Source organism: Mesorhizobium sp. BR1-1-16, assembly GCF_020165495.1.
Lineage (GTDB): Bacteria > Pseudomonadota > Alphaproteobacteria > Rhizobiales > Kaistiaceae > Kaistia.
Map to the genome: position 1 here is coordinate 1 of NZ_JAIUIE010000008.1, position 112,143 is coordinate 112,143.

Annotated in this window: 108 protein-coding genes, 1 tRNA gene and 1 pseudogene (1 of these 110 only partly in view); 50 read left to right on the forward strand and 60 right to left on the reverse strand. The window is 65.7% G+C overall.

The features are described from left to right. Positions 1–194 precede the first annotated feature (194 nt). The 6 genes from LB518_RS16760 to LB518_RS16785 form a co-directional block, all read right to left on the reverse strand. Positions 195–848 (reverse strand): LolA family protein, encoded by a 654-nt coding sequence (locus LB518_RS16760; protein WP_224578677.1) that lies wholly within the window; start codon positions 846–848, stop codon positions 195–197. An 86-nt stretch (positions 849–934) separates the two neighbouring features. Further along, positions 935–3,472, reverse strand: a complete 2,538-nt coding sequence (locus LB518_RS16765) for an FtsK/SpoIIIE family DNA translocase (RefSeq protein WP_224578678.1) — start codon at positions 3,470–3,472, stop codon at positions 935–937. Between the two features lie 22 nt (positions 3,473–3,494). Beyond that, positions 3,495–4,670 (reverse strand): aminotransferase class I/II-fold pyridoxal phosphate-dependent enzyme, encoded by a 1,176-nt coding sequence (locus LB518_RS16770; protein ID WP_224578679.1) that lies wholly within the window; start codon positions 4,668–4,670, stop codon positions 3,495–3,497. Positions 4,671–4,892: 222 nt separating this feature from the next. Then, positions 4,893–6,239, reverse strand: a complete 1,347-nt coding sequence (locus tag LB518_RS16775; RefSeq protein ID WP_224578680.1) for an ammonium transporter — start codon at positions 6,237–6,239, stop codon at positions 4,893–4,895. Positions 6,240–6,393: 154 nt separating this feature from the next. Continuing rightward, positions 6,394–6,732 carry a P-II family nitrogen regulator gene (locus LB518_RS16780; RefSeq protein ID WP_224578681.1) on the reverse strand — a complete coding sequence of 113 codons (339 nt, stop codon included), beginning with the start codon at positions 6,730–6,732 and terminating at the stop codon, positions 6,394–6,396. A gap of 276 nt (positions 6,733–7,008) precedes the next feature. Continuing rightward, the gene (locus tag LB518_RS16785) at positions 7,009–7,872 is read right to left on the reverse strand and encodes an acyl-CoA thioesterase (RefSeq protein ID WP_502845844.1); all 864 of its coding nucleotides are present in this window, start codon (positions 7,870–7,872) and stop codon (positions 7,009–7,011) included. A gap of 109 nt (positions 7,873–7,981) precedes the next feature. Between LB518_RS16785 and LB518_RS16790 the strand changes: the two genes are divergently transcribed. Next, entirely contained in the window at positions 7,982–9,223 is a 1,242-nt protein-coding gene (locus LB518_RS16790; RefSeq protein ID WP_224578684.1) for a ubiquinone biosynthesis hydroxylase, read from the forward strand. A gap of 6 nt (positions 9,224–9,229) precedes the next feature. Here LB518_RS16790 and LB518_RS16795 read toward each other — a convergent pair whose 3' ends face one another. From LB518_RS16795 to LB518_RS16810, 4 genes are all read right to left on the reverse strand, one after another. After that, entirely contained in the window at positions 9,230–9,430 is a 201-nt protein-coding gene (locus LB518_RS16795; RefSeq protein ID WP_224578685.1) for a Trm112 family protein, read from the reverse strand. An 8-nt stretch (positions 9,431–9,438) separates the two neighbouring features. Continuing rightward, positions 9,439–10,113 carry an LON peptidase substrate-binding domain-containing protein gene (locus tag LB518_RS16800; protein WP_224578687.1) on the reverse strand — a complete coding sequence of 225 codons (675 nt, stop codon included), beginning with the start codon at positions 10,111–10,113 and terminating at the stop codon, positions 9,439–9,441. Between the two features lie 12 nt (positions 10,114–10,125). Next, a complete protein-coding gene (trxA, locus tag LB518_RS16805) occupies positions 10,126–11,055 on the reverse strand; it encodes a thioredoxin (protein WP_224578689.1) in 930 nt (309 codons plus the stop codon). Between the two features lie 127 nt (positions 11,056–11,182). Next, positions 11,183–11,536 (reverse strand): YbaK/EbsC family protein, encoded by a 354-nt coding sequence (locus tag LB518_RS16810; protein WP_353619967.1) that lies wholly within the window; start codon positions 11,534–11,536, stop codon positions 11,183–11,185. 343 nt (positions 11,537–11,879) lie between these two features. On the opposite strand from LB518_RS16810, the gene LB518_RS16815 reads away from it, so the two are divergent. From LB518_RS16815 to LB518_RS16830, 4 genes are all read left to right on the forward strand, one after another. Beyond that, positions 11,880–11,954: transfer RNA gene (locus LB518_RS16815), tRNA-Gly, on the forward strand. Positions 11,955–12,551: 597 nt separating this feature from the next. Next, a complete protein-coding gene (locus LB518_RS16820) occupies positions 12,552–14,579 on the forward strand; it encodes a hydantoinase/oxoprolinase family protein (RefSeq protein ID WP_224578690.1) in 2,028 nt (675 codons plus the stop codon). Further along, the gene (locus tag LB518_RS16825) at positions 14,579–16,297 is read left to right on the forward strand and encodes a hydantoinase B/oxoprolinase family protein (protein ID WP_224578692.1); all 1,719 of its coding nucleotides are present in this window, start codon (positions 14,579–14,581) and stop codon (positions 16,295–16,297) included. The genes LB518_RS16820 and LB518_RS16825 overlap by 1 nt, the downstream gene beginning before the upstream one ends. A gap of 119 nt (positions 16,298–16,416) precedes the next feature. Further along, positions 16,417–17,469: an Ldh family oxidoreductase gene (locus LB518_RS16830; RefSeq protein WP_224578693.1), complete on the forward strand. Its 1,053-nt coding sequence runs from the start codon at positions 16,417–16,419 to the stop codon at positions 17,467–17,469. Positions 17,470–17,484: 15 nt separating this feature from the next. On the opposite strand, the gene LB518_RS16835 is transcribed toward LB518_RS16830, so the two are convergent. From LB518_RS16835 to LB518_RS16900, 14 genes are all read right to left on the reverse strand, one after another. Next, complete coding sequence (locus LB518_RS16835) at positions 17,485–17,922, reverse strand: DUF1810 domain-containing protein (protein ID WP_224578695.1); 438 nt, start codon at positions 17,920–17,922, stop codon at positions 17,485–17,487. Continuing rightward, positions 17,919–19,238, reverse strand: a complete 1,320-nt coding sequence (locus LB518_RS16840; protein ID WP_224578697.1) for a DUF763 domain-containing protein — start codon at positions 19,236–19,238, stop codon at positions 17,919–17,921. The genes LB518_RS16835 and LB518_RS16840 overlap by 4 nt, the downstream gene beginning before the upstream one ends. 63 nt (positions 19,239–19,301) lie before the next feature. After that, a complete protein-coding gene (locus LB518_RS16845; RefSeq protein ID WP_224578698.1) occupies positions 19,302–22,766 on the reverse strand; it encodes a YhaN family protein in 3,465 nt (1,154 codons plus the stop codon). After that, positions 22,766–24,046 carry a metallophosphoesterase family protein gene (locus LB518_RS16850; RefSeq protein WP_224578983.1) on the reverse strand — a complete coding sequence of 427 codons (1,281 nt, stop codon included), beginning with the start codon at positions 24,044–24,046 and terminating at the stop codon, positions 22,766–22,768. Before LB518_RS16850 ends, LB518_RS16845 begins: the two co-directional genes overlap by 1 nt. Before the next feature lie 68 nt (positions 24,047–24,114). After that, on the reverse strand, positions 24,115–24,876 hold the full coding sequence (locus LB518_RS16855) for an ABC transporter permease (RefSeq protein WP_224578700.1): 762 nt from the start codon (positions 24,874–24,876) through the stop codon (positions 24,115–24,117). After that, complete coding sequence (locus LB518_RS16860; RefSeq protein ID WP_224578703.1) at positions 24,873–25,805, reverse strand: ABC transporter ATP-binding protein; 933 nt, start codon at positions 25,803–25,805, stop codon at positions 24,873–24,875. The genes LB518_RS16855 and LB518_RS16860 overlap by 4 nt, the downstream gene beginning before the upstream one ends. A gap of 108 nt (positions 25,806–25,913) precedes the next feature. Then, a complete protein-coding gene (locus tag LB518_RS16865) occupies positions 25,914–26,867 on the reverse strand; it encodes an SIS domain-containing protein (RefSeq protein ID WP_224578704.1) in 954 nt (317 codons plus the stop codon). A 40-nt stretch (positions 26,868–26,907) separates the two neighbouring features. Then, positions 26,908–27,765, reverse strand: coding sequence for a carbohydrate ABC transporter permease (locus tag LB518_RS16870; RefSeq protein WP_224578706.1), 858 nt, complete (start codon positions 27,763–27,765; stop codon positions 26,908–26,910). Continuing rightward, complete coding sequence (locus LB518_RS16875) at positions 27,765–28,682, reverse strand: carbohydrate ABC transporter permease (protein WP_286198745.1); 918 nt, start codon at positions 28,680–28,682, stop codon at positions 27,765–27,767. The genes LB518_RS16870 and LB518_RS16875 overlap by 1 nt, the downstream gene beginning before the upstream one ends. Before the next feature lie 2 nt (positions 28,683–28,684). Continuing rightward, complete coding sequence (locus LB518_RS16880; protein ID WP_224578711.1) at positions 28,685–29,941, reverse strand: ABC transporter substrate-binding protein; 1,257 nt, start codon at positions 29,939–29,941, stop codon at positions 28,685–28,687. Beyond that, complete coding sequence (locus tag LB518_RS16885) at positions 29,938–30,945, reverse strand: N-acetylglucosamine kinase (RefSeq protein ID WP_224578713.1); 1,008 nt, start codon at positions 30,943–30,945, stop codon at positions 29,938–29,940. The genes LB518_RS16880 and LB518_RS16885 overlap by 4 nt, the downstream gene beginning before the upstream one ends. Beyond that, positions 30,942–31,778, reverse strand: coding sequence for a DeoR/GlpR family DNA-binding transcription regulator (locus LB518_RS16890; protein ID WP_224578716.1), 837 nt, complete (start codon positions 31,776–31,778; stop codon positions 30,942–30,944). The genes LB518_RS16885 and LB518_RS16890 overlap by 4 nt, the downstream gene beginning before the upstream one ends. Before the next feature lie 100 nt (positions 31,779–31,878). Beyond that, positions 31,879–33,390, reverse strand: a complete 1,512-nt coding sequence (locus LB518_RS16895) for a glycosyltransferase family 39 protein (RefSeq protein WP_224578718.1) — start codon at positions 33,388–33,390, stop codon at positions 31,879–31,881. Beyond that, positions 33,387–33,614 (reverse strand): hypothetical protein, encoded by a 228-nt coding sequence (locus tag LB518_RS16900; protein ID WP_224578719.1) that lies wholly within the window; start codon positions 33,612–33,614, stop codon positions 33,387–33,389. Before LB518_RS16900 ends, LB518_RS16895 begins: the two co-directional genes overlap by 4 nt. 191 nt (positions 33,615–33,805) lie before the next feature. Here LB518_RS16900 and LB518_RS16905 point away from each other — a divergent pair, with 191 nt between their 5' ends. Further along, positions 33,806–34,132 carry a rhodanese-like domain-containing protein gene (locus LB518_RS16905; RefSeq protein ID WP_224578721.1) on the forward strand — a complete coding sequence of 109 codons (327 nt, stop codon included), beginning with the start codon at positions 33,806–33,808 and terminating at the stop codon, positions 34,130–34,132. A 2-nt stretch (positions 34,133–34,134) separates the two neighbouring features. On the opposite strand, the gene LB518_RS16910 is transcribed toward LB518_RS16905, so the two are convergent. After that, positions 34,135–34,863, reverse strand: coding sequence for a FadR/GntR family transcriptional regulator (locus LB518_RS16910; RefSeq protein ID WP_224578723.1), 729 nt, complete (start codon positions 34,861–34,863; stop codon positions 34,135–34,137). Positions 34,864–35,275: 412 nt separating this feature from the next. Here LB518_RS16910 and LB518_RS16915 point away from each other — a divergent pair, with 412 nt between their 5' ends. The 4 genes from LB518_RS16915 to arfA all read left to right on the forward strand — a co-directional run bounded on the left by LB518_RS16915 (position 35,276) and on the right by arfA (position 39,925). Continuing rightward, complete coding sequence (locus LB518_RS16915) at positions 35,276–36,553, forward strand: ABC transporter substrate-binding protein (protein WP_224578725.1); 1,278 nt, start codon at positions 35,276–35,278, stop codon at positions 36,551–36,553. Positions 36,554–36,635: 82 nt separating this feature from the next. Then, a complete protein-coding gene (locus tag LB518_RS16920; protein ID WP_224578727.1) occupies positions 36,636–37,514 on the forward strand; it encodes a carbohydrate ABC transporter permease in 879 nt (292 codons plus the stop codon). Next, a complete protein-coding gene (locus LB518_RS16925; RefSeq protein ID WP_224578729.1) occupies positions 37,511–38,338 on the forward strand; it encodes a carbohydrate ABC transporter permease in 828 nt (275 codons plus the stop codon). Before LB518_RS16920 ends, LB518_RS16925 begins: the two co-directional genes overlap by 4 nt. A 66-nt stretch (positions 38,339–38,404) precedes the next feature. Further along, positions 38,405–39,925, forward strand: a complete 1,521-nt coding sequence (arfA, locus tag LB518_RS16930; RefSeq protein WP_224578985.1) for an arabinosylfuranosidase ArfA — start codon at positions 38,405–38,407, stop codon at positions 39,923–39,925. Positions 39,926–39,990: 65 nt separating this feature from the next. Here arfA and LB518_RS16935 read toward each other — a convergent pair whose 3' ends face one another. Next, the gene (locus tag LB518_RS16935; protein ID WP_224578730.1) at positions 39,991–40,437 is read right to left on the reverse strand and encodes a winged helix-turn-helix transcriptional regulator; all 447 of its coding nucleotides are present in this window, start codon (positions 40,435–40,437) and stop codon (positions 39,991–39,993) included. A gap of 96 nt (positions 40,438–40,533) precedes the next feature. On the opposite strand from LB518_RS16935, the gene LB518_RS16940 reads away from it, so the two are divergent. The 4 genes from LB518_RS16940 (at position 40,534) to LB518_RS16955 (ending at position 42,871) form a co-directional block, all read left to right on the forward strand. Further along, positions 40,534–41,292, forward strand: a complete 759-nt coding sequence (locus LB518_RS16940) for an SDR family oxidoreductase (protein ID WP_224578731.1) — start codon at positions 40,534–40,536, stop codon at positions 41,290–41,292. 63 nt (positions 41,293–41,355) lie between these two features. Continuing rightward, positions 41,356–42,099 carry a heme ABC transporter permease gene (locus tag LB518_RS16945; RefSeq protein ID WP_224578732.1) on the forward strand — a complete coding sequence of 248 codons (744 nt, stop codon included), beginning with the start codon at positions 41,356–41,358 and terminating at the stop codon, positions 42,097–42,099. Beyond that, a complete protein-coding gene (gene ccmD, locus LB518_RS16950) occupies positions 42,096–42,278 on the forward strand; it encodes a heme exporter protein CcmD (protein WP_224578733.1) in 183 nt (60 codons plus the stop codon). The genes LB518_RS16945 and ccmD overlap by 4 nt, the downstream gene beginning before the upstream one ends. Then, positions 42,275–42,871, forward strand: a complete 597-nt coding sequence (locus LB518_RS16955) for a DsbE family thiol:disulfide interchange protein (protein ID WP_224578734.1) — start codon at positions 42,275–42,277, stop codon at positions 42,869–42,871. Before ccmD ends, LB518_RS16955 begins: the two co-directional genes overlap by 4 nt. A gap of 4 nt (positions 42,872–42,875) precedes the next feature. Here the strand turns inward: LB518_RS16955 and LB518_RS16960 are convergent, their stop codons facing one another. From LB518_RS16960 to dapF, 4 genes are all read right to left on the reverse strand, one after another. After that, positions 42,876–43,502: a septation protein A gene (locus LB518_RS16960; protein ID WP_224578735.1), complete on the reverse strand. Its 627-nt coding sequence runs from the start codon at positions 43,500–43,502 to the stop codon at positions 42,876–42,878. Between the two features lie 34 nt (positions 43,503–43,536). Then, a complete protein-coding gene (gene ftsY / locus LB518_RS16965) occupies positions 43,537–44,631 on the reverse strand; it encodes a signal recognition particle-docking protein FtsY (protein WP_224578736.1) in 1,095 nt (364 codons plus the stop codon). Then, positions 44,628–45,881 carry a tRNA (N(6)-L-threonylcarbamoyladenosine(37)-C(2))-methylthiotransferase MtaB gene (gene mtaB, locus LB518_RS16970; RefSeq protein WP_224578737.1) on the reverse strand — a complete coding sequence of 418 codons (1,254 nt, stop codon included), beginning with the start codon at positions 45,879–45,881 and terminating at the stop codon, positions 44,628–44,630. The genes ftsY and mtaB overlap by 4 nt, the downstream gene beginning before the upstream one ends. Positions 45,882–45,972: 91 nt before the next feature. After that, entirely contained in the window at positions 45,973–46,857 is an 885-nt protein-coding gene (gene dapF, locus LB518_RS16975) for a diaminopimelate epimerase (protein WP_224578738.1), read from the reverse strand. A 270-nt stretch (positions 46,858–47,127) separates the two neighbouring features. On the opposite strand from dapF, the gene LB518_RS16980 reads away from it, so the two are divergent. Both LB518_RS16980 and LB518_RS16985 read left to right on the forward strand, forming a co-directional pair. Continuing rightward, positions 47,128–48,444, forward strand: a complete 1,317-nt coding sequence (locus LB518_RS16980) for a nicotinate phosphoribosyltransferase (protein WP_224578740.1) — start codon at positions 47,128–47,130, stop codon at positions 48,442–48,444. A 230-nt stretch (positions 48,445–48,674) separates the two neighbouring features. Beyond that, positions 48,675–50,198, forward strand: a complete 1,524-nt coding sequence (locus tag LB518_RS16985; protein WP_224578742.1) for an ATP-binding cassette domain-containing protein — start codon at positions 48,675–48,677, stop codon at positions 50,196–50,198. A gap of 3 nt (positions 50,199–50,201) precedes the next feature. Here LB518_RS16985 and LB518_RS16990 read toward each other — a convergent pair whose 3' ends face one another. Both LB518_RS16990 and LB518_RS16995 read right to left on the reverse strand, forming a co-directional pair. Continuing rightward, the gene (locus LB518_RS16990) at positions 50,202–51,461 is read right to left on the reverse strand and encodes a glucoamylase family protein (protein WP_224578744.1); all 1,260 of its coding nucleotides are present in this window, start codon (positions 51,459–51,461) and stop codon (positions 50,202–50,204) included. After that, the gene (locus tag LB518_RS16995; RefSeq protein WP_224578745.1) at positions 51,458–53,239 is read right to left on the reverse strand and encodes an ABC transporter ATP-binding protein/permease; all 1,782 of its coding nucleotides are present in this window, start codon (positions 53,237–53,239) and stop codon (positions 51,458–51,460) included. Before LB518_RS16995 ends, LB518_RS16990 begins: the two co-directional genes overlap by 4 nt. Before the next feature lie 225 nt (positions 53,240–53,464). Between LB518_RS16995 and glpK the strand changes: the two genes are divergently transcribed. From glpK to LB518_RS17010, 3 genes are all read left to right on the forward strand, one after another. After that, positions 53,465–54,952, forward strand: coding sequence for a glycerol kinase GlpK (gene glpK / locus LB518_RS17000; protein ID WP_224578747.1), 1,488 nt, complete (start codon positions 53,465–53,467; stop codon positions 54,950–54,952). A gap of 71 nt (positions 54,953–55,023) precedes the next feature. Further along, a complete protein-coding gene (locus LB518_RS17005; protein WP_224578748.1) occupies positions 55,024–55,362 on the forward strand; it encodes a hypothetical protein in 339 nt (112 codons plus the stop codon). 55 nt (positions 55,363–55,417) lie between these two features. Then, positions 55,418–57,817, forward strand: coding sequence for a carbohydrate-binding family V/XII (locus tag LB518_RS17010; RefSeq protein WP_224578751.1), 2,400 nt, complete (start codon positions 55,418–55,420; stop codon positions 57,815–57,817). Positions 57,818–57,898: 81 nt separating this feature from the next. Here the strand turns inward: LB518_RS17010 and LB518_RS17015 are convergent, their stop codons facing one another. Next, a complete protein-coding gene (locus LB518_RS17015) occupies positions 57,899–58,381 on the reverse strand; it encodes a cyclic nucleotide-binding domain-containing protein (protein WP_224578753.1) in 483 nt (160 codons plus the stop codon). A 16-nt stretch (positions 58,382–58,397) separates the two neighbouring features. After that, complete coding sequence (locus LB518_RS17020) at positions 58,398–59,081, reverse strand: response regulator transcription factor (protein ID WP_224578754.1); 684 nt, start codon at positions 59,079–59,081, stop codon at positions 58,398–58,400. A gap of 208 nt (positions 59,082–59,289) precedes the next feature. Between LB518_RS17020 and LB518_RS17025 the strand changes: the two genes are divergently transcribed. Both LB518_RS17025 and LB518_RS17030 read left to right on the forward strand, forming a co-directional pair. Beyond that, positions 59,290–59,751, forward strand: coding sequence for a L,D-transpeptidase family protein (locus LB518_RS17025; protein ID WP_502845845.1), 462 nt, complete (start codon positions 59,290–59,292; stop codon positions 59,749–59,751). Positions 59,752–59,850: 99 nt separating this feature from the next. Further along, positions 59,851–60,429 carry a nucleoside 2-deoxyribosyltransferase gene (locus LB518_RS17030; protein ID WP_224578758.1) on the forward strand — a complete coding sequence of 193 codons (579 nt, stop codon included), beginning with the start codon at positions 59,851–59,853 and terminating at the stop codon, positions 60,427–60,429. A 13-nt stretch (positions 60,430–60,442) separates the two neighbouring features. Here LB518_RS17030 and LB518_RS17035 read toward each other — a convergent pair whose 3' ends face one another. After that, entirely contained in the window at positions 60,443–61,111 is a 669-nt protein-coding gene (locus LB518_RS17035) for a YggS family pyridoxal phosphate-dependent enzyme (RefSeq protein WP_224578759.1), read from the reverse strand. 163 nt (positions 61,112–61,274) lie between these two features. Between LB518_RS17035 and leuS the strand changes: the two genes are divergently transcribed. The 3 genes from leuS (at position 61,275) to holA (ending at position 65,621) form a co-directional block, all read left to right on the forward strand. Then, entirely contained in the window at positions 61,275–63,893 is a 2,619-nt protein-coding gene (leuS, locus tag LB518_RS17040; protein WP_224578760.1) for a leucine--tRNA ligase, read from the forward strand. Next, positions 63,880–64,482, forward strand: a complete 603-nt coding sequence (gene lptE / locus LB518_RS17045; RefSeq protein ID WP_224578761.1) for an LPS assembly lipoprotein LptE — start codon at positions 63,880–63,882, stop codon at positions 64,480–64,482. The genes leuS and lptE overlap by 14 nt, the downstream gene beginning before the upstream one ends. Before the next feature lie 104 nt (positions 64,483–64,586). Continuing rightward, entirely contained in the window at positions 64,587–65,621 is a 1,035-nt protein-coding gene (gene holA, locus LB518_RS17050; RefSeq protein WP_224578762.1) for a DNA polymerase III subunit delta, read from the forward strand. Here the strand turns inward: holA and LB518_RS17055 are convergent, their stop codons facing one another. The 5 genes from LB518_RS17055 to mnmE all read right to left on the reverse strand — a co-directional run bounded on the left by LB518_RS17055 (position 65,622) and on the right by mnmE (position 71,287). Continuing rightward, positions 65,622–66,494, reverse strand: a complete 873-nt coding sequence (locus LB518_RS17055) for a ParB/RepB/Spo0J family partition protein (RefSeq protein ID WP_224578763.1) — start codon at positions 66,492–66,494, stop codon at positions 65,622–65,624. It abuts the gene before it with no gap. A gap of 37 nt (positions 66,495–66,531) precedes the next feature. Beyond that, positions 66,532–67,380: a ParA family protein gene (locus LB518_RS17060; protein ID WP_073053161.1), complete on the reverse strand. Its 849-nt coding sequence runs from the start codon at positions 67,378–67,380 to the stop codon at positions 66,532–66,534. Positions 67,381–67,402: 22 nt separating this feature from the next. Then, complete coding sequence (gene rsmG / locus LB518_RS17065) at positions 67,403–68,038, reverse strand: 16S rRNA (guanine(527)-N(7))-methyltransferase RsmG (protein ID WP_224578764.1); 636 nt, start codon at positions 68,036–68,038, stop codon at positions 67,403–67,405. After that, positions 68,035–69,903 carry a tRNA uridine-5-carboxymethylaminomethyl(34) synthesis enzyme MnmG gene (gene mnmG / locus LB518_RS17070; protein WP_224578765.1) on the reverse strand — a complete coding sequence of 623 codons (1,869 nt, stop codon included), beginning with the start codon at positions 69,901–69,903 and terminating at the stop codon, positions 68,035–68,037. Before mnmG ends, rsmG begins: the two co-directional genes overlap by 4 nt. A 91-nt stretch (positions 69,904–69,994) precedes the next feature. Further along, positions 69,995–71,287 carry a tRNA uridine-5-carboxymethylaminomethyl(34) synthesis GTPase MnmE gene (gene mnmE, locus LB518_RS17075; protein WP_224578766.1) on the reverse strand — a complete coding sequence of 431 codons (1,293 nt, stop codon included), beginning with the start codon at positions 71,285–71,287 and terminating at the stop codon, positions 69,995–69,997. A gap of 65 nt (positions 71,288–71,352) precedes the next feature. Between mnmE and LB518_RS17080 the strand changes: the two genes are divergently transcribed. After that, entirely contained in the window at positions 71,353–73,398 is a 2,046-nt protein-coding gene (locus LB518_RS17080; protein WP_224578768.1) for a thioredoxin domain-containing protein, read from the forward strand. On the opposite strand, the gene rho is transcribed toward LB518_RS17080, so the two are convergent. From rho to hemE, 3 genes are all read right to left on the reverse strand, one after another. After that, on the reverse strand, positions 73,383–74,648 hold the full coding sequence (gene rho / locus LB518_RS17085) for a transcription termination factor Rho (protein WP_073053166.1): 1,266 nt from the start codon (positions 74,646–74,648) through the stop codon (positions 73,383–73,385). The genes LB518_RS17080 and rho overlap by 16 nt on opposite strands. A 212-nt stretch (positions 74,649–74,860) precedes the next feature. After that, a complete protein-coding gene (hemJ, locus tag LB518_RS17090) occupies positions 74,861–75,289 on the reverse strand; it encodes a protoporphyrinogen oxidase HemJ (protein ID WP_224578769.1) in 429 nt (142 codons plus the stop codon). 16 nt (positions 75,290–75,305) lie between these two features. Further along, the gene (hemE, locus tag LB518_RS17095; protein ID WP_224578987.1) at positions 75,306–76,343 is read right to left on the reverse strand and encodes a uroporphyrinogen decarboxylase; all 1,038 of its coding nucleotides are present in this window, start codon (positions 76,341–76,343) and stop codon (positions 75,306–75,308) included. A gap of 427 nt (positions 76,344–76,770) precedes the next feature. On the opposite strand from hemE, the gene LB518_RS17100 reads away from it, so the two are divergent. The 5 genes from LB518_RS17100 to dnaQ all read left to right on the forward strand — a co-directional run bounded on the left by LB518_RS17100 (position 76,771) and on the right by dnaQ (position 80,493). After that, a complete protein-coding gene (locus LB518_RS17100; RefSeq protein WP_224578772.1) occupies positions 76,771–77,607 on the forward strand; it encodes a pyruvate, water dikinase regulatory protein in 837 nt (278 codons plus the stop codon). Continuing rightward, complete coding sequence (locus LB518_RS17105; RefSeq protein WP_224578988.1) at positions 77,607–78,215, forward strand: Maf family protein; 609 nt, start codon at positions 77,607–77,609, stop codon at positions 78,213–78,215. Before LB518_RS17100 ends, LB518_RS17105 begins: the two co-directional genes overlap by 1 nt. After that, positions 78,212–79,060 (forward strand): shikimate dehydrogenase, encoded by an 849-nt coding sequence (locus LB518_RS17110; RefSeq protein ID WP_224578774.1) that lies wholly within the window; start codon positions 78,212–78,214, stop codon positions 79,058–79,060. The genes LB518_RS17105 and LB518_RS17110 overlap by 4 nt, the downstream gene beginning before the upstream one ends. Further along, positions 79,057–79,674, forward strand: a complete 618-nt coding sequence (gene coaE / locus LB518_RS17115) for a dephospho-CoA kinase (protein ID WP_224578777.1) — start codon at positions 79,057–79,059, stop codon at positions 79,672–79,674. Before LB518_RS17110 ends, coaE begins: the two co-directional genes overlap by 4 nt. Positions 79,675–79,770: 96 nt before the next feature. Then, on the forward strand, positions 79,771–80,493 hold the full coding sequence (gene dnaQ, locus LB518_RS17120) for a DNA polymerase III subunit epsilon (RefSeq protein ID WP_224578779.1): 723 nt from the start codon (positions 79,771–79,773) through the stop codon (positions 80,491–80,493). Between the two features lie 4 nt (positions 80,494–80,497). On the opposite strand, the gene secB is transcribed toward dnaQ, so the two are convergent. Next, positions 80,498–80,980, reverse strand: coding sequence for a protein-export chaperone SecB (gene secB, locus LB518_RS17125; RefSeq protein WP_224578781.1), 483 nt, complete (start codon positions 80,978–80,980; stop codon positions 80,498–80,500). A 261-nt stretch (positions 80,981–81,241) separates the two neighbouring features. On the opposite strand from secB, the gene LB518_RS17130 reads away from it, so the two are divergent. From LB518_RS17130 to LB518_RS17145, 4 genes are read left to right on the forward strand one after another with little or no spacing between them, the layout of a single operon-like run. Further along, complete coding sequence (locus LB518_RS17130) at positions 81,242–81,991, forward strand: Tim44/TimA family putative adaptor protein (protein ID WP_224578783.1); 750 nt, start codon at positions 81,242–81,244, stop codon at positions 81,989–81,991. A 12-nt stretch (positions 81,992–82,003) separates the two neighbouring features. Further along, entirely contained in the window at positions 82,004–83,095 is a 1,092-nt protein-coding gene (gene mltA / locus LB518_RS17135) for a murein transglycosylase A (protein WP_224578785.1), read from the forward strand. Beyond that, positions 83,092–83,661 carry a Smr/MutS family protein gene (locus tag LB518_RS17140; protein ID WP_224578787.1) on the forward strand — a complete coding sequence of 190 codons (570 nt, stop codon included), beginning with the start codon at positions 83,092–83,094 and terminating at the stop codon, positions 83,659–83,661. The genes mltA and LB518_RS17140 overlap by 4 nt, the downstream gene beginning before the upstream one ends. After that, on the forward strand, positions 83,661–84,029 hold the full coding sequence (locus LB518_RS17145) for a helix-turn-helix domain-containing protein (RefSeq protein ID WP_224578788.1): 369 nt from the start codon (positions 83,661–83,663) through the stop codon (positions 84,027–84,029). The genes LB518_RS17140 and LB518_RS17145 overlap by 1 nt, the downstream gene beginning before the upstream one ends. Before the next feature lie 6 nt (positions 84,030–84,035). On the opposite strand, the gene LB518_RS17150 is transcribed toward LB518_RS17145, so the two are convergent. From LB518_RS17150 to hslV, 4 genes are all read right to left on the reverse strand, one after another. Next, positions 84,036–84,983, reverse strand: a complete 948-nt coding sequence (locus LB518_RS17150) for a DUF1402 family protein (protein WP_224578790.1) — start codon at positions 84,981–84,983, stop codon at positions 84,036–84,038. A 133-nt stretch (positions 84,984–85,116) separates the two neighbouring features. Continuing rightward, on the reverse strand, positions 85,117–86,421 hold the full coding sequence (gene hslU / locus LB518_RS17155) for an ATP-dependent protease ATPase subunit HslU (protein WP_224578792.1): 1,305 nt from the start codon (positions 86,419–86,421) through the stop codon (positions 85,117–85,119). Further along, positions 86,418–86,939 (reverse strand): GNAT family N-acetyltransferase, encoded by a 522-nt coding sequence (locus LB518_RS17160; RefSeq protein ID WP_224578793.1) that lies wholly within the window; start codon positions 86,937–86,939, stop codon positions 86,418–86,420. The genes hslU and LB518_RS17160 overlap by 4 nt, the downstream gene beginning before the upstream one ends. Next, positions 86,929–87,495 carry an ATP-dependent protease subunit HslV gene (gene hslV, locus LB518_RS17165; RefSeq protein ID WP_224578795.1) on the reverse strand — a complete coding sequence of 189 codons (567 nt, stop codon included), beginning with the start codon at positions 87,493–87,495 and terminating at the stop codon, positions 86,929–86,931. Before hslV ends, LB518_RS17160 begins: the two co-directional genes overlap by 11 nt. Before the next feature lie 216 nt (positions 87,496–87,711). Here hslV and hisB point away from each other — a divergent pair, with 216 nt between their 5' ends. From hisB to LB518_RS17215, 10 genes and pseudogenes are all read left to right on the forward strand, one after another. Further along, positions 87,712–88,305, forward strand: coding sequence for an imidazoleglycerol-phosphate dehydratase HisB (gene hisB / locus LB518_RS17170; RefSeq protein ID WP_224578797.1), 594 nt, complete (start codon positions 87,712–87,714; stop codon positions 88,303–88,305). A gap of 7 nt (positions 88,306–88,312) precedes the next feature. Further along, the gene (locus LB518_RS17175; protein ID WP_224578798.1) at positions 88,313–88,798 is read left to right on the forward strand and encodes a DUF2628 domain-containing protein; all 486 of its coding nucleotides are present in this window, start codon (positions 88,313–88,315) and stop codon (positions 88,796–88,798) included. Next, positions 88,795–89,448: an imidazole glycerol phosphate synthase subunit HisH gene (gene hisH, locus LB518_RS17180; protein WP_224578800.1), complete on the forward strand. Its 654-nt coding sequence runs from the start codon at positions 88,795–88,797 to the stop codon at positions 89,446–89,448. The genes LB518_RS17175 and hisH overlap by 4 nt, the downstream gene beginning before the upstream one ends. Then, entirely contained in the window at positions 89,448–90,191 is a 744-nt protein-coding gene (gene hisA, locus LB518_RS17185; protein ID WP_224578802.1) for a 1-(5-phosphoribosyl)-5-[(5-phosphoribosylamino)methylideneamino]imidazole-4-carboxamide isomerase, read from the forward strand. The genes hisH and hisA overlap by 1 nt, the downstream gene beginning before the upstream one ends. Further along, complete coding sequence (hisF, locus tag LB518_RS17190; RefSeq protein ID WP_224578804.1) at positions 90,191–90,979, forward strand: imidazole glycerol phosphate synthase subunit HisF; 789 nt, start codon at positions 90,191–90,193, stop codon at positions 90,977–90,979. Before hisA ends, hisF begins: the two co-directional genes overlap by 1 nt. Before the next feature lie 10 nt (positions 90,980–90,989). After that, positions 90,990–91,313 (forward strand): phosphoribosyl-ATP diphosphatase, encoded by a 324-nt coding sequence (locus LB518_RS17195; RefSeq protein WP_073053189.1) that lies wholly within the window; start codon positions 90,990–90,992, stop codon positions 91,311–91,313. A 17-nt stretch (positions 91,314–91,330) separates the two neighbouring features. Then, the gene (gene coaA / locus LB518_RS17200; protein ID WP_224578806.1) at positions 91,331–92,284 is read left to right on the forward strand and encodes a type I pantothenate kinase; all 954 of its coding nucleotides are present in this window, start codon (positions 91,331–91,333) and stop codon (positions 92,282–92,284) included. 115 nt (positions 92,285–92,399) lie between these two features. After that, the gene (locus tag LB518_RS17205; RefSeq protein WP_224578808.1) at positions 92,400–93,299 is read left to right on the forward strand and encodes a cation diffusion facilitator family transporter; all 900 of its coding nucleotides are present in this window, start codon (positions 92,400–92,402) and stop codon (positions 93,297–93,299) included. A 62-nt stretch (positions 93,300–93,361) separates the two neighbouring features. Continuing rightward, positions 93,362–93,976 (forward strand): annotated as a pseudogene (gene grpE / locus LB518_RS17210) (nucleotide exchange factor GrpE); the annotation flags it as partial. Between the two features lie 5 nt (positions 93,977–93,981). Beyond that, on the forward strand, positions 93,982–94,626 hold the full coding sequence (locus LB518_RS17215; protein ID WP_224578812.1) for a trimeric intracellular cation channel family protein: 645 nt from the start codon (positions 93,982–93,984) through the stop codon (positions 94,624–94,626). 3 nt (positions 94,627–94,629) lie between these two features. Here LB518_RS17215 and olsB read toward each other — a convergent pair whose 3' ends face one another. The 3 genes from olsB to LB518_RS17230 all read right to left on the reverse strand — a co-directional run bounded on the left by olsB (position 94,630) and on the right by LB518_RS17230 (position 98,149). Beyond that, the gene (gene olsB / locus LB518_RS17220; RefSeq protein WP_502845847.1) at positions 94,630–95,490 is read right to left on the reverse strand and encodes a l-ornithine N(alpha)-acyltransferase; all 861 of its coding nucleotides are present in this window, start codon (positions 95,488–95,490) and stop codon (positions 94,630–94,632) included. A gap of 168 nt (positions 95,491–95,658) precedes the next feature. Further along, positions 95,659–97,515 carry an ATP-binding protein gene (locus LB518_RS17225; RefSeq protein ID WP_224578814.1) on the reverse strand — a complete coding sequence of 619 codons (1,857 nt, stop codon included), beginning with the start codon at positions 97,513–97,515 and terminating at the stop codon, positions 95,659–95,661. Positions 97,516–97,807: 292 nt separating this feature from the next. Continuing rightward, positions 97,808–98,149 carry a helix-turn-helix domain-containing protein gene (locus LB518_RS17230; protein ID WP_224578817.1) on the reverse strand — a complete coding sequence of 114 codons (342 nt, stop codon included), beginning with the start codon at positions 98,147–98,149 and terminating at the stop codon, positions 97,808–97,810. Between the two features lie 120 nt (positions 98,150–98,269). Here LB518_RS17230 and LB518_RS17235 point away from each other — a divergent pair, with 120 nt between their 5' ends. Further along, positions 98,270–98,566, forward strand: a complete 297-nt coding sequence (locus tag LB518_RS17235) for a hypothetical protein (RefSeq protein ID WP_224578819.1) — start codon at positions 98,270–98,272, stop codon at positions 98,564–98,566. Positions 98,567–98,685: 119 nt separating this feature from the next. Here LB518_RS17235 and LB518_RS17240 read toward each other — a convergent pair whose 3' ends face one another. The 4 genes from LB518_RS17240 to rsmI all read right to left on the reverse strand — a co-directional run bounded on the left by LB518_RS17240 (position 98,686) and on the right by rsmI (position 102,677). Beyond that, positions 98,686–100,218: a YifB family Mg chelatase-like AAA ATPase gene (locus LB518_RS17240; protein ID WP_224578820.1), complete on the reverse strand. Its 1,533-nt coding sequence runs from the start codon at positions 100,216–100,218 to the stop codon at positions 98,686–98,688. A 121-nt stretch (positions 100,219–100,339) separates the two neighbouring features. Then, entirely contained in the window at positions 100,340–101,281 is a 942-nt protein-coding gene (gshB, locus tag LB518_RS17245; RefSeq protein ID WP_224578822.1) for a glutathione synthase, read from the reverse strand. Positions 101,282–101,371: 90 nt separating this feature from the next. Further along, positions 101,372–101,773, reverse strand: a complete 402-nt coding sequence (locus tag LB518_RS17250; protein WP_224578824.1) for a YraN family protein — start codon at positions 101,771–101,773, stop codon at positions 101,372–101,374. Beyond that, positions 101,757–102,677: a 16S rRNA (cytidine(1402)-2'-O)-methyltransferase gene (gene rsmI, locus LB518_RS17255; protein WP_224578826.1), complete on the reverse strand. Its 921-nt coding sequence runs from the start codon at positions 102,675–102,677 to the stop codon at positions 101,757–101,759. Before rsmI ends, LB518_RS17250 begins: the two co-directional genes overlap by 17 nt. Positions 102,678–102,822: 145 nt before the next feature. On the opposite strand from rsmI, the gene LB518_RS17260 reads away from it, so the two are divergent. Next, a complete protein-coding gene (locus LB518_RS17260) occupies positions 102,823–104,034 on the forward strand; it encodes a penicillin-binding protein activator (RefSeq protein WP_224578829.1) in 1,212 nt (403 codons plus the stop codon). Positions 104,035–104,038: 4 nt separating this feature from the next. Here LB518_RS17260 and hemW read toward each other — a convergent pair whose 3' ends face one another. Genes hemW through rph form a run of 3 tightly spaced genes read right to left on the reverse strand, consistent with a single transcriptional unit; the run spans position 104,039 to position 106,588 of the window. Continuing rightward, complete coding sequence (gene hemW / locus LB518_RS17265) at positions 104,039–105,217, reverse strand: radical SAM family heme chaperone HemW (protein WP_502845846.1); 1,179 nt, start codon at positions 105,215–105,217, stop codon at positions 104,039–104,041. After that, entirely contained in the window at positions 105,214–105,855 is a 642-nt protein-coding gene (locus tag LB518_RS17270; RefSeq protein ID WP_224578833.1) for a non-canonical purine NTP pyrophosphatase, read from the reverse strand. Before LB518_RS17270 ends, hemW begins: the two co-directional genes overlap by 4 nt. A 19-nt stretch (positions 105,856–105,874) precedes the next feature. Further along, the gene (gene rph / locus LB518_RS17275) at positions 105,875–106,588 is read right to left on the reverse strand and encodes a ribonuclease PH (protein WP_224578834.1); all 714 of its coding nucleotides are present in this window, start codon (positions 106,586–106,588) and stop codon (positions 105,875–105,877) included. 126 nt (positions 106,589–106,714) lie between these two features. On the opposite strand from rph, the gene hrcA reads away from it, so the two are divergent. Next, positions 106,715–107,821: a heat-inducible transcriptional repressor HrcA gene (gene hrcA / locus LB518_RS17280; RefSeq protein WP_224578836.1), complete on the forward strand. Its 1,107-nt coding sequence runs from the start codon at positions 106,715–106,717 to the stop codon at positions 107,819–107,821. Positions 107,822–107,910: 89 nt separating this feature from the next. Beyond that, the gene (locus tag LB518_RS17285) at positions 107,911–108,882 is read left to right on the forward strand and encodes a complex I NDUFA9 subunit family protein (protein ID WP_224578838.1); all 972 of its coding nucleotides are present in this window, start codon (positions 107,911–107,913) and stop codon (positions 108,880–108,882) included. 63 nt (positions 108,883–108,945) lie between these two features. Here the strand turns inward: LB518_RS17285 and LB518_RS17290 are convergent, their stop codons facing one another. Continuing rightward, positions 108,946–109,752: an undecaprenyl-diphosphate phosphatase gene (locus LB518_RS17290; protein WP_224578841.1), complete on the reverse strand. Its 807-nt coding sequence runs from the start codon at positions 109,750–109,752 to the stop codon at positions 108,946–108,948. Between the two features lie 155 nt (positions 109,753–109,907). Here LB518_RS17290 and LB518_RS17295 point away from each other — a divergent pair, with 155 nt between their 5' ends. Both LB518_RS17295 and queG read left to right on the forward strand, forming a co-directional pair. Further along, complete coding sequence (locus tag LB518_RS17295) at positions 109,908–110,600, forward strand: glutathione S-transferase family protein (protein WP_224578843.1); 693 nt, start codon at positions 109,908–109,910, stop codon at positions 110,598–110,600. Next, positions 110,498–111,730 (forward strand): tRNA epoxyqueuosine(34) reductase QueG, encoded by a 1,233-nt coding sequence (queG, locus tag LB518_RS17300; protein ID WP_224578845.1) that lies wholly within the window; start codon positions 110,498–110,500, stop codon positions 111,728–111,730. The genes LB518_RS17295 and queG overlap by 103 nt, the downstream gene beginning before the upstream one ends. On the opposite strand, the gene LB518_RS17305 is transcribed toward queG, so the two are convergent. Further along, positions 111,720–112,143, reverse strand: the 3' portion of a protein-coding gene (locus tag LB518_RS17305; RefSeq protein WP_224578847.1) for a 2,3-bisphosphoglycerate-dependent phosphoglycerate mutase. 197 nt of this gene lie beyond the right edge of the window; the window shows 424 of its 621 coding nt (coding positions 198–621); its start codon lies off the right edge, out of view; its stop codon occupies positions 111,720–111,722. The genes queG and LB518_RS17305 overlap by 11 nt on opposite strands.

Below are 112,143 nucleotides of genomic sequence, written 5' to 3' on the forward strand. Positions count from 1 at the left end.
CCGAAGACGATGGTGAAGCGGGCGAGGACGGCGGCGATGCGTCGTCGGGCCTTGTCGGCGGCGAGGGCACTGCCGGGGGATGGCGGCCCGCTCTGCTCCAAGATTTGGGAATGCCACGCCGCGATTCAAGTGCTTCGTCAGGGTGCCTTAGCGTTCCGCGTTCACAAGAGCGCGAGCGGGCTGCTCCCGAAGGCTCACTTCGAATTCGGCAGGTAGTAGTTGATCTTGAAGTTCTTGGGATCGGCCGGCTTGCCGGTCTCGACATCATAGATGGCGACCGACGTGTCGAGCCCCTGGGAATCCGTGACCACCCACTGGCGCAGCGCCAGCGTGCGGCTGTCGAAGATGAGCTTCAGGCTGCCATCGCCAAGGCTGGAACTCTGGGTGAGGACGAGGGCGACGAGATCCTGTTCCTCGGTCATCTGCCGGACGATATTGGCCGAGGTCAGGTCGACCCCGTCGGAAAGCAGATAGCGCAGCGGCGTCTTCGACAGCGGATAAAGGTCCTGCGTCATCACCTTGGCGTCGAGCACCGACACCTGGTTGCCGTCGCAGATGACGTCCATCTTCACGGGCGGGCTGTAGTGGAAACGCAGCTTGCCCGGCTTGGAGATGAAGAACACGCCCTCCGATTCCTCGCCGTTCGGGCCGTACTGGATGAACCGACCCTGCATGGTGCGGATGGCGTTGAACGAATCGCTGATCTTTTTCAGCGTCGCCGCCTGCTGGGCGGAGAAAGCGGCGAAGGCCGGTCCTGCGAACATCCCGGCCGCGGCGACGCCGGCCATGGTTGCGAAGAAGGTCCTGCGGGTCGGGCGGGCAGCCCCTGCGAGCGTCACGATCGTCATATCCTTCGTGTCGTGGCCGCCTGTGCGACCGTCTTCCCCGTCACCCCGCCAGCTAGTGGTCCAGCATGGCGATTTCGCGGCGGCGGTCAGAAGCGCTCCGCCTCGTTCTCGACCATGATCTCGCGTTTGCCGGCATGGTTGGCCGGGCCGACGAGCCCCTCCTTCTCCATGCGCTCGATGAGCGAGGCGGCACGGTTGTAGCCAATCGAAAGCCGGCGCTGGATATAGGAGGTCGAGGCCTTGCGGTCGCGAAGCACCACGGCCACCGCCTTGTCGTAGAGATCGTTCGACTCCTCGCCGCCGACAAGGCCCGACGACGCATCGCCGCCGTCCTCGCCCGCTTCACCATCGTCTTCGGTGATCGATTCGAGATAATCGGGATGACCCTGCGTCTTCAGGTGGCGCACGATCTTCTCGACCTCTTCGTCACTGACGAACGGCCCGTGCACGCGCTGGATCCGGCCGCCGCCGGCCATGTAGAGCATGTCGCCCTGGCCGAGCAGCTGCTCCGCGCCCTGCTCGCCGAGGATGGTGCGGCTGTCGATCTTCGACGTCACCTGGAAGGAGATGCGCGTCGGGAAGTTGGCCTTGATCGTGCCGGTGATGACATCGACCGACGGGCGCTGCGTTGCCATGATCACATGGATGCCCGCGGCGCGCGCCATTTGGGCGAGCCTCTGCACCGCGCCTTCGATATCCTTGCCGGCGACCATCATCAGGTCGGCCATCTCGTCGATGATGACGACGATATAGGGGATCGGATCGAGCGGCAGTTCCTCCTGCTCGTAGATCGCCTCGCCGGTCTGCTTGTCGAACCCGGTCTGGATGGTGCGGTTCAGCACCTCGCCCTTCGCCTTGGCCTGGCCGACGCGGGCATTGTAGCCGTCGATATTGCGCACGCCGAGCTTCGACATCTTGCGATAGCGATCCTCCATCTCGCGCACGGTCCATTTGAGCGCGACGACGGCCTTCTTCGGGTCGGTGACGACGGGCGTCAGAAGATGCGGGATGCCGTCATAGATCGAGAGTTCGAGCATCTTCGGGTCGATCATGATCAGCCGGCAGTCCTGCGGCGTCAGCCTGTAGAGCAGCGACAGGATCATGGTGTTGATCGCGACCGACTTGCCCGAGCCGGTGGTGCCGGCGACGAGCAAATGCGGCATGCGGGCAAGATCGACGATGACAGGCTCGCCGCCGATCGTCTTGCCGAGGCTGATCGGCAGCCGCGCCTTCGACGTCTCGAAGTCCTCCGCCGCCAGCATCTCGCGCAGGAACACCATTTCGCGCCGCTGATTGGGCAGTTCGATGCCGATGGCATTCTTGCCGGGGATGACCGCCACGCGGGCCGCCACCGCGCTCATCGAGCGGGCGATGTCATCGGCAAGGCCGATGACACGCGAGGACTTGATGCCGGGCGCCGGTTCGAGCTCATAGAGCGTCACGACCGGGCCGGGCCGGACATTGATGATCTCGCCGCGAATGCCGAAATCGTCGAGCACCCCCTCGAGAACGCGCGCATTCTGCTCGAGCGCGTCGCTGTTGACGCGCGTCCGGGGATCGGCAGCCTTCGGTTCGGCGAGCAGGGCAAGCGCCGGCAATTCGAAGGTCTCGTTCGGCAAGAGCGAGGGCTGTGCCTCGGCGCTGACCCGCTTGCCCTGGCGAGGGCGCGGCGCCGGCGCGGTGACGCGGCCACTGGTCGGCAGCGGCGGCAGGACATCCTCGTCGTCGAGATCGGCGTCGAAATCGAGCGCCGTGGCGGCGGCGCGCTTGCCGGCACCAGGCTCGATGCGCGGCTCGCTCCGCCGGCCCCGGCGCGGTGCGGCATCGGGCCGGACTGGCGGCGCCGCATCGGCCCTCCGCCGCCCGAACATCCGCGCGATCCCGGCACGGGCCGAATAGCCGAAATGCGCCAGCGCGCCGAGCGGCACCGCGAAAAAGCCACCACCCTCATCCTCTTCGCCGATGAATTCGTCCGCGTCCTTGATCCCGGCGCTCCGTCGCGCCGAGGGCTTGGCCGCTGGGTTCACGACCGGATCGGTTTCCTTGGCCCTGCCCCCAATGAACCCGGCCGCATGCACCAGCAGCAGGCCCGCGAGCAGCACATAGATCGTCTGCGCGATCGTCGCGGCGCGGTCCTTGGGCGGCGAGCCAAGGATTTCGGCCGGAATACGGGCGACGAGATCGCCGAAGATGCCGCCCATGCCGGATGGCAGCGGCCAATGCGCCGTCACGGGCAGGAATGCGAGCGCGCCCGAAGCGGCGAGTGCCGCGAAGAGCCAGCTTGCCAGCATCACCTTCCGGAAAGGGCGACCACCGAACAGCGACCGCCAACCCCACAGAACGACCGGCAGCAGCAACACGATCGATCCGAGACCGAGGAACTGCATCAACAGATCGGAGATCACGGCACCGGGAAAGCCGAGAATGTTGGAGATCGGCTTCGCAGCTGCATAGGACAGCGAGGGATCGTCGACCGTCCATGTCGCAAGGCTGGCCGACACGGCCGCGACGCCCGCGAGCAGCGCAAGGCCGACGGCCAGGCTGACATGGCGCCCCAGGAACCGACGGAGGGCATCGCCCTCACCTGAGGGCATCGGGAGCGAGACGGATCGGGTCGGGCGCATGCTGGTCTTTGTCCCTCGAGGATCAGCCGAGCACCTGTGCCATGCGGCGCAGCGCTTCGGTCGTCGTCGCGATGTCCTGGACCATCGCGACACGGAGGAAAGAACGGCCGGGATTGTCGCCGGCGGCGGTTGGCAGGCAGAGATAGGCGCCAGGGATGGTACGGACGCCGACTTCGCGCCAGAGGCGAATCGCTGCCTCTTCGCCGTCGCCGACCTCGAGCCAGAGGAAGAAGCCGCCTTCCGGCGCGGTCACGCCAAGCAGGTCCTGCGCGAGCTCGAACTTCCGGTTGTAGAGGGCGCGGTTCTCGGCGACATGCGCCTCGTCGCTGTAAGCCGCGACAGCGACCGCCTGGATCGGCGTCGGAACCTGCGGCGCCGCCATGTTCCGCAGACGCGTCCAGTCCTTGAGAAAGACCGGATCGCCCGCGGCAAAGCCGGCGCGAAGCCCGGGCAGGTTCGAGCGCTTCGAGAGCGAATGGAATGTGACGATGTTGGCGAAGCCCCCGCCGAGCCCGGCCGCCGCTTCGAGCACGCCCGGCGGAGGCGTGCTGCGATAGATCTCGGAATAGCATTCGTCGGCGAAGATCATGAAATCATGCTGCCGCGCCGCCGCGATGAGGCCGCGCCAGTCGTCCGATGTCGCGACGCTTCCCTGCGGGTTGGTCGGCGAGGCGACGTAGAGCGCGATGGTCCGCGCCAGAATGTCAGGCGCAAGGCGCGAGAGATCGGGCAGATGCCGCTCGTCCGGGCCCGCATCGATCAGGACGATTTCGAGGCCCGCCGCTTCCGCGCCTGCCGCATACGCCTGATAGAACGGATTGGGCAGCAGCACGGCCGGGCGGGCGATGCCGGCGGCGCGTTCACGCGCACCGAGCGCGGCAAAGAACAGGCCCTCGCGCGAGCCGTTGAGCGGCAGCACCATGGTTTCGGGATCGACAGGGCTCGCGGCAAGGCCATAGCGGCGGTTGAGCCAGGCCGCGACGGTTGCCCGGAAGGCATCCGTGCCGCGGATCGCCGGATAGCGACCGAAAAGATCGAGATTGGCAGCGATGACCGGCCCGACAAAGGCCGGGATCGGATGCTGCGGCTCGCCAAGGCCAAGATTGATCGGCGCCAGGCCCGGCGCGATCCCGGCCAGCCTGTCGTTCAATTTCTGAAACGGCGAGATCGCCCTGCCGGCGCTCGTCGGGCCGCCCATATTGCCGATTCCCTGTCATGTTCCGATCACGACAAACCTAGGCGACGGGTGGTTAAGGCCGCTTTAACCATCGACCGCTCGACAGCCGCGAAATCGTCTGTGCCGCCGTCGGCCAAAAAAGAAGGGCCCCGGCGAGACCGGGGCCCTCTAGTCTTGGGAGGAACGTCATCCTGCGTGACCGCAGGCCGGGCAGCCGGCGCCCGACGGCGCCGGCCGAAGACTTTAGCTGTGATAGGCGCGCTCGCCATGCTCGACGATGTCGAGGCCTTCGCTCTCGACCTCGGGACGCACGCGGAGGCCGATGATGATATCGACGACCTTGTAGAGGATCAGCGAACCGACACCCGACCAGACCAGCGTGAACAGCACGGCCTGGACCTGGACCCAGAGCTGGTGACCCATCGTCACGCCCTCGGCATAGCCGACGCCGCCGAGCGATTCGGAAGCGAGGAAGCCAGTGCCGATGGCGCCGACGATGCCGCCGATGCCGTGCACGCCGAAGACGTCGAGGCTGTCGTCATAGCCGAATGCGTTCTTCACCGTGGTGACGAAGAAGAAGCAGACGATGGCCGCAACGAAGCCGAGGATGATCGCGCCGACCGGACCGGCGAAGCCGGCAGCCGGGGTGACCGCGACGAGACCGGCGACAACGCCCGAGATGGCACCGAGCATCGACGGCTTGCCGCGGACGATCCATTCGATGAACACCCAGCCGATAGCCGCACCGGCGGTGGCGACGAAGGTGTTGATGGTGGCGAGACCAGCGACCGAACCGGCCGAGAGCGCCGAACCGGCGTTGAAGCCGAACCAGCCGACCCACAGAAGCGAGGCGCCGATCATCGAATTGGTCAGCGAATGGGGCGGCATCAGATCCTTGCCGAGACCCTGGCGCTTGCCGACCATGATGCAGCCGACAAGGCCCGCGATACCGGCATTGATGTGAACGACCGTGCCGCCAGCGAAATCAAGCGCGCCGGCGGTGAACAGCCAACCCGTCGACTGCCAGACCGAGTGGGCGACCGGAATGTAGATGAAGGTGACCCAGAGGATCATGAACAGCAGCACGGCCGAGAACTTCATGCGCTCAGCGAAGGCGCCGACGATGAGGGCCGGCGTGATGGCCGCGAAGGTCATCTGGAACACGACGAAGACATATTCCGGAATGGTTCCGGAAAGCGTGTCCGGCTTGATCCCGGCGAGGAACGCCTTGGAGAGACCGCCGATGAAGGCGCTACCGTCGGTGAAGGCCAGCGAATAGCCGTAGAACACCCAGATCACCATCACGACGCTGGCGATCAGAAGGCACTGCATCAGCACCGAAAGCATGTTCTTGGCGCGCACAAGGCCGCCATAGAACAGCGCGAGGCCGGGCACGATCATCATGAGGACGAGCACGGAGGAGATCAGCATCCAGGCCGTATCGCCCGAATTCAGAACCGGAGCCGCGGCCGCAGCGGCGGGGGCCGCCTCGGCGGCCGGCGCTGCGTCCTGGGCGGAAGCGAACGCGGTCAGGCTGAGCAGCGTCCCGGCTGCTCCCATGAGAGAGTATTTGGCATTACGCAGATTCATCAGACCTCTCCTGTCGGACCGCTCTTCCGGTCGACTGATCCCATCGGCGATGGCGCGACCCATCCCCCGGCTCCTGGCTGTCATTTCATTTCGATCCGTCATCGTTGCCCTTGCTCGTGCTGTTCGTGAAATCCACTGGTTTCAAGCCCGAGCGTCAGAGCGCGTCGGTATCCGTTTCGCCCGTGCGGATCCGGACGGCCTGCTCGATCGAATAGACGAAGATCTTGCCATCGCCGATCTGACCGGTCTTCGCGGCGCCCGAGATGGCGTCGATCACCTTGTCGACCGACTCGGTTGCGACGGCGACTTCGATCTTCAGCTTGGGCAGGAAGCTGACGGCATATTCGGTACCGCGATAGATCTCGGTATGGCCCTTCTGCCGGCCATAGCCCTTGACCTCGGTGACCGTAAGGCCCTGCACGCCGATCGCGGTCAACGCATCGCGTACTTCGTCGAGTTTGAATGGCTTGATGATCGCCATCACGATTTTCATGTCTCAGTTCCCGTCTCTTTTTGCGGCGGGTGAACCGCAAGGATCGAATGGTCGACCGGCATGCCGCCCGATTGACGCCGCTGCGCCAGCCCATAGGGAATCAAGGTCCGTGCCAACTCTCGCAACTTCGGCAAAAAGTTCAAAAATCGCGCAAACCTCACCCGTGCCTGTCGCGAAAAGGACAAAATTTCTGGACGAACCGGAGGCAAAAAACTCAAATTGCCTATCTCTTAGGCAATATGTCGCCGCGTTTCGGTCAGTTCGCCGCCTGGTTGTTCACGGGTGGTCTTCTCTCGCCTGACGGACGAGCCCTTCCTGCGCGACGGAGGCGATGAGACGGCCAGTTCGATCGTAGAGCGCGCCGCGGTTGAAGCCCCGCGCGCCGCTGGCGGCTGGGCTGTCGCAGACATAGAGCAGCCAGTCGTCGAACCGGAACGGGCGGTGGAACCACATCGCGTGATCAAGGCTCGTCACCATCAGCCCGGCATCGAAGACCCAGCGCCCCTCGGCGATCAGCGTTGTGTCGAGCAGCGTCAGGTCGGAGGCATAAGCGAGCACGGCCCGTACGATCGCCGGATCGTCGGGCAATACCATCCTCGCGCGGATCCAGCTCGCCTGGCTCTGCTCGGCCCCGCTGCGGCCGAGAAATGCCTCAAGGTCGACGGGCCGGATCTCGATCGCGCGCGGCTTGCGCCAGAAGGCGAGCGCCGATGCCGGAGCCCGGTCGGCAAGGGCCGCCAGCAACGCGCTTTCATCGGGCAGCGTCTCAGGCGCCGGCACTGCCGGCATCGGTGCCTGATGGATGAAGCCGGCCTCCTCGATATGGAACGAGGCCGCCATCGCGAAGATCGCTTCGCCGGCCTGATGCGCCACAACGCGCCGTGTGCTGAAGCTACCGCCGTCTCGGATGCGCTCGACGGCATAGTCGATCGATGCGTCGGGGTTTCCTGGGCGCAGGAAATAGCCGTGCAGCGAATGCACCAGCCGCGTGGACTCGACCGTCCGCGATGCAGCGACCAGCGCCTGGCCGATCACCTGGCCGCCGAAGACGCGCCGCCAGCCCGGATCGACGCTGCGACCGCGGTAACGGTTGATTTCGAGCGGTTCGAGATCAAGTATTCCGAGGAGGTCGTCGGTCACCCTTGGCTGTCCCTCGTCCCAAACCCGCTCTGCGCACGTCATTCCTGTTGCGGCGCGGCCGGGACGGTGTCAAGCCGGGTCTCGAGACCCGCCAACCAACGGATCGAACATGACCGCGACCGATGACGCTGCCGCCCCGCCCCTCGACGTTCTCGTTGCCGGCGGCGGTTACGTCGGGCTGGCGCTGGCACTGGCGTTGAAGCGCGGCGCTCCGTCGCTCGATATCGCGGTCGTCGATCCCGCGCCGCAGGGCGCAGCGGCGCGTGACGGCCGCGCTTCGGCGATCGCCAGTGCAGCGCGCGAGATGCTCGCAGCACTCGGCGTTTGGCAGGTGCTGGAACCGATCGCCCAACCGGTCGAGGACATGATCGTCACCGACAGCCGCACGCGCGACCCGGTGCGGCCAGTCTTTCTCACATTCTCGCGTGAGGAAGGCAGCGCGGCGCCCTTTGCCCATATGGTCCCGAACGGCGCTTTGGTGGCCGCGCTTTCCGATGCCGCCGACCAGGCCGGCGTCACGCGCATCTCGGGCTGCGGCGTGACCGATTTCGAGACGGGCACCGCTTTCCAGCGCGTTACTCTGACGGACGGCTCGGTGAGACGCGCCCGCCTTCTCGTCGCGGCCGATGGTGCCCGTTCACGCCTCCGCGCGCTGGCGGGTATTCAGACCGTCGGCTGGGGTTACGGCCAGTCCGGCATCGTGGTCACGGTCAAGCATGAGCGACCGCATCATGGCCGGGCGGAAGAGCATTTCCTGCCCGCCGGGCCGTTTGCGATCCTCCCTCTGCCGGACAATCGCTCCTCGCTGGTCTGGACCGAGCGCACGGAAGCGGCCGAGCGGCTGGTGGCAGGCGATTCCTTCACGTTCGCCATCGAACTGGAGCGTCGCTTCGGCCATCATCTCGGTGCCATCACCGCCGAAGGCACGCCGCGCGCCTATCCGCTCGGGCTGATGATCGCCCGCCGCTTCGTCGGTCCGCGCTTCGCGCTTTGCGGCGATTCGGCACATGCCATCCATCCGGTCGCGGGACAGGGGCTCAATCTCGGCTTCAAGGATGCGGCAGCTTTGGCCGAAAGCGTGGTGGAAGCCGCCCGGCTCGGCTCCGATCCCGGCTCGGCGGAGGCGCTTGCGCGCTACGAGCGCTGGCGCCGCTTCGACACGGTGCAGATGGGCATGGTGACGGACGGGCTGAACCGCCTGTTCTCCAACGATAACCCGGCACTGCGCATCATGCGTGATGTCGGTCTCGGGCTCGTCGACCGGCTGCCCACCCTGAAACGCCGGTTCATCGGCGCAGCGGCCGAAGCCGATCCAGCGGCGCCTCGACTTCTGCGCGGCGAGGCGATCTGAGCTCGCTCAATCGTCGGCGAGCGGCCGTGCTTCGTCCGGCAGCATGATCGGGATACCGTCGCGGATCGGATAGGCGAGCCGGGCCGCGCGGCTGACGAGTTCCTGCCGTGCTTCATCGTAGGAGAGCGCCGTCTTGGTCACCGGGCAGACGAGCAGCTCCAGCATCTTGACGTCGATCCGGGCAGCGGGGCGTTCAAGCGCAACCATGTCAGGCCCTATTGCAGGAGCGGCGAGGGGCCGCCATCACCGCCCCGCGCCAGCGACATCTCGGTCAGCGCGATCAGCGTCTCCGCGCGGGCCCTGAGATCCGCGGCCTCGAGGAGCGCCTGCTTCTCGGCCGGACCATAGGGGCTCATCATCGACAGCGCGTTGACCAGCGTCTCATTCGAGGTGCGGCCGATATTGTCCCAATCCGCCTCGAGCCGGTTGGCTTCGAGATAGGCTCGGAACACATCCAGCAGCTTGGTGCGGTCGACGGCCTCGGCGCCAGCATTTTCGGCGAAATCGGAGCTGAACGCCTCGGTCGAGACGCGGCAGATCCGGAAACCGGCACGTCCAGGCAGCTCCTCCACGAGCTTGAATCGGGCAATACCCGTCAGACAGATCATGTAGCGGCCATCATCCGTCTCGGCATAGGACGTGACCCGCCCGACGCAGCCGATCGCCGACAGCGCCGGCTCGTCGCCGGCCGGCGCCGTCCCGGCCGGCTGGATCATGCCGATCAGCCGGTTGCCAGCCATGGCCTCGTCGACCATGGCGAGATAGCGCGGCTCGAAGATATTGAGCGGCATCTGCCCACGCGGCAACAGCAGCGCCCCGGCGAGCGGGAAGACCGGAATGCTGTCGGGAATGTCGCGCGGACCTTCATAATGGGCCTTGCCAACCTGCATGCGGAAATCGCCTTACGAAAACAGGATCGAGGACAACCGCCGCCGGCCAGAAAGCGTGGCCTCGTCGGTCGGTCCCCAGGCCTCGAACAGCTGGACCAGCTGCTTCCGGGCCTTGTCTTCTTCCCAATTGCGATTGGCGCGAACGATTTCAAGGAGCAGGTCGGTCGCTTCCTCGCGTTCGCCCTTGGCGTTCAAGAGGAGTGCCAGATCGAACAGCGCCGCAAAATCCTTGCGGTTTTCGGCAATGCGCGCCCTGAGTTCGCCTTCCTCGCCGAGTTCCGCCGTCTGCTCGATCAGAGCGAGCTGTGCCCGAACGGCCGCGATTTCCAGATCAGCCGCCTTCGCCTCGGGAACGCTGTCGATCAGCGCCTTGGCCTGCTCGACCTGCCCCATGGCAAGATGGCACCGCGCTAGACCCGCCAGAGCCTTGAGGTTTTCAGGCTCGGCCGCAAGAACGGCGGCAAAAAGCTGCGCCGCCTCGGCGACCGCACCGGCCTCGATCATGGCCCCCGCCTCGTCCAGCGCCGCCTCGATCTCCGAAGGACCGCCCGGACCGGCCAGCTTCTCGATGAATGCCTTGACCTGCCCCTCCGGTACCGCGCCCATGAAGCCGTCGACCGGTTGTCCGTCGACGAAGGCTATGACGGCCGGAATCGACTGGATCCCAAGCTGGCCGGCGACCTGCGGATGGTCATCGATATTCATCTTCACGAGCCGCACAGCGCCCTTGGCGCCTTTGACCACCTTTTCGAGCACCGGCGTCAGCTGCTTGCACGGCCCGCACCACGGCGCCCAGAAATCGACCAGCACCGGCTGGCGGCGCGATTCCTCGATCACGTCCTTGGCGAAGGTCTGCGTCGTCGTATCGCGGACAAGATCGGCGCCGCCGGGCGCGGGTTCCTGCTGGTAGGAAGAGCCGAAGCTGTAGCTGGGCTGGGTCATGAGCGTCACGCCTCGATTATAGGGCTGCCGGCATTCCGGCGCGTTTCCGGTGGTGAAGATGGAACTTCGCCGCGCGATTTACAAATCCGCCGCCGTCTCGGCAGCACCAAAACCGATGATGACCGGTTCATGCCCCGTCGCGCGCGCGAAAGCTGAGGAGATCGACAACCGCAAGGCAGGTCGACGCGGTGTTGACGAGAGGATGAAAGTTGGCGACCTCGCCGGAAAGGAAGCGCCGGTCGAGCACCAAAGTGACGCGTGGCGGCACATCGTTCAGAAGCGCAAACGGCGTCACCGAGCCGGGCGTGACGCCGAGGACATCCAGCAGCAATTCGGCCGAACCGAAGGAAAGCCGGCCCGACGCGCCGAGGGGCTCATGCAGCCGCTTCAGATCAATGACGCTGTCCTCGACCGCGACGACAAGGAAGACCCGGCCCTTCTTGTCCTTGAGAAAGAGGTTCTTGCTGTGAAGCCCGCGCATGCCCAGCCGGAGCTGTTTGCCGTCGGCAACGGTAAAGAGCGGTGGATGCTCGAGCGTCTCCGTCGCTATGCCGAGCCCCTCGAGAAAACGAAAGAGATCCGCGCGTGAGGCGCGAGTCGGCGGCCGGTCCTGATCATTCTGTGAGCGGGGATGCGAGTGCGGCTCGGGGTTGGACACAGGCTGTTCTCCGGCGCGAAACGCGCCGGAAACGGCGCTGCGCTGCTCTTCTAGACCCTCGCGCCAAGGCGGCCAATGGCCCCTGTGGATCGCCGGCAAATTGCCTGTTGCAATCCTCAGGACCTTAAGTCATAAGGTGCGCCGTCCGGCAGCGTCGGGCACGGAAGCGGGTGTAGCTCAGGGGTAGAGCATAACCTTGCCAAGGTTAGGGTCGAGGGTTCGAATCCCTTCGCCCGCTCCAAATTTTCAGGCAAATCAAGAAAATCGCCCTTCGGGGCGATTTTTGCTTTTTAGGCCTCTGGTTTCGTACGCGACGGCGAATGCCGGTTCCGGAACCGGGGTCAACGCGGCTGCGACGAGCGGCCAGATCGACGTTTGCGTCCCCCGAAGGCCAAGCCCGAAACGCGAACCTGCCGTCTCAGCAAGCCCCCTTCGACTGAATCAAGCCGTGCTGCCCGCGCCCTCCCGGCCTGCACGCCGCCAGACGCGCCGCTTGGCCCGACACCACGTTCCCGCACGTCTTCGCAGTGCCCGCTTTTCCTCGTGACCCCGCCCGAGAAATTTTCCTGGCGAGCCGTTGACACACGTCAACAGGTGATCACTATAGGAAATATATTCGTTCAACGGAAATTTGGTTCCTATGGTGCAGCTTGTTTCTTGCAGCGGCATTGGACGCGCTGATCGCAGACCCGCGCCAGATCGCTGCATCGAAGCGAGCGACTGGCTGTTCTTCCACGATCCCCGTTGCCGTTGAACGCCGGCGTCCTTTCACGCTGAAACGAACGCTTCCGCCAAGGATCTGCATCCGAGGCCGCCCAGGACTTTCACGGAGACAAGCATGGCAACGCGGATCGGCGTCGATATCGGCGGTACATTCACGGACCTCGTCTATTACGACGAGGCCAGCGGACAGACGACCGAAGGCAAGGTGCCGACCGTGCCGCATGCACCCGAGGAGGGTGTCGTCGCCGCCATCAAGGGCCATGTTCCCCCCGCCGTCATTGAGGCAGCGGAGTTCTTCCTGCACGGCACCACCGTCGGACTCAACGCGCTGCTGGAGCGGCGCGGCGCCAAGGTGGGGCTCATCGCGACCGAAGGATTCCGTGACGTGCTGGAGATCCGGCGCGGCGATCGCACCGAGATGTACAATCTCTTCTGGCAGCAGCCGGCTCCGCTCGTGCCACGCCGCCTGCGCCTGGAAGTGCCGGAGCGGATCATGGCCACCGGGCAGGTCTTCCGTGCGCTCGATGAGAGCGCGGTCGCCCCGATCGTCGCGGCCTTTGCCGCCGAAAACGTCGACAGCATCGCCGTCTGCCTGATGAACGCTTATGCCAATCCCCAACATGAGCTCAGGATCGAGGCGCTGATCCGCGAAGCGGGCTTCACCGGTGGCATCTCCCTCTCGCACCGGATTTCGGGCGAATACCGGGAATATGAGCGCACCTCGACGACGGTCATCGATGCGTTCGTCCGCGCCCGCATGTCCAACTATCTCCGCCGCCTCGACGAGCGGCTGCGCGACCTCGGTTTCAGGGGCACCAGCCTCATCACGCGTTCGGGCGGCGGTTCGATGACCTTCGCCGAGGCCGAGGAACGCCCCTTCGAGACCATTATGTCAGGCCCGGTCGGCGGCGCGCAGGGCGCGAGCGAACTGGCAACGGCCCTCGATATCCGCGCGCTCATTACCGCTGATGTCGGCGGCACCAGCTTCGATACGGCGCTCATTCTCGATGGCGCGGCGCAGGTTCTGTTCGAAGGCTCGATCGACCAGATGCCGGTCCAGACGCCCTGGGTAGATGTGCGCTCGATCGGCTCGGGTGGTGGCTCCATCGCCCATGTCGATATCGGCGGCCTCATGCGGGTCGGTCCGCGCAGCGCTGGCGCCGTTCCCGGCCCCGCCTGCTATGGCAAGGGCGGAACGGAGCCGGCGATGACCGACGCGGCCGCGACGCTCGGCATGCTCGGCACAGGCAAACTCGCCTCGGGCATCAATCTCGCTTTCGACAAGGCGGCGGAGGCCGTCGAGCGTGTCGGCACGGCGATCGGCCAGAATGTCGAGGCGACAGCCGTCGGCATCATGCGCATCTCCGCCTCTGCCATGGCCAATGCGATGCGCGAAGTTTCGGTCGAGCAGGGCCTCGATCCGCGCGAGATGACACTGCTGCCCTTCGGCGGCGCCGGCCCCTTGATGGCCTGCCTGCTTGCCGACGAACTCGGCATGCAGCGCATTGTCGTTCCGCCGCTGGCCGGCAACTTCTCGGCCTGGGGCCTGCTCGGTGCCGACATGGTCCAGGCCGCCGCGCGGACGCGCATCATGCCGCTCGCCGAGGAGAACCTCGCGACCGTCAACGCAATCCTCGCCGAACTCTTCGAATCGATCGGCAGTCGCGGTGCGCATCTGGGCCGCGATGCCGAACAGTCGGCGCGGCTCGATCTCCGCTACCGCGGCCAGGAGCATTGGCTGTCGATCGACGTCGAACTGAAGGACCGCACGATCACCGGTTCCGTGAGTAGCATCGCCGACCGCTTCCGCGCCGAATATGCGCGCAGCTTCGGCAGCACGATGAATGACGGCATCGAGATCGTCTCCATCCGCGCCAATTCGCGCATTCCTCTGCCGCGCCGGCAGATGACGCCGCGCCCCGTCGAGGCGAGCGGCGCTGCCAGCGAGGCCTTCGAGGCTTATTCGTTCCGGCTCGGCAAGCGCGTGCCCTTCCGCCTGATCGATCGTGCCGCGATCGACGCCACGCTCGACGGTCCGGCGATCGTCACCGAGAGCACGGCGACCCTCTATATCGACGCCGGCTGGCAGGTTCAGACCGGCGCCATCGGTGAACTCATCCTCGAGCGGAAGGCGCTGAACTGATGAACGCCCGCAGCCCCCTCATCCACAAGGCCGGCATCGCCCGACGCACCGGAGAGCACAACGCCGACCCGATCACGACCGAGGTCGTGCGGCACGCGCTGAATTCCGCCGCCAACCAAATGAAGCGTGCGCTGGTCCGCACTGCCTTCTCGCCTGTTATCTATGAAGTGCTCGATTTCGCCGTCGCGATCTACGATCCGGAATACCGGCTGCTTGCTCAGGCGCCGAGCCTGCCGATGTTCATGGGAACGCTTAACTTCTGCATCGAGGCGGCGGTCGAGGCCATCGGCGGGCGCGAGAAGCTCTATGACGGCGATATCCTGATGTACAACTGGCCCTACGGGACCGGTTCGCATCCGCAGGATCTTGTCGTGATCATGCCGGTCTATCTGCGCGGCGAAACGCTGATCGGCTACACCGCGATCAAGGGGCACTGGCTCGATATCGGCGCCAAGGACCCGTACTGCACCGACACGGTCGACGTGTTCCAGGAGGGAACGGTCTATCCAGGCGTCAAGATCTATAAGCGCGGCGAGCTCAACGACGACATCTACCGCATGATCCTCGCCAACAGCCGCGTGCCGAAAGCGGTGGCGGGCGATCTTGACGCACAGGTCACCGGCTGCCGCGTCGGCGCGCGCAGCTTCCTTGAAGTCGTGGAGCGCTACGGACTTGAGGGCTTCACGGGCGCAATCGAAGCGATGTTCGATCATGGTGAGCGCGTCGTGCGCAGCTATTTCGAGAAGATCCCCGACGGTCGCTATGTCGGCCGCGGCGAGATGGACGACAACGGCGTCACCAAGGACAGCATTCCCTTCGAGATCGCCGTCGAGGTTTCGGGTTCAAACGTGCGCATCGACTTCTCGCATGTCCCCGACGAGCAGGGCGGTCCCGTCAACAGCCCGCTGCCTTCGACGATCTCGGCGAGCCGCGTCGCCATCACCATGCTGGCCGGCTATGGCGAGGCGCCGCATGAGGGGCATTTCCGCCCGATCGAGGTCGTTACCCGTCCGGGCTCCATGTTCCATCCCGAACCGCCGGCGCCGTGCTTCCTTTATGGCTGGCCAGCGCTGCAGGCGATCGAAGTGATCTATAACGCGATCTCCAAGGCGCTGCCGAAGGCCGTGCCGGCTTCCTCGGGCGGCTGCATCTGCTCGGTCGTCTGGTGGGGCCGCCGCGAGGCGACGGGCGAACCTTGGGCCGACGGCGCACCGCATCCGACCGGACAGGGCGCATGGGATGGCGGCGATGGCGGCACCATGCTGCACATCTCCGAATCCGCCACCCGCTTCACCCCGATCGAAGTCTGGGAAGCGCGCAATCCCTGGCTGATCGAATGCCTGGCGCTGGCCCAGGATTCGGGCGGTGCCGGTCGCCACCGCGGCGGCGCCGGCCTTGAGCTGCATTTCAGGATGCTCGAGGAGACCAACATCACCACGGTGTTCGAGCGCTCCAAGAACAAGCCCTGGGGTCTCGAAGGCGGCGGTGAGGGACGGGCCAACAATGCCCGCGTCCGCATGCCGAGCGGTGAAGTCCTGGATATTCCGAAAACCACCCGCTTCGTCGTGCCAAAGGATGGCGTGCTCGAGCTGAAGACCGGCGGCGGCGGTGGCTACGGTCCGCCGTCGGAGCGGCCGAAGGCCATGGTCGAGCATGATCTGCGCGAAGGCTATATCTCGGCGGAGTTCGCCGCGCGGCACTATCCGCAGGCCAGCTGACGAAGCCGGGCCGATACCGGCAGCCGAGCCGCCGGCACCGCGCCGGCGGCGTCCGGCCAAATCCAGCGCCTTGCCGCTGCGCTTGGCCGCGATCGAGACTTCTGGAAGGAACCACGTCCATGGCAACCGAGACCACCGCGGACCCTGGCGTTCAGGCGACGGCCGATGCCCGCCTCTCGCTTGATGCCGTGGCCGCGCTGGCGCGCCGGATCCTGCTGGCGAACGGCGTTTCGGCGGCACAGGCGGAGCCGATCGTGCGCACCGTGACCGCTGCCGAACGCGACGAATGCCGCTCGCACGGTCTCTACCGTCTACTCACCTATATCCGGTCCGTTCGTCTCGGCCAGGCCGACGGCAATGCAGAGCCGACCGTGCATGACGATGGCGGCGCGCTCGTCCGCGTCGAAGGCTATCGCGGCTTCGCGCCGCTCGCCTTTGATCGCGGGCGCGCGCTGCTCGTTGAAAAGGCACGGCGGAACGGCATCGCGGCGCTCATCATGCGCGATTGCCATCACAATTCCGCCCTCTGGGCCGAAGTCGAGCCGCTGGCGGCAGAGGATGGCATCTCGGCCATTGCGTTCAATCCGACCCATAGCTGGGTGACGCCATCAGGCGGATCGCGGCCTCTGTTCGGCACCAATCCAATCGCCTTCTCCTGGCCCCGGCCCGGCGCCGAGCCGTTTGTCTTCGACTTCGCGACCAGCGCGGTGGCGCGGGGCGAGATGGAGCTTCATCGGCGCGGCGGCAGGCCGATCCCGCTCGGCTGGGCCGTCGATGTCGATGGTCAGCCGACGACAGACGCTGCCAGCGGCCTCGACGGCGCGATGCTGCCCTTCGGCGGCTATAAAGGCACCGGCATCCAGATCATGATCGAACTCTTGGCCGGGGCCATGATCGGCGATGCAATGAGCTATCAATCGTCGATCGCCGATGCCGGCCATGGCGGCGTGCCGCTGCACGGCGAACTGATCATCGCCTTCGATCCCGTCCGCTTCCGCGCCGGACGCGATGGCGATCCGTTTGGCGACGCCGAGGGGTTGTTTGAACGCTTTGGCGCGCAGCCGGGCGCACGACTGCCATCGGAGCGGCGCTACGCCGCCCGCCGCCGGACGGCCGTCGCGGGCGTCCTTGTGCCTCGGGCGCTGCATGACGAGCTCGCCGCTCTCGCCTGATTTCTGCGGACCCTTTCAGCCGCGGAGCGCAGCCAATGTCAGCGGGTCCACGACGCCGCCGCACCAGCGGGCGAGCGCAGCATGGAAGCGGCTCTCGGGATTGCCGTCCGCAACGGCGAACAGCGTCATCGACGAGCGGAACTTCATGTCATCCGGCGAGCCGAACAGCGCATGAAGCGAGGGCGCCTCGGCCGCCAGCGCCAGCTCCGTCGCTTCAGCGAGGCGCTGGCCGAGCAGCGGATGGGCGAGATAGGCCCGCGCTTCGGCCAGCGAACCGATGCCATAGAACAGCGCCGTCTCGGAGCGACCGAGCGCCCGGAGCTGCGGAAACACGAACCACATCCAGTGGCTGCGCTTGCGGCCGGCGCCAAGTTCCGTGACGACGTCGGGCCAGACCGGCGTCTGGGCGTTCACGAAACGCTGCAGGGCAAAGCCATCGGCTGGATCGCTCATCGGCCGCTCCGCCCCTGCCCGCCGCCAAAGCCGGACGCGGGGCCGGATGGTCCTGCCGTGGCGAAGAGATCGGGCTCTTCCGGCGGCGGTTCGGGGCCGAACACGCTCATGCCGCCATAGTCATGCGAGCGCTTGCGCTCATCGGCGACGAAGGCATCGAAATCCGGTCCGCGCGCGTCACGCTCCATGCGGCGAGTCGCATCGTCGAGCCTGCGGATCGCTTCGAGGCGTTCGTCATTGCCGAGTTTCGCCTTGTTCATCGCCGATTTGAGCACGCCGATCGTCTCGTCATAGACCTTGAGCGGCACCGGATAGGGGTGGCGATCCTTGCCGCCATGCGCGAGCGAAAAACGCGCCGGATCGGCGAAGCGGCACGGCGCGCCATGGATGACCTCGGCGACCAGTGCCAGCGAGCGGACCGTCCGCGCACCCACCCCCGGCACCATCAGCAGATCCTGGAAATCCTTCGGTCCGCTTTCGGCTGCCGCAGCCAGCGCACCATGCAGGCGTCGCATGATGACGTCCTTCGGCCTGACATCATGGTGTTCGGGCATGACGAGATGCGGCAGCAGCGGAGCCTCGGGCGGCGGCGGTGGCGTCGCTGGCAGACCGGCAAGCGCCGCGGCTTCGCGCACGATGCCGTCCGGGCCCATGTCCTTCAGCAGGTCGATCTGACCAAGCCGGGACGCCGCCGCGCGGTGGTCGGTGAGGTTGACGATCTCGCCCTGCCCGCGCCCGTCGATAGCGGCATGCGGCGCATCGACAAAACTGTTCAGTCCCTCGGAGAGCCAGTGATAGCGACGGGCGAGTTTGGAGTCCCCATTCATGCCCTGCTGCACGACCACCCATTGGCCGTCATCGGCCACGATGAAGCCGTGCAGATAGAGATCGAAGCCATCCTGCACCGCCGCGCTGTCGACCTTGGCGACCAGCCGGCTCGCTGCCGCCAGCGCCGCGCCGTCGAAACCGGCCCGCTGGCCCGCAGCGAGAAGTTCATCCGGCGTCTTGCGCGATTGCGCCCCGCGCCCGCCGCAGACGGTGAGGCCGAGTTCGTTTTGCAACGGGCCAAGGCCACGCTTCAGAGCGCCGATGACGCTGGTGGTGATGCCGGAGGAATGCCAATCCATGCCCATCACGGCGCCGAAGGACTGGAACCAGAACGGGTGGGCGAGGCGGCGGAGATATTCCTCGCGGCCATAGTGATGGACGATCGCTTCGGTGATGACGGCGCCAAGTTTCGTCATCCGCTGGCCGAGCCAGGCCGGCACGCGCCCGCCATGCAGCGGCAGATCGGCACTCCCGGCGCGGCGTCCCATCGAAATCTCCGAGAACGAAAGACGAACAGATTATTAGCACGCGCCGCCGGCGCTGCAAACCATTCAGTCCATGTCGAGGCGGTGCACCTTGACAGAAGGACAAACGCTTTCTGCGATCGGAATGAGGTGCTGGTGATGCGTCAGATAGATGACCTGTCCAACCTCGGCCATGCCGGCAAAAAGCCGGAACGCCTCCTCGGCGCGGAAATCGTCGAAGGTTTCCATGATGTCATCAGCGATGAAGGGAACCGAGCGGCGCGTCGACGCGAACTCGTGATAGCCGGCGACGCGGAGCGCCAGATAGAGCTGGTACCGCGTGCCCTTTGAAAGCTCGGCCGCCGCTTTCGAGCCGCCGCCGGCAACAAGCGCGATCAGCCTCTCGCCATCCTTGTCGGCCTGCGAAGCGAGGCCCGAATAGGCGCCGCGGCTGATGGTTCGGAAGGCGTCGGAAGCGCGCGCCATCATCTGGCTGCGGTGCTTCTCGCGATAGAGCCGCAGCGCCGCCTCGGCTGCACCGACACCGGCCCGAAGTCGCAGATAGCGAAGCGCGCCCTCCTCGATCTCGACGAGCACTGTCCGCCGCCGAGCCTCGATGGCTGCCACTGCGCCGTCGCCGCCAATCGCCGCGAGGCGGTCGGTTGCCGTGCTCCATTCGGCGAAGAGCTGCTGGCATCGGCCGACCAGATCCTCGAAGCGCTGCTGCAGCGCGGCTTTCTCCGCCGCCAGCGCTTCCTGTTCCGTCGCCGCGAGCACCCGTTCGGCCTCGTCGATATCGGTCATGCCGAGCGCCGCGGCGATCTCCTGTTCCGCCGCGCGGATCTCGGCCGAAAGCCGCGCCCGCTCCGAAATCGCCGCGAGATTCTGCGCCACTTCGGCCAATCCCTCGACGCCAAAATGCTCGGTCATGGCGTTGATCTGGCGCTTGATATTCACCTCGTCCCGCGCGAGTGCCGCTTCCGCATCGGCGTTCTCAGCGAGCCGATCCGACAGCGACTGCAATTCCTTCTGCGTGTCGCGGGCGGCGCGGATGCGGTTTCGCAAGCGCGTAGCCAAGGCTCCGGTCCCGTCGTCGCTCGCCATGCCGAGCCGCGACGCGACACTGTCCAGCGCCGTGCGATAGGCCGACTGATCGCTCTTCATCTTGGCGATGCGATCGGCAAGACCCGCGACCTTGCCGAGCGCGGTGCCAAGCGCCGTGAGCCCGTCAAGCATTTCGCGGATCGCGCCGACCGGCGGATCGACCGCAGCCAGCCAGCTGCCGGCAAGCGCCGCCTGCCAGTCATCCATCCAGGCGGCATCCGCTGCTGCCGCTTCCGCATGTGCCCGGACGCGCCGGTCCACCGCACGCTGCCGTTCCTCGACCTGAAGGCGCAAGGCTTCCGCCGCCGTGGCCGCCTCGAGCCCAGCCTCTGCGCCCATGCGCATCGTGTCGAGGTCGGCAACCGGGTCGAAGGTCGACCCCACGGCCTGAAGCGCTGCCGCAAGGCGTTCCTTTGCCGCCTTAGCGATGCCCTCGGCGTCGCGCCATGCAGTGTCAGCGGCCCGCAGCGCCGCGCGGGCTTCGAGCGCGCGCTCGCGGCGGCGCAGCCACGTCTCGAAGCCGCCGAGACCTGCCGCCTCCATCAGCCCGGGGACAAGCCGTCCGACGGCTGAAGCGATGCGCTCATGTTCAACCTGCAGCCGCGCACGTGCTGCCGCATGCAGTTCCGCGGCGCGCCGATGTTCCGCTTCCGTGATCGCATGGACCTGGGCGATCTGCCCATGGCGGGCCGTGTCCGCGACATAGCCGAGCCGCGCAGTCGTCGCGATATCGTCGCGCCGCATCGCAGCCTCGAACGCAGCGGCGCTTTCTTCATCAAGGAGGCTTCGATGGTGCGCCCAGGCCGTCTCGCGCTGCAGCCGCGCGCCCGCAGCTTCCTGATCGCTGCCCCGCCCCGCGAGTGCGGCGAGCGCAGCCAACTCGGCTGCCTCGCGTGCCAGCTGGGTGGCGAGGCGGTCGACATCACCCCGATACAGCGTCACCTCGCCGGCCGCGGTCTCCGATCTCGTCTTCCATGACGCGATCTCGGACGCGTCGGGCACGATCATCAGAGCGAGCGCCTCGGCATCGCCCTGCCACGGCGCAAGCGATGCAAGACCGTCGGCAACGGCCGCTTGGGCAACGGCGCGATCCCGATGCGCCCGCTGGCGCCGTCCGCCGATGTCCTCGGCGCGAAGGCTCTTCACGGTCGCCGCGAGCAGCGCCATGGCGTCGGAGGTCGGCGGCATTGGCGCGACGTCGCGGCCCTGCCGCGCCGTGGCCTCGGCAAGGTCTGCCTGCGCCGCCGCCAGTTCGGTCTCGGCCGTCGCGAGACGCTGAACGATACCGGAGCGCAGCTCCACCAGCGCCATCAGGCGCGCGGCCTGCGGCGCCGAGATCAACAGGCTCTGCGGATCGGGCGCATTCGCCTGTCCAATTCGGGCCAGCAGATCGGCGATCGTCCGTTCGGCCTCGGCGCGCTCAAGCTGCCGCGCCGGGAGGTCGCGTGCCGCCGTCATATGCCGGGCGGCGCGTTCGTCGAGCAGGTCGAAATTCTCGGCCTCGGCCAAGGCGTCCGGATCCTCGGCGAGCGCTGCCAGCGCCCGTTCGACCCCGGCGGCTTCGTCGCGGAGACTGGCCCGGCGCGTCGCCAGCGCCACATCCGCATGCTGCAGCGCCGGCAATTCGGCGGCCCAGCCGGCCGGCGGCTCCGGCAGATCAGCCAGCGGCGCCAGCTCGGCCCGTGCCGCACGGAGCGCGGCGAGGCGGGGCAGGGCGCCAAGCTGGCGCGTCAACGCCTCGATCTCGCCCTGGACCCGGCCGCGCTCGGCGGTCGCCGCGTCATAGGCGGTGCCCGCCGCCGTCTCGGCTTCGACGAGCCTTGCATGGGTCGAGGCGAGCGTATCGACCTGCTCGCGCTCGTCCTTGAGCATGACGAGCCGCGCTTTCAGATCCGCAAGGCCGGTCTTCCGCCCCGCCGGCTTGTGGAAGGCGTCCGCCTCCTGCTTCAGCCGTTCGAGGCGCTGGCCGAGCTCGGCAAGTCCGGCGCTGGCCGAAAACAGCAACTGGCCGAGATCACCGCGGCTCGCAAGGATGCTCTCGCCGCCAGCGACCAGCGTCTCATCGTCGAGCGAGAACATCGTCCGGTAGGCGTCACGCGTGATACCGCCAAGCTCGGCAAGGATCGCAGCGTCGGGCAGCACCTGGTCAGAGGAATCGAGCAGGCTGTTCTGCGGTTTCTTGATCCGCGTGAAGGCGCGTCTGTGCCCCTCGAGCTCGAGCGTGCCCTCGATCCGCATCGTCGCGTAGGGATGCAGGAAATTGTAGGGGCTCTGCGTGCCGATGCCATAGAGAAGGTCGAGCCAGGCGGCGAGCGTCGTCGATTTGCCGGCCTCGTTCGGGCCGTAGACGATATGGAGATCTGGCCCCGTCGCCGGACGCGCGCCGAAATCGAGCACGCGGCCGGTGAAGCGGCCATATCGGACGAGACCAAGCCGATCGAGGCGCATCAGCCGACGTCTCCCGGCGGCGCATCGGCCTGCAGCCGCGCCAGTACATCCTCGGCGCCATCGGCCGCGAGCGCCTCCATCAGCCGCGCGGCGGCCTCTTCGTCGACGCCGAGCAGATCGCGTAATTCAGCCGGCAATTGCCCGCGCAACTGCCCCGCCCATTCGCCGAGCGTCGCGCGATAGCCGGCGGTGCCCAGCACCTCGCTTTCAACCAGCCGCGCCAGTTCGACCAGCGGATCGGCACCGTCTCCGGTTGTGAGCGCCGGGTTGTCGACGCCGAGCACCAGCTTCTCGACATGCGCATCACCAAGACCGGCCGCTGCGGCATCCGCTTCGGCCTTGAGGAGATCGGCGTCGCGGCGCATGCGCCAGGCGAGCGGGGTTGCGCCCGCGATCTCGAGCCGCGCCACGAGATGCGGAGAGCGCGTGTCAGTGCGGGCAGCGCGCAGGGCCTGCCCGATTGCGGCGACGACATCCGGCCATTCCGAAAGTCCGGAAACATCGACGGCGACCCGGCGGAACTCGGCGATGCTGGTCAGCCTCTCCTCGACTCGGATCGAGCGATCATCCAGCACGGTGACGAGGCTGACCGATTTCGGCCCGGCCTCGTTGATGTCGCGCCCCTGCGGCATGCCGGCCATGACGACGGTGGCACTGCCGGCATGGGCGGCGCGCAGATGGATGTGCCCGAGCGCCCAATAGTCGAAACCATGCGCCTGAAGGTCGGCAAGGTTGCTCGGCGCATAGACGTCATGGCCGGGCGCGCCGGCGAGGCTCGTATGCATCAGGCCAATATTGACCGCATCGGCGAGTGGCGGGCGGTAGCCGGGCAGCAGGCTTTCCGGCGCATGCGGCTTGGCGAAGCTGAGCCCGTGGATCGTGATCGGCACCTCGCCGCGCGGCCGCTCGATCGCGACCGCCTCGGCCCGGCCGCGATAGAGCTTCACGCCAGCGGGAAGAACCAGTTCCTGCGTGATCTTCGACAGCGCATCATGATTGCCCCGGATGATGAAGGTCTGGATCCCCGCCTCGTCCAGCCGGCGAAGCTGGTCGGCGAGAAAGCGGGCCGTCTTCATCGAGGTCTGCTCGCCGTCATAGAGATCGCCGGCGATCAGCAGCGCATCGACACTCTCGGCGAGGGCAAGGTCGACAATGCCGACGAAAGCCTGCCGCGTCGCATTGCCGATCAGGTCTGCGAGCGCGGGATCACGCAGCGCCAGCGAGCGCAGCGGCGAATCAAGATGGATGTCCGCAGCATGGATGAAGCGATAGGCGGCGATCTCGGCTCTCCTCGTGGACGCGCTTGCATGCAGGCTAGCATGGCCAGGCGGCCCCTATTCAAGCCGGCTCAGCGCTTCAGCCGGTATCCCGTCTTGAAGATCCAGGCGACGATCGCGAGGCAGATGAGCATGAACACCACGGTCATGGCGAGGCTGATGCCGATCGCCACATCCGAATGGCCGTAGAAGCTCCAGCGGAAACCGCTGACGAGATAGACCACTGGATTGAACAGCGTCACCGTGCGCCAGAATGGCGGCAGCATGTCGATCGAATAGAAGCTTCCGCCGAGAAAGGTCAACGGCGTGACGATCAGCAGCGGCACGAGCTGCAGTTTCTCGAAATTGTCGGCCCAGATGCCGATGATGAAGCCGAGCAGCGAGAAGGTGATCGCCGTCAGCAGCAGGAAGGTGACCATCCAGAACGGATGATCGATCCGCAGATCGACGAACAGCGCTGCCGTCGCCAGCGTGATCACTGCCAGCATCGTCGATTTCGTCGCGGCGGCGCCGACATAGGCGATGACCGTTTCCATCGCCGAAACAGGCGCCGACAGCAATTCATAGATCGTGCCGACGAAACGGGGGAAATAGATGCCGAACGAGGCGTTCGAGATCGACTGCGTCAGCAGGCCGAGCATGATCAGCCCCGGTACCAGGAAGGCACCATAGCTGACGCCGGCTATTTCGTTCATATGGGGCCCGATCGCCGATCCGAAGACGACGAAATAGAGCGAGGTCGAGAGGACGGGCGAGACGATGCTCTGCAGCAGCGTGCGCCGCGTGCGCGCCATTTCGAAACGGTAGATCGCGATGATGGCATGAATATTCATGGCGAGCCCCTCACCAGGCTGACGAAGATATCCTCGAGCGAGGACTCCTCGGTGCGCAGATCCTTGAGCGTCAGTCCTGCGGCGGCGACGTCGCCGAGCAGGGTAGCGATCGCGTTGCCGGCGGCTTCCGCCTCATAGGTGTAGACGAGCTCCGATCCGTCGGCGGCGAGGGCCAATCCATAGGCTGCGAGACTTTTAGGCACCGCGGCGAGCGGTGCCCCGAGCTCGATCGTCAGCAGCTTGCTGCCGAACCGCTTCATCAGCGCGGATTTTTCCTGCACGAGGATCAGTTCGCCCCGATTGATGACGCCGATCCGGTCGGCCATCTCCTCGGCTTCCTCGAGATAATGCGTCGTCAGGATGACGGTCACGCCGGAATCGGCCAGCGTCCGCACGACGCGCCACATGTCGTGCCGAAGCTCGACATCGACGCCGGCCGTCGGTTCGTCGAGGAACAGCACCTCGGGCTCATGCGACAGCGCCTTGGCAATCAGGACGCGCCGCTTCATGCCGCCCGAAAGCGTCATGATCCGGCTGTCCTTCTTGTCCCAGAGCGAAAGGTCCCTCAGCACCTTCTCGATATGGGCGGGGTTCGGCGGCTTGCCGAACAGGCCGCGCGAGAAACTCGTCGTCGCGAACACCGTCTCGAAGGCGTCGGTCGTCAGCTCCTGCGGCACCAGACCGACGAGGCTGCGCGCCGCCCGATAATCGCTGACGATGTCGTGGCCAGCGATCGTCACGCGGCCGGCGCTGGCGCGCGCGAGGCCGCAGACGATGCTGATCAGCGTCGTCTTGCCGGCGCCATTCGGGCCAAGCAGCGCGAAGATTTCGCCCCGCTCGATGGTGAGCGACACGTTATTGAGCGCGGTGAAGCCCGAGGGATAAGTCTTGGAAAGACCCTCGATCGCAATCATGGGCGGCACGGTCATTGGGAAGCGGCTCCTGTGGCCACGGGCCTGTCGGCCGAATCGCGGCGGGATCAGCGCATCGTCAATAGCCGAACTTGGGCCGCCACGACAGCGGCGCCATGGCGCCGGTCAAGCGAGCGTCACCACCTTCGTCAGATGGCGCGGCGCCACCGTGTCGAGGCCGCGCGCCTCCGCTACCCGCTCGCCTAGGAGCTGCAGCGCCGGCAGCACGGCAAGACCGGCGACCACGGGCGCGACGGCGACATCGATCGCGACGTCGCCCGGGCCGCCGAAGCCGATCACCCGCGCGCCCTTCGCCTGCATCTCGCCGACCAAGAGGGCCTCGTCCTCCGGCCTCGCATCGCCATAAAGCATCACGCCGACGGTCCGCTCGTCGAGCAGGCTGATCGGCCCGTGCCGGTATTCGAGCGGATGAAACGCCTGCGCGAAGGTCTGGCTCATCTCCAGAAGCTTCAACGCGCCCTCAAGCGCGATGCCGAAGAGCGGGCCGCCGCCGAGATAGACGAAATGCGAACGGCCGGCGATCAGCGCCGTCGCGGCACGATCGGTCGCTGTAAGGGCGGCCTCGGCGGCGCTCACCACGCGCTCGTCGACCGGAATGCCGATGAGCTGGAGGCCAAGCAGCAGCATGAGGCTCGCCGATGACGTCATCACGATGCCTTCGGCGGGATGCGTTTCGGCGAAGACAACGCGGTCGGACTGGGCGGCAAGGCCGCTGCCCGCCGCACAGGTGATGCCGGTGACGCGGGCACCGGCGGAGCGGCTCGCCTCGGCAGCCGCGATCGTCTCCGTCGTCTCGCCGCTGCGCGAGAGCGCCACGACATGCGCCTGCCGCCAGTTCGGCCAGTAGCTCTGCGGACGATCGACCCATTCGCGCGCCGGAACGGCAACCGCCGCGCGGCCATGCGCATTGGCGCTCGCGGCGAGCGAAAGAGAGAGATTGTAGGATGTGCCGCAGCCGACAAAGACGGTCACGGGGACCTCGGGCAGCGGCTCCTTCGGCGCGAGCGCGGCGCGCCAGAACGGAAACTGCTCGAGAATAGTCTGTTCGGTGATACCCATGATGGTCTCTTGTCGTTGTCTCGGGACGCGCGCGCTGGCGCTATTTGACGGAGCCGGCGGTGAGCCCGCTGACGAGGTAGCGGTTGAGGAACACGACGATCAGGATCGGCACGATCATCGCGATCGTTCCGGCGGCATTGATCAGGCCGTAATCGACAAAATTCTTGGTCGAGAATTCCGGAATGAGGACGGTCAGCGGCTTCGTCCGCGTCGGCGAGAAGATCAGCGGCACCATGTATTGGCCCCAGGCGCCGAGAAACGTGATGATGGACGCCGCGACGAGGCCTGGAGCGGCGAGCGGCATCACGATCCTGAACAGGATGGTCAGCCTTCCGGCGCCGTCGATGCGCGCCGCCTCTTCGATCGAGAGCGGCAGTTGCTGGAAGACGCTGCGCATCAGCCACAGCGCCAGCGGCAGAAATGCCGACAGATAGATGAGTGTCACCCCGAGATAGGTATCGATCAGCTTGAGGCTCACCATCAGCCGGTAGAGCGGGATCAGAACGGTATAACCGGGGATCGCGATGGTGGCGATGACGATGAAGAAGATCGTCTGCCGCCCGGGGAACTCAAGCCGAGCGAACGCATAGCCGCCGAGGCTGGCGAGAAAGATCGAGACGATCGTCGCCGCCAGCGCGGTGATGACCGAATTCAGGAGGGCATTGCGAAACTGCGATGCGACGGTGACGTCGCCGGACGCGATATATCCGAACCCGGCGAGCCGTTGGTAGTGATTGAGAGTCAGGTGCTCGGGGAAGAAATGGATCGGCTGCGACATCAGGTCGGGCGTCGGGGTCAGGCTCGTGGCGATCGCCCAGTAGATCGGGCCGACCGACCAGACAAGCAGCACCACGATGCCGATCCAGACCCCGATGCGGTGGGAGAGGCGCATGTCCATCAGTCGAGCCTCGTGACGCGCTGCACACGCAGGACATAGACAAGCGATACCGCCAGCGAGGCGATCATCACCAGGACGCTCAGGGCCATGCCATAGGAGAAATGCAGGTTCTGGAACGCCTCGAGATAGACCTGGACCAGGATCGGTCGGGTCCCGCGCGCCGAGCCGGTCAAAATCCACGCCTCATCGAAGAAGTTGAATGCAGCGACGGTGGACTGCGTCATCGCGATGGCGATGCCGCCGCGGATCAGCGGCAGCGTGATATTCGCGAACATCTTCGGTCGCGAGGCCCCGTCGATGCGGGCCGCCTCATAAAGGTCGTTCGGGATGCTCTGCAGCGCCGCCAGAACGATCACCGCCGTCAGCGGCAGCATGCGCCAGACATGCACCAGCGAAACGGCGAACAGCGCGATGGTGCGGTCGTTGAACCAGACGAACTTTTCGAAATCGAGCCCGGCCGCGACCAGGATGCCGTTGAGGAGGCCAAAGGCGGGATTGTAGATCCAGCCCCACACCACCGCGTTGACGACGCCCGGCAGCGCCCAGGGCAGGACGACCGCCGCGAGCAGATAGCGGCGCCAGCGGCCGGCCTGATTGATCAGCAGTGCCGCTCCGATGCCACCCGCTGTCTCAAGCGCCACGCAGATGGCGACATAGATGAAGGTGTTGCGCCACGCCTCGTTGACGATCGGGTCGGCGAGGAGATCGCGATAGTGCTGCAGGCCGATGAAGGGCGTACCCGCCATCATCGGATTGACCCGGTGCATGCTTTCCCACAGCGTCGACGCCACGGGAATCAGCACCAGCGACAGCATCGCAAAGACGATGGGGGCCGCGAGCATCAGGCCGAGCCGGGCATCGGCGGAACCGTCGATGCCCTTGTCGCCTTTGCGCCGCGCCGGAACGGCGGCGGCCAGTGTCACTGCTGCTGCGCCTTGACGGTTTCGTCGGCGATCGACTGGACGGCCTGCGCAACCGTGACTTCACCCTTCACGGCCTGATTGATCGCATTGGACACCGCGCTGGAGAACTGCGGATACCAGGTCGGCGTGCCCTGCTTGAACAGAGGCTCGACGGTCGGTGCCTGCTCCACCAGGACGGCACCGCTAAGCAGCTTGCCGTCGTCATTCAATTGCTTGAGCGCCGAGGTCCGCGTCGGCAGGACGCCGACGCCGTAATTCTTGATCTGGTAGTCCTTGCTGGTCATCCACTTGATGAAGGCAAGCGCCGCTTCCTTGTGTTCGGACGAGGCAGGGATGCCGAGCGCTTCCAGCAGGCCGTAGCTGCGCGTCTTGCCGCTTTCGGTGGCCACCAGAATGGCCTCGATCTGGCCGGAGACCTTCGACTTGGTCGGGTCCGCGAACTGCGCGATACGGCCGGGCTCACCGCTGATCATGATGCTGGTCTGGCCCTGGCCGAACATCGACTCGTTGATCTGGCTGTCCTTCAGTCCCGTCGAAGCCGGGTCGACCAGGCCAGCCTTCAGCGCGTTGATCTCGAACTCCAGCGCCTTGTAGCCGGCCGAATCCGGCGCGGTGAACAGCGGCTTGAAGTTGTCGTCGAAGAGCTCGCCGCCAAAGGCCTTGGTCAGCAGATACCAGGTCGTCGAGGTTCCCTCCGACGTAGAAAGCGGCATTCCGATCGGATAGGTGGTGATGCCCTTTTCCTTGATGATCTTGGCGTCGGCCACGAGTTCATCGAGGGTCTTCGGCGTATCCGTGATGCCTGCATCGGTGAAATGCTTGCGGTTGATGAGCATCACGCGGAAGTCGTTGCTGTAAGGCACGCCGAGCAGCTTGCCGTCGACCGTGAAGATCGCCGAGCCGGCGATATCCTTGACGGTATCGGCATCGATCAGCGGGGTCAGGTCCTCATACCAGCCGGCGGCAGCGAACTGGCCGGTCCACGACCAGTCGAATTCGGTGACATCGGCCGGCGGCGTGCCGGCGATCAGGCCGGTGATCAGCTTCGGCCGGATATCGTCCCAGGTCAGCATCTGCAAGTCGACCTTGATGCCGGTGTCCTTTTCGAAATCGGCAGCCAGCGTCGGCGACTGGCCGGACGGCAGCAATACGGTGATGCTCTGGCCGGCCAGCGGCTTGGCATCGTCCGCAAATGCGGGCAGGGCGATGGTGAGCGCCGCAAGGGCGACAGTGGTTCGGAAGAGCCTGTTCATCGGTGATTGTCCCATCCTGGTAAGGTATCGCTTCGGCCATTCCTCGCGCGGACGGCATCGTTTTCGATCGAGGCGGCAAGCCGCCCGATCCATGCTTCGTCCACGGGCCATTCGAGGTCTTGGGCGGCGCGCAGCAGCGCGCCACCGATGGGGGGAAGGCGCGGCGGCTCGGGCTCAGACCCGACCAGGGCGGCTGTGCGCGCGCGCAAGATGCGGCTCGAAAAGGTGCCACCGGCCGTGCTCCAAACGAGCGTGGCATCGCCGATGCGCCGCCGCGCTGCGGGGACATGCGCCGCAAGATGCTCCGCGGCCGCATCCAGAATGCCATCGGCGACCGCGTCGCCCGCCTCGGCCCGCGCGTCGACAAACCGAGCCAGCGCAGCGATCTCCGAGCGCGCATGCTCGACCGAGGCGCGCCAGGCGATCAGCGCATCCTGTGGCGCCCCAGGATCGAGATGGAGATGATCGAGGAACGCACGGAGAAATTCCGGCGCTTCGACACGCCCGTCGATCGCCCGGCTTGCCAATCCGATCGCCTGGGCGCCGATCCAGTTGGCGCTGCCCTCGTCGCCGATCATCTCGCCGAACCCGCCGACGCGGAGCATGCGGCCGGCGGCGTCGCTCGCCCACGCCATGGAACCCGTACCGGACAGCACCAACACGCCGGGCCCGCCGGCGAAGGCGCCGATATGCGCCGCCTCGACATCATTGATGACCCGCTGCGGCACTGGGCCGAAGAACGCGCGGATCTCGGCCTCCTGGGTAGCGCTCAACGCGGCGATCTCGCCATAGGCGGGCATGCCGGCGACGACGGCGCCGATCGAAGAGCGCAAAGCGGCGAAGGGCGCCAGCAGCCCGCCCAGCGCATCGCGCCAGCCGGGCTTGTCCATCGGATTGATGCCGGGCCCGGATGCGAACGCCGTCGCATGGCCCGCGCGATCGGCGAGTCCGACCAGCGTCTTGCTGCCGCCACCATCGATCCCGAGGACCAGGGGCGCGCTCACGCCGCCTCTCCCTCGACCTCGTCGGCAGGATCGGCCAGGGCTTCTCCCGCTGGATCGACGATGAGCGACCGGACCCCGAGCTCGCCAAGCCGTCTGCGCCAGACCGGCGTCAGCGCGGAGTCGGTGACGATGGTGTCGGCGCCGGAGAGCGGGGCGACCTTGTAGGTCGACATGGTGCCGAATTTCGACGCATCGGCGACGACGAAGCGCGCGGCCGAACGGGTCAGCATATGCGCATTGAGGCTCGCCTCGGCCGCATCGATCGAATAGATCGCGCCGTCTTCGCCGATCGCGCTGGCGCCAAGGAAAAGCTGATCGAACCAGAGCCCGTCGAGCATCGCCTCGGCCTGCGGGCCGACCAGCGAAGCGTTCTCGCTCCGCAACTGCCCGCCCAGCACCACGACCTGCAGCTTGGGAACGTCGAGCAGCTCCTGCGCCACGGCAAGACCATTGGTGAAGACGCGCTGCGGGATCGGATTGACCCGCATCAGCTTGGCAAGCTGAAGGACCGTCGTGCCGGCATCGAGGAACACGCTGCCATGCGGCTTCAATGCAGCATAGCAGGCGCCGGCGAGCGCGCGCTTGGCGGCGAGGTTCTGGTTCGCCCGCTCCTGGAAGGCGACTTCGACGCTCGAGCCCTCTGCGATGCGCGCACCGCCATGAACCCGGTCGATCGCGCCCTCGTCTTCAAGGATCTGCAGGTCCCGCCGCACGGTGGCGAGCGAGGCGCCGACGGCATCGGCAATGGCCTGGATCGTCGAGGGGCCATTGGCATAGAGGTGGCTTCGGATCGCGTCGAGCCGACCCACCTTCATGCTGCCGCCCTGCGCCATAGTCGCTCCAGCCCTCTAAGCTGTCGATGAAACAAGCGAATGCGATCAATCAATCCATAGGATGTGATCGCCGTCAATCATGTTTCTGAGCGATTTTGATCTATTCGCTCACCAGAGGCAGCGGCTGGCCGGCCGGACGCTCGATGCGGTAGACGATATAATCGGCGATGGCGACACCGCGGAACCGCCGCGTCACCGTGCCCATGATCTCGACCGGACCGAAGACGGAGGCCAGCCAGGCATCCATCGGATCCCGGGTAACGACGAGCCCGACGCCGGTCGTATGATTGACCGGTCGATCGAGGAAGGCGTAGCGCTCGGGCTCGTTCAACTGCATCACCGGAACACCGCGCAGCAGGCGGGCGAGTTCGGCGTTGAGCTGGTAGTCGAGCGTCAGGATATAGGTGGCGCCGCTCGCCCGGCGGATGGTGTCGATATCGCCGGCAAGCCCGCCCCAGCCGCGCGTCAACCGCAGGATCGGGTCGCGCGCGCCGAGCACCGTGGTCGGCACGACAGTCGCATAAAGCGCGGCAAAGGCGACGAAACCGAGCGCGACCGGCACCGTGGCCCTTCTGAGCCGCGCCATGAGAGCCGGCCCCTCGGCGGGGATCACGGTCAAGGCTGCCGCCGCCGCGACGGCGAAGGCGGGATAAAGAAAGCCGGTCCAGTTGCCTTCCACGCGGCTGCGCAGCGCGTGGAAGATGAAATACGCCATCGGCACCAGGATGAGCGCCAGGATCAACCGCCAGCCCATCCGCGAGCGCCAGGCGGCGCGGCAGCGCGGAGAAAGCCCCGTCAAACCGAAAAGGAAGACGAGCGGCGTCGCGAGGCCGAGCTGCGCACCGAAGAATTCGGCCAGGAACTGCGGCTCGAACTGCCAGTTCTCGGTTGTCCGTCCGCCCTGCTTGGCGACGGTTTCCCAGCCATGCGTCGCGTTCCAGACGAGATTGGGCGAGAAGACGAGGATCGTGACGGCGAGCGCCGCCCACGGCCAAGGCCCGATCAGCCTTCGCCGCCACTGCGGCAGCAGCAGCACCGCAATGCCAAAGCCGGCGGCAAGGAAAGCAGCCGAATATTTGGAGAGGAGCGCGAGCCCGGTCGCGGCGCCGACGGCGAGCCACCAGAAGGGCCGGTCATGATCGACGAGCCGGGCCGCGCAATAAAGCGTGGCGGCCGAGAACAGTATCAGCGGCGCATCAGGCGTCGCGACCGCTAGCCCGAAAAAGCCGAGCAGCGTCAGGTTGAAGAGCAGGGCCGCGATCGGCCCGGCGCGACGATCGGCCAGCAGCAGCACGGCGGCGCGCCAGATGAAAAAACTCGCCGGAATCGCCGACAGCACCGGCAGCAGGCGGACGCCGAAGGCGTTGTCACCGGCGATCAGGGTGCCGCCGCGGATGAACCAGGCGATCATCGGCGGATGATCGAGATAACCCGCCGCGAGCCGGGTCGACCAAAGCGCGTAATAGGCTTCGTCCGGCACCAGCGGCACCAGGGCGGCGATGGCGAGGCGGGCGAGGATCGTGACTGCGATGAGGAGCAGGGCGAGCGGCCACCGCTCGGCTCGCGGAAGCACCAGGGACGAGACCTTGCCCGAAACGTTTGCGTCGCTCATGGCCGGTTCTTCCACACCAGCGCCGTGCTGGAGAGAGAGTTCCACATCGCGCCGAGCACCGATCCGGCAAGCCCGGCCACCCACCAGCGCAAAAGTTCAATGAAGACCCGGCTGCCGACGCCGACAGTGGCGAAGGGCGTGACATTGACGCTCTCGTTGAAGGTCGGCACGACGTCTGTCAGCTCGAGAACGCCCTGATCAACCGCGAACGGCAGCTCTGCCATCGAAACACTCCACGCCGGCGCAGGCGGATCGCGCGCGGCAGGAGAGCCGCAACCGCGCCTCCCCTGCGCGGGGTTCCCGATACAGGCAGCATCGGCCCGAGTCCAGACGGCGCGACCAAACGGCCCGGCCCGTTGACGCGGGCGCCATTGTCTCACTAGCTGAAGGTCAGCTTTCCAATGGAGACCCGATGATGGCCGACAGGCTCACGATTGAAGATCTCGATCCGGCAACGGTCGCCCAAGGCGTCGCGGACGGGCAGTTCCTGCTCGTCGATGTGCGCGAGCCATCAGAATACGACGCGGAACACATCGAGGGCGCATTGCTCTTCCCGCTCTCGACATTCGATCCCGCGGCGCTGCCCGATCCTGAAGGGCGAGCGATCGTGTTTCAATGCGCGGCCGGTGGCCGTTCGGCGCGGGCGGCGGAGGCTGCAATAGCTGCGGGGGTTCCGGCGAACCGCCATCTCGCCGGCGGCATCGCCGCCTGGAAACGCGCCGGACTTCCGACGACCCGCTAAGATCAGGCTGCGTCCACGGTCAGCGGCAGCAACCGTTCGCGCGAGGCGGCGAGAAGGCGTTCCATCGCCTTCGCCGCCTCCGCAGGATGGCGGCCGACGATAGCGACGCACACCGCCTCATGCAGCGCGACATCCTCGCTCGGCCGCGTCGTATGCCGCTGCAGCATCTCCGAGGAAACGCGCAGCGCCGACTTGACAGCGCTGCCGATCGTGACAAACAGGCCGTTGTGGGACGCGTTGATGATCGCGAGATGGAATTCGAGCGCCGCCTCGGACGTCGTCTTGACCGGCAATCCCTCGAGCTGCGCCGCTGCGAGCTCGCGGAAGTGATGCTCGATCTGCGCGAGATCGTCATCCGTGCCGTCGCGGGCCGCGAGAAAGGACGCGCGCGGCTCGAAGCAATAACGCATCTCGAAAATATCCTCGACGATCTTGCCGTCGAACTGCGTCTGCAGCCGCCAGGCCAGCACGTCGCGGTCGAGCAGGTTCCATTCGGCGAACGGCAACACCCTTGTACCGACCTTCGGGGACACTTCGACGAGCCGCTTGCCGGCAAGGCTCTTCACAGCCTCGCGCACGGTGGTGCGGCTGACGCCATAATACTCGCAGAGTTCGCTCTCGATCGGCAGCGATGCGCCCGGCAGAAATTCGCCCGAGACGATGCGGCTGCCAATATGATTGGCCACCTGCGCGCTCATGGTTCCGACCGATAGAAGCTCGCGCTCCAACATCCCGCGCTCTCCCGACACCGTTTCTTCCCCTACGCGGTTTTTCTTGGGTCAGCCACTCCAAACCGCAGCGCTCGGCCGGCCCCGACGCAGCAATGATCCGGTTGACAAAGCCGCCGATCATCAGGATGATCGCCGCATATGATAATACCATTGGAGAGGAAATGGGGAGGGGTGACGAGGAAAATCATCCTCGTGCACGGCTAGGCCGGCCCTATCGCTGATTTCCGACCGATGGCGGCGCCTTATGGCGTCCAACACGATGCAGGACCAGGTCGCCGAGGAATACGGCCGGTCCTCGAAGACGGCGACGCCGATGGCTCATCCGCCATGGTTCGCCGAAGAAAGCACGTCGCCGGAGGGCGGGTCTTGTTGGAAGATCCGAAAGGCGATCGAGGATGGAGGAGACGTGAAGATGCGTGGATTGATGACGAAGGCGCTGGCCACGGCCGCGCTTCTGGCGCTGACCGTTGGCGCTCAGGCCAAGGAAACAGTTGTCTGGTGGGACTTCCTGTCCGGCGGCGACGGCGTTCGCATGAAGTCGCTGCTCGACCAGTTCAACAAGGAAAACCCGGATATCGACATCCAGGCGACGACCCTCGAATGGGGCGTGCCGTTCTACACCAAGGTCCAGACTTCGGCCGCAATCGGCCAGGGTCCCGACGTGATGACCTATCACCTGTCGCGCCTGCCTCTTGGCGTTTCGACGGGGACGCTTCGGGAGCTCACTCCCGACGAATTGAAGGCAGCCGGCTTCTCCGGTGACAACTACGCCCCGGCCAACTGGAAGGCGGCTCAGGTCGATGGCAAGCAATATGCCATTCCCTTCGATATCCATTCGATCATTCTCTATTACAACAAGGACCTGCTGAAGAAGGCGGGTCTGCTCGGTGATGACGGGCTGCCGAAGGGCCTCGACGGCGCGGCCAATTTCGAAGCGGCGCTCGCAAAGCTGACAACCGGTCCCGATCAGGTCGGCCTGTCGATCCCGACCGCCGATAACGGCACCATCTGGCGCGTGTTCTACACGCTGCTCGGCCAGCAGGGCGGCGAATTCATCACCGGCGACAAGGTGCTGGATGGCGCCAACGCCGACAAGGCCACCAAGGCCCTCGCCGAAATGGCGAAGTGGACCAAGGAAGGCTGGGTTCCCAAGCAGACCGAATATCCGGCCTCGATCGCCATGTTCACGTCCGGCAAGGCGGCGATGCACATCAATGGCGTCTGGGAAGTCCCGACGATGACCGACCTCGCCAAGAACGGCAAGCTCGGCTTCGAGTGGGGCGCGGTCCAGATCCCGGTGATCTTCGACCAGCCCGCAACCTGGGCCGACTCGCACTCCTTCGCGATCCCTGACCGCAAGGGCAACGAGATCAGCCCCGAGAAGCTCAAGGCCGTGTTGAGCGTCATCAAGTGGATGAACGAACACAGCCTGTTCTGGGCGACCGCAGGTCACATCCCGGCCTATCTGCCGGTCACGAACAGCGAAGACTTCAAGAAGATGGAGCCGAATGCGACCTATTCGTCGCTGTCGAAGACCGCCGTGTTCGATCCCTCGTCGAAGATCGCAGGCGTCGCCTCGCCGATCTATGACGCCGCATCCAACTACTTCATGCCCGCAGCGAATGGCGATGGCGAACCCGCTGATGCGATCAGCGCCGCCAAGGACGAACTCCAGGGCCTGATGGAATAATCCACGTCCCGACATTCCGGCCGCCCCTGCTCTCACCGGCAGCAGGCGGCCGGATTTTCGCTTGCTGGCGAGGATCGAAAGCATGAAATTCGGACGTCGCGAGATTACAGCGGCCTATGTACTGGTCGCACCTTTCGTCATCGCCTATCTGGTGCTGTTCATCTATCCGACCTTCAAGATGGTCGAACTGAGCTTCACGAATGCCCCGCTGATCGGCGCCGGGGATTGGGTCGGCTTCGCCAACTACATCAAGCTGTCCAAGGACAACCTGTTCATCCAGGCGGCCCTCCACACCGGCTATTTCGTCCTGCTGACGGTCATCCCGACGACGCTGATCGGCCTTGCCATCGCGATGATGGTCTCCCGGTTGAACGGTTGGCTGCAGAGCCTCGTCCTGGCCGCCTTCTTCCTGCCCTACATCCTTCCGGTTACCGTGGTCTATCTGATCTGGACCTGGATGCTCGACCTGCAATTCGGTATCGCCCAATACGCAATCGAATTGTTTCATGGATCGCGCGTCGCCGTCTTCCGCGATCGTTACTGGGCCATGCCCACCGTGGCCTTCGTCACCATCTGGTGGACGAACGGCTTCAATGTGCTTCTGTTCATTGCTGGCCTCCGCAACATCTCGCAGGATATCTATGATGCAGCGGCACTCGATGGCGCCAGCCGCTGGCAGATGTTCCGCAACATTACATGGCCACTCGTCTGGCCGGTCACCGCGCTGGTCCTGACCATTCAGCTCATCCTGCAATTGAAGATCTTCGACCAGATCTATCTGTTCACGCAGGGCGGGCCGTTCAATTCAACCTATGTGATGGTTCAGTTCATCTACAAGAACGCCTTCCAGCTCAATCGCGGCGGCTATGCAGCGACAGTGGCGGTGGCATTGTTCGCGGTCATCGTTGTCGTCTCAGTGCTGCAATATCAGGTGCTGCGCGTGCGGGGAGGCCGGTCATGAAGCGGCTGAACATCTCGGCGGCGATCCTGACGATTGTCACGGTCGCCTGCGCGCTGCTCTGGGCGTTCCCGCTCTATTGGGCCGTCATCACCACGCTCAAAAACGAATATGAGGTTGTGGAGCCCGGCATCGGCCTCTGGCCGAAGATCTGGACCCTCGGCGGCTATCTCTATGTCATCACCAATACGCAGATCGGGCGCTGGTATCTCAACTCCTTCGTCACATCCGGCGCCGTGACGATCCTTGTGCTGATGATCAGCGCGGCCTGCGGCTATGCCCTGTCGCAGCTTCGCTTTCCGGGACGGACCATTCTCTGGCTGATCATCCTTGCCAGCTTCATGGTGCCGATCCAGACCCTGATCGTCACCCACTTCATCCTGATGAACGATTTCGGCTTCATCAATCGCTGGGCCGGCGTCGTACTGCCCCAGCTGATCGTTCCGGTCGCGATCATCATCTACAAACAGTTTTTCGACCAGATCCCGCGCGAGTACCGGGAAGCTGCGCTCATCGATGGCGCCAGTGAATATCAGCTGTTCTTCCGCGTCTTCCTGCCAATGAACTGGGGCATAACGACTGCACTCGCCATCATCACCTTCATCGGCGCCTGGAACAACTTCCTGTGGCCGTTCCTGGTTGTCACCGAACAGGACATGATGAACGTGACGGTCGGCATCACCCAGGTCCATGATGCCTTCGGTGTCCAGTATGCCCGCAACCTCTCTGGCGCGGTGCTCGCCGCCTTGCCGGTCGCCCTCGCCTATCTCCTCTTCCAGCGCCGCGTGACCGAAGCGATCATGCTGTCCGCCGGAATCAAGGGCTAGCCGCTACAAACTCCGGCGCCCAAGGGCGCCGGCCACCCCCATTTGGCCCAAAGGTCATCTCCCATGCTGAAAGCTCGCCTCGTCGTCGACCGCGACTTCGTTCTTTCCGATCTCGACCGGCGTGTCTTCGGCGCCTTCGTCGAGCATATGGGCCGCTGCGTCTATGGCGGCATCTATGAGCCCGGCCATGCGACGGCCGACGAGCAGGGCTTTCGCGGCGACGTGCTGGAGCTGACGCGCGAGCTTGGCCCCACCATCATCCGTTATCCGGGCGGCAATTTCCTCTCCGGCTATAACTGGGAAGACGGTGTTGGCCCGAGCGACCAGCGCCCGGTCCGCCGGGATCTCGCCTGGTTCTCGACCGAGACGAACCAGTTCGGCACCAACGAGTTCATGGATTGGTCCAGGAAAGCCGGCATCGAGCCGATGTTCGGCGTCAATCTCGGCACCAAGGGTCCCGACGAGGCGCGACAGTTCCTCGAATATTGCAATCATGTCGGCGGCTCGACCCTTTCGGACCTCCGCCGCCAGCACGGCTATGACAAGCCGCATGACATCAAGTTCTGGTGCCTCGGCAACGAGATGGACGGCCCCTGGCAGATCTGCCACAAGACCGCGCAAGAATATGGCCGCGTCGCACTCGAGACGGCCAAGGTGATGCGTTGGGTCGACCCGACGATCCAGCTCGCCGCCTGCGGTTCATCCCACCGCAACATGCCGAATTACGGCTCATGGGAATATGAAGTCCTCGACCATTGCTACGACGAGGTCGACTTCATCTCGCTGCACACCTATTTCAACAACAATGCCGACTCGACGGCCGAATATTTCGGCGTCATCGAGCTACTCGACAGCTTCATCAAGGAAGTCGCGGCAATCTGCGACGCGGTCGGCGCCAAGCGCCGGTCGCACAAGAAGATCATGCTGTCGCTCGACGAATGGAACGTCTGGTACAAGACCCACAAGATCGAGCATATGCGCAAGCCGGGCTGGCCCGAGGCGCCGCCGCTGATCGAGGAAGTCTACAATGCCGAGGACGCGCTGATCGTCGGCGGCGCCCTCATCGCGATGCTGAACAACGCCGATCGCGTCAAGACGGCCTGCCTGGCGCAGCTCGTCAACGTCATCGGCCCGATCATGACCGAGACCGGCGGCGACGCCTGGCGGCAGACGATCTTCCACCCCTTCGCCCTCGCCTCGAAATTCGGCCATGGCCGCGTGCTGCGCACCGTTGCGGAATCGCCGAGCTACACGGCCAAGGCGTTTCCGGAGATCCCTTATCTCTACGCAACCGTGGTCGATAATCCGATCGATGGTTCGACGACGATCTTCGCGCTCAATCGCAGCCTGTCCGACTCGATGGATCTGAATGTCGAGCTGCGCGGGCTCGGCAAGGAACGGACGCTGGTCGGCGCCACCGAGATCCATCACGCCAATCTGAAGGCAGTGAACACCAAGGACGCGCCGAACACCGTCGCACCCAAGGTCAATTCGGAGGTCATGATCGACGGCGAAACGCTGCGCATCAAGTTAAAGCCGGCGTCGTTCAACGTCATCACGACGCGCGCATCGCAGCCGGCGAACTGAGGTCGCCTGCAGACGACCGACGACGGGGCCCGCCACCGCTGGCCCCGTTTGGGTCTCCGTGACGCCTACGATCGCCGCGCTTCGAAAGCGCTCCGTGCTGCCTCGATTGCAGCCCGGTTCTGCTCTGCCCAGATCCAGACGCCGCAGAAGGCTTCGCCGAGGCTGAGGCCGAGGTCGGTCAACTCATATTCGACATGGGGCGGGATCACGGGAAGGACGGTCCGGGTCACCAGTCCGTCAGCTTCCATCTGGCGAAGCGTCTTGGTGAGCATCTTCTGGCTGATACCGCCGATCAGCTCGCCAAGGCGCGTGAAGCGCTGGCGTCCCTGTTCGGCGAGGACTTCCAGCGCCAGCATGGTCCATTTGTCGGCAACACGCCCGATGATCTGCCGCACCAATGCCTCGAGGGCCGGATCGAGCTCTGCCGCTGGGGGCACCGGGCGGCGCTCCCGGCCGCCCGGCGGCCGTGAGGCATCGTGATCGTGGATGGGTGACGGCGCGATGGTCGACATTGCTCACTCTCCGTTCGGTAAGTATGGCTCTTTCAGGTGCCTACTTTCCGTTGGTTTGTGTCCATCATAAATGATGTTCGAACCAGGAGAAACATCATGCAGACCAGCGGCAACACGATCTTGATCACAGGCGGCGGCTCCGGCATCGGGCAGGCCCTGGCCGTGGCCTTCCAGGCGCTTGGCAACCAGGTGATCATCGCCGGACGGCGGCAGTCGGCACTCGACGCGACGGTCGCCGCCCATCCGGGCCTCGATTCCGTCGTCTTCGATATCGAGGATATCAAGTCAATCCGCACACTGGCCGACGACCTTGCGACGCGGCATCCCGCTCTCAATGTCGTGATCCACAATGCCGGCATCATGCGGCCGGAAAATCTTTTGGCGCAGCAGGACGACCTTGCCGACGCCGAAGCGACGGTCGCCACAAACCTGCTCGGGCCGATCCGCCTGACGGCGGCTCTGCTGCCGCAATTGCTGAAGCAGCCGAAGGCCGCAATCCTCACCGTGTCCTCGGGTCTCGCCTTCCTGCCGCTGACGGCCACGCCAACCTACTCGGCGACCAAGGCGGCGATCCACTCCTACAGCCAGTCGCTGCGCCATCAGTTGAGCGAGACGGCGGTGCAAGTGCACGAACTCGTGCCGCCCTATGTCCAGACCGAACTGATGGGGCCCGGGCAGGCCAGCGATCCCAATGCACTGCCGCTGAACGACTTTATCGCCGAGACGATGCGTCTCCTTGAGGACCAGCCGGACGCTGCTGAAATCCTGGTCGAGCGGGTCAAGCCGCTGCGTTATGCCGAACGCGATGGCCATTTCGATCAGGTCTTCGCGAGGTTGAACGCAGGCACCCACTGATCCCGGCCCTTGCCCGGTTCGCCGCATTGCAGGCGACCGGGCGAGGCCGTATGACTTTGCGCCATGGCCCTACTCGACCTCGCCAATCCGACGCGCTTCATGGCCCTCGCCGACCGGGTGCTGCCCTGGCTGTGGAGCGCCGCGATCCTCGTGCTCGGCATCGGGCTCTATCTCGGCCTGTTCGTCGCGCCGCCCGATTATCAGCAGGGCGAGACGGTACGGATCATGTTCATCCATGTCCCCGCCGCCTGGCTGTCGATGTTTGGCTATGGGCTGATGGCGGTTTCGGCGCTCGGCACGCTCGTCTGGCGCCATCCGCTCGCTGATGTCGCGGCCCGAGCTATCGCGCCTGTCGGTGCCGCATTCACGCTGATCGCACTGATTACCGGCTCGCTCTGGGGTAAGCCGATGTGGGGCACATGGTGGGAATGGGACGCGCGCCTTACCTCGGTGCTGGTGCTGTTCCTGATGTATCTCGGCCTGATCGCGCTGTGGAATGCGATCGAGGATCCAAACCGGGCCGGCCGCGTCGCCGCGGTGCTGATCCTCGTCGGTTCGGTCAACCTGCCGATCATCAAGTTCTCGGTCGATTGGTGGAACACGCTGCATCAGGGGGCGAGCGTCTTCCGGATGGGCGGCTCGACCATTGATCCGAGCCTGCTCTACCCGCTGCTCATCTGTGCCATCGGCGCGACGCTGCTGTTCCTCGCGCTGGTCATCATGGCGATGAAGAACGAGATCCTCCGCCGACGCATCCGCGCGCTCCGCCTCGTCGCCGCCAGCGTTCCGGCCGGAGTGGCGGCGTGAGCGGCTTCGGCGAACACAGCGGCTATATCTTCGCCGCCTATGGCCTTTCGGCGGTGATCGTCCTCGCCGTCGTCGCTTGGGTCCTCGTCGACGGCCGGGCTCAGAACCGCCGCCTCAAGGATCTCGAGGCCCGGGGCGTTCGACGCCGCTCGGCCGCAAGGCGCGAAACGACCTCATGAGCGAAGCTCCCCTCGAAACACCGAAGCCGCGACAGCGCTCGCTCGGCCGCACCATTGCGATCCTGGCGCCGCTGGCCTTGTTCGTCGCATTGGCCGGCCTCTTTCTCGTCAGTCTGGAGCGTGGCGGCGATCCGAGCCTCGTGCCCTCGGTGCTCATCGGCAAGGCGGCGCCCGCCACCAATCTAAAGCCGGTCGAGGGCCTCACTCTGCCGGGCCTGACGACAGCCGATCTTGCGAGCGGCAAGCCGATGCTCGTCAATGTCTGGGCATCCTGGTGCGCGCCGTGCCGCCAGGAGCATCCCGTGCTGGAGCAATTGGCGCAGGACCCGCGGCTGACGCTGGTTGGGATCAATTACAAGGACCAGCCGGACAACGCCCGCGCGTTTCTCGGCCAACTCGGCAATCCCTTTTCGCGCATCGGCGCCGATCCGAGCGGCCGCACCGCGATCGACTGGGGCGTCTACGGCGTGCCGGAGAGCTTTCTCGTCGACGGCAAGGGTGTCATCCGCTTCAAGTTCATCGGCCCGCTGACGGATGAAGCCGTAGCGACGACGCTGATGCCCGAGCTCGACAGGATGGAAAAAGGCGGCTGAGCCGCTAGTCGCGCTTCTCGTCGGGCACGGTCGTGCGCGTGATCAGCGGCAACTGTGACAGCGTAAACAGGAAGGTGAGCGGCATGATCCCGAACACCTTGAACTTGACCCAGAGATCGGTCGCGGCGACCGGATCGGCGAGATAAGCCTGCGCGCCGCGCCAGATCACCTCGTTGAGGATTGCCAGCGCCAGGAAGAACAGGCCCCAGCGGAAGGTGAGCGTCCGCCAGCCCTCGTCGGTCAGGTGAAACACCGAATCGAATACATAGCCGAGCAGTGAGCGCCCAAAGGCGAGGCCGCCGAGCAGGATGACGCCGAACAGCGCGTTGACGATCGTCGGCTTCATCTTGATGAAGGTGTCGTCATGGAGCCAGAGCGTCAGCGAACCGAACACCAGGACGATGATGCCGGTGACGACAGGCATGATCGGCAGCCGCCGCGTCAGCGCATAGGAGACGCCGAGCGCAAGAAGGGTCGCGACCATGAAGGCGCCAGTCGCCGCATAGATGCCGCCGCGCGTATTGGCGAAGAAGAAGACGCCGAGCGGGCCGAGCTCCAGAACCAGCTTCAGGATCGGGTTGAGATCCTTGTGCTTCGGATCGTTGGGCGCGCGTTCGAACAGGCTCGGCATGGGAAGATCCCGGCTTGATGGTGATGGAGGACGATCAGCCGGTGAGGCCGGCGATCGCCCTTGCGAAGTCCGCCGCTTCGAACGGCTCCAGATCGTCGACGCCCTCGCCGACGCCAATGAAATGAATGGGCAGCCCGAACTTGGTGGCGATGGCGACCAGAATACCGCCACGGGCCGTACCGTCGAGCTTGGTCATGACGAGGCCGGTGACCCCCGCCGTGCGACCGAAGATCTCGACCTGGCTCAAGGCATTCTGCCCTGTCGTGGCATCCAGCGTCATCAGGACCGTATGCGGCGCGGCGGCGTCGTGCTTCTTGATGACGCGGATGATCTTTTCGAGTTCCGCCATCAGCTCGGCGCGGTTCTGCAGCCGGCCGGCGGTATCGATGAGCAGCACGTCGGTGCCGTTCGCCTGCGCTTCCTTCAGCGCATCATAGGCAAGGCCGGCGGCGTCAGCGCCGATCGCGCGGGCGACGACGGTCGCGCCGGTGCGCTCGCCCCAGATCTTCAGCTGCTCGACCGCGGCAGCGCGGAACGTATCGCCGGCCGCCAGCATCACCGAACGGCCCTCGGACCGGAACTTCGCCGCGAGCTTGCCAATGGTCGTCGTCTTGCCGGTGCCATTGACGCCGACGACGAGGATCACATGCGGCTTCCGCGCAGGATCGATGACCAGCGGCCGCGCCACCGGCGTGAGGATCTTTCCTACTTCTTCGGCGAGGATCGCCTTGACCTCGTCGCCTTCGATTTCCTTGTCGAAGCGGCCCTTGCCGAGCGCCGAGGTAATCGTCGCGGCTGCCGAAAGGCCGAGATCGGCCTGGATCAGGACGTCCTCGAACTCCTCCAGCGTCGCCGCGTCGAGCTTCCGCTTGGTGAAGACCGAGGCGATGCCGTCCGAAAGCGCGGTGGATGAGCGCGCGAGGCCTGCCTTCAACCGCTGGAACCAGGAAAGCTTCGGCGCTGCCGGCGGCTCGATCACCACTGGCGGAGGTTCGACCGGCGCTGGGATGGGCTCGACCACGCTCTCCAGCGCGATCTCCGGTTCCGCCTCAGGCCTGCTCTCCGGCTGTGGCGCGGTATCGCCGAGGCCGAAGATGCGTTTGAAGAAGCCCTTCTTCTCCTCGGTCATGTTGAGGCGGCCCTTTCGATCGGCGTTGCGATGAGGCCGGACGGACCGCGTCCGGTGATGCGCGCGTCGACGACGCGGCCAGGCGCGACCCCGGCAATTGCGACTTCGGTGAAATGCTCCGTGCGGCCGCGGCCGCCGCGCTCGGCAAGGACGCTGCGCCGGGCGCCGATCTCGCTCTCGAGAAATGCATCGACCCGCCGCCGCCCGATCGCCCGAAGCGTCGCGGCGCGCGCCTTGATCGTCTCGCCAGAAAGCTGCGGCATGCGCGCGGCGGGCGTGCCCGGTCGCGGTGAGAAGGGAAAAACATGCAGATGCGTCAAGCCGCACTCCTCGACCAGCGCTGCCGTCTGGGCAAACATCGACTCGGTCTCGGTCGGAAAGCCGGCGATGAGGTCGGCGCCGAACACCGCATCTGGCCGCAGCGCCCGGACACGATCGCAGAAGCGGATCGCGTCGTCGCGGCCGTGCCGGCGCTTCATCCGCTTCAGGATCATGTCGTCACCCGCCTGCAGCGACAGATGGAAATGCGGCATCAGGCGTGGTTCACGGCCGATCACCGCCATCAGCGCCTCGTCGACCTCGATCGTATCGAGCGAAGAGAGGCGCAGGCGCGGCAGCTCCGGCACCAGCTTGAGGATCGCCGCAACGAGCCGTCCGAGCGTCGGCTTGCCGGGCAGATCAGCGCCATAGGCGGTGATGTCGACGCCGGTCAGCACCACCTCGGCATGACCGCTTGCAACGAGATCCCTGATGCTCTCGACCACGGCGCCCATCGGCACCGAACGCGACGGGCCCCGGCCATAAGGAATGACGCAGAAGGTGCAGCGGTGGTCGCAGCCATTCTGGATCGCCACGAAAGCGCGTGTGTGGCCCTCGATGTCGCCGATCACATGACCGGCCGTCTCGCGTTCGTCCATGACATCGCCGACGCGGATGCGGTGGCCGTTTTGGCGCCAATCGGACGGCCTCAGCTTTTCGGCGTTGCCGAGGATCATGTCGACTTCGGGCATCGCGGCGAAGGCGGCCGGATCGATCTGCGCCGCACAGCCCGAGACGATGATCGGCACGCCGGGACGCTCGCGCCTTGCGCGGCGGATCTGCTGGCGCGCCTGACGCACGGCTTCCGCGGTGACGGCGCAGGTATTGACGAGCACGGCCTGATCAAGCCCGGCGGCACGCGCATTGGCGCGCATCACCTCGGATTCGAGCGTGTTCAGCCGGCAGCCGAAGGAAAGGACATCAAGGCTCATGCGATCCCGGCAAGGCAAGGGCAAAGGGCGCTGGACCAAGCCATGCTGCGCCTGGGCTCTCTATGCCGGAAGCGGCCGGCAAAGGCCACCCTCAAGCATCGGCGCCCACGGAGGCGTGTTCGAGCCGGAGCGCCCCGTCATCCTCGAAGCCGAGCCGTCCTTCATGTTCGAATTCAGCGGCGCCCGTCATCATCACGTGGTCATCCTCGCGCCAGAGGATCGAAAGCGTACCGCCGGGAAGGGTTACCTCAACCGACCGGCCCGTCCGCCCCGTCCGGGCGGCGGCGACAGCCACTGCGCAGGCGGCCGAGCCGCAGGCTCGCGTCAACCCGGCACCACGCTCCCAGACACGCACCTTGACCGATGCCGGTCCTGTGCTCTGCGCCAGCGAGATATTGGCCCGCTCCGGGAAGATCGGATGGTTTTCGAGCATCGGGCCGATGCGTCCAAGGTCGTAGGCCTCGACATCCTCGACCCAGAAAATCGCATGCGGATTGCCGACATTGACGGCCGAGGGCGAATGCAGGATCGGCGCATCGATCGGTCCGATCTGCAGTTCGATCGCGCGCGTATCGGCAAATGGCTCGGCGAGCGGAATCTCGGCCCAGCCAAAGCGCGGCCGGCCCATGTCGACCGTGATATGGTCAGCATCAACAGCCGTGACCGGAAGCAGCCCGGCCGAGGTCTCGAGCAGGAAATCGCGCTGGCCGCTTTCACGCGCCAGCACCAGGCCGACACAACGCGTGCCGTTGCCACAGGCCCCCGACAATGAGCCGTCCGTGTTGAAGATATGCATGAAGGCGTCGGTGCCGGGCGTCCGCGGCGGCTCGATCGTCATCAGCTGCTCGAAGGCTGTGGACGGATCGCCGGCGACGCGGCGTGCGCGATCAGCGTCGAGCCGCCACGGCGCGTCGCGCAGGTCCAGCACCGTGATCTCGTTGCCGATTCCATTCATCTTGGCGAAGGGCGCGTCCATGGCCGCTCCAGAAGCTCAGTCGTGACTGGCCCTCTATATGGCGGAAAGCCCGCAAAATTACGAGGCCGTGTGTCAGGTGCGCAGCACCCCCTCCTTGCGATGCGCGACCGAGACTGATTGACTGCGTGAAACGCTTCAAGATACCGCCATGCGGTCGCCGGACGGGGAGCCGGCGAAGGATGCGCCCGAGAGGCGAATAATCCGCAAAGCCACCGGCGGGATGCCACCCTGCCGGTCCGACGCCAGACCAGAACCGCCAATGGAAACGACATGACGCTCGACGTCGCGACACGCGTCTACAATCACGGCTTCCGCATCGATCCGATCGTGCGCACGCTGCTCGACACCGATTTCTACAAATTCCTGATGCTGCAGCTGATCCGCGCCACGTCGCCCGATGTGCGCGCCACGTTCGGCCTGATCAACCGCACCAAATCGGTGCGCCTCGCCGAAGTGATCGACGAGCGCGAGCTTCGCGACCAGCTCGATCATGCCCGCACGCTGCGCTTTCAGAAGAACGAGCTGATCTGGCTCGCCGGCAACACGTTTTATGGCGTGAAGCAGATCTTCAAGCCTGACTTTCTCGATTGGCTGGAAGACTTCCGCCTGCCCGAATACGACCTGCATCGCACGGCGGACGGACAATACGAACTGCTCTTCGAGGGGCACTGGAGCGAGACGACCCTCTGGGAAGTGCCGGCACTCGCCATCGTCAGCGAATTGCGGGCACGCGCCGCCATGAAGGGCATGAGCCGCTTCGAACTCGACGTGCTCTATGCCAAGGCGAAGGCCAAACTCTGGGGCAAGATCGAGCGCCTGCGCGTGCTCGGCCGCGAAGGTCCGCTCAAGATCGCCGATTTCGGCACCCGGCGCCGTCATGGCTTCCTCTGGCAGAAATGGTGCGTCGAGGCGTTGCAGGAGGGGCTCGGCGACAATTTCGTCGGCACTTCCAACGTCAAGATGGCGATGGATGCCGGGCTCGAGGCGATCGGCACCAATGCGCACGAACTGCCGATGGTCTATGCCGCGCTGGCCGAAACCGACGCTGAGCTGCATGACGCACCCTACAAGGTGCTGAAGGACTGGGCCGAGATGTATGACGGCAATCTGCTCGTCATTCTGCCGGACACCTATGGCACCACGGCCTTCCTGCGAGACGCGCCCGAATGGATCCTCGACTGGAAGGGCATCCGGCCCGACTCAAAGCCGCCGATCGAAGGGGCCGAAGAGGCCATCGCCTGGTGGACTGCTCATGGCCGCGATCCGCGCGACAAGCTGATCGTGCTTTCGGACGGGATGGATATCGACACGATCGAGGATGCGACGCGCGCGCTGCGCGGCAGGGTCAATCTCTCGATCGGCTGGGGCACCAACGTCACCAATGATTTCCGCGATTGTGCACCCGACGGCAAGGACGACCGGCTGCAGGCGATTTCGCTCGTCTGCAAGGTCGTCGAAGCCAATGGGAGGCCGGCCGTGAAACTCTCCGACAACGCCAACAAGGCGACTGGCCCGGCCGCCGAAATCGCCCGCTATCGCCGCGTCTTCGGCCACGACGCCGTCGCGAAGCAGCCGGTTCTGGTATAGGCGACGAAACCGCGGTAATATTGGCCGTTCGTTCAGCCTCAAACACAGGGAGGGCCGCGTGATCGCTATCAGACATCACCTGACTTACGGCCCTGTCCTCGCCCTGCAGACGCGTTTGCAGGGCTGATCAGGTAACGGACGCCTCGTCCTTCTTCCCGGTCGGCTCATCCCCCGAACATGCTCGCTTGCGCCTTTGAGGACGCATCGGGCCGGAAGAGAAGACGAACCCCGTGTCCCTGATCACCGCTCGCTCGCTCGGCATGGCGCTTGGTGCGCCGCTTTATTCCCAACTCGATTTCGTCATTAACAAAGGCGACCGGATCGGCCTGGTCGCAGCAAATGGTCGCGGCAAGTCGACGCTTCTGCGCTGTCTGGCGGGACGTGTCGACCCGACCGAAGGGACGATCCAGCACGCACGCGGTACACGAATTGCGTTGATGCAGCAGGACCTTAGCGACGATGAGCTTGCGTGTTCCGTCCGCGCCGCGCTGATCGACGCATTGCCGGCCGAGACCCGCGACTGGGATGCGTGGCGTGTGGATGTCGCGCTCGATGAACTGGACTTCCCGGCCGAATTCAGGGATCGCCCGCTCGTCACGCTCAGTGGCGGCTGGCAGCGTATCGCGCTCCTCGCCCGTGCCGCGCTGGCCGAGCCGGATCTCCTGCTGCTCGACGAGCCGACCAATCATCTCGATCTCGAACGCATCGGCGCCGTCGAGCGCTGGATCGCAGCTCTGCCGAAGGATATCGCGCTCGTCGTCGCCAGCCATGACCGCGCCTTTCTCGACACCGTCACCAGGCGGACGCTCTTCCTGCGCGCGACCGGTTCGGCGGATTTCGCGCTGCCTTATTCGCGTGCCCGCGACAGCCTCGACGTCGCCGACCAGGCTGCGGCGCGGCGTCACGAGACCGATCTCCGCGAGGCGGTGCAACTTCGCCGTCAGGCCGCGAAACTGAACAATATCGGCATCAATTCGGGCTCCGACTTGCTGACGGTGAAGACGCGGCAGCTGAAAGCGCGCGCCGAGCGGATCGAAGCGGCCGCGCAACCCGCCTTTCGCGAGGAGAGCGCCGGCCGCATCCGCCTCGCCGAGCGCGGCGCCACCGCGCGCACGCTGATGGCGATCGAAAATCTCACGGTGACGACGCCGGATGGACGAAAGCTGTTCACGACCGGCCAGCTCTGGGTCCAACCAGGCGATCGCGTGATGCTGCTGGGCGCGAACGGCAGCGGGAAGTCCCAACTCATGGATCGCCTTGCCCGCGCTCTTGGCGGCGGGGAGGTCGACGGCATCAAGGCTGGCCCCTCGGTCGTCGCCGGCCATGTCGACCAGGCCCTCAGCCACATCGACGGCGGGGAGACGCTGCAATCCGCGATCGGCAGCCGGTTCGCACTCGGCGAGCAGCGCATCCGCAGCCTTCTGGCCGGCGCCGGCTTTGCCGTCGAGCGGTTGACGCGGCCCGTTGCGACCCTGTCTGGGGGTCAACGTGCACGGCTTGCAATGCTCATCCTCCGGCTGGAGCAGCCGAACTTCTACCTTCTCGACGAGCCGACAAACCATCTCGACATCGAGGGACAGGAAGCGCTCGAGAGCGAACTGGTGGGAGGCGACGCAGCGGCGATCATCGTCTCGCATGACCGCCGGTTCGTCGAAACCGTGGGCAATCGCTTCTGGCGGATCCGGCGCGGCCGCCTTGTCGAGGAGGACGGCCCCGCGGAATTCTTCGCCGAAGCGATGGCGCCGCGCGGATGATGCCTAGACCGTCGCGGCGAGATGCGGGCTTGAAAAGCCGAGCCGCGTCAGGCCGCGGCGGATCATCGGATCGGCCATCACGAGTTCCCACAAGAGCCCGCTGCGGTGATTCTCGATCATCGCGATGATCGGGCCCTGATCGATGGCGAGATGCGTCTTCGCATACCACCCGACGGTCTCGTTGAACGCATCGACGAAACCATACTCGCCCCAGATCCGGTCGCCGAGATCCTCATAGAAATGCCGAAGCGCCGGCATCACGAGTTCGGGCGCATAGGGCAGGCTCGAAATCGCGGCGGTCGGCGCGATGACGCCGAGATCATTGTCCGGCGCATGAGCCGAATAACCCTCATGACTGTCGCTGGCCGTCAGGCCCCAGCAATCTGGTCCATAGCCGGCGAAGTTTTTCGGGTTACGGACGCAATAGGCCTGGTTGATCCGCACATGAGCGCGGTTCTGCTCAAAATAATCGGCATAGGGATCCTTGAGCCCGCGCGGGTCGAGGCCGAGAAACGAATAATGGGCGAAGAACAGCGGCCCGCCGCCATCGGGGCCCAAGGGAAGCAGAATGTCCTCGTGCAGGCGCCCGTTGAGAAAGGTCCGGCTCTGCGTAAAACCATTGTGATAGACGGCGGGATCGATGGCGTTGCGCTCAGCGCCGGCGGCGAGCACCAGCGCGATCAGGCATTCGTTCCAGCCGAGAATCTCGTGGTTGAGCCCAAAGCCGTGGTTGGGACTCCAGTGCCAGTAATAGGCTTCACGGCCATCGCGCGTGAACCAGTCCCATTCGATCGCGGAGATGAGCCCGTCGATCCGCCCGCGCAGCCACGGCTCCTTGCCGGTATCGCCGGCAAAATATTGCCGCGCCGCGATCAGCCCCTGGACCAGCAAGGCCGTCTCGACGATGTCGGCGCCATCGTCCTTGCGGCCGAAGCGGATCGCCCGGCCCTCGGGCGTCACGAAATGCGGCAGCGCTCCATGGAAGCTGTCGCAGCGTTCCAGGAAGCGCAGCATCAAATGCAGCCGCTCGACGGCTGCCTCTCGGGTAATCCAGCCACGCTCGGCAGCGATAATGATCGCCATCACGCCCATGCCCGAGCCACCCGTCACCAGCCAGCCGTCATTGCCGCCGAAACGGTCACGCGCAAGGCCACTGCCGGGATCCGCGAAGTCCCAAAAATAGCGAAACGTCTGACGCTGGACCGTTTCGAGCAGCGCTTCATCGGAGAGCCGCGCCTCGGTGGCCGCCTGCGTGCGGGTCATGACGTCTCGGTTCCCTTGCCATCGAGTTTGGGGTCGGGCTCGGCACCGACCAGATTGACCGTCCGATTGTAGAAATCGGTCGCAGAAAGCCGGCCCGAGACCGTGACCAACCCGGCATGTTTCAATTCGCCATCAAGGATCGACTGGAAAACGGCGCGCTGCCGCTCGTCCAGCGTATCGATCGACTGCTCGGTGAAAATCCAGTCCGGTTTCAGCAACAGCAGCCGCGCGAAAGTGAGCCGCTCCTCGTCGTCGAACGAGAGTTCCCGCGCCCAGCGCGCCCGGCGGTCGAGCGAACCGACGAGCCGCGGCAGCTCGACCCGCTTCAGCGCATCCGTCAGGTCCTGTTCGCTGAAATCACTGGCCGCCGCGGGGTAGGTGATGGCGGAACGCAATGTCCCGTCCGGCATATAGGGCCGCTCCGGCAGGAACATCGTGCGAGCACCGGGCGGCAGCGCGATGCGTCCCGAGCCGAACGGCCAGAGCCCCGCCAGTGCCGAGAACAGCGCGCCACGCCCCTCGCCGGTCTGGTCGACGATCTGCAGCCGTTCGCCGGGCGCAACGTCGACCGTCTCCGGATCGAGGGCAGCGGCGCCGCCTGTCCAGGTGATGCGGACGTGATCGAACGTCACGTGATCGCCAGCCGCCTCATAGCTCAGATGTTCGCTGCCCTCGCCGCGTGCCTCGAGCGAGGTCAAAGCCTCGCGGAAAGTCATGACGCGGGAAAGCGTCGCCCGCCAGTCGGCGATCGCGCTGAAATTATCGACGAACCAGCGCAGCGAGCCCTGCACCTGGTTGAAGGCGCCGACCACCATCATGAGCTGGCCGAAGGTCAGCTGGCCGCCGAAATAGCCCGGCGCCGCGATGACGATCGGCGCGACGATGCCGACCCAGCCATAGCCGGAGGTGACCCAGGTCAGCCTTGCGATGGCGTTGACCATCTGCCGCATGACGGCGAGCACGCGTTCCAGCTCTTCGCCGAGGCGCTTCGCCTCATCGGCCTCGCCGGCATTCAGAACGATGCCATTGGCGTTTTCGCTGACCTGGACCATGGCGAAGCGAAGGTCGGCCTCGCGGGCATAGCGTTCGACGCCGATGCCGATCAGCGGCCGCCCGACAAACCAGCTCAGCAGCGAACCGGTGGCGGCGAAGATGAGCGCGCACCAGACCATGTAGCCCGGGATCGCGAGCGTCATGTCGTCGAAGGTGAGGCGGATGCCGCTCGACAGCACCCAGAGCACGCCGATGAACGAGACGAGCAGCAGCGAGGACTGGAACAGCCCGATACCGAGGCCGGCAGAGAGCTCCGCAAGATGGCGCGCGTCCTCATGCACGCGCTGGTCTGGATTGACGCCGATATCGCCGGCATTGCGCAGCATCACGAGCCGCCGCGGCGCCAGCCATTGCTCGATGAGATCGCGCGTCAGCCATTTTCGCGACTGCAGCTTGATCATCTGATCAAGCCAGGTCTGCGCCACATTGAGCGCCAGCAGCACGCCCGCGAGCCCGCCGAACACCATCAGATAATAGAGGAACGAGCCGACATTTTTCTGCTCGATCGCGTCGTAGAACGGCTTGTTCCACATGTTCAGCGCGACCTGCATCGCATTGGTCGCGAGGATCACCGTGATGATGCCGACGGACAGCAGCACGAAAGTGCTGCGACCTGACGAACGCCACAGTGCGAGGATGAACTCGGAGAACTGCCGGGCGAGCTCTGCCGTGTCGCGAAGGGGCAGGGCCGCCGGTTCCTGCTGGTCGTCGATCTGTTCCGTCATTGCCTCATCAGCCCGACACGGGGAGCGCAGAATAGCGGAGACCGTGGCAAAGTCCTGCTCCAATCGGCGCATCACCTGCGCCACTTGCTCCCCGCGCCGCAAAGCTGCAACCGTGGAAGGGGAAAGCGGCGACCCCGGCGGCCTTCACTTTCGTGTGACACGCGCGCCGTGTCGGACGGATGGCGACCACGCTAGGCAACACGAAAAAGACAAATGGAGGACGCGGTGAGCGGTTTCATTCTGGCGATCGATCAAGGCACGACATCGACGCGGGCCATCGTCTTCAGCGGCGATGGACGCATTCTCGGCGTCGGGCAGCAGGAGTTCCAGCAGCATTTTCCCCGCTCCGGCTGGGTCGAGCATGATGGCGAGGAGATCTGGAATTCGGTCGTCACGACGATCCGCTTCGCCCTTTCGAACGCCAAGGTCGCGGCCTCCGACATCGCCGGCATCGGCATCACCAACCAGCGCGAGACGACGCTGATCTGGGACCGCGCCAGCGGCGCGCCCATCCATCATGCCATCGTCTGGCAGGATCGGCGCACAGCCGATCTCTGCGACCGCCTCAAGGGGGAGGGCGCCGAGCCGATGGTGACGGCCCGGACCGGCCTGCTGCTCGATCCCTATTTCGCCGGCACCAAGATCGCCTGGCTGCTCGATAATGTCGAAGGTGCCCGCGAAAAGGCGGAACGCGGCGAACTCGCCTTCGGCACGGTCGACAGTTTCCTGCTCTGGCGCCTCACCGGCGGCAAGGTGCATGCGACGGATGCGACCAATGCCGCGCGAACGCTGCTCTACGATATCGGCACCGGGGAGTGGGACGACGAATTGCTGGCGCTCTTCCGCGTGCCGCGGGCGCTGCTCCCCGAGGTCATGGACTGCGCCGCCGATTTCGGCGTGACCGATCCCGCTCTGTTCGGAGCGGCAATCCCGATCGCGGGGATCGCCGGCGACCAGCATGCGGCGACGCTGGGACAGGCCTGCTTCACGCCCGGCATGATGAAGGCAACCTATGGCACCGGTTGTTTCGCCCTGCTCAATACCGGCACCGAGCGCGTGCCTTCGACCAACCGCCTGCTGACGACCATTGCCTATCGCCTCGACGGCCGAACCACCTATGCCCTCGAAGGTTCGATCTTCGTCGCCGGCTCGGCCGTGCAATGGCTGCGCGACGGATTGCATCTCATCGATCGTGCCGAGGCGTCCGGGCCGATGGCCGCTGCCGCCGACCCGCATCAGGACGTCTATCTGGTCCCCGCCTTCACCGGGCTCGGCGCGCCTTGGTGGGATGCACGGGCGCGCGGCGCGATGTTCGGCCTGACGCGAGGCACCGGCCCGCGCGAGATCGTCCGCGCCGCGCTCGAATCGGTCTGCTTCCAGACCCGCGACCTGCTCGATGCGATGAAGCGGGACTGGCAGGGCGGCGGCGAGACCGTGCTCCGCGTCGATGGCGGCATGGTTGCCAGCGATTGGACGATGCAGCGGCTTGCCGACATTCTCGAGGCGCCGGTCGACCGGCCCGTGGTGCTGGAGACGACGGCCCTCGGCGCGGCCTGGCTCGCCGGCCGCCAGACCGGCACATGGCCAGACGAGGCGGGCTTCGCCGAGAACTGGCGGCGCGAGCGGCGCTTCGAACCCGCGATGGAAGCGGCTGAGCGCGACGCGAGAATTGCCGGCTGGCACGACGCCGTTCGCCGCACCCTCACCTTTTGAGCATTGGCTTTTCGTAAAGAGTTGGAGGACTACTCATAGGCTCGATCAGCCTTGTCGGAGTATCGGCAGCCATGCAGCGCGAACGCGACTTTGAACCGGACGTCTTCACCATACGCCGGCCGCGACCGGCAATCGTCGATCGCGCCACGGCGCTGTTCCGCCCGCGCGACCGGCTCCGGCCTCCCGCGCCGCTGCCGCTGACCAAAGCCGAGCGCAGCCATTACGTCGCCGCCGACTTCGTCTTCGATCACACGGGCGTCGAGCATTTCCGTGGCCTGAACCGGCTGGAGTCGCTCGACTATATCGACCTGCAGCGTGTCGGCCTCGACAATGACGACGAAGCCTTCCTGCGGCTGATCCAGCTCGGTGACCGTCACGCTTCCGCCATGCGGATTGCGGACGATCGCTGAGTGCCTGGCCGGCTCGCGACGCCGGCGGGCTAGAGGTTTTCGGGAGGAACGCCTGTTGTCGCCCCATCGCTATGCTCTGGCCCTCGCGCTTGCCGCGACGGCGCTTTCGCCACTTTCGCCGCTGTCCCTGGTCGTGACCGTCCTCGCTCAGGACGCAGCCCCCGCAGCGACGGCTCCATCCCAGGCGCCGTCCTGGCCAAAGACCTATCCCGTCGCCGACGAGACGCTCCAGGTCTACCAGCCGCTCATCGAAAGCTGGAACGGCGATCAGGTCTCCGGCCGCGCCGCGATCGCGCTCGGCCCGAAGGATGGCACGCCGGTCTATGGCACGGCACGGTTCTCGGCGCGCGTCGCCGTCGACAAGCCCTCGCGCCAGGCCCATCTCGGCCCGATCTCGATCGACCGTGTCGACGTGCCGACTGACCCGACCCAGGAAAGCCGGCTCAAGACGGCGCTGCAGTCTCGTATTCCCTCGGGCGGCATAACGGTTGCGCTTGATCGGCTGCAGACGAGCTATGCCGCCGCTCGCGAACTGACCGCCGAGCTCAGCGAGCCGGTCCAGAACGATCCGCCGAAGATCGTTTTCACCGCGACGCCAACGCTGCTGGTGCTCGTGTCCGGCGATCCGGTGCTGAAGCCGGTGGACGGGAGTTCGTCTTTCCGCCGGGTGATCAATTCGCGCACGTTGATCCTCGTCGACAGCAGCGATCACTATCACGTCGAGGCGGCCGGTTACTGGTATCAGGCCGACAAGCTCACCGGCACTTTCGTCGAAACAGCCGATGTCCCGACCGCACTGGTCGATGCTGCCAAGCTTGCCAGCAAGGCCTCGGAACCCGACGCCATGCTGCCCGAGGACGGCAAGCGCCCGGCCAAGGCGCCGGCGCTGCTGATCTCGACCGTTCCGACGGAATTGATCCAGACGACGGGCACCGCAGAGATGCAGCCGGTCGCCGGCACGTCGCTGCTGACGATGTCGAACGCCGACCATGCCGTGTTCATGGAGCCGGCCTCCAACAGTTATTACGTCCTCATCTCCGGACGCTGGTTCAAGGCGGCCGATCTCGCCGGCCCTTGGGCCTATGTGCCCGGATCGGGCCTGCCGGCCGATTTCGCCAAGATCTCTCCGAACGACCCGAAGGCCGGCGTGCTCGTCTCGGTTCCGGGCACGCCGCAGGCCAAGGAAGCGACGATCGCCGCCACCATCCCGCAGACCGCGACCGTGAACCGCCAGACGGCGCTGACGGTCGACTATGACGGCGAGCCGAAACTGGCGCGCATCGACGGCACCGATCTCTCCTATGTCATGAACACCGCGACCCCGGTGATCGCGATCGACGCTGATCGCTATTACGCCGTGTCGAATGGCGTGTGGTTCGTCGCCGCCAGTCCGCGCGGCCCGTGGGCGGTCGCCGACGTGGTGCCGGACGTCATCTACACGATCCCGGTATCCTCGCCGCTGCACTATGTCACCTATGTGCATGTCTATGCCTCGACGGCCGATCTCGTGACTGTCGGCTATACGCCGGGCTATTTCGGCGTCGCCATCGATGACGGCCTCGTGGTCTACGGTACCGGCTATAGCTGCGTCGGCTATATCGGCACGACCTGGTATGGCTGCCCCGCGACCTATGGCTATGGCGCCAGCTTCGCGCTCGATACCGCGGCCGGCTTCGCGTTCGGCTTTGCGGCCGGCGAGGCCTGGGGCGCCGCATCGCCCTGGTGGGGGCCCTATTGGGGCGGTGGTCCCTGGGGCGGCGCGTGGGACCACGTCAACATCAACCAGACCAACATCTATGGCCGCTGGGGCGGCGCGGCGACGTTCAACCATGCCTGGGGCTACAATCCCGCCACGGGTAATGAATGGGCCGCGCGCTCATCCTATGGCCATACGGCAGGCGGCACCGATTTTGCCGCCCGTTCCGGCGCCGCATTCAATCCATGGACCGGTAACGGCGCGGCCGGGCGCCAGTCGGCGAGCTACAACGCCAATTCCGGCATCGGCCATGCCAGCGAAACGGGCGTCACGGACAATGAAGGCCATATCAGCGCCGACAGCCGTGGCGTCGCCGGCAACGCCAAGACGGGCAATGGCGTCGCCTGGAACAACGGCGATCTCTATACCGACCATGACGGCAATGTTCACCAGTACGACGCCAACAACGGCTGGCAGCAGCACACCGCCACTGGCTGGCAGGCGGACCACGACCAGAACACGCTGAACGACCTCAACAACCAGAGCGACTTCCGCGCCTTCGGCGATACGCGCGTCAACGACTTCGCGGCCAATGGCGGCTTTGACGGCGGCGACCGGTTCGGCGGCGGCGGCGACTTCGACCGCGGCGACTTCGGTGGTGGTGATCGCTTTGGCGGCGGCGACTTTGGTGGCGACCGGTTCGGCGGTGGATTTGGCGGCGGCTTCGGCGGCGGCCATTTCGGCGGCGGGCGCCGTTAGCTTCTGGCATTCAACGGTAGAGACGGCCGGGCGCGAGCCCGGCCTGATTCACGTGGAACCGCGATGCGGCGCGTGCCTTGGTCAGTTGGCGCGGGCAGGCGGATAGATGATGGCGTCGAGGCGGCTCTTGACGCGGCCGACCTCGGCCACGCTGCCGGCCAGCTTGTCGACGAGCTTGGTGTGCAGCCTTGCCGCGACATCCGGATATTCGTTCAGCATGCGGCGCATCAGATTGCGGTCGATCTCGACGAGATCGCAATCAGTGGCCGCGCGCGCGGTCGCCGGTCGCCGCGTCTCGACGAACAGCGCCGTCTCGCCGAGCAGGGACCCCGGGCCGTAGCGCCCGAGCGTCAGCGGCTCGGGCTTGTCCATGTCGACGAATTCGACTTCGCCATGCATGACGACAAAGCCCGACATGGCCGCGGCATCCTTGCGGAAAAGCACGCGCCCCTCCGGCAGCTCGAGCCGGATGGCGCTGAAGGCTAAAAGGCGAAGGTGATCGCTCGACAGATCCGAGAACAGCGGAACGCGAATCAGCAGCGAGATGTCTTCCGCGAGCGTCATCGCCCCCACACCAGCATCATGGCACCAGCTTGTAGCCGCCGGCTTCCGTAATCAGCAGTTCCGCGACCGAAGGCTCTCGTTCGATCTTCTGACGGAGGCGGTAGATATGCGTCTCCAGCGTATGCGTGGTCACGCCGGAATTATAGCCCCAGACTTCGTGCAGCAGGATATCGCGCCCGACCACCTTTTCGCCGGCCCGATACAGGAACTTGAGGATCGAGGTTTCCTTCTCGGTCAGGCGGATCTTCTGACCGCGCTCGTCGAGCAGCAGCTTTGCGCTCGGCCGGAACGTGTAGCGACCGATCGTGAAGGTCGCGTCCTCGCTCTGCTCGAACTGGCGGAGCTGCGCACGCAGCCGCGCCAGCAGCACGGCGAAGCGGAACGGCTTCGTCACATAGTCGTTGGCACCCGATTCGAGGCCGAGGATCGTGTCCGATTCGGAATCGTGCCCGGTCAGCATGATGATCGGCGCCTTGAAGCCACCCTTGCGGAGCATCTTCACCGCTTCGCGGCCGTCCATGTCCGGCAGGCCGACATCCATGATCATCAGATCGACAGGCTCGCTGCGGGCGCGCTGGATGCCCTTCGCAGCCGTCGGCTCCTCAAGCAACTCGAACTCCTCGTATAGCGACAATTGTTCGACGAGGCTCTCGCGCAGCAGATCATCGTCGTCAACCACGAGGATTCGTCGTACAGCCATCGTGCAGCCTTTTCGGTTTGCAGGTTCCCCAGCCCGCGGTTCTGATCTTGAAATCATGTCGCAAAATCGGAACGGACAGAGTTTGACCGCAACCGCCACGCCGCGCAAGCAAAGCGCGCTGCAGCCGGGCCGAGATGCCGTGGGGAAACGAAGCACCTGTTTGACACTGAATAGGCGCCCGGGAACCCGCTCGCAAGGCATCCTGATGATGAGCGGGCGCAGCATCCCCTGTGCGATCGGCCGGTCGGGCATCAGCGGATTGAAGCGCGAGGGCGATGGAGCGACGCCGGCCGCGCGAATGGCGCTCGTCGCGGTGCTCTGGCGGCCCGATCGCGGCACCCCGCCGAAGACGCTGCTGCCGCGCCGGGCCATCCGTCCCGCCGATGGCTGGTGCGACGCTGCCTTCGATGCGAACTACAACCGCCCGGTCACGTGCCCCTATCCTGCGAGCCATGAGGCGATGACCCGCGACGACGCCCTCTACGATATCGTCGTGGTCCTCGACTGGAACTATACGCGTCGCCTCCAGGGTCGCGGCAGCGCCATCTTCCTTCATCTCGCCCGGCCCGGCTTCAAGCCGACCGAAGGCTGCATCGCGGTGACACGGGCCGACATGCGCTGGCTGCTCGGCCGCGTCGGTCGGCGCGCCCGCGTCCGGGTGCGGGCTTAGGGCGCGCCGCTGTCCTATTGTATCGCCCTATCGAACCGTTAGGCTGCAGTTTCCGTCATTTCCGCGCATTTCCGCGCGACCTAGCAGCAGAGCCGATCGATGAGCCTCAAAGTCTATCTCGCCGGGCCCGAGGTGTTCCTGGCCAATGCCCGCGAGCAGCTCGACCGCAAGATTGCGCTGACCCGGGCTGCCGGCCTCGTCCCGCTGTCGCCGGGTGACCTCGCCATCCCGCCGCAGCCGACGAAGCGGCAGCTCGGCCACGCGATCAGCGAAATCGATGAGCGGCTGATGAACGACGCCGACGCCATCATCGCCAATCTGACGCCCTATCATGGCATCAGCGCCGATACCGGAACCTGTTTCGAGCTCGGCTATATGTGTGCCCGCGGCAAGCTCGCCTTCGGCTATACCAATGTCATCGCGGACATGCGCACGCGCGCCATCGGCTACTATGACGGCAACGTCCTTGTCGACGCGGCCGGACGCCTGCGCGGCGCCGATGGGTTGATGATCGAGGATGTCGACATGGCCGACAATCTGATGATGCAGGGCGGGATCGAGCGGCGCGGCGGGAAGATCATCATCCACGATGCGGCGCCGGATGCGCTCTATACCGATACCACCGCCTTCGAGATCTGCCTGCGCCTCCTCGCCGAGCGCGCCGAAGCCAGCCGCTAGGCGGCGGGCCGCTTCAGCCGCGCCCGCCAAAGATCGCGGAGCCGACGCGGACATGCGTCGCGCCGAACGCGATGGCGGTCTCGAAATCGGCGCTCATGCCCATCGAAAGGCTCTCGACGCCGGCCTCGCGCGCCAGCTTGGCCAGCAGCGCGAAATGCGGGCCCGGCGCCTCGTCGGCCGGGGGAATGCACATCAGCCCGGCGATCGCGAGGCCATGTTCGCTCCCGCAGCGCGCGACGAAAGAAAGAGCCTCGCGCGGCGGGATGCCTGCCTTTTGGGGCTCGAGCCCGGTATTCACCTGCACGAAGAGGCGCGGCCTGCGATCCTGACGGCGCATCTCGGCGGCCAGCGCGGCGGCGATCTTCTCGCGGTCGACCGTATGAATGACGTCGAACAGCGCCACTGCCTCGCGCGCCTTGTTCGACTGCAGCGGTCCGATCAGGTGCAGCTCGATATCAGGCGTTGCGGCAACCAGCGGCGGCCATTTGCTTTCCGCTTCCTGCACGCGGTTTTCGCCGAAAAGGCGCTGGCCGGCCGCGAGCGCCGGCAGCATGTCGGCAGCGGGGAAGGTCTTCGAGACGGCGATGAGCCGCACAGAGCCGGGCGCCCGTCCGGCTTCGGTCTCGGCGGCGGCAATCCGCGCGCTGATCGCGGCAAGGTTCTGTTCGACAGTCGCGTGCATCGGAGCCCCGGGGTTGAAGGACCGCCTAGCATGTCGGGGCGCCCCGCTCAATGCATGACGGCCTTTAGCGGTTGACCACCATGCGCCTTTCTGGTGAAGGTCGCTGCCTGCCCTCCGGCGCCCTATTTTGGCGCTTTTTCTCGCACCATATCAAAAGACGACCATGGCGATAGAACGTTACAACCCGCGCGAGGCCGAACCCCGCTGGCAGCGCGCCTGGGCCGAGCGCGGCATCTTCGAAGCGAAGAATGGCGACCCGCGCCCGAAATACTATGTGCTCGAGATGTTCCCCTATCCCTCGGGGCGCATCCATATCGGCCATGGCCGCAACTATGTGATGGGTGACGTCGTCGCGCGCTTCAAGCGCATGAAGGGCTTCAACGTCCTGCATCCGATGGGCTGGGATGCGTTCGGCCTTCCCGCCGAGAACGCCGCCATCGAGCGCAACAGCCATCCGAAGCTCTGGACCTATGAGAATATCGAGACGATGAAGGCGCAGCTGAAGCTGCTTGGCCTTTCCCTCGACTGGAGCCGCGAGATCGCGACCTGCGATCCCTCCTACTATGCCGAGCAGCAGCGCATCTTCGTCGACCTGCATGAGCGGGGCCTTGCCTATCGCAAGGAAAGCGAAGTCAACTGGGACCCGGTCGACAACACCGTGCTCGCCAATGAGCAGGTGATCGAAGGTCGCGGCTGGCGCTCAGGTGCATTGGTCGAGCGGCGCAAGCTCTCGCAATGGTTCTTCCGCATCACGGAGTTTGCCGACGAGTTGCTCGCCGCGCTGGACGAGCTGGAGCGCTGGCCGGATAAGGTCCGGCTGATGCAGCGCAACTGGATCGGCCGTTCCGAAGGGCTGAGCCTCCGCTTCGCGCTCGACACGGCGACAGCGCCGGCAGGAAGCGACGAGATCGAAGTCTATACAACGCGGCCCGACACGCTCTACGGCGCCTCCTTCATCGCGATCGCCGCCAATCATCCGCTCGCCGAGAAGCTTGGCGCGGAAAACCCAGCGCTCGCGGCCTTCATCCAAGAATGCCGCCGCGGCGGGACCTCGGCCGAGGCCATCGAGACGCAGGAGAAGCTCGGCTTCGATACCGACCTCCGCGCGGAGCACCCGCTGGTGCCCGGCTGGATGCTGCCCGTCTATGTCGCGAATTTCATCCTGATGGACTACGGCACCGGCGCTATCTTCGGCTGCCCGGCCCATGACCAGCGCGACCTCGATTTCGCGCGGAAATACGGGCTTCCGGTCAAGGCCGTCGTCCTGCCCGAAGGCGAGAACCCCGACGCGTTCGATGTCGGCGACACCGCCTATGATGGCGACGGACATCTGTTCCATTCCGAGTTCCTCGACGGTCTTTCGATCCCCGCCGCCAAGGAGGCTGTGACGCGCCGTCTGGAAACGCAGACGCTCGGCAACCGGCCGCAGGGCAAGCGTCAGGTCAATTTCCGACTGCGCGACTGGGGCATCTCCCGCCAGCGCTATTGGGGCTGCCCGATCCCGATCATTCATTGCCCGACTTGTGGCCCGGTCGCCGTGCCGAAGGCCGACCTGCCGGTGTTGCTGCCGGATGACGTCACCTTCGACATGCCGGGTAACCCGCTCGACCGCCATCCGACCTGGAAGCATGTGGCATGTCCGCATTGCGGCGGGCCCGCGACGCGCGAAACCGACACCATGGATACATTTGTCGATTCGTCCTGGTATTTCGCCCGCTTCACCGCGGCCCCCGGCGAAGCGCCACTCACACGCGAGGCGGCTGATTACTGGCTGCCCGTGGACCAGTATATCGGCGGCATCGAGCATGCGATCCTGCATCTGCTCTATGCGCGCTTCTTCACGCGCGCGCTGCGCAGCGCCGGCCGCATCGGCATCGCCGAACCCTTTGCCGGACTGTTCACGCAGGGCATGATCGTCCACGAGACCTATAAGGACGCGGACGGCAAATGGCTGTTCCCCGAAGAGGTCGAACGGCTGGCCGATGGCACGTCTGTACGCGTCGGAACGAAAGAGCCCGTCACCGTCGGTCCGCCCGAGAAGATGTCGAAATCGAAGCGCAATGTCGTGCCGCCGGAAGTCGTAGCCGACACCTATGGTGTCGATTGCGCGCGCTGGTTCATGCTGTCCGATACCCCGCCTGAGCGCGACAGCGAATGGACGGCGGCCGGCATCGAAGGCGCCTGGCGCTTCACTCAGCGCATCTGGCGCCTGATCAATGAAGCAACGGAACTGGCCGGCAAAGCGCCAGTACGTCCCGATGTTTTCGGCGCCGAATCGATAGCGCTGCGCCGTGCTTCGCATCGGCTGATAGCCTCCGTCGAGGAGGATTTCGACCGGCTTCGCTTCAACGTCGCGGTCGCCCGCGTCCACGCCTTCGCCAATGTGTTCGGTGAAGCGATTGGCGCCGCCCGCGCGCTGCCCGCAATTCCCGCCGACATGGCATTCGCGCTCGAGGAGGCCGCCTCCTATCTCGTTGGAGCGATCGGCCCCATGATTCCGCATCTCGCGGAAGAATCGTGGACCGTGCTCGGCCGCGACGGCATCGCTGCGGAAGCGCCGTGGCCAACCGTCGATCGCGCCCTGCTCGTCGAGGACGAGATGACGCTGCCGATCCAGATCAACGGCAAGAAGCGCGCCGAACTGACCATCTCGGCAACGGCCTCCCAAGCTGATATCGAAAAGGCGGTGCTGGAGCTCGAGGGCGTTACGCGCGCGCTCGAGGGCCGTGCACCGAAGAAGATCGTCGTCGTGCCGAAGAGGATCGTCAATGTCGTCGTCTGACCGGAAGGGCGCTTCGCGCCGCGCCTTTGGCTTCGCCGGCGTCGCCCTCATCGGAGCGCTTGCAGCCGGCTGTGTCGTGCGCCCCGTCTATATGCCGACCGCTGCCGGCGGCGCGCCGGCCGCCGATCTTTCGGCGATCGCCGTCGACCAGGTCGGCGACCGCGTGTCGCAGGAAGTGCGCAACAACCTGATCTTCGCCTTTACCGGCGGCAAGCCCGCGCCGGCGCCGCGATTCAATCTATCGATCTCGGTCAGCAATTCGGAAGCCCGTCTCGGCTTCGAGAAGGACGAGACAGCGCCGGCCTATCAAGTCACGGTGGCAGTCCGGTTCGAGCTCAAGGATCTCGCGAGTGGCCGGTCGATCATTCGCTCGACGGCGAGCGGCGTCGCCTCCTATGACCGCTCGAACCAGAACTTCGCCAATGAGCGCGCCCGCATCGACGCGGAGAACCGTGCGGCGCAGGCCGTTGCCGACCAGATGCAACTCCGCCTCGCGATCGCCCTCGCCAAGGAAGCGAAGATCACCGTCGCGACTCCTCAGGCCGCACCCAAGGTCGACGCCCCGTCGATCATCGGATCGGGGAACTGACGCGCATCAGGTGCTGCGAAACGACAGGGCGCGTCACCGCGTCCGCGCCCTGTCCAAACGCATAACGACGGGCGGTGTCGCCCGCTTCATGAAGGCCACGCCCGATGGTGCAGATCAAGCCGCAGGATGCCGAACGCTTCCTGAAGAAGCCTGATCCGGCGATCCGCGTCGTCCTCATCTATGGCAACGATGTCGGCCTCGTTTCCGAGAGAGCGGCAGGCTTTGCCGCCACTATCATCGGCGGCAGTGATGATCCCTTTGCGTTGATCCGGCTCGATTCCTCCGAGATCGCCGCCGATCCCGGCCGACTGGCGGATGAAGCTGGCACGATCGGGCTTTTCGGCGGTGACCGCGCCATCCGCGTCCGCGTCGCCGGCAACCGGCCGATCCAGGCCGCCGTAGAGGCCGTGCTTGCCAATCCACCGCGCGACGCCTGGATCATCCTCGAAGCCGGCGACATCAAGAAGGGCACCGGGCTGCGCAAGGTCTGCGAAGGGGCCCGCGGCGCCGCCGCGATCGCCTGTTATGCCGATGGCGCCGCTATGCTCGACGGATTGATCGACAGCGAAATGGCGGCCGCCGGCCTTGCTATCGACGACGATGCACGGGAGCTGTTGCGCGGCCTGCTCGGCGCTGACCGCCTTGCCAGCCGCTCCGAAGTTCAGAAGTTGACGCTCTATGCGACGGGGCTCGGGCGGGTCGATGTCGCAGCCGTGAAGGCGATCGTCGGCGACGCTTCAGCAACGGCGGTTGACGAAGCGGTCGACGCCATGGCCGGCGGCGACGTCGCGATCCTCGACCGAAGCTTTCGCCGTCTGATCTCGTCGGGAACGCCTGCCTTCGTCGTGGCTGCGGCCGGACTGCGGCAGCTTCAGCTGCTGCATCGCATTCGGTCTGCAGTGGAAGAGGGCGCGCCGGCCGAAAGCGCCATCGAAAGCGCGGCGGGGTACATCTTCCCGCAGCGGAAGGCGAGGCTCGGTCAGCAGGTCCAGCTCTGGACGGCCGATCGCCTGTTCATGGTTGCCGAACGTGTCGAGCGGGCCATTTTCGAAAGCCGCATCAAACCGGCCCTCGGCGACGTCATCGTCGAGAAAGCGCTGACGGGCGTCGCGCTGTCCGCCCGCGCCCGGCGGCGCTGACTATTCGCGCTTCAGGAGACGGCAGAGCTCGTCGAGCTGTTCGAGGCTCGTATAGCGGATGCTGAGCTGGCCGGCGCCATTGCCCTTGTGATCGATCGCGACGGCCAGCCCAAGACTGTCGGCCAGCAGTTTTTCGAGCGCGCGCGTATCGGCATCCTTGTCGCGGCGAACGCGCGGCTGCCCGGCCTTGTCGACCGTCTTGGTCATCGCCTCGGCTTCGCGCACCGTGAGCCCGCCTTCGACGATCCGGGCGGCCACCGCAGCGGGATCATCGACCGTTACGAGCGCACGGGCATGGCCGGCGGTCAGTTTGCCCTCGCGGACATAGGCCTGAACCGGTTCGGGAAGCTTCAGGAGCCGCAGCGTGTTGGCGACATGCGGCCGGCTCTTGCCGATCACATCGGCCAGCGCCGTCTGGCTATAGGCGAATTCATCGATGAGCTGCTGATAGCCAAGCGCCTCCTCGAGCGGATTGAGATCCGCGCGCTGGACGTTCTCGATGATCGCAAGCTCGAGCGCCTCCTGGTCGGAGACGTTGTTGATCAGCACCGGCACGTCATGCAGCCCGGCACGCTGCGCTGCGCGCCAACGCCGCTCGCCGGCAATGATCTCATAGGCCTCGCCCGCCCCGACGATGGAGCGGACCAGGATCGGCTGGACGATGCCCTTCTCACGGATCGACGCCGTCAGGTCGGCAAGATCCGCCTCCTCGAAGGCCTTGCGCGGATTGCGCGGGTTCGGCCTCAGGAAGGCGACCGGCACCCGGCGCGACAGGCGCGACCGCTCATTGACCACCGATTCGGTATCGACGTCTCCGATGAGGGCCGCCAATCCCCGGCCGAGACGCCGGCGCGATCCATCTTCCATTGGCATTCTCCTCAAATCGACAGGCTGCACGCGTTCGGGACTGTCAGGCGGCCCGCAGCCGCTTTTCACGCTGGATGATTTCCGAGGCGAGACGGAGATAGGCCTGGCTGCCCATGCTCTTGAAATCATAGAGCAGCACCGGCTTGCCGTGCGAGGGCGCCTCGGAGATGCGAACATTGCGCGGGATCACGGTGTCATAGACCGCATCGCCCATATGCGCCCGAACATCGGCAACAACCTGGCCGGCCAGATTGTTGCGGCTGTCGAACATCGTCAGCACAATCCCATGCACCGAAAGCTCCGGATTGAGCGCGTGCTTCACCTGCTCAACCGTCTGCAGGAGCTGGCTAAGACCCTCGAGCGCGAAGAACTCGCATTGCAGCGGCACGAGAATCGAATGCGATGCCGACAGCGCATTGATCGTCAGCAGATTGAGCGACGGCGGGCAGTCGACGAGAACATAGGAGTAGTTTCGGCCGCGAATCGAATCGGGCCGCTGCACATGGCTGGCGATGGCGCGGCGCAGGCGAAAAGCACGATCGGAGCGGCCGGCAATCTCGAGTTCGACGCCAAGCAGATCCATGGTCGACGGCGCGACCGATAGTCTCGGCACGGCGGTTTCCATCGCTACTTCCGAGAGGATCGATTCCCCGACCATCAGGTCATAGGTCGACCGCAGGCGCTGCTTGCGATCGATGCCGAGACCGGTCGAGGCGTTTCCCTGCGGATCGAGATCGACGATCAGGACCTCCTCACCGATCGCCGCCAGCGCCGTTCCGAGATTGATCGCGGTCGTCGTCTTGCCGACGCCACCCTTCTGGTTGGCCAGCGAGATGACGCGGGGCGCCGACGCCAGCAACGAAGGCGGAGAGAAGGAATGAGGCTCGGTCATCGCGCCCTCGCGTGTGCTGCGATCACGCCGAGCGGCGCTCGGCACGCCTGATTTCGACGATCAAACTGTTCGAGTCGATCAAGCTCTTGTGTCTTACCAGATCCAGCGCCCAAGATTGAGAGGCTTCCTTGAGCTCGGCGTCAAAATCCTCGCCTTTGTGCAGCGCCGCCTGGACGCCAGCCTGGGTCAGCGGCTCGGTTAGTTCCAAGAGGTTCGTCAAGCTGGCAAGGGCCCGGGCACTGATAAAATCGACCGGTTCCTGCCATTGTTTCAGAATCGATTCGATCCGGCCCTCATGGACAACCGCCGCGGCGCCGGTCTCGCGGATCGCCGTTCTCAGGAACGCACATTTTCTCTGATTCGATTCGACGCAGTGCACCCGCGCGCCGGGACTGTCGGCCAGCAAGATCCCGGTGATGATGCCCGGCAGCCCGGCGCCACTGCCGATATCTACCCATCGGAGCACATCCGGAAACAAGGCGACAAGCTGCGCCGAATCGGCAATATGCCTGGACCAGACTTCTCCGAGCGTATGCGGCGAGACTAGGTTCTGCGCTGGCTGCCATTTGCGCAGCAGCGCGACATAGGTTTCGAGTCGCTCCGCTGTTTCACGTGAAACAGGGAGAATGCGCGTGACGGCCGCGATACTGTCGCTCATGCCGCGGCTCTCTCCGCCCGGCGAATGGCCGTCAGCAAAATAGCCAGCGCTGCGGGCGTCATGCCCTCAATTCGGCCGGCTTGTCCAAGCGTCGCCGGCCGAACCTGGCCAAGCCGCTGCTTTAGCTCGTTCGACAGTCCAGTCAGGGACGCGAAATCGAGAGCCGGATCGATCGCGACGGACTCGTCGCGAGCAACCGCAGCGACGTCGGCCTTCTGCCGATCGAGATAGACAGCGTATTTCGCTTCCGATTCAATCTGGCTGAGAACGCCAGCCGCAAAGCGACCCAATTCTGGCCACAGCCCGACCAACCGCTCCGCATCGATATCTGGATAAGCGAGGAGGTCAAAGGCCGACCGCCGGACACCATCGGCGTTGATCGACAGGCCGCGTCGGTTTGCTTCGGTCGGGGTGACGACAATCGCATCGAAGGCGCCGCGGGCCGCCTCAATGGCCGCCAGCTTGTTGTCAAACGCCGATGCACGTTCCGAACCCACGATCCCGAGGCTCTGGCCCAAAGGCGTCAACCGCTGATCCGCATTGTCGGCGCGCAGCGACAAACGATATTCCGCGCGGGACGTGAACATCCGATACGGCTCGGTGACGCCGCGTGTAATCAGGTCGTCGATCATCACGCCGAGATAGGATTCGGCGCGGCTGAAGATCACACCTTCCTGATCGCCGGCGCGCCGCGCCGCATTGATCCCGGCGGCGACGCCCTGCGCTGCGGCCTCTTCATAGCCGGTGGTGCCATTGATCTGTCCGGCCAAGAAAAGCCCCCGACATCGCTTCGCCTCGAGCGTTGGACCAAGCTCACGCGGATCGACGTGATCATACTCGATGGCGTAACCCGGCCTCAGGATGCTCGCGCGCTCCAGACCCGGAATTGACGCGATGATCGCGGCCTGGACGTCCTCCGGCAGCGATGTCGAGATCCCATTCGGATAGACGGTAGGGTCATCGAGCCCTTCGGGTTCGAGGAAGATCTGGTGGCCATCGCGATCGCCGAAGCGCACCACCTTATCCTCGATGCTCGGGCAATAGCGGGGACCGCGGCTCTCGATCTGGCCTGAATACATGGGCGACCGTGCCAGATTGGCGCGGATCACATCATGCGTTGCTTGGGTCGTGCGGGTAATGAAACAGTCGACCTGTGGGCCGGTGATGGCCGTCGTCAGGGTGGAGAATGGCTCCGGCTCATCATCCCCGGGCTGACGGTCGAGACCCGACCAATCAATTGTCCGTCCGTCGAGCCGCGGCGGCGTTCCGGTCTTCAATCGCGCCAGTTGGAAGCCGATGCGCGTGAATGCCGCCGACAATCCAAGCGCTGGCTTTTCGCCGACGCGCCCGGCCGGAATTGTCCGCTCGCCGATATGGATCAAGCCGCGCAGGAATGTGCCGGTGCTGACGACGACCGCAGCACAGGCAATCCGACGACCATCAGCAAGGACGAGGCCGGCGACGGCGCCGCCCTGGTCGAGGATCAGATCGTCAGCCTCACCTTCGACCACGGTCAGACCGGATGTCTCCCGGACCGCTGCCTGCATGGCCTGGCGATAAAGCTTGCGATCGGCCTGCGCGCGCGGCCCGCGCACCGCCGGCCCCTTGCGGCGATTGAGCAGGCGGAACTGGATGCCAGCAGCGTCGGCGACGCGGCCCATCAAGCCGTCCAACGCGTCCACCTCGCGCACGAGGTGGCCTTTGCCGAGGCCTCCGATCGCTGGATTGCAGGACATGACGCCGATCGTCGCCTGCGCATGCGTTACCAGGGCCGTGCGCGCGCCGGCCCGCGCCGCAGCCGCGGCCGCCTCCGTGCCAGCATGGCCGCCGCCTACGACGACCACATCAAATCGCGTCTCAGTCATGAGCTTCTCTCTCTTCGCCGACGCCATAGCGGAAGCCGCCTCAGCCGTCAAAGCGTCGCACCGTTTCACGTGAAACACCCGGTCTCGCTACCTACTTCCCGATGCAGAATTCGCCGAAGATCACACCGAGCATCTCTTCCACGTCGGTTCGGCCCGTCACGCGCGCAAGACCTTCTGCCGCTTGCCGAAGCTGTTCCGCCACCAGTTCAGGCGCCATGGCACTTGAGATACCCAGCAATCCGTCGCGGGCCGCCATAACCCCGTGGCGCTGACGCTGCCGGGTCAGAAGCGCCGAAGGCCGCGGCTCGGCAAGGCCAAGCGCCTCCCCAACCGACTTGCGCAACTCGTCGAGACCGTCGCCCGTCCGGGCCGACACACCAAGGCCGGACGCCGGACAACCGCCGAGATCCGACTTCGTATGAACAACCAGGATAGGGGCACCCGTCGGCGGTTCTGGCAACGAGCCTTCGCCGTCATCGAGCAGAAGAACGAGATCCGCGGCGGCACCGCGTCGCCTGGCGCGACTGATACCCTCGCGCTCGACGATACTCTCCGTTTCCCGCAGGCCGGCCGTGTCGATCAGCGTGACAGCGTGGCCATCAAGAACCAATTGAACCTCGATCATGTCCCGCGTGGTCCCGGGCTCCGCCGTGACGATTGCGGCTTCACGTCGTGCGAGGGCATTCAGTAGGCTCGACTTCCCAACATTGGGCGCCCCGAGCAACACGACCTCGAAGCCCGCCCGAACACGCTCGCCCCAATGGCCATCATCAAGCAGGCGATCCATCTCCGTCGCCAACACCCCCGCCTCGGCGAGCGCGGTCGCCAGCACGGAAGCGGGCACATCGTCTTCATCGGAGAAGTCCAGCTCAGCCTCGATGAGCGCGCGAGCCCGCAAAAGGCGCATCCGCCACGACTCCAGACGCTCGGACAAACCGCCCTCCGCCAGCGCGAGTGCCTGGCGGCGCTGCATTTCCGTTTCGGCTGCGATCAGATCAGCAAGGCCCTCGACCTCCGTCAGATCCGCCTTGCCGTTTTCGAAGGCCCGCCGGGTGAATTCTCCCGCATCGGCCGGCCGAAAGTCCGGCAAAGCGCCAAGTGTCGACAGCACGGCAGCGATGACGGCGCGCCCGCCATGAATCTGTAACTCGGCAACATCCTCGCCAGTGAAGCTGGCTGGCGCCGCAAAGAACAGCACAACGCCGCGATCAATCGCCGTCCCATCGGAACTACGTAGCGCTCGGACGATCGCGCGGCGCGGCTCGGGAACATCCCCAAGCAATGTTTCGAGCCCGAATCGAACGGCCGGCCCGCTCAGGCGGATCACAGCGACACCGGCTGGCGGCGCGCCGCTCGAAAGTGCGAAGATCGTCTCTGCCGCCATCTGCGCTATGTTCCTTTTAGCTCCTGCGCAATCCGGCGCGCGGGCTCCGGGAGACCATCGACGCCATGTCCGACAATCGGCTCCGCCACGAGAAAAGCCCCTACCTGCTGCAGCACGCCGACAATCCTGTCGACTGGCGTCCCTGGGGTCCGGCGGCGCTCGATGAGGCGAAAGAGACTGACAAGCCCATTCTGCTCTCGATCGGCTACGCCGCTTGCCACTGGTGCCACGTCATGGCGCATGAGTCGTTCGAGCACACCGAGACCGCCGCGTTGATGAACGCTCTCTTCGTCAACATCAAGGTCGATCGCGAGCAACGGCCCGACATCGACCAGCTCTATATGGCAGCGCTGCATGCGCTGGGCGATCAGGGCGGCTGGCCGCTGACGATGTTTCTGACGCCTGATGGCAAGCCGATCTGGGGCGGCACCTATTTTCCGCGCGATGCGCGCTATGGCCGCCCCGGCTTCGCTGACGTGTTGCGGCAGATCGCGGCGCTTTATCGGAACGAGCGGACGCAGATCCTGGAACAGGCCGACAAGATCACAGCGCATATCGCTGCAGCGAGCCGGCCCACCGAGGCAGGCCAATTGGATGCAGCCCTGCTCGATCGAGCCACAGATGCAATCCTTGGCATCATGGATCCGGGCGCCGGCGGCACCCGCGGCGCTCCGAAATTCCCGAACGCCCCTGTCCTCGGATTTCTGGCTGGCCGCGCCGAGGGAACCAACCGGCCGGATCTCACCACGGTCGTCAGCGCCACGCTGCTCGGGCTCTGCAATGGCGGCATCTATGATCATGTCGGCGGCGGCCTGGCGCGCTACAGCACCGATGCGCGCTGGCTGGTGCCGCATTTCGAGAAGATGCTCTACGACAATGCGATGCTGATCGAACAGCTCGCCTTGGCGCTGCCACGCGCTGGCCGGGACGCGGATCTGTTTCGCAGCCGAATCGAAGAGACGATTGCGTGGATGCAGCGTGAACTGCAGCTTGCCGGCGGCGGCTTCGCGGCCGGTCTCGACGCCGATTCGGATGGCGAGGAAGGGCTCTTCTATGTTTGGCAGCGTGACGAGATCGAGCGCGTGCTGGGCAAGGAAGAGGCTGATTTTCTCTCGGCAATCTACGACATCACCGAGACCGGCAACTGGGAAGGGCGGACGATCCTCAATCGCCTCAGCCATCCCGAGCGACTGAGCGCTCAGGACGAGGCGAGATGCCGCCGGGTGCTCGATACGCTCCGCCGCCATCGCGAGACGAGGCCGCGACCTTCGCTTGACGACCAGGCACTGACGGACTGGAACGCGCTCGCGATCACGGGACTTGCGACGGCCGGCTTCCGCCTGCAGCGACCCGATTGGGTTGACCTTGCGAGGACGACCTATGCGGCGATCGTCGACGGCGCCACGGATGAAGGCCGCCTGCGGCATGTCGCCAGCGAGGGCCCCAACCGCGCCCGCGCCTTTGCGACCGATCTCGCCGGGCTGGCGAGGGCCGCGATTGCGTTGCATCAGGCAACTCGAGAGTCTCATTGGCTGGCGGAGGCCGGGCACTGGCTTGACGACCTCGATCGACATAATGGCGACGGCGCGGGCGGCTTTTATCTGGCGCCTGACGACGGCGATGTGTTGATCGTCCGCAAGCGCGATCGGCTCGACGAGGCGACGCCAAATGCCCATGGGATAGCCGCCGAGGCCCATGTCCGGCTCTGGGCGCTGACAGGCAATGACCATTACCGCGCGAAGGCGGATGCGATTCTCGCGGGCTCTGCGGCAACGATCCGAGGCAACGTCTTCGGAACGGCGAGCTTGCTCAGCGCGCTCGATCTCCGCCTGAATATCAGGTCACTGGTGGTGATCGTTCCGGAAGACGCCACCGCGGACGCGCTTCTGGATGCGCTGCGAGCGCATGGCGGGCGTCATCTGGTGGTCGATTGGCGGGCCGAAGGCGCGCCCTTGCCAGAAGGCCATCCGGCTTTCGGCAAGGGAACCGTCGGAGGAAAGCCGACGGCCTATCTCTGCCGCGAGGGCAGCTGTTCGCTGCCCGTGACCGATGCAGCGGCGCTCGCCGCGCTGCTGGAGCGCGGCGTCAGCGCTGATCAGGTATTCATCTGATCGAAGAAATCCGAATTGCCCTTGGTCTGGCGCAGCTTGTCGAGCAGGAACTCGATCGCGTCGACCGTGCCCATCGGCATGAGAATGCGGCGCAGCACATACATCTTCTTGAGGATGTCCGGCGGAACCAGCAGCTCTTCCTTGCGGGTGCCGGAGCGGGTGATGTCGATCGCCGGGAACACGCGCTTGTCGGCCACCTTGCGGTCGAGAATGATCTCGGAATTGCCGGTGCCCTTGAACTCCTCGAAGATGACTTCGTCCATGCGGCTGCCGGTATCGATCAGCGCCGTCGCGATGATGGTGAGCGAGCCGCCTTCCTCGATATTGCGCGCGGCACCGAAGAAGCGCTTCGGCCGCTGCAGTGCATTGGCGTCGACACCGCCGGTCAGCACCTTGCCGGATGACGGAACGACGGTGTTGTAGGCGCGACCGAGGCGGGTGATCGAATCGAGCAGGATGACGACGTCGCGGCCATGTTCGACGAGGCGCTTGGCCTTTTCGATGACCATTTCAGCGACTGCGACATGGCGAGTCGCCGGCTCGTCGAAGGTCGAGGAGATCACCTCGCCCTTCACCGAACGCTGCATGTCGGTGACTTCTTCCGGCCGCTCGTCGATCAGCAGCACGATCAGGTAGCATTCGGGATGATTGACCGCGATCGATGACGCGATGTTCTGCAGGAACACCGTCTTGCCGGTCCGCGGCGGCGCCGTGACAAGGGCGCGCTGGCCCTTGCCGAGCGGTGCGACGAGATCGATGATCCGCGGCGTCAGATCCTTGGAGGTCGGGACCTCCAGCTCCATCTTGAAGCGCTCATTCGGGTAGAGCGGCGTCAGATTGTCGAAATGGACCTTGTGGCGCGCCTTGTCCGGGTCCTCGAAATTGATCGTCGAGACCTTCAGCAGCGCGAAATAGCGTTCGCCGTCCTTCGGGCTGCGGATATAGCCCTCGACCGTATCGCCGGTGCGGAGCGAAAAGCGCCGGATCTGCGATGGCGACACATAGATGTCGTCCGGACCGGCGAGATAGTTGGCGTCCGGGGAGCGGAGGAAGCCGAAGCCATCCTGCAACACTTCCACGACGCCCTGGCCGACGATCTCGACATCGTTGCCGGCCAGCTGCTTGAGGATCGCGAACATCAGTTCCTGCTTGCGCAGGGTGCTCGCATTCTCGACCTCGAGTTCCTCGGCGAAGGCAAGAAGCTCCGTCGGGGATTTGGACTTGAGGTCCTGAAGTTTCATTTCACGCATGAGTTTTGCGAATCTCGCTTGGATTCAAGAAAAAGCGTTCATCGAGGGGATGCGCAGAACTTGAGCTGGGCGGAGCCGCAAAGGGCTGCCCGCGTGGCGCGTTGTTCGGCCCTAGGCAAGGCCAACCGCACCCGTCTGCTTCGACAAGATTGGCGCACCATAGTCGCTCGAACGCCGCTGAGCAAGCGCCACGCTGAAATCTGCGATGGCGTTCAGAACGGCTTGACGACGACGAGGATCACGATCGCGATCATCAGCACCGTCGGCACCTCGTTCGCCAGCCGATAACCACGCTCCGAAACGGTGTTCCGATCCTCGGCGAAGGCGCGCCTTCTGGCTGCAAGCCACATGTGGAAACCGCTCATCACGATGACAAGGGCGAATTTCGCCATGAACCAGCCCTGCCGTTCCCAGCCGCCCATCATCGCGATGGTGAGACCCGTCACCCAGGTCACGATCATCGCCGGGTTCATGATGATGCGCAGGAGCTTCTGCTCCATCACCTTGAACGTCTCGGACTGCGGCGAGCCCCTGGGCGTCGCGGCGTGGTACACGAACAGGCGCGGCAGATAGAAGATTCCCGCCATCCAGCTGATCACCGCAATGACGTGCAGCGCCTTGATCCAGTCATAAGCGGCCATGGCCCTGCTCCCTCGCTCAGCCGCGGACACGGCGGATCAGTTGCTCGACATGAGCGATCGGCGTCTCGGGCACGATCCCGTGACCGAGATTGAAGATGAACGGCGCGCCATCCATCGCAGCAAGGATGTCGTCGACAGCAGCATCCAGCACGGCACCGCCGGCGACCAGCAGCATCGGATCGAGATTGCCCTGCAGCGCTGTAAGGCCGCGAAGCTCTGCCCTGACCGCATCGAGCGAGACCGTCCAGTCGACGCCGACAGCATCGACGCCTGTTTCACCGACAAAATCGCGGATGGCGCGATCGGCGCCTTTCGGGAAACCGATCACTTTCGCGCCCGGCACGCGCTCGCGCACGCCTTCGACGATGCGGCCGATCGGCTCGATCGTCCAGCGGCAGAAGCCTTCCGGCGACAGAACGCCGGACCAGCTGTCGAAGATCTGGACCGCGTCGGCGCCAGCTTCCAGCTGGGCCGCAAGATAATCGATCGAGGCGACGACGATATGGTCGATGAGAGCCGCGAACACCTCCGGCTGGCGCGCCGCGAGGAGACGAGCCGGCGCCTGATCCTTGGTGCCGCGTCCGGCGATCATATAGGTCGCGACCGTGAATGGCGCGCCGCAGAAGCCGATCAGCGCCGTCTCTCGTCCGAGCTTGGCCCTGACGCGCGATACGGTCTCCAGCACAGGCGCGAGGCGTTCGGAAGCCCCTTCGCTAGTCAAGGCGGCGATACCCTCGGCATCGATCGGATCGAGCCTTGGCCCTTCGCCCTGTTCGAACCAGAGATCCCTCCCGAGCGCCTTGGGAATGACCAGGATGTCCGAGAACAATATGGCGGCATCGACACCGAAGCGCTGGACCGGCTGCAAGGTCACGGCTGCAGCGAGCTTCGGGTTGAAGCAGAGATCAAGGAAGCTGCCAGCCTCGGCGCGTGCCGCCAGATATTCGGGCAGGTATCGGCCGGCTTGCCGCATCAGCCAGATCGGCGGCGGTGCGACGGCTTCGCCGCCGAGAACGCGCAGGAGCTTCGAGGTCGTTCCGTCCGGTGGCGACAGGCTGTCCACTGTGACCTCTCTTAATCAAAAGGAAGACTCTAGATTCTGGATTCTTCTTCTTCTTGGCGGGGGATTAGCGTCATTCAGCGCTGTCCACAATCGCAGAGCTCTGCGGCATACGAGCCGGCGACCGCGAAGCCGGTTCTGGGGACATGTGGAGAAGCCGATCCCCCCACAAGCCTATCAGGTTGAATCGCCACAGGACTTTCATGATCGTTAAAATTGGAACGATTGACGCCAGCCTGTTAACGAAGCGTTAGGAATTGAGGCGCTGTCGCCGCAATTCCCGATTCCAGACATCGCGGGATAATCTGTCCCCAGCCTCAGCCCCTGTTGATCGTTTTGAGTGCTTCGGGGAGAGTCTGGCGGGCGACCGCCGGTGCCGGGTCTTTGTCCGCATCTCGTCCACAGCCTTGGGGACAAAAGTGTGAAGAGCGAGCCGCGACATCTGCATCTCCATCTCATCTCCGATGCGACTGGCGAGACGCTGATCACGGTTGCGCGCGCCGCATACGCCCAATATCCGAGCGTTTCCGTCATCGAGCATCTCCATGCCATGACGCGTTCGCCGAAGCAGGTCGAGCGGATACTGGACGATATCGAACGCGAGCCGGGCATCGTCCTGTTCACGCTGGTCGACCGTAGCATCGCCGATCCGCTCGAGGATGGCTGTCGGCTCATTGCCGTGCCCTGCTTCTCGGTGCTCGATCCTGTGCTGCAGGTGTTCCAGTCCTATCTCGGCGCCTCGCGCGAAGGCCGGGCCGGCGCGCAGCATGCGCTCGACGGCGATTATTTCCGCCGCATCGAGGCGCTCACATTCGCGATGATGCATGACGATGGCCAGTTGCCGGAGGAACTCGACCTCGCCGAGATCGTCATCATCGGCGTCAGCCGGACATCCAAGACGCCGACCAGCATCTATCTGGCCAATCGTGGCGTCCGCACGGCCAACATCCCGATCGTGCCCGGCGTTTCGCTGCCAGCCGAGCTCGAACAGGTGACGCGGCCCCTGATCGTTGGCCTGGTGGCGACGCCGGACCGGATCGTGCAGATGCGGGAAAATCGCGTGCTGGCGTTCGCCTCGCTCGGCAATGACGACCCCTATCTCGACCGCGCCGCTGTCGCGGCCGAAATCGCTTCGACGCGGCGCATCTGCGCCCGCAAGGGCTGGCCGGTAATCGACGTTACCCGCCGCTCGATCGAGGAGACCGCGACCGCGATCCTGGCGCTGCATCGGAGTGGCGAACACGGGCGGCGCGAATGATGCGGATCATCCTGGCCTCGACCAGCCATGCGCGGCGCCAGATGCTGGCGCATGCCGGGCTCGATTTCGAAAGCATCGGCGCTCCGGTCGACGAGCGTGCGCTGGAGGCCCCGCTGATCGCGGGTGGGGCAAGCCCATCCGACATCGCGCTGGCGCTCGCCGAAGCCAAGGCCCGCGCCGTGCTTGCGCTCCGGCCGGACGCGCTGGTCATCGGCGCCGACCAGGTGCTCGACCTTGATGACGAGCGGCTGGTGAAACCGGGCAACCGTCATGGCGCGGCGCTGCAGATCGCGCGTCTCGCCGGGCGGACGCATATCCTCCGCACGGCTGTGACGATCGCGCGGGACGGCCACATCGCCTGGCGACATCTCGATAGCGCGACGCTCAGCATGCGCCCGCTCTCGGCCGAGGCGATCGAGCACTATCTCGACGCTGCCGGCGACGGCATTTTCGGCTCGGTCGGCGCCTATCATTTCGAAGAGCGCGGAATTCGGCTGTTCTCGGCAGTCGAAGGTGATTATTTCAGCATTCTCGGCCTGCCGCTGCTGCCGCTCCTCGCAGCGCTGCGTGAGGCAGGCGCCATCGACCGGGACGAAGATCCAGCATGAGCGCATCGAAAATCCCGACCGCCGCCGTTCTGGGCTGGCCGGTCAAGCATTCCCGTTCGCCGCTCATCCACCGGCATTGGCTCGCGCGCTATGGCATCGAGGGCGATTATGTCCGCCACGCCGTTGCGCCTGAAGAAATCAGCGACTTCCTCTCAAGCTTCGCCACTGGCCCCTTTATCGGCGCCAATGTCACGGTCCCGCACAAGGAAGCCGCCTTCGCTGCTGTTGCGAAAGCCGATGGCGTCGCGACTGCGCTCGGCGCCGTCAACACGCTTTGGCTGGAGAAGGGCGAACTCATCGGCGGCAACACGGACGCACTCGGCTTCCTCGCCAATCTCGATCAGCATGTCCCGAACTTCGGCGCGCGGGGCGGTCCGGCGATCGTGCTCGGTGCCGGCGGCGCCGCGCGGGCCGTAATCCATGCCCTGAAGGCCCGCGGCTTCGCGCCTGTATATGTCGTCAATCGCAGCCGGGACCGTGCCGAGGCCATGGTCGAACGTTTTGGCGCGCCGGTGATCGCGGCCGGCTGGCAGGACGTGCCGGGCCTGCTCAAGGATGCAGCTCTCCTGGTCAACACCACGTCGCTCGGCATGGAGGGCCAGCCGCCGCTGGAGATCGACCTCGCACCGGCACCGGACACCATGCTGGTGACCGATATCGTCTATGCACCGCTTGAAACGCCGCTCCTGAAGGCGGCGCGGGGCCGCGGGCTTGCGACCGTCGATGGGCTCGGCATGTTGCTTCATCAGGCGGCACCCGGCTTCGAGCACTGGTTCGGCGTCCGGCCCGAAGTGACGGACGAGCTCCGCCGCATCATCCTTTCGGATATGGGCGTCACCGCGTGATCACGCTCGGGCTGACCGGCTCGATCGGCATGGGCAAGTCGACGACGGCGGCGATGTTCGCGGCACGCGGTGGTGCTGTCTACAATGCCGACATGGCTGTTCACGCGCTCTATAGGCCTGGCGGCGCCGCGGTCGGGCCCGTGGGCGCGCTGTTCCCGGACGCGCTGAAGGATGGCGCCATCGACCGGGGCGTGCTCGGCACTCTGGTTCAGAACGATCCGGCACGGCTCGCAGCGCTCGAGGCGGTGGTCCATCCGCTGGTGCGGGCCGAGGAACGGAGATTTCGACAAGCGGCGCAAACGGCCGGATGCCTTGTCGCGGTGCTCGACATCCCGCTCCTGCTCGAAACACAGGGCGAAAACCGCGTCGATGCCGTCGTCGTCGTATCGGCGCCGGGCGCCATTCAGCGTGAGCGTGTTCTGGCCCGGCCGGGCATGACGGAAGCGCGCTTTGTGGCAATCCTTACGCGGCAGATGCCGGATGAAGAGAAACGTCGCCGCGCGCATTTCATCGTCCCGACAGGCGAAGGGCTCGCCCGGGCGGATCGCGCAGTCGCCGATATCCTGCGGGCGCTCGCGCCCGTCGCTGCCGCACGAGGATATGACGCGGCATGATGGCGCCTTCTCTACGGTTCCGAGATCAGTCCGTTCGGCTCGCCTTGAGCGAGCCTGTTGGGTATGATCGGGTCAAGCGAGGATTGAACTGAACCGATGCGCGAAATCGTCTTCGATACTGAAACCACCGGCCTCGATCCCTTGAAGGGCGACCGTCTGGTCGAAATCGGCTGTATCGAGCTCTATAACCACCTGCCGACTGGCCGCCATTATCACGTCTACATCAACCCCGAACGGTCGATGCCGGACGAGGCGTTTCGTGTGCATGGCCTTTCGGCGGAATTTCTGGCCGACAAGCCGGTCTTCGCATCCGTGGCCGAGGAGTTCGCCACCTTTATCGGCGACGCCCCGCTGATCGCGCATAACGCGACTTTCGATATCGGCTTCATCAATGCGGAGTTTGGCCGGCTCGGCATGCCGGCTGTCGTATCGGCGCGCGTCATCGATACGCTGATGCTGGCACGCAAGAAGCATCCGAACGGGCCGAACTCGCTCGACGCGCTCTGCGCGCGCTATGGCGTGGACACGTCGAAACGCACGCTGCATGGCGGTCTGCTCGACGCGCAGCTCCTGGCCGATGTCTATCTGGAATTGATCGGCGGGCGCCAGCCGGGTCTGATCCTCGTTACGGAGCAGGAGGTCGCCGCAGCGGCAACCGTTGCGGCAGCCGGCGGTGTGCGGCCGATCCTCGTGCGCCCGGCCCCGCTGCCCTCGCGGCTCACGGAAGCGGATCGCGCCGCGCATGCCGCATTGGTCGGCAAGCTCAGCGGCGCGATCTGGACGTCTTATCTCGAACCGGCGGAAAGCCCGCCGGCCTGAGGCATCAGCTCGGGCGGCCGGTCGGCTGGTTCTGCGAGAATTCCATCAGGCGCTGGCGATAGAGCGCCGTGAAATCCACCGGATCGATCAGGAGCGGCGGGAAGCCGCCATTGCGCGTCATGTCGGCGAGGATCTGCCGCGCGAACGGGAACAGCAGCCGCGGGCACTCGATCATCAGGAGCGGCGCCAGGTTTTCCTTCGGCACATTGGCGATGCGGAAGATGCCGGCATAGAGCAGTTCGGCCACGAACAGCACCTGGTCGCCGTCGGTCGCCTTGCCCTCGAGGCGCAGCTCGACTTCGAAATCCTCCGCATCGAGCGGATTGGCCGAAACATTGATGCCGATATTGATCGAAGGGGCCGTCCGGCGCGGACCGAGCGAGCGCGGCGCTTCCGGATTCTCGAACGACTGGTCCTTCACATATTGCGTCAGGACGGAAAGATTCGGCTGGCCCTGATTCGGGTCGCCCTCGGTGCTGTCTGCCATGAACTGGCGCTCCCTCGACGTAAGATCGGCCGCTCCGGCCGCATCCTTCTGGCGTGGCTCGCTAACACTTCCGCCCCCGTGATACAAGCTTGCAAGGCCGGCCTTTCGCCGGCTGCCGCGGCCAGCCCTTGACAGCATCGGTCCTGATCTGCCTTCAACGGGAACATGCACTTGGATCGACGCTCCCAGATACCAGATAAAAGGGAGCATCGGCTCAAAGGGACCGGCCTCGCGGCCTGAGAGGATTAGGACGCCTTCGGCATGAACGGCTTCGTTGACATCTACACGCTGATCTTCCTCGTGCTCGCGGTGGTGATCTTCTGGAAATTGCGCGGCGTGCTCGGCCAGCGAACGGGCAGCGAACGGCCGCCTTTCGATCCGTTCACCCGCAAGAGCGCCAATGACGCCAAAGGCAAGCCGCTCGATGCGCGCCCTGTCGAGGTCGGGCCCGGCGAAAAGGTCATTCCGCTGCCGCGTCGCGGCGATGGCAGCGAAACGGCCTCCGTGACGGCCGATGTCGCTGCGGACCGCATCGCCGCCTATGCGCCCGCCGGTTCGCCGCTGGCGACTGGCCTTGCCGCGGTGATGGCGGCCGACCGCAGCTTCGACCCGAAACAGTTCCTCGATGGCGCCCGCACCGCCTATGAGATGATCGTCACGGCTTTTGCCGAGGGCGATCGCAAGGCGCTGAAGCCCCTGCTCGGCCGCGAGGTCTATGACGGCTTTGCCGGCGCGATCACCGAGCGGGAACAGCGCGGCGAGACCGTCGAGTTCAATTTCGTCGGCATCGACAAGGCCGAATTGCTCGACGCGGCCATGAAGGGCAAATCGGCGCAGGTGACGGCGCGTTTTGTTTCCAAGCTCGTCTCGGCGACGCGTAACAAGGCTGGCGATGTCGTCGACGGCGATCCGGTCGTGGTTGCCGACGTGACTGATATCTGGACCTTCGCGCGCGACACATCGTCTCGCGATCCCAACTGGCTGCTCGTCGCCACCGAAACAGTCGAATAGCGGAGCCGGACCGTGTCCGCGGGGGAAGTGGGTCCGCTTGCGCCCGTCGGCTTCGATGCGCTCGCCGGTTGGGCTGACGATGATCACGCCAGCGCCTTTCGCGCTTTTCGTCTTTCGGCCGAACGCATCGCCGAGCAGCCTCCGAAGACCCGTGCGCTCGGCGTCGATGGCGAGGCGCTCGCGACCGCCGCGCACGCTGCGCTGGCGCTGCCGCACGAGCCGGATGCCGCTGCGGCGCGCGCGTTTTTCGAGATGCATTTCGTGCCGCATGAGGGCGTGGCCGGAGAGGGGTTCTTCACCGGCTATTACGAGCCGGAGGCAGAGGCGGCACGAACGGCGGATGATCGTTTCAAGACGCCGCTGCTGAGGCCGCCGGAAGAACTCTTTGAGGTCGACGAAGTGGCGCCACCTCTGGAGCTTCCGGGCGGCATGCGCTTCGCCCGCCGGACAGCCACCGGTTTCGAGCCCTTCTTCGATCGCGGCGCGATCATGGCTGGCGCTCTCGACGGACGTGGGCTGGAAATCGCTTTTCTCGCCGATCCGGTCGACGCCTATTTCATTCATGTCCAGGGCGCGGCGCGGCTGCGCATGCAGGATGGCAGCCTGCTGCGCGTCACCTATGCGGCAAAATCGGGCCACGACTATCGCTCGATCGGCCGTGAGCTGATCGACCGCGGCGCGCTGCAGCGCGGCAGCGTGACGATGCAGTCGATCCGCGCCTGGCTGGCCGAACATCAGGATGAAGCGGCCGGCGTGATGGCGTCGAACCCGTCCTACATCTTCTTTCGCGAGGCGCCGGTCAACGACCCGGCGCTCGGACCGATCGCCGCCGCGAAGGTGCCGCTCACGCCGGGCCGCAGCCTCGCCGTCGACCGCACGCTGCACACCTTCCACGTCCCTATCTGGATCGAGACCAGCGTGCCGGCAGCCGAGGGCGCCGTGCCCTTCCGCCGGCTGCTTGTGGCGCAGGACACCGGCTCGGCCATTCTCGGCCCGGCGCGCGGCGACATCTTCTTCGGCTCCGGCGATGCCGCCGGAGAAACCGCTGGCCGGATGCAGGCGAAGGGCCGCTTCGTCACGCTCGTGCCCCGGTCGCCGCGATGAGCCGGCGGCGACGCGGCCTGTCGTCGGAAGAGCGCACACTCTGGGCCAACGTGGCACGCACGGCCGTGCCGCTTCGGGCGGCCGAGGCGATCGCACCCGAGCCCGCGCCGCCTGAACCGCCCGTGGAGGAAATGCTGGCAGCCCTGCCGCCGCCGGAAAAGATGATCGCCGCCGCGCTGCAAAAGCCGAAGACGCTGCCGCTGGCGCCGCTCGAGCGGCGGACGCTCAATCGCGTCGCGCGCGGCATTCAGGGGATCGACGGCCGTATCGATCTGCACGGCTTGACCCAGAACGACGCCCATCATCGTCTCCGCGCCTTTCTGGTCGGCGCACAGGCGCGGGGCGCCAAGCTGGTGCTCGTCATCACGGGCAAGGGGCGCACCGGCGACGTGACGCATGCCGCGCATTTCGGCGAGATGGAACGCGGCGTGCTCCGGCGGCGCGTACCGCAATGGCTGGCCGAGCCGGGCCTTCGCGACATTGTCATCGGCTTCGAGGAGGCGCATCGCACCCATGGCGGCGGCGGCGCGCTCTATGTCCGCATCCGCCGCCGGCGCGAGAGCTGATGACACCGTTCGGGCTGCGGCTGCGCGAGATGCGCGCGGAGCGGGGCGTCTCGCTGAAGGACATGGCCGAGGCGATCGGCGTGTCCAGCGCCTATCTCTCGGCGCTCGAACATGGCCGGCGCGGCCGACCGACCTGGCTGATGATCCAGCGCATCATCGCCTATTTCAACGTGATCTGGGATGACGCCGAGGAATTGCAGCGCCTCGCGGCACGCTCGCATCCAAAGGTCACGATCGAAACGGCGGGCCTTGCCGCCGAGGCGACCGAACTCGCCAATCTGCTGGCCGACGAGATCGCCGATCTGTCGCCGGAAGCCCTTCGGACGCTGAAGGCTGTCATTCTCGCGGCGACGCGGCGGAAGCCCTGAGGCGCGTCAGAGCAGGGCGCGGAGTTGCTCGATGCGGTCATTGACCAGCCAGCCATAATAGTTCTCTTCCGGCCAGGCCTTCTTGTTGCGCTTGCGTGCGGCGGCGAGCGATCTGGCGCGCACCTTGACGTCGCCGACATTGTAAAGCGTCGCGGTGACGCCGGGATTGTCCGAGATGTCGACGCCTGCGGTATCGCGATAGACATCGATCGACAGGCGGATGATCGCGGCCATGTAGTCGAGCGAGGAGTCGGGATCCATGATCGCCTGGTAGACCGCCGGCGCCTGGTCGGCCGTGAGCTCGGGCAGCCGGCTCTTCTGGTGCACGATATCGGTGACCATCAGGGCGGTCAGCGGATTGATCTGGCCGAGGCCGAAGGTCTGGCCGGCGAACAGCGGCTGGAAGAACACCTTCGAGAAGCGGTCGCGCGGATAGCTGACGTCGTCGACCTTCTTGCCGCGGAAGCTCGCATTCCAAACGCCTTCGCGGCAGGTCCACAGGTCATAATTGCTCTTGAAGCCGTCGCAGTCCTTGAATTCGGGCCGGGCCAGGAAGGTGTCGATCGGTTCGCCCTGATAGCCGAATACCAGTTCCTTGGTGCCGAGATAGGCCAGCGCCTTGACGTAATAGGCCTGGGCATTGTCGATCACGCCGACATTGTAGGTGTGCTCGCCGACGATCGCGCCGATCATGTGGATCGGGTCGATGCCATAACGGGCCGCCGATTTCTTGATCGCGCGGATGAGCCCGGGATCGCGCTTCAGCAGATTATAGATGCGCTGATACTTGCCCTCGAAGCTCTCCTTGGTCTCGCCGGTGCGCTTGATCGAGCTCATGTCGATCGGCGGCTGCGTCTTCGAGCGATTGCCGGGCGGAACGTCGACTGCGGCCTGCGCCGGCAGAACGAAGGCAAGGACGAGGAGAGCCGAAAGGGCTCCACTGAGGCGCGACATCGGGACGATCCGCCGTTCGGGACCAGAAACTGCGTGGCCGGGACCGCGGACGGCTGGCCGTGCGGCAGGGGCGGCTTATAACATCCAAACGGGCGCCGGCAACAGACCGGCGCCCGCCACGATGCCGTGAGCGCTAGAGAATGTAGCGCGACAGGTCGGTGTTGCGCGCAAGGTCGCCGATATGCGCCTCGATATAAGCCGCATCGACCGTCACGGTGTCGCCGCTGCGATCGGGCGCTGCAAACGAGATGTCATCGAGGATGCGCTCCATGACCGTCTGCAGGCGCCGGGCGCCGATATTCTCGATCGCCGAATTGATCTCGACGGCGATGCGGGCGATGGCGTCGATGGCATCGTCGGTGATCGCGAGCGTCAGGCCCTCGGTCGCCATCAGCGCGATATACTGCTTGATGAGACTGGCCTCGGTTTCGGTCAGGATGCGGCGGAAATCCTCTTCCTTCAGCGCCGAAAGCTCGACGCGGATCGGCAGGCGGCCCTGCAGCTCCGGCAGCAGGTCCGAAGGCTTGGCGATGTGGAAGGCGCCCGACGCGATGAACAGGATGTGATCGGTCTTCACCGGCCCATATTTCGTGGCAACGGTCGTGCCCTCGATCAGCGGCAGCAGGTCGCGCTGCACGCCCTCGCGGGAAACGTCGCCAGCCCGGCCCTCGCGGGCGCAGATCTTGTCGATCTCGTCGAGGAATACGATGCCGTCATTCTCGACGATCGCGATGGCCTCGGCGGTGATCGCGTCGCTGTCGAGCAGCTTGTCTGATTCCTCGTCGATCAGGAGCTTGTAGGAATCCTTGACCGTGACGCGGCGCGTCTTGGTCTTGCCGCCGCCGAAGGCCTTGCCGAGCATGTCGCCGATATTCATGACGCCGATCGAGGCGCCCGGCATGCCCGGAACGTCGAATTGCGGCATGCCGCCCTGGTCGCGCAGCTCGATCTCGATCTCCTTGTCGTCGAGTTCGTTGGCGCGCAGCTTCTTGCGGAAGCTCTCGCGCGTCGCCGGGCTGGAGCTCTCGCCGACCAGCGCCGTCAGCACGCGCTCCTCGGCGGAAAGATGGGCCTTCGCCTCGACATCCTTGCGGCGCGTCTCGCGGGTCAGCGCGATGCCGATCTCGACGAGGTCGCGTATGATCTGCTCGACGTCGCGGCCGACATAGCCGACCTCGGTGAACTTGGTCGCCTCGACCTTGAGGAACGGCGCATTGGCGAGCTTGGCGAGGCGGCGCGAGATCTCGGTCTTGCCGACGCCGGTCGGCCCGATCATCAGGATGTTCTTCGGCAGCACTTCCTCGCGCATCGGCCCGGTGAGCTGCTGCCGGCGCCAGCGATTGCGCAGGGCGATGGCGACCGCGCGCTTCGCGTCCTGCTGGCCGATAATGTAGCGGTCGAGCTCGGAGACGATCTCGCGGGGGGAGAAATTGGTCATGTCGGTCTCGTCTGGTTCCCGGAATCCCGCCCCATAATGAGCGCGGGACCGTAAATCGTGGTTCGTTGGTCGAGCACGCGGAACCCGGCCTTTGCATAGGCCCGGACCGCCCTTTGATTGGCGGGGTCCGGATCGGTGATGATGCGCGGCACGCCTTCCGCGAAGCGCCGCCGCGCGAATGCCTCGACCAGTCCCGGCCCGTGGCCAATACCGACGAGGTCTGCCTCGCCGATGAACTGGTCGATGCCGAGCGTACTTTGGGGCTGGTCCTGATAGGGATGATCCGCCTCCGCATGCGGATCATAGGACTGGAGATAGCCGGCCTCGCGGCCGTCGATCAGGATGAGGTAAGGACGGACAGCCGGATCGTTGATGTGGGCCGCGATCTTTTCGGTCGCGAGATCCGCCGCGTCCCACCAGGCCGCAACATACGGCGCTGACAGCCAAGCGTGGATCCGGCCGAGGTCGCGTTGCGCCAGCGGCCGGAACCCGTAGCGTTGGCTGGGGTCAGGCGGCATCGAGCTGTTCGAGCGTCACATGCGTATTGGTGTAGACGCAGATATCGGCGGCGATCGCCATCGCCTTGCGGGCGATCTGCTCGGCGCTCTGTTCGGTGTCGATCAGCGCGCGGGCCGCCGCGAGTGCATAGTTGCCGCCGGAGCCGATGCCCATGACCCCGCCCTCGGGCTCGAGAACGTCGCCTGTGCCGGTCAGTACCAGCGAGGTCGTGCGGTCGGCGACCAGCATCATCGCCTCGAGACGGCGCAGATAGCGGTCGGTGCGCCAGTCCTTGGCGAGCTCGACGCAGGCGCGCGTGAGCTGCCCCGGATATTGCTCGAGCTTGGCCTCGAGCCGCTCGAACAGCGTGAAGGCGTCGGCCGTCGAGCCGGCGAAACCGGCAATGACGCCGCCCTTGCCGAGCGGGCGCACCTTCTTGGCATTGTGCTTGATGACGGTCTGGCCGAGCGACACCTGGCCGTCGCCGGCGATCACCACCTTGCCGCCCTTGCGGACGGTGATGATCGTGGTTCCATGCCAGGCGGCATAGGGATCGTGCTCTTGCGAATGGGACATCGGAGGCTTTCGTGGCGGATCGCCTTGGTCCGTTTTGGCCCCGCGGCGATCCCTGTTGAAACGAGGCTCTTATGTAGGCCCGCCTTTTGAAGATGCAAAGGAGGGCGCCGGACGTCGATCGTCTCGGATCGCCAAGCCGGTGGCGTTCACGCGCGACGCCTGCTAAAAGCGCGCCGATCCTCGATTTTCCGGGGAAGTGAGAAGGAAGCCCTGCCGATGCGCAGCGCCACGATCGAGCGCAAGACGAAGGAAACCGAGATCAATGTGACGATCGACCTCGACGGCACCGGCCGTGGAGCGATCGCGACCGGAATCGGCTTCTTCGATCATATGCTCGACCAGCTCGCGCGCCATGGTCTGTTCGACCTCGACATCGCGGCCAGGGGCGACCTGCATATCGACCAGCATCACACCGTCGAGGATGTCGGCATCGCGCTCGGCCTTGCCTTCCGCAAGGCGCTGGGCGAAATGCGCGGCATCACGCGCTATGCCGATATGCATCTGGCGATGGACGAAGCGCTGACGCGCTGCGCCGTCGATGTGTCCGGCCGCCCCTATCTCGTCTGGAAGGTGGGCTTCACGCGTCCGAAGGTTGGCGATTTCGACACCGAGCTGTTCCGCGAGTTCTTCCAGGCCTTCGCGCAGAATGCGGCCATCACGCTGCATATCGAGAATCTCTACGGCGAGAACAACCACCACATCGCGGAAACCTGCTTCAAGGCATTGGCGCGGACATTGCGCGCGGCCGTCGCCATCGACGCCCGCCAGGATGGCCGTGTCCCTTCCACCAAGGGCAAGCTGGGCGATTGAGGCGATCATGAGAGATTACATTGTCCTCGCGCCGCCGCTTCCCGCCAGGGACGGTGCGCCCGAGGCGCTCCGCCTCGTCTTCGTCAAGGACGGCTTCTGCTGGCCGGGGCTGCTGATCACGCTGCCCTGGCTGCTTTATCGCCGCCTGTTCGTGGAAGCTGCGCTCTATGTCCTCGTTGTCGCCGGGCTCGCCTTTCTCGGCGAACGGTTCGGCGCGCCGGCAACCTTCCTGACGGCCGCGCTGCCTGTGGCGTTTGGCGTTCTTGGCAATGACCTCCGCCGCTTCGCGCTCCGCCGTCGTGGCTTTCTGCCGCGCGGGGTCGCCAGCGGCGCCAATATCGAGGAGGCCGAGATCCGCTACTTCCTCGGCCTGCCAGCGGCAGACAGCGTGCCGCTTCCTCCGCGCATTCCGCCGTCTCACCCGGCCACGATGCCAGGCCAAGCGCCGGGATCGGTGATCGGCCTGTTCCCGCAAGCGGAGGGCGCGCGATGACCATTGCCATCATCGACTATGGCGCCGGCAACCTGCACTCGGTCGGCAAGGCGCTGGAACTTGCGGTCGCCCGCAAGGGCTCCGGCGGCTCCGTCGTCGTGACGTCCGATCCGGATGTGGTTGCCACCGCAGATCACGTCGTGCTGCCCGGCGATGGCGCCTTTGCCGATTGCCGCGCCCAGCTCGACGCTGTCGACGGCATGATCGAGGCGGTCATCGAGACCATCGATCGGCGCGGGCGGCCGTTTCTCGGCATCTGTGTCGGCATGCAGCTCCTGGCGACGCGCGGCGTCGAATATGGCGTCTCGCAAGGCCTCGACCGCATTCCCGGCGAGGTTCGCCCGGTCCAGCCGGGTGATCCGGCGCTGAAGGTGCCGCATATGGGCTGGAACACGCTCGATGCGTCGGCAGGATCGCACCCGCTTCTCGCCGGCATCCCCACCGGACCGGAGGGCTGGCACGCCTATTTCCTGCATGGCTACCAGCTCTATCCGGACGATCCAGCCGATGTGATCGCGACCGCCGATTATGGCGGCCCCGTCACGGCGATCGTCGCGACCGGCACGATCGCCGGCACGCAGTTCCACCCCGAGAAGAGCCAGAAGCTCGGTCTCGCCCTCCTCGCCAACTTCCTGGACTGGCGCCCCTGATGATCCTTTTTCCCGCCATCGACCTGAAGGACGGCGCCTGCGTCCGTCTGAAGCGCGGCGCCATGGACGAGGCGACGGTGTTCAACACCGATCCTGCCGCCCAGGCGAAGCAGTTCGAGGATCAAGGCTTCGAATATCTCCATGTCGTCGATCTGAACGGCGCCTTTGCCGGCAGAGCGGTGAACGGCGCTGCTGTCGAGGCGATCCTCGGCGCGGTGACGATGCCCGTGCAGCTCGGCGGCGGCATCCGCGACCGGGCCGGCGTCGAAACCTGGCTCGACAAGGGTATCGCCCGCGTCATTCTCGGCACGATCGCGGTGCGCGATCCTGATCTCGTCCGCGAGGCGTGCCGCGCCCATCCCGGCAAGATCGCGGTCGGCATCGACGCGCGCGGCGGCCGCGTCGCGGTCGAGGGCTGGGCCGAGACGTCCGAACTCACCATGATCGAGCTTGCCCGCCGCTTCGAGGATGCCGGCGTCGCCGCCATCATCTTCACCGATATCGACCGCGACGGCGTGCTCGAAGGGCTCAACATCACCTCGACGCTGGCGCTGGCCCGCGCTGTCGGCATCCCGGTCATCGCCTCGGGCGGTCTCGCCTCGATCGCCGATATAAGCCGCCTGCTCGAGCCGGATTGCCGCATCCTGGAAGGCGCCATCTCCGGCCGCGCGCTCTATGACGGGCGGCTCGATCCCGCCGAGGCGCTGAAGCTCATCCGCGACGCGCGGAGGCTCGACAACTGATGCTCAAGACCCGCGTCATCCCCTGCCTCGACGTCAAGGACGGCCGCGTCGTCAAGGGCGTGCAGTTCATCGACCTGATCGACGCCGGCGACCCCGTCGAGGCCGCCAAGGCCTATGACGCCGCCGGTGCCGACGAACTCTGCTTCCTCGACATCACGGCGACGCACGAAAATCGCGGCACGATCCTCGATGTCGTCGCGCGCACCGCCGAGGCCTGCTTCATGCCGGTGACGGTCGGTGGCGGTGTGCGCACCGTCGAGGACATCCGCGCTCTGATGCTGGCCGGCGCCGACAAGGTGGCGATCAACAGCGCCGCCGTCTTCGATCGGACGATCGTCGCCCGGGCGGCGGAGAAGTTCGGCGCGCAGGCGATCGTCGTCTCCATCGACGCCAAGCAGACGCGCCGGCGCGGCGTCGGCGGCGACAATGAGGACCGCTGGGAGATCTTCACCCATGGCGGCCGCAAGCCGACCGGCATCGACGCCGTTGAATATGCCAAAGAGGTCGCGAAGCTCGGCGCCGGCGAAATCCTGCTCACCTCGATGGACCGCGATGGCACCCGCGACGGCTTCGATCTCGCGCTGACCCGCACCATTGCCGATATGGTCTCCGTGCCGGTCGTTGCGTCCGGCGGCGTCGGCAATCTCGATCATCTCGTCGACGGCGTGCGGATCGGCCGTGCCAGCGCCGTCCTCGCCGCGTCGATCTTCCATTTCGGGACCTTCACGCTGCAGCAGGCGAAGCACCATATGGCGGCGGCCGGCATTCCGGTCCGGCTCGACGGCTGAGGAGGCAAGCTTGTCCGATTTCACGCTCCCCGATCTCGTCGCCATCGTGCATGCCCGCGCGACCTCCGGCGATCCCGGTTCCTATACGGCGAAGCTTCTCGCCAAGGGGCCGGCCCGCGTCGCCAAGAAATTCGGCGAGGAAGCGGTCGAGGCGGTGATCGCGGCCGTCGAGGGCGATAACGCCGCCTTGACGTCCGAGGCCGCCGACATGCTCTATCATTTCGTGGTTCTCCTCGAAGCGCGCGGCATTCCGCTCGATGCCGTGATGGCCGAGCTTGCCGGGCGCACCGGCCGCACCGGGCTCGAGGAGAAGGCGTCGCGGCCGCCCGAATAGGCCGCTGGGAACAGACGATGGACAGCGCATCGCGGCCACAACTCGCCCCCCATCGCTATTTCACCCGCGAGGAATGGGCATCGCTGCGTGCCGATACGCCGCTGACGCTCGACGAAAGCGATCTCGCGCGCCTGCGCAGCCTCAACGACCCGATCTCGATCGATGAAGTCGTGAGCATCTATCTGCCGCTGTCGCGCCTGCTCAATCTCTATGTCGCGGCGACGCAGCGGCTCTACAAGGCGACGCGGACCTTTCTCGGCACGAGCGACGGGAAGACGCCCTTCATCATCGGCATTGGCGGCTCGGTCGCGGTCGGCAAATCGACCACGGCGCGCGTGCTGCGCGCGCTGCTGCAGCGCTGGCCGGATACGCCGAAGGTCGAACTCGTCACCACCGACGGCTTCCTCTATCCGAATGCCGTGCTGCAGCGCGAAGGGCTGATGGAGCGGAAGGGCTTTCCCGAAAGCTACGATCTGCCGGCGCTGCTCGCCTTCCTCTCCGACATCAAGGCTGGATCGCCGCGTGTGACGGCGCCGCTCTATTCGCATCTCGTCTACGATATCGTTCCCTCCGAGCGCGTCACCATCGATGCGCCCGACATCCTGATCGTCGAGGGCCTCAACGTGCTGCAGACGCCGCGCCTGCCGCGCGACGGCAAGGCGGTGCCGTTCGTCTCCGATTTCTTCGATTTCTCGATCTATATCGACGCGGACGAGATCGACATTCACCGCTGGTATGTGGCTCGTTTCGAGCGGCTGCGGGCCACCGCTTTCCGCGATCCGAGCTCTTATTTTCACCGCTATGCCCTCATTCCCGAAGACGAGGCGCTGGCGATCGCCGAGCGGCTCTGGTCGCGCATCAATCTCGCCAACCTCAGGGAAAACATTCTCCCGACCCGTCCGCGCGCCGATCTGATCCTCAGCAAGGGCGCCAATCACCTCATCGAGCAGGTCGCGCTGCGACGGCTCTGAAGCTCCTGGGCGAGGGGCTGGAATGCCACTCGTTCGCAGTTGCGAAGATAGGCGTTGTGGCGGTGTGGTGCGGGGTGCTAAGGGCGCGAACCCCCACGTGATGCGGATACGCGCAATGCCGGTACGGATGGATAAGGTGACGTTCGTCGCCTTCAGCTCGATCGTCATCGCCTTGCTGGTGATGGGCCTCAAATATGCGGCCTATCTTGCCACGGGCAGCGTCGCGCTGTTCTCCGATGCGCTCGAAAGCATCGTCAATCTGGTGACGGCGCTCGCTGCGTTCTGGGCGATCCAGGTGAGCCGCAAGCCGGCCGACACCGACCACCAGTTCGGTCATCACAAGGCTGAGTATTTCGCTGCGGTGCTGGAGGGCGTTCTGATCGTCGTCGCGGCCCTCCTGATCGCCCGCCAGGCCTGGATCTCGTTCAACCTCAACCTGGCGCCAGAAAACACGCTGCACGGCCTCGCCATCAATGCGGTCGCGACGGCGGTCAACGGCGCCTGGGCGATGTATCTGTTCCGCTTCGGGCGCCGCCGCCGCTCGCCGGCCTTCATCGCGGAGGCATGGCACTTGACCAGCGATGTCGTCAGCTCGGTCGGCGTTATCATCGGACTGGTTCTCGTCGTGATCACGGGCTGGACCGTGCTCGATCCGCTGGTCGCCGTCATCGTTGCCGTCAACATCCTGTGGTCGGGCTGGAAGGTCATTCGCGATTCGGTCAGCGGCCTGATGGATGAGGCGGTGTCGCGCTCCGTCGATACGGAAATCCGTTCCATCATCGCCGCCGAGGCCGAGGGGGCGATCGAGGTGCATGATCTCAGGACCCGCAGCGCCGGCCGTGCTACCTTCATCGAGTTCCATCTCGTCGTTCCCGGTGCGATGTCCGTGGCCTCGGCCCATGCCATCTGCGACCGGATTGAAGTGGCACTGATGAAGGCAGTTGAAGGGGCGGAGGTCTCCATTCATGTCGAGCCCGAAGCCGAGGCCCAGCATCACGGCGTGCTCGTGCTTTAGGGCGCCGGCGCCCTGCGACTTGATTTTCGAGGCGCGAGCGCTGATATCGGGCGCAAAATGATGACCAGTCACGAAAGCGAGACGCCGCAATGACCAATGATCCGCAGACGACGCCGGAGACCGAGGCGGCCGTCGATCAGCCCGAGGGCGATGTCGCAGCCGAGGCGCGCATCGAGGCTCTGGAAGCCGAGAACGCGGAGATGAAGGACCGGGTGCTCCGCACCATGGCCGAGATGGAGAATCTCCGCCGCCGTACCGAGCGCCAGATCGCCGAGACCCGCCAATATGCCATCGCGGCCTTCGCGCGCGACATGCTGACGGCCGGCGACAATCTGGCCCGCGCGCTCGAGGCGGTGCCAGACGAGGCACGCGGTGCCGAGGCGATGAAGACGCTGATCGAGGGCGTCGAGATGACCGAGCGCGATCTCCTCAATTCGCTTGAGAAGCATGGTGTGAAGAAGCTCGATCCGCTCGGCCAGAAATTCGATCCCAACCTGCATCAGGCGATCTTCGAGGTTCCGACCGACGCGCAGCCCTCGGGCACTGTGATGCAAGTGATGCAGTCGGGCTACGTCATCGGCGAGCGGGTGCTCCGTCCCGCCATGGTCGGCGTCGCCAAGGGCGCGCCCCGCCAGAAGGACTCTTCGGACGCGCCGGGCGCCGGCCAGTCCGGCTGACAGAGATGGGCCTGGATGTCTCCTTGCTCCAGGCCCTCGATTCGATCGGCGTCGTCGTCTTCGCCGTCACGGGTGCGCTTGCCGCCTCGCGCAAGGAACTGGATCTCGTCGGTTTCGTCTTCCTGGCGGCGATCACCGGCGTTGGTGGCGGCACGCTGCGCGACGTCATTCTCGGCGAGACGCCGGTCTTCTGGATCCGCGAGCCACAGCCGGTCATTCTCTGCGCGCTCTCGGGCGTCGCTGTCTTCTTCGTCGCCCCTTTCGTCGAATATCGCTATCAGGCGCTGCTCTGGGCCGATGCCATCGGCATTTCCGGCTATTGCGTCATGGGCGCGTCCCGCGCGCTCGATGCCGGCGCGAGCCCCGTCAGTGCGGTCGTCATGGGGGTCATGACAGCCTCCTTCGGCGGCATCATCCGCGATGTCATCGCCGGCGAGCCGTCCGTGCTTCTGCGCAAGGAAATCTATGTCACGGCGACGCTGGTCGGCGCGACATTGTTCGTGCTCGCCGACCGGTCGGGCATGCCGTTCTGGCCGGCCGCGTTCCTTGGCGGCTTTGCTGCGTTCGGTGTCCGCGCCGGGGCGCTCCGCTTCGGCTGGACCTTGCCGACCTATCGCTCGCGCCCGGGCCGCGAATTCCCGCCGCGCTGAGGCTCACGCGGCGTAGCGCGTCGCGTCAATGCCGTAGTGATTCACATAGCGCTCATTGATGGCGCTCACCGGCAAGACGATCATCACGTCGGTCGTGCCGAACTGCCGATCGACGACCGCCCCGTCGCCAACATAGGCACCGATCCGAAGATAGCCCTTCAGTAGCGGCGGAAGCATATGCAACGCGGCCCTGGCATCGATCGCCTCGGCTGGGACACGGTCCATCGCCACCCGTCGGCCGGGCAGGGCGCCGACCTGCCAGTCGCCCGGCGCGCGGGCATGGTGGTGCAGGAAGGCCAGCGGCAGCGCGAGGCAGTCCGGATCCGTTCCTTCGAGCGACGCGCAGCCGATCATCACGTCGATGCCGTGCCGACGCACATAGCTCCAGATGCCGTGCCAGAGCAGTTCCACCGTCCGCTTGGTGCGATAGGGGCGCAGCACGCAGGAGCGCCCGAGTTCCAGGAAGCTGAGGCCGCTGTGCCGCTCGATCAGCGGCGCGACGTCGAACTCGTTCGCCGAATAGAAGCCGGAGAAGCGCTGCGCCACATCCTGTCGCAGCAGGCGATAGGTGCCGACGATGGCCGCCTCGCCCGATTTGGTGATCGTATCGTGGTCGATGACGAGCAGATGATCGCAGATGGCGTCGAACGCATCGCGATCACGCCGCGAAACCTGTGTCTGGATGTCGGGGATCGCCGACATCTCCTCATAGAAGACCTTGTAGCGCAGCTTCTGCGCCTTCTTCACTTCGCGCGGGCTGACCGCAAGGCGCACCTCGAGCGCGCCGATCCGGCCAAGCGGCGGCGGCGACAACGGAGCCGGCAAAAGACCTCGCGGCATCGTCTGTTTGAGCCCATGCAACATGCGCCGGGAAAGGTCCGGCAGCGTGGAAAACGGCTCCGGAAACGGCCGCATCTTTGGCCGCGCCCCGCTTTCCGCCCGCTTCAGCATAGCATGATCTCCCATGACGCGGCTCGGCGGCAGGTCCAGGATCGGATCGCCGGCAACGATCGACGCTATAGATCACGGAATTCATGCAGTTTGGTGACGGGGATCCGGCTGGATGCTTCGCCTGCTCAGCGCCTCCTCGAAGGCGCGTGAGAGCCGTTCCGCGGAAATGGGCTTCTCGAGAAAGATGTCGGCGCCGACATCGAGCGCGGCCGCTCTCGTGGCGAGATCGCTACGTCCCGAAGTCGCGATCAGAGCGGGCCGCGACCGCCCGGCGGCCGACGTGGCGAAGGCGCGGATGAGGTCGAGCCCGTCGCCATCGCCGAGCTTCAGATCGACCAGCACGACGTCGGGCGGATCGGCGAGTCGAGCCCTGGCTGCCGCCAGCGTCCGCACGTCGCTCACCTCATGGCCGAGCCGCTCCAGCACCGCACGCGCCAGCAATGCCGAGACCGGGTCATCCTCGACCACCAGCACATCGAGTGGCCGAGCCCCGCGCGGCTCTGGCAATGCCTGGCCGGGTCCGTCTGCCGGATCCGCAATGAAGCCGGCCGGGCGGCGGATCGCTTCCGCGACCACGGCGATCAGCGAGCGACGGCGCACCGGGCGGATCAGATAGGCATCGAAGCCGTCATCCCGGAGCGCATCGACGGCTCGCCGTTCACGCGCTTCAACCATGATGCCCACCGCCAACGGGCCGCCGGCGGCATTGCGCAACCGCTTCAGCGCCGCCCGCGCGTCGCCGGTCATGCGGGCGTCGGCGAGAACCATGCGATAGGGTTGACCGGCGGCCACCGCGGCGCCGACGAGGCCGGCCGCCTCGGCGAGGCTGCCGACAAGGCGGGCTTCTGCACCGGCCTGCTCCAGCGCTGCTCCCAGGGCGTCCCGCTCGAGCCCGGGCGGGGTGACCAGCAGCACGTCCTGGCCATCGAGGGGCCGCGTCGCGCGAGGCGGATGGCTGAGTGCCGGCAAAGTGAGCGTGAAATGAAAGACGGCGCCGCCACCGGCGCGCGCCTCCAGCGCGATTTGGCCGCCCATCCGCGAAACGATCTGCTGTGAGATGGCGAGCCCGAGGCCGAGGCCCGAACCATCAACCCGCGCCCGCTCGAAGCTGCCGAAGATCCGGTCGCGGTCGGCGCCTTCGACGCCGGGTCCGCTGTCATGCACGGCAAAGGCGAGGGCGATGCCACGGTCAGCGATCGTATCGGCCGGATCGACGGCGAGCAACACGGAGCCGTGCTCGGTCGCCGCGATCGCATTCGTCACGAGATTGATCAGGATTTGGCGAAGCCGGCCGGAATCGACCATGACCGGCGGCAGGTCAGGGGCAACGCGCGTGCCGATGCCGATGCCGCGCGCCTGCGCCAGCGGGGCCAGCAGTTCGGCGATGTCCTCGACCAGCGCCTCGATCTCGACGGATGTTGCGGCGAGCGTGAACTGGCCGGTCGCGATGCGCGAGGCATCGAGCAGATCATCCACCAGCCGGGCGAGCGCGCCGGCCGACTGACTGACCGCGCTGACATAGGAGCGCTGCTCGGCCGAGAGGTTCGTGCCGGCGAGCAGATCGACCAGCGCCAGCACGCCATGCAGCGGCGCCCGCATCTCATGGCTTACGGTCGCGATCGGGATAACCGCCTCGGCGGCCTTTTGAGAGCCGGCGTCGCTCAGTTCCCAGGAGAGATCCTGCAGCGTCTCGAGCCGCTCGGCGAGCGCCCTTCGGACGCGCCGTTCGGCATGGAGCTGCAGCCAAAGCGTGCCGATGCCGCCCAGAGCCAGGAACAACCCAGCAGCAATGAAATAATTCGCCCCGTTCGCGGGTTCGGCAAAACCGGCCGCCAGTGCGACCATTGCAGACAGCCCGGCGCCGACCGCGAGCAGCGTTGCTGCCAGAGGTTGTGGCACGGGTGACGCGACGACATCGCGGAGCGGATCAGCGGACATCGGATTTGCCCCTCGGGTGCGCAGGCGCGCGGCAGCTGCACTCTAGGGCGGCTTGATTGCGAAACCCTTGCTATCCGCGAGTCGGTCAACCCCCTGCCGCTATTGGCGGCACGACGCTTACGCTCCGCATGACGGCTCGTTCGAGGCGCGTGAGCCGAAGTCGCGGGTGGCAACCTGAGATGCGTCAAACGAGGTAAGCAGGACTACGGGAATACAACTTACTATTGCAGGGTAGGGATGAAACGTGGTACACCCTATGTTACAAACAATCGGTGTTGCCTGCACGGGGGTGTTACGGTTGTCCCACAAGAAATTTCACGAAATTAATGACCTGCCGGCGCTTCGAGGGATCCAGCGTTCGAAAGTCCGCGATCAATTCCTGCGTTTCGAAGTTCTCGTCAGGTCGCGATTCAAGCAATAGCGCCGTCGGTACGTTCAGCGCCCGCGAGACAGCTTCAAGCACAGCCTGCGAATAGGGTTGTTCTCCCTTTTCAATTCGACCAAGACTTGCGTGCGAAATCACAGGCTCTCCACCGGGGTGTGAGGCCGTCATAGACGATAGCTTGCGGAGCGACAGCCCTCGTGAGAGGCGCCACTCGCGGATAAACGTCCTGCCATAGGTGCCGTCTGCCATGCCGGAACGATAGTCCGAAAAAGCAAATGTATGGTCTCATCCATTGTGACAATTCATCTAAATCCACTGTCACAACCGGCGTAACATTCCTCCTTCTGAGGGGGGTTATTGGGCTTCAGCATGCAGAATATTCCCCCTGCGCCGATGGACGAGGTAGATCTGGTTCAACGTCCCCGGCAACTTGCGCAGCAAGACGCGACGAAGCTGTCGGCCGTCGAAGAGGCAACCAAACGGGAAATTGATCGGGCCAATGCCCGTCTGGCGATCGCCGAAGAGATCATGCGGCGCTATCCAGATGAATTCGAACAGCAAGGCTCGACGCGGCTACTTGGCGTTGCCATCGCGGTTCTGGCATTTGGCGTCGTCGCCGCGCTTATCCTGAAGGCAGAAGGCCTCTGGTTCGCCCTCGGCTTCTAGATCGCGCCAGGATTCCGCCGAGCGATCCGCATCTCCAGACGTTCAGCCGTGCAGCCGTCAACCGGTGCGGCGATAGACTATCACCACGAGGAAGACTGTCGTCGCGCGAATGACGTCGATCAGGCCGCCGCCTGCAACCGTTCGCCGACGGCACGGTAGCTCAGCGCTTCCGCGAGATGGATGCGGCCGACATGGGCGGCGCCGTCGAGATCGGCGATGGTCCGGGCGACCTTGAGCACGCGGTGATAGCCGCGCGCCGAGAGCTTCAAGGCATGCGCCGCCTCGGCGAGCAGCGTACGGCCGCTCGCATCGGGTGCCGCGATATCCTCCAGCAGACTGGTCGGGCAGCGGGCATTGCTGCCGACATCGCCCAGCGACAACGCCTCGTAGCGGGCAGCCTGCAGACCCCGCGCTGCGGCGACACGCGCCGCGACCAATGCGCTCGCCTCGCCGCGGCCGGGCGCGATGAGATCGGCTGCCGTGACGGCCGGCACCTCGATCCGGATGTCGATCCGGTCGAGAAACGGGCCTGACAGGCGGCCCTGATAATCGGTAGCGCAGCGCGGGCCGCGCGCACAGAGATGCCCGGGCTCGCCCGCCATGCCGCAGCGGCATGGATTCATCGCCGCGACCATCTGGAAGCGCGCCGGATAGCTGACACGGTGATTGGCGCGCGCGATGACGGCCTCGCCGGTCTCCAGCGGCTGGCGGAGGGAATCGAGCACTTGCGGCTGGAACTCCGGCAATTCGTCGAGGAACAGCACGCCATGGTGGGCGAGTGACACCTCGCCCGGCTTGACGCGCAAGCCGCCGCCGACCAGCGCCGCCATCGAGGCCGAGTGATGTGGCGCGCGAAACGGGCGACGGTCGGTGAGCTTTCCGCCGGAAAGTTCGCCTCCGATCGACGTCACCATCGAGACCTCGAGCAGTTCGCGCGGCGTCAGCGGCGGCAGGATGGAGGGCAGGCGGCTCGCCAGCATGGATTTGCCCGCGCCGGGCGGTCCGACCATCAGGAGGTTGTGGCCGCCAGCCGCCGCGATTTCCAGCGCACGCTTGGCAACTTCCTGGCCCCGGATGTCGGCGAGATCGGCGAGGAGCGGCGGTTCCCGCATCAGCGCCGGCTCCGGCCGGGTCAGCTTCTGCGTGCCCTTGAAGTGATTGGCAAGCGCGATCAGGCTGCGCGGCGCGAGGATATCGAGATCGCGGCTCGCCCAGGCGGCCTCAGATCCCGTCGCCGCCGGGCATATCAGCCCGCGCCCCATGGCATTCGCCCCGATCGCCGCTGGCAGCACGCCTGCGACAGCGGTGATCGTTCCATCGAGCGCCAGCTCCCCGAGCACGAGATAGTCCGACAGTCGCTCGCCCGGAAGTGCTCCGATCGCCGCCATCAGCGCCATCGCGATCGGCAGGTCGTAGTGGCTGCCCTCTTTGGGGAGATCGGCCGGCGCGAGATTGACGATGACCCGCTTCGGCGGGAGGGCGAGGCCGGAGGCATGCAGCGCCGAGCGCACGCGCTCGCGGCTCTCCGCAACGGTCTTGTCCGGCAACCCGACGACGATGAAGCTCGACAGCCCAGGCACGATCTGCACCTGCACATCCACGGGAACCGCCTCGATCCCCTGGAAGGACACCGTCGTCACATGCGCGACCATCAGCCTGACCCCCGTTCACCCAGCAAGCAAGACTAGGCGAAGCAAGGCAGGGGCGCAAGAACAGGAGGGGAACAAAAATCGCGCGGCAGTTGCGCAGAGGTTGCAGGCGGTTGAAAATCGTTCACCGTTTGGCTTCGATCGCATCCCAGATCAGGCTGGCGATGTCGGCGCCGCCGAAGCGCTTCACTTCGCGGATGCCGGTCGGCGAGGTGACGTTGATCTCGGTCAGGTAATCGCCGATGACGTCGATGCCGACGAACAGGAAGCCGCGCCGCTTCAGCTCCGGGCCGATCGCCTCGCAGATCTCGCGGTCGCGCCGTGTGAGTTCTATCGGTTCCGGGCGGCCGCCGACATGCATGTTGGAGCGTGATTCACCATCGGCGGGGACACGATTGATGGCCCCGGCAGCGACGCCGTCGACGAGGATGATGCGCTTGTCGCCGGCCCGGACGGCGGGCAGATAGCGCTGCACGACATAGGGTTCGCCGCGATAGGCGGCGGCGAAGATCTCGAGCAGCGAGGCGAGATTCTGATCGCCTTCCGACAGGCGGAACACGCCGGCGCCGCCATTGCCATAGAGCGGCTTGACGATGATATCGCCATGGGCGCGGCGGAAATCGCGGATTTCCTCGGCATCACGCGAGATCAGCGTCGGCGGCATCAGGGCCGGAAACTCGGTGACGAAGATCTTCTCGGGCGCGTTGCGCACCTCGGCCGGATCGTTGACGACGAGCGTCTTCGGATGGATGCGCTCCAGAAGATGCGTCGTGGTGATATAGCCCATGTCGAAGGGCGGGTCCTGCCGGAGCAGCACGACATCGAAGGTCGAGAGATCGGTGCGTTCGGTTTCGCCGAGCGTGAAATGATCGCCCGGAACGTCGCGGACCTGCACGGTCTCGAGCCGGGCCTCGACCCGCCCGTCATTCAGCGACAGACGGTCGGGCGTATAATGCGCCAGCCGGTGGCCGCGTCGCTGCCCCTCCAGCATCAGCGCGAAGGTCGAGTCGCCGCGGATATTGATGCTGGCGATATGATCCATCTGCACGGCGACGGAAAGCGACATGGAAACCTCGAAGCTGGCGCGCGCAGGGCGGGCGATCTGGCGAAGTCTTATGGCGCGTCCGGGGGCCGCATGGCAATCCCGGCGAGGGCCTCAGCGATCGGTCCCGAAGGCATCGACGAGATGGCGCGGCCAGCGGCGCGGCGCGATGAGGACGACATCGAAGCGGAGCGTGAGCGTCGCCGCGCCCGGGTGGCGACCGATATAGGCCTCGGCCGCCCGCACCAGCCTTTGCCGCGCGAAAGGCGTGACCGCGAGCGCCGCCGCATCGAGATCCGCGCGGTTCTTCACCTCGACAAAGGCGAGCACGCCGCCGCGTCGCATGATCAGGTCGATCTCGCCGACCGGGCTCCTGAAGCGCCGGGCGACGACGCGGTAGCCCTTGAGGCCGAGATAGAGCGCGGCGATCCGCTCCGCGCGGCGCCCGCGCTGCTCCGCGGCCTGGCGGTCTGCTGACTTGCGGCGCGGACGCTTCGCCTCAGGTAGCGCCGTCATCGCCGCCATCGCTTTCCTTCAGCGCCAGCGCCCGCTGATAGAGGTCCCGCCTCGGCAGGCCCGTTTGCGCGGCCGCCTGCTGGGCGGCCTCCTTGACGGGATGCCCTGCGAGGAGGCGAAGCAGCAGCGCATCGATGTCGCCAGGCTCCGCGACTCCAGCCTCGGGCGGACCGACCATGATGACGATCTCGCCCTTCGGGTCGGCCTCGCCGGCAAGCTCGGCGGCCAGGCTGCCGAGCGTGCCGCGCCGGTGCGTCTCGAAGGTCTTGGTGAGTTCGCGCGCCATCGTCGCCGGACGCTCCGGCCCGAGCGTCTCGGCAAGGTCCGTCAGAGTCTCGGCGGTGCGGTGGGGCGATTCGTAGAATACGAGCGTGCCCGGAACAGCCGCGAGCGCGGCGATGCGCTTCTTGCGGCCGACGGTGCGCGTCGGCAGGAAGCCGGCGAAGAAAAAGGCGTCGGTCGGCAGGGCCGCGGCCACGAGACCGGCGAGGATCGCCGATGCGCCAGGGATCGGAATGACCGGATGGCCGGCTGCGGAGACATCGGCGACCAGTCGGTAGCCGGGATCGGAGATGAGCGGTGTGCCGGCGTCGCTGACCAGCGCGAGACTGCGCCCGGCCTCGAGCGCTTCGAGGATGCGTGGCCGCTGCTCTGCGGCATTGTGCTCGTGATAGGCGATGAGCTGTCCCGAGAGGCCGTAATGACGCAGCAGCACGCGCGTCGTCCGCGTATCCTCGCAGGCGATGATGTCGGCGGCCGCAAGCGTCTGCAAAGCGCGGATCGTGATGTCGCGAAGATTGCCGATCGGCGTCGAGACGATGTAGAGCCCGCCGGGCAGAGGCGGCGCGGTGAAGCCCTGGCCGTCGATCGTGTAGCGGCGCGGCTCGTCGTTTGGGCCGCTCATGGCCGTTTGCCCCGCCCGTAGGGACACCAGACATGGGCGCTTGGGGACAAGAATGGTGAAAATGGGGACATCGGCCTCTTGCCTCTCGCGGCCGTCCGGCCCTTTTCTAGTGATACCGTCTGGATCGACCAAGGAGAAGGCCGGCGTGCGACCGATACTGTCAAGGCGAGGCATTGGCTGGCTGAGGGGATGGCGCGCTGCGGCGGCGCTGGCCGGCGCCATGGCCGCATCCGGCTGTGCGCCGACGATCGAGGCGAACGCCCCTTCGGGGGGGATGGCCACCCAGCCTGTCGCCACCGATACAATCGGCAGCGGCAAGGTGCGGGTCGCGCTGCTGCTTCCCGCCTCTGCGCCCGGCAATGCCGGGCTCGTGGCGGCGAGCCTTCGCCATGCCGTCGAACTCGCTCTCAAGGAAACTCCGGGCGCCGATCTCACGATCATCGTCAAGGACGACCAGGGCACGAGCGAAGGTGGCCGCGCGGCGGCCGCCGCGGCGGTCGGTGCCGGTGCCGAGCTGATCATCGGGCCGCTTTTCGCCGCCTCGGTACGCGGCGCGTCGGAAGTGGCACGTCCTGCGGGCGTGCCGATGCTGGTCTTCTCGACCGATTCCAGCGTTGCGGCGCGCGGCGTCTATCTGTTCGGGTTCCTGCCGGAGGGCGACGCGGATCGGATCGCGCGTTTTGCAGCCGCGCGCGGCAAGCGCAGTTTCGCTGCGCTCCTGCCCGACACCGGCTATGGCTCGGTGTTCGGTTCGGCGCTGCAGCGCGCGGTCGCCGCCAGCGGTGGTCAGCTTGCTGCCGTCGAGCGTTATGGCTCTGATGCCGCGTCACTCGGCCAGAAGGTCGCGACGGTCGCAGCGCTGGCAACGGCCGGCGGGGCGAGCGCCATCGCGGTTCCGGCCGGCGACGATGCGCCACTCCGGGTCGGGGCTGCGCTGGCAGCGGCGCCGGGTGGCCCTTCACGCGTGCAACTGCTCGGTTCCGGCCAGTGGAACGACCCGCGCCTGCTTGCTGCGCCGGCACTGCAGGGCGGCTGGTTCCCCGCGCCGGATGGAAGCGGCTTTGCCGGCTTCGCCGCGCGCTATGCCGCGGCCTTTGGCACGGCACCGCCGCGGCCGGCAGCGCTGGCCTTCGACGCCACGCGCCTCGCCGCCGGCCTTGCGGCGCGCTATGGCGAAAAGCGGTTCGCTTTCGAGACGCTGACCAATCCAAACGGCTTCACAGGCGTCGACGGCGCTTTCCGCCTGCTGCCGGACGGGCTCAACCAGCGCAGTCTCGCCATTTATGAAGTCGCGGCCGGCAGCGCCCGGATCATCGATCCGGCACCGCGCAGCTTTCCGCCGCGCGCAGGTCTTTAGTCCCTCAGGCAGCCAGATCCGCGACGACGGCGTCGAGCACGAAGGCGCCGGCGCGGGTGGCGCGGACGTGATGCGGCCCGATCCGTTCGACCATGCCATGCGCGATGAGGTCGGCAAGCCGGCTCGGATCGAGCGGGCGGCCAGCGATCGCGCGGTAGCGGCGGAGGTCGATGCCCTCGACCAGGCGGAGGCCCATCAGCAACAGCTCATCGCCCGATTCCTCGGGTGTCAGCACGTCGTCGGTGTCGACGCCATCGCCCCAGGATTCGACGCGCGAGAGCCATTTTTCCGGCTCGCGCGCGGTCGCCGTGGCATGCCGGCGGCCATCGACGACGAGGCGGCCATGCGCGCCCGGCCCGATGCCGGCATATTCGCCATAGCGCCAATAGACGAGATTGTGCCGGCATTCAGCGCCCGGTGCTGCATGATTCGAGATCTCATAGGCCGGACGGCCATGCGCTTCGCAGATCTCCTGCGTCACCTCGAACAAAGTCGCCGCCGTATCCTCGTCGGGAATCTTGAGCTTGCCGGCGGCATAGAGCTTCTCGAACATCGTGTCCGGCTCGATGGTCAGCTGATAGAGCGAGAGATGGTCCGAGGCGCGGTCGAGCGCGGCCTTGAGCTCGGCCGCCCAGAGCTCCGGCGTCTGGCCGGGCCTTGCATAGATGAGGTCAAACGAAATGCGCGGGAAGGTCGCCCGCGCGATCTCGACCGCCTTCATCGCTTCCTCGGCCGTGTGCAGCCGCCCGAGCGCACGCAGATCGGCATCGTTCAGCGCCTGCACGCCGAGCGAGACGCGGTTGACTCCGGCGGCGCGATAGCCGCGGAAGCGCTCGGCCTCGACGCTGGAGGGGTTGGCCTCCATGGTGATCTCGGCATCGGGTGCCACGGTCCATGCGCCGGCGATGGCATCGAGCACGGTTGCGACCGTCGCGGGATCCATCAGCGAGGGCGTGCCGCCGCCGAGGAAGATGGACGACACTTGCCGTCCGGGCGCGCGCGCCGCCGTCGCCTTGATCTCGGCGACAAGCGCGGCGGCAAAGCGCACCTGATCGACCCCCTCGCGCCGCACATGCGAATTGAAATCGCAATAGGGGCATTTCGAGGCGCAGAACGGCCAGTGGACATAGACGCCGAAGCCGGGATCGATCGGCGGGTCGTGGGGTTCGTCCAAGCGGATCAATCCTCGAGCTCGGCAGCGGCGAAACGTGCGAAGGCGCGGGCGCGATGCGACAGCGCATCGGTGCGTCCGGCCGACCAGCCGTGTTTCTCGGTCGCTGCCATTTCGCCGAAGCTGCGTTCATGCCCTTCGGGCAGAAACATCGGATCATAGCCGAAGCCGAGCGAGCCGCGCGGCGGCCAGATCATCGTGCCTTCGATCTCGCCGCGATAATAACGCAATGTACCGTCGGGAAAGGCAAGGCAGAGCACCGCGACGAAGCGGCCGGTCCGCTGTTCCGGGGTGCGTGCTCCGGCCTGCTGCAGCTTCTCCTCGACATTGCGCATGGCGCGGGAGAAGTCCTTGTCGGGCCCGGCCCAATCGGCGGAATAGACGCCGGGATCGCCGCCAATCGCATCGACGCACATGCCGGAATCGTCGGAAAGCGCCGGAAAGCCCGAGGCGGTGGCGGCGGCGATCGCCTTGATCGCTGCATTCTCCTCGAAGGTCGTGCCGGTTTCGGCCGGCTCGGGCAGGCCGAGTTCGCCGCCTGAGACGGTCTTGAGACCGAACGGGCCGAGCAGATCGGCAAACTCGCGCAGCTTGCCCTTGTTGTGGCTGGCGACGACGAGCGTATCGCCGCGCTTGAGGCGGTGGGTCATGGCGTCCTCTGCCGCCGTCTCAGGCGAGCGTCTGCTTCTGCAATTCGACGAGCTGGCCGATACCGGCCTTGGCCAATCCGAGCATCGCGGTGAGTTCAGCTTCGTCGAAAGGCTTGCCCTCGGCGGTGCCCTGGATCTCGACGATGCCGCCCGAGCCGGTCATCACGAAATTGGCATCGGTCTCGGCTTCAGAATCCTCGGCATAATCGAGATCGAGCACCGGCTTGCCGCGATACATGCCGACCGAAATGGCCGCGACGTGATCGCGGATCACCTTCGGGCCGACCATGTCGCGCGCCTTCATCCACTGGATGCATTCATAGAGCGCGATCCAGCCGCCGGTGACCGACGCCGTGCGCGTGCCGCCATCGGCCTGCAACACGTCGCAATCGATGGTGATCTGCTTCTCGCCGAGATGGACAAGGTCGACGACGGCGCGGAGCGAGCGGCCGATCAGCCGCTGGATTTCCTGCGTCCGGCCCGATTGCTTGCCCGTTGCAGCCTCGCGGCGCATGCGATCGCCGGTCGAGCGCGGCAGCATGCCATATTCGGCGGTGACCCAGCCCTTGCCGGAACCGCGCAGCCATGCCGGCGGCTTTTCCTCGAGGCTGGCCGTGCACAGGACATGGGTATCGCCGAAGCGCACGAGGCAGGAACCCTCGGCATGCTTGGCGACGCCCCGTTCAAACGAGACCGGGCGCATGGCGTCTGCGGCGCGCTTGGAGGGTCGCATGGGCTATCCTTATGAAGCTTGATGCGACAGCTTGTAGCCGCCATGGCGCGTTGACGCAAAGCCCCGCTTGAAGCCGGGCGGAAAATCGACACTTAATCTGTCTCAGCATCGCGCGATCATGCCGCCATGACAGAGGACGAGCCCAACCTGACCGGCGAACGACCCCCTTCCGATACATCGGCCTCGACGCTGGCGCGGCTTGATCGACGCTCGCGCGAAATTTTCCGGCGCATCGTCGACACTTATCTCGAAACCGGCGAACCGCTCGGGTCGCGCAACCTGTCGCGCATCCTGCCGATGGCGCTGTCGCCGGCCTCGATCCGCAATGTCATGGCCGACCTCGAATATCTCGGCCTCATCTATTCGCCGCATACCTCCGCAGGGCGCCTGCCGACCGAGAGCGGTCTTCGCCTCTTCGTCGACGCCATGCTGGAGGTCGGCGATCTCACGGCCGACGAGCGCCGCGACATCGAAAACCGTGTCGCAGCGGGCGGCAGCGGTCGTCCCGTCGACGAGTTCCTCGCCGATGCCAGCCGGATGCTGTCCGGTCTCTCGCGCGGCGCGGGCGTCGTGCTCGCTTCGAAGATCGACCAGCGGCTGAAGCAGGTCGAGTTCCTGCGTCTCGAGCCGACGCGCGCGCTGGTCGTGCTGGTAGGCGAGGACGGCTCGGTCGAGAACCGCCTCATCGATATCGAGCCGGGCACCACCCCCTCGGCGCTGATCGAGGCGTCCAACTACATCAACGCCCATCTGCGCGGCCGCAGCCTCTCCGAGGCGCGGGTGGAGCTTCTTCAGCGACAGAGCGAGATGCGCGCCGAGCTCGACCAGCTGACGGCGCGGCTGGTCGACCAGGGCCTCGCAAGCTGGGCCGGAAAATCTGCCGGCCGCCTGGAAACGCTGATCGTGCGCGGCCAGGCCAATCTGCTCGAGGATGTCCGCGCCGCCGAGGACCTCGAGCGCATCCGCCTGCTTTTCGACGATATCGAGACGCAGCGCGAACTGGTCGAACTGCTCGGCAGCGCCGAGGCCGGCGACGGCGTGCGCATCTTCATCGGCTCGGAAAACAAGCTGTTCTCGCTCTCCGGTTCCTCGCTGGTCGTCTCGCCCTATCGCGACCAGGAAAGCCGCGTCGTCGGCGTGCTCGGGGTCATCGGCCCGACACGGCTCAACTATGCGCGCATCGTGCCGATGGTCGATTATACCGCCAAGCTGGTCGGCCGTCTGATCCGCTGACATTCCAGCCGCTTCCGCGACCGGATGGCGGCTGTACAGGCCCCGCGCCAGCCAGTATTGAGAAGCACCACAGAAGGCAGGAGACAGGCATGACGGCGGACAGGGGCAAGCTGGTCACGATCTTCGGCGGCTCGGGCTTCATCGGCCGGCACGCCGTCCGGGCGCTGGCCAAGCGCGGCTGGCGCATTCGCGTCGCGGTCCGCAGGCCCGATCTCGCCGGCCATGTACAGCCACTCGGCGCTGTCGGCCAGATCATGCCGATCCAGGCCAATCTGCGCTATCGCTGGTCGGTCGACCGGGCGGTCGAAGGCGCCGATGCGGTGGTCAATCTGGTCGGCATCCTGTCGGAGAGTGGCCGCCAGACCTTCGGTGCGGTGCAGAGCTTCGGCGCCCGCGCCGTCGCCGAGGCGGCCCGCGGCGCCGGCATTTCGACGCTGGTCCAGATGTCGGCCCTTGGCGCCGCGGCCAATTCGGAATCGCTCTATGCGCGCAGCAAGGCCGAAGGCGAAGCCGCTGCGCTCCAGACCGTGCCCGGCGCCGTCGTGCTTCGTCCGTCGATCGTGTTCGGCCCTGAGGATCAGTTCTTCAACCGCTTCGCCAATCTGACGCGCTTCATGCCGTTCCTGCCGCTGATCGGCGGCGGCACCACAAGGCTGCAGCCGGTGTTCGTCGGCGATGTCGCCGAGGCGATTGCGCGCGCCGTGGATGGCACGGTCACCGGCGGACGCGTCTATGAGCTTGGCGGTCCCGAGGTGAAGACCTTCCGCGAATGCCTCGAATTGACGCTGAAGGAGATCGAGCGCAGCCGTCCGCTGCTGCCGATGCCGTGGGGCGTCGCGCGGGTCCAGGCCTCGATCATGGAATGGCTGCCGAACCCGATGATGACGCGCGACCAGCTCAAGCTGCTGGAAACCGACAATGTCGTTTCGCCCCATGCGATCGCCGAGGGCCGGACGCTGCAGGGCATGGGCATCACCCCGACCAGCCTCGCCGCCGTGTTGCCGTCCTATCTGGTGCGGTTCAAGCCGCATGGCCAGTTCAACGACAAGCGCGTCGCCTGATCGGCCTCACCATCGGATCTGAGAATATCGCGGGGCTTTTCGGCCCCGCTTTTCTTTTGTATTTCAGCCGAAGGTGATGACGGCGGCGAGCGCGATGGCGCCCACGACGATGCGCCAATAGGCGAACGGCGCGAAGCCGCGCTGGCTGACGAAATCGAGCAGGTGGCGGACGACGAACACGCCGGCAATGAACGCCGCGATGAAGCCGACCGTGATGTTGAGCCAGGCGGCGCCGGTCAGCGCATCCTTGTTCTTGTAGAAGTCATAGGCGAAGGCGCCGACCATGGTCGGCATGGCGAGAAAGAACGAGAATTCCGCCGCCGCGCGCTTGTCGCTGCCGAACAGCATCGCCGCCACGACCGATGAACCGGAGCGCGAGACGCCGGGGATCATGGCCAGGCACTGGGCAATGCCGATGCCAAGATAGACGTGCAGAGGATAATCCATCGCGTCTCGATAGCGCGGCTTAAGGTCGAGCCGGTCGACGATCAGCAGGATGAAGCCGCCCACGATCAGCATGATCGAGATCAGCATCGGGCTCTCGAACAGCACGCGCTTGATGAAGTCATGCGCAATGACGCCGATCACCACCGCAGGCAGGAATGCGAGCAGAATGCCGAACACGAAGCGCCGCGTGCGCGGGTCACTCGGCAGGTCCCGCGCCATCTTGATGAGCCGCGCCGCATAGACGGTGAGGATCGCGAGAATGGCGCCGAGCTGGATCAGGACCTCGAAGGCGCGACCGGGGCTGTCGAAGCCGAGAAAGTGCCCCGCGAGCAGCAGATGACCGGTCGAGGAGACCGGAATGAACTCTGTGAGGCCTTCAAGCAGGCCGAGGACGAGCGCGTCCAGCACACTGTGCAGATCCATGAGGGAACCCCCGGAGAGGAGAAGCGGGGGCTAGCCGCGAATCGGCTTGATCCCCATTGCAATGGCAGCCTATATGCGGGCCGCAAAGCTCCGGGGGCAATTGGACGAACTGCCGCAAAATCGCTTCGATTGCCCGCCACACCTCGCGCGTGACAATGCCCAAGCTTCACCACCATCCATTCTCCGCCGCGTCCCGTTATGTCCGTCTCGTTCTGGCGGAATATGACGAAACGGCTGAGTTCATCGAGGAAAAGCCGTGGCTGCGCATCCCTGCGTTGCTGCAGCTCAATCCGGCTGGCACGCTGCCGATCTTCATCGACGACAACGACACCGTCGTCAGCGGCGGTTCGGTGATTGCCGAATATCTGCTTGAAACCAAGGGCGCGCGGATGGGCGAAGTCCGCCTGATGCCTGAGCATGCCGCCGATCGCGCCGAGGTCCGCCGCCTCGTCGAGTGGTTTTCGCAGAAGCTGCATGGCGAGGTGACGAACTACATGGTCACCGAGAAGGTCTATAAGCGCCGCATGGCCACGGGCGAGGGCAATAATTCGCCAGATCCGGCGGCGATTCGTGCGGCCCGCGCCAATATCCGCTATCATCTGCAGTATATCGGCTATCTGGCCGGACGCAGGAACTGGCTTGCCGGCCGCGAACTCTCGCTGGCCGATTTCGCGGCGGCGGCGGAGCTTTCCTGCATCGATTATCTCGGCGAGGTGCCATGGGAAGCCGACGAGACGGCGAAGGCGTGGTACGCGCGGGTGAAGTCCCGGCCGTCCTTCCGCTCGCTGCTCGCGGACACGCTAAGGGGCGTGCCGGCCTCGACCCATTACGCGGATCTCGACTTCTGAACGAAGACGGCCTCCTGGCCGAGAAGGCACGGCTCGTCGCCGACGCCAGGCGCGAAGGCTTCGACGCGCTCCGCATCACACCGCCGGACGCGATCCCGGAAGCTGCCGGCCGTCTTTCGACCTTTCTTGCCGACGGTCATCACGCCAGCATGAACTGGATGGCGGAGACCGAGGCAAGGCGCGCCGATCCGCGCGTGCTTTGGCCTGATGTCCGCGCCGTCGTCATGCTCGGGCTCAACTACGGGCCTGACACCGATCCGCGCGCCGTTTTGCAGCAGCGCGATCGCGGCGCCATCTCGGTCTACGCGCAGAATCGCGATTATCACGATGTCATCAAAGGCAAGCTGAAGCTGCTCGCCGGCCGCCTCGCATCGCGCACGGGCGCCGAGGTCAAAGTGTTCGTCGATACAGCGCCGTTGATGGAAAAGCCGCTCGCCGCCAGCGCGGGTCTTGGCTGGCAAGGCAAGCACACCAATCTCGTTTCGCGCGAGTTCGGGTCGTGGCTGTTTCTCGGCGCCATACTGACGGCGTTGCCGCTGCCGCCGGATGCGACCGAGCGCGATCACTGCGGCTCATGCCGCGCCTGCCTCGATGCCTGCCCGACTTCGGCTTTCCCGACGCCTTATCGCCTCGATGCGCGCCGCTGCATCTCGTATCTGACCATCGAGCATGACGGTCCGATCCCGGCCGAATTCCGCGCCGCAATGGGCAACCGCATCTATGGTTGCGACGACTGCCTCGCCGCCTGCCCCTGGAACAAGTTCGCCCAGGCCGGCGCCGAGATGAAGCTGAAGGCCCGGCCTGAACTGCAGGCGCCGAGGCTCGCAGACCTCGCAGCACTCGATGATCAGGCCTTCCGCGCGCTTTTTACGGCGTCGCCGGTCAAGCGGATCGGCCGCGACCGCTTCGTCCGCAACGTGCTCATCGCCATCGGCAACACGGCCGAGCCGTCGTTTCTGCCGGTGGTTCGTGCCCGCCTTGACGATCCGGCGCCCGTGGTGCGCGGCGCCGCCGTCTGGGCGCTGCGGCAACTGGCCCCGGGGGTCTGGCAGGCAGAGCGTCTCAGCCGCGCCGGGCGCGAAGCTGACGCGGCGGTACGCGAGGAATGGGTGCCGGGCGTCAGCCCTTGAGCACCTTCTTCTCTGCGACGGTGGTGTCAGCGTTCAGGCGGTAGAGGATCGGCACGCCGGTCTCCAACTCCTGCTTGAGGATTTCCTCGGGCGTCAGGCCTTCCAGCGCCATGATCAGCGCGCGCAGCGAATTGCCATGCGCCGCGACCAGCACCTTCTCGCCGCGCATCACCGGCGGCAGGATGTTGAAGAGATAATAGGGCCAGACGCGCGCGCCCGTATCCTTCAGCGATTCCCCGCCCGGCGGCGGCACATCATAGGAGCGGCGCCAGATATGGACCTGCTCCTCGCCCCATTTGGCGCGGGCGTCGTCCTTGTTGAGGCCGGAAAGCTCGCCATAGTCGCGCTCGTTGAGGGCGACGTCGCGGATGGTCGGAAGATCGGGCTGGCCGACCTCGTCAAGGATGAGCTTC

What these genes read in the sequence shown, in the direction of transcription:
- LB518_RS16760 (WP_224578677.1), bottom strand. Translation starts at nt 848, where the DNA reads ATGACGATCGTGACGCTCGCAGGGGCTGCCCGCCCGACCCGCAGGACC.
- LB518_RS16765 (WP_224578678.1), bottom strand. Translation starts at nt 3,472, where the DNA reads ATGCGCCCGACCCGATCCGTCTCGCTCCCGATGCCCTCAGGTGAGGGC.
- LB518_RS16770 (WP_224578679.1), bottom strand. Translation starts at nt 4,670, where the DNA reads ATGGGCGGCCCGACGAGCGCCGGCAGGGCGATCTCGCCGTTTCAGAAA.
- LB518_RS16775 (WP_224578680.1), bottom strand. Translation starts at nt 6,239, where the DNA reads ATGAATCTGCGTAATGCCAAATACTCTCTCATGGGAGCAGCCGGGACG.
- LB518_RS16780 (WP_224578681.1), bottom strand. Translation starts at nt 6,732, where the DNA reads ATGAAAATCGTGATGGCGATCATCAAGCCATTCAAACTCGACGAAGTA.
- LB518_RS16790 (WP_224578684.1), top strand. Translation starts at nt 7,982, where the DNA reads ATGACCGCGACCGATGACGCTGCCGCCCCGCCCCTCGACGTTCTCGTT.
- LB518_RS16795 (WP_224578685.1), bottom strand. Translation starts at nt 9,430, where the DNA reads ATGGTTGCGCTTGAACGCCCCGCTGCCCGGATCGACGTCAAGATGCTG.
- LB518_RS16800 (WP_224578687.1), bottom strand. Translation starts at nt 10,113, where the DNA reads ATGCAGGTTGGCAAGGCCCATTATGAAGGTCCGCGCGACATTCCCGAC.
- trxA (WP_224578689.1), bottom strand. Translation starts at nt 11,055, where the DNA reads ATGACCCAGCCCAGCTACAGCTTCGGCTCTTCCTACCAGCAGGAACCC.
- LB518_RS16810 (WP_353619967.1), bottom strand. Translation starts at nt 11,536, where the DNA reads ATGCGCGGGCTTCACAGCAAGAACCTCTTTCTCAAGGACAAGAAGGGC.
- LB518_RS16820 (WP_224578690.1), top strand. Translation starts at nt 12,552, where the DNA reads ATGGCAACGCGGATCGGCGTCGATATCGGCGGTACATTCACGGACCTC.
- LB518_RS16825 (WP_224578692.1), top strand. Translation starts at nt 14,579, where the DNA reads ATGAACGCCCGCAGCCCCCTCATCCACAAGGCCGGCATCGCCCGACGC.
- LB518_RS16830 (WP_224578693.1), top strand. Translation starts at nt 16,417, where the DNA reads ATGGCAACCGAGACCACCGCGGACCCTGGCGTTCAGGCGACGGCCGAT.
- LB518_RS16835 (WP_224578695.1), bottom strand. Translation starts at nt 17,922, where the DNA reads ATGAGCGATCCAGCCGATGGCTTTGCCCTGCAGCGTTTCGTGAACGCC.
- LB518_RS16840 (WP_224578697.1), bottom strand. Translation starts at nt 19,238, where the DNA reads ATGGGACGCCGCGCCGGGAGTGCCGATCTGCCGCTGCATGGCGGGCGC.
- LB518_RS16845 (WP_224578698.1), bottom strand. Translation starts at nt 22,766, where the DNA reads ATGCGCCTCGATCGGCTTGGTCTCGTCCGATATGGCCGCTTCACCGGC.
- LB518_RS16855 (WP_224578700.1), bottom strand. Translation starts at nt 24,876, where the DNA reads ATGAATATTCATGCCATCATCGCGATCTACCGTTTCGAAATGGCGCGC.
- LB518_RS16860 (WP_224578703.1), bottom strand. Translation starts at nt 25,805, where the DNA reads ATGACCGTGCCGCCCATGATTGCGATCGAGGGTCTTTCCAAGACTTAT.
- LB518_RS16865 (WP_224578704.1), bottom strand. Translation starts at nt 26,867, where the DNA reads ATGGGTATCACCGAACAGACTATTCTCGAGCAGTTTCCGTTCTGGCGC.
- LB518_RS16870 (WP_224578706.1), bottom strand. Translation starts at nt 27,765, where the DNA reads ATGGACATGCGCCTCTCCCACCGCATCGGGGTCTGGATCGGCATCGTG.
- LB518_RS16880 (WP_224578711.1), bottom strand. Translation starts at nt 29,941, where the DNA reads ATGAACAGGCTCTTCCGAACCACTGTCGCCCTTGCGGCGCTCACCATC.
- LB518_RS16890 (WP_224578716.1), bottom strand. Translation starts at nt 31,778, where the DNA reads ATGGCGCAGGGCGGCAGCATGAAGGTGGGTCGGCTCGACGCGATCCGA.
- LB518_RS16895 (WP_224578718.1), bottom strand. Translation starts at nt 33,390, where the DNA reads ATGAGCGACGCAAACGTTTCGGGCAAGGTCTCGTCCCTGGTGCTTCCG.
- LB518_RS16900 (WP_224578719.1), bottom strand. Translation starts at nt 33,614, where the DNA reads ATGGCAGAGCTGCCGTTCGCGGTTGATCAGGGCGTTCTCGAGCTGACA.
- LB518_RS16905 (WP_224578721.1), top strand. Translation starts at nt 33,806, where the DNA reads ATGGCCGACAGGCTCACGATTGAAGATCTCGATCCGGCAACGGTCGCC.
- LB518_RS16910 (WP_224578723.1), bottom strand. Translation starts at nt 34,863, where the DNA reads ATGTTGGAGCGCGAGCTTCTATCGGTCGGAACCATGAGCGCGCAGGTG.
- LB518_RS16915 (WP_224578725.1), top strand. Translation starts at nt 35,276, where the DNA reads ATGCGTGGATTGATGACGAAGGCGCTGGCCACGGCCGCGCTTCTGGCG.
- LB518_RS16920 (WP_224578727.1), top strand. Translation starts at nt 36,636, where the DNA reads ATGAAATTCGGACGTCGCGAGATTACAGCGGCCTATGTACTGGTCGCA.
- LB518_RS16925 (WP_224578729.1), top strand. Translation starts at nt 37,511, where the DNA reads ATGAAGCGGCTGAACATCTCGGCGGCGATCCTGACGATTGTCACGGTC.
- LB518_RS16935 (WP_224578730.1), bottom strand. Translation starts at nt 40,437, where the DNA reads ATGTCGACCATCGCGCCGTCACCCATCCACGATCACGATGCCTCACGG.
- LB518_RS16940 (WP_224578731.1), top strand. Translation starts at nt 40,534, where the DNA reads ATGCAGACCAGCGGCAACACGATCTTGATCACAGGCGGCGGCTCCGGC.
- LB518_RS16945 (WP_224578732.1), top strand. Translation starts at nt 41,356, where the DNA reads ATGGCCCTACTCGACCTCGCCAATCCGACGCGCTTCATGGCCCTCGCC.
- LB518_RS16955 (WP_224578734.1), top strand. Translation starts at nt 42,275, where the DNA reads ATGAGCGAAGCTCCCCTCGAAACACCGAAGCCGCGACAGCGCTCGCTC.
- LB518_RS16960 (WP_224578735.1), bottom strand. Translation starts at nt 43,502, where the DNA reads ATGCCGAGCCTGTTCGAACGCGCGCCCAACGATCCGAAGCACAAGGAT.
- ftsY (WP_224578736.1), bottom strand. Translation starts at nt 44,631, where the DNA reads ATGACCGAGGAGAAGAAGGGCTTCTTCAAACGCATCTTCGGCCTCGGC.
- mtaB (WP_224578737.1), bottom strand. Translation starts at nt 45,881, where the DNA reads ATGAGCCTTGATGTCCTTTCCTTCGGCTGCCGGCTGAACACGCTCGAA.
- dapF (WP_224578738.1), bottom strand. Translation starts at nt 46,857, where the DNA reads ATGGACGCGCCCTTCGCCAAGATGAATGGAATCGGCAACGAGATCACG.
- LB518_RS16980 (WP_224578740.1), top strand. Translation starts at nt 47,128, where the DNA reads ATGACGCTCGACGTCGCGACACGCGTCTACAATCACGGCTTCCGCATC.
- LB518_RS16990 (WP_224578744.1), bottom strand. Translation starts at nt 51,461, where the DNA reads ATGACCCGCACGCAGGCGGCCACCGAGGCGCGGCTCTCCGATGAAGCG.
- LB518_RS16995 (WP_224578745.1), bottom strand. Translation starts at nt 53,239, where the DNA reads ATGACGGAACAGATCGACGACCAGCAGGAACCGGCGGCCCTGCCCCTT.
- LB518_RS17005 (WP_224578748.1), top strand. Translation starts at nt 55,024, where the DNA reads ATGCAGCGCGAACGCGACTTTGAACCGGACGTCTTCACCATACGCCGG.
- LB518_RS17015 (WP_224578753.1), bottom strand. Translation starts at nt 58,381, where the DNA reads ATGACGCTCGCGGAAGACATCTCGCTGCTGATTCGCGTTCCGCTGTTC.
- LB518_RS17020 (WP_224578754.1), bottom strand. Translation starts at nt 59,081, where the DNA reads ATGGCTGTACGACGAATCCTCGTGGTTGACGACGATGATCTGCTGCGC.
- LB518_RS17025 (WP_502845845.1), top strand. Translation starts at nt 59,290, where the DNA reads ATGAGCGGGCGCAGCATCCCCTGTGCGATCGGCCGGTCGGGCATCAGC.
- LB518_RS17030 (WP_224578758.1), top strand. Translation starts at nt 59,851, where the DNA reads ATGAGCCTCAAAGTCTATCTCGCCGGGCCCGAGGTGTTCCTGGCCAAT.
- LB518_RS17035 (WP_224578759.1), bottom strand. Translation starts at nt 61,111, where the DNA reads ATGCACGCGACTGTCGAACAGAACCTTGCCGCGATCAGCGCGCGGATT.
- leuS (WP_224578760.1), top strand. Translation starts at nt 61,275, where the DNA reads ATGGCGATAGAACGTTACAACCCGCGCGAGGCCGAACCCCGCTGGCAG.
- lptE (WP_224578761.1), top strand. Translation starts at nt 63,880, where the DNA reads ATGTCGTCGTCTGACCGGAAGGGCGCTTCGCGCCGCGCCTTTGGCTTC.
- holA (WP_224578762.1), top strand. Translation starts at nt 64,587, where the DNA reads ATGGTGCAGATCAAGCCGCAGGATGCCGAACGCTTCCTGAAGAAGCCT.
- LB518_RS17055 (WP_224578763.1), bottom strand. Translation starts at nt 66,494, where the DNA reads ATGCCAATGGAAGATGGATCGCGCCGGCGTCTCGGCCGGGGATTGGCG.
- LB518_RS17060 (WP_073053161.1), bottom strand. Translation starts at nt 67,380, where the DNA reads ATGACCGAGCCTCATTCCTTCTCTCCGCCTTCGTTGCTGGCGTCGGCG.
- rsmG (WP_224578764.1), bottom strand. Translation starts at nt 68,038, where the DNA reads ATGAGCGACAGTATCGCGGCCGTCACGCGCATTCTCCCTGTTTCACGT.
- mnmG (WP_224578765.1), bottom strand. Translation starts at nt 69,903, where the DNA reads ATGACTGAGACGCGATTTGATGTGGTCGTCGTAGGCGGCGGCCATGCT.
- mnmE (WP_224578766.1), bottom strand. Translation starts at nt 71,287, where the DNA reads ATGGCGGCAGAGACGATCTTCGCACTTTCGAGCGGCGCGCCGCCAGCC.
- LB518_RS17080 (WP_224578768.1), top strand. Translation starts at nt 71,353, where the DNA reads ATGTCCGACAATCGGCTCCGCCACGAGAAAAGCCCCTACCTGCTGCAG.
- rho (WP_073053166.1), bottom strand. Translation starts at nt 74,648, where the DNA reads ATGCGTGAAATGAAACTTCAGGACCTCAAGTCCAAATCCCCGACGGAG.
- hemJ (WP_224578769.1), bottom strand. Translation starts at nt 75,289, where the DNA reads ATGGCCGCTTATGACTGGATCAAGGCGCTGCACGTCATTGCGGTGATC.
- LB518_RS17105 (WP_224578988.1), top strand. Translation starts at nt 77,607, where the DNA reads ATGCGGATCATCCTGGCCTCGACCAGCCATGCGCGGCGCCAGATGCTG.
- LB518_RS17110 (WP_224578774.1), top strand. Translation starts at nt 78,212, where the DNA reads ATGAGCGCATCGAAAATCCCGACCGCCGCCGTTCTGGGCTGGCCGGTC.
- dnaQ (WP_224578779.1), top strand. Translation starts at nt 79,771, where the DNA reads ATGCGCGAAATCGTCTTCGATACTGAAACCACCGGCCTCGATCCCTTG.
- secB (WP_224578781.1), bottom strand. Translation starts at nt 80,980, where the DNA reads ATGGCAGACAGCACCGAGGGCGACCCGAATCAGGGCCAGCCGAATCTT.
- LB518_RS17130 (WP_224578783.1), top strand. Translation starts at nt 81,242, where the DNA reads ATGAACGGCTTCGTTGACATCTACACGCTGATCTTCCTCGTGCTCGCG.
- LB518_RS17140 (WP_224578787.1), top strand. Translation starts at nt 83,092, where the DNA reads ATGAGCCGGCGGCGACGCGGCCTGTCGTCGGAAGAGCGCACACTCTGG.
- LB518_RS17145 (WP_224578788.1), top strand. Translation starts at nt 83,661, where the DNA reads ATGACACCGTTCGGGCTGCGGCTGCGCGAGATGCGCGCGGAGCGGGGC.
- LB518_RS17150 (WP_224578790.1), bottom strand. Translation starts at nt 84,983, where the DNA reads ATGTCGCGCCTCAGTGGAGCCCTTTCGGCTCTCCTCGTCCTTGCCTTC.
- hslU (WP_224578792.1), bottom strand. Translation starts at nt 86,421, where the DNA reads ATGACCAATTTCTCCCCCCGCGAGATCGTCTCCGAGCTCGACCGCTAC.
- LB518_RS17160 (WP_224578793.1), bottom strand. Translation starts at nt 86,939, where the DNA reads ATGCCGCCTGACCCCAGCCAACGCTACGGGTTCCGGCCGCTGGCGCAA.
- hslV (WP_224578795.1), bottom strand. Translation starts at nt 87,495, where the DNA reads ATGTCCCATTCGCAAGAGCACGATCCCTATGCCGCCTGGCATGGAACC.
- hisB (WP_224578797.1), top strand. Translation starts at nt 87,712, where the DNA reads ATGCGCAGCGCCACGATCGAGCGCAAGACGAAGGAAACCGAGATCAAT.
- LB518_RS17175 (WP_224578798.1), top strand. Translation starts at nt 88,313, where the DNA reads ATGAGAGATTACATTGTCCTCGCGCCGCCGCTTCCCGCCAGGGACGGT.
- hisH (WP_224578800.1), top strand. Translation starts at nt 88,795, where the DNA reads ATGACCATTGCCATCATCGACTATGGCGCCGGCAACCTGCACTCGGTC.
- hisA (WP_224578802.1), top strand. Translation starts at nt 89,448, where the DNA reads ATGATCCTTTTTCCCGCCATCGACCTGAAGGACGGCGCCTGCGTCCGT.
- hisF (WP_224578804.1), top strand. Translation starts at nt 90,191, where the DNA reads ATGCTCAAGACCCGCGTCATCCCCTGCCTCGACGTCAAGGACGGCCGC.
- coaA (WP_224578806.1), top strand. Translation starts at nt 91,331, where the DNA reads ATGGACAGCGCATCGCGGCCACAACTCGCCCCCCATCGCTATTTCACC.
- LB518_RS17205 (WP_224578808.1), top strand. Translation starts at nt 92,400, where the DNA reads ATGCCGGTACGGATGGATAAGGTGACGTTCGTCGCCTTCAGCTCGATC.
- LB518_RS17215 (WP_224578812.1), top strand. Translation starts at nt 93,982, where the DNA reads ATGGGCCTGGATGTCTCCTTGCTCCAGGCCCTCGATTCGATCGGCGTC.
- olsB (WP_502845847.1), bottom strand. Translation starts at nt 95,490, where the DNA reads ATGTTGCATGGGCTCAAACAGACGATGCCGCGAGGTCTTTTGCCGGCT.
- LB518_RS17225 (WP_224578814.1), bottom strand. Translation starts at nt 97,515, where the DNA reads ATGTCCGCTGATCCGCTCCGCGATGTCGTCGCGTCACCCGTGCCACAA.
- LB518_RS17230 (WP_224578817.1), bottom strand. Translation starts at nt 98,149, where the DNA reads ATGGCAGACGGCACCTATGGCAGGACGTTTATCCGCGAGTGGCGCCTC.
- LB518_RS17235 (WP_224578819.1), top strand. Translation starts at nt 98,270, where the DNA reads ATGCAGAATATTCCCCCTGCGCCGATGGACGAGGTAGATCTGGTTCAA.
- LB518_RS17240 (WP_224578820.1), bottom strand. Translation starts at nt 100,218, where the DNA reads ATGGTCGCGCATGTGACGACGGTGTCCTTCCAGGGGATCGAGGCGGTT.
- gshB (WP_224578822.1), bottom strand. Translation starts at nt 101,281, where the DNA reads ATGTCGCTTTCCGTCGCCGTGCAGATGGATCATATCGCCAGCATCAAT.
- LB518_RS17250 (WP_224578824.1), bottom strand. Translation starts at nt 101,773, where the DNA reads ATGACGGCGCTACCTGAGGCGAAGCGTCCGCGCCGCAAGTCAGCAGAC.
- rsmI (WP_224578826.1), bottom strand. Translation starts at nt 102,677, where the DNA reads ATGAGCGGCCCAAACGACGAGCCGCGCCGCTACACGATCGACGGCCAG.
- LB518_RS17270 (WP_224578833.1), bottom strand. Translation starts at nt 105,855, where the DNA reads ATGACCCACCGCCTCAAGCGCGGCGATACGCTCGTCGTCGCCAGCCAC.
- rph (WP_224578834.1), bottom strand. Translation starts at nt 106,588, where the DNA reads ATGCGACCCTCCAAGCGCGCCGCAGACGCCATGCGCCCGGTCTCGTTT.
- hrcA (WP_224578836.1), top strand. Translation starts at nt 106,715, where the DNA reads ATGACAGAGGACGAGCCCAACCTGACCGGCGAACGACCCCCTTCCGAT.
- LB518_RS17285 (WP_224578838.1), top strand. Translation starts at nt 107,911, where the DNA reads ATGACGGCGGACAGGGGCAAGCTGGTCACGATCTTCGGCGGCTCGGGC.
- LB518_RS17290 (WP_224578841.1), bottom strand. Translation starts at nt 109,752, where the DNA reads ATGGATCTGCACAGTGTGCTGGACGCGCTCGTCCTCGGCCTGCTTGAA.
- LB518_RS17295 (WP_224578843.1), top strand. Translation starts at nt 109,908, where the DNA reads ATGCCCAAGCTTCACCACCATCCATTCTCCGCCGCGTCCCGTTATGTC.